At 69.6% G+C, this 113,808-nt stretch carries 102 protein-coding genes, 2 tRNA genes, 1 other RNA gene, 1 pseudogene and 2 riboswitches (1 of these 108 only partly in view); of the genes and pseudogenes, 30 read left to right on the forward strand and 76 right to left on the reverse strand.

What is annotated here, in order from left to right; translation table 11 throughout:
- Positions 1-255: 255 nt before the first annotated feature.
- Together AB0M67_RS31200 and AB0M67_RS31205 are read left to right on the forward strand one after the other, a co-directional pair.
- A complete protein-coding gene (locus AB0M67_RS31200) occupies positions 256-1,404 on the forward strand; it encodes an MFS transporter (protein WP_365750910.1) in 1,149 nt (382 codons plus the stop codon).
- Positions 1,405-1,743: 339 nt separating this feature from the next.
- Positions 1,744-1,944, forward strand: a complete 201-nt coding sequence (locus tag AB0M67_RS31205; RefSeq protein WP_365750911.1) for a hypothetical protein — start codon at positions 1,744-1,746, stop codon at positions 1,942-1,944.
- A 139-nt stretch (positions 1,945-2,083) separates the two neighbouring features.
- On the opposite strand, the gene AB0M67_RS31210 is transcribed toward AB0M67_RS31205, so the two are convergent.
- The 3 genes from AB0M67_RS31210 to AB0M67_RS31220 form a co-directional block, all read right to left on the reverse strand.
- Positions 2,084-2,449 (reverse strand): VOC family protein, encoded by a 366-nt coding sequence (locus AB0M67_RS31210; RefSeq protein ID WP_365750912.1) that lies wholly within the window; start codon positions 2,447-2,449, stop codon positions 2,084-2,086.
- 72 nt (positions 2,450-2,521) lie between these two features.
- Positions 2,522-3,259, reverse strand: coding sequence for a helix-turn-helix domain-containing protein (locus AB0M67_RS31215; protein ID WP_365750913.1), 738 nt, complete (start codon positions 3,257-3,259; stop codon positions 2,522-2,524).
- 45 nt (positions 3,260-3,304) lie between these two features.
- A complete protein-coding gene (locus tag AB0M67_RS31220; RefSeq protein ID WP_365750914.1) occupies positions 3,305-3,778 on the reverse strand; it encodes an anthrone oxygenase family protein in 474 nt (157 codons plus the stop codon).
- 224 nt (positions 3,779-4,002) lie between these two features.
- Here AB0M67_RS31220 and AB0M67_RS31225 point away from each other — a divergent pair, with 224 nt between their 5' ends.
- The gene (locus AB0M67_RS31225) at positions 4,003-4,398 is read left to right on the forward strand and encodes a hypothetical protein (RefSeq protein WP_365750915.1); all 396 of its coding nucleotides are present in this window, start codon (positions 4,003-4,005) and stop codon (positions 4,396-4,398) included.
- A 385-nt stretch (positions 4,399-4,783) separates the two neighbouring features.
- Positions 4,784-5,020 (forward strand): hypothetical protein, encoded by a 237-nt coding sequence (locus AB0M67_RS31230; RefSeq protein WP_365750916.1) that lies wholly within the window; start codon positions 4,784-4,786, stop codon positions 5,018-5,020.
- Between the two features lie 140 nt (positions 5,021-5,160).
- On the opposite strand, the gene AB0M67_RS31235 is transcribed toward AB0M67_RS31230, so the two are convergent.
- From AB0M67_RS31235 to AB0M67_RS31285, 11 genes and pseudogenes are all read right to left on the reverse strand, one after another.
- Positions 5,161-5,406, reverse strand: coding sequence for a hypothetical protein (locus AB0M67_RS31235; RefSeq protein ID WP_365750917.1), 246 nt, complete (start codon positions 5,404-5,406; stop codon positions 5,161-5,163).
- Positions 5,407-5,441: 35 nt separating this feature from the next.
- Complete coding sequence (locus AB0M67_RS31240; RefSeq protein ID WP_365751004.1) at positions 5,442-6,023, reverse strand: ATP-binding protein; 582 nt, start codon at positions 6,021-6,023, stop codon at positions 5,442-5,444.
- A gap of 266 nt (positions 6,024-6,289) precedes the next feature.
- On the reverse strand, positions 6,290-6,931 hold the full coding sequence (gene tmk, locus AB0M67_RS31245; RefSeq protein ID WP_365750918.1) for a dTMP kinase: 642 nt from the start codon (positions 6,929-6,931) through the stop codon (positions 6,290-6,292).
- The gene (locus AB0M67_RS31250) at positions 6,909-7,490 is read right to left on the reverse strand and encodes an exonuclease domain-containing protein (protein WP_365750919.1); all 582 of its coding nucleotides are present in this window, start codon (positions 7,488-7,490) and stop codon (positions 6,909-6,911) included. Before AB0M67_RS31250 ends, tmk begins: the two co-directional genes overlap by 23 nt.
- Entirely contained in the window at positions 7,483-8,595 is a 1,113-nt protein-coding gene (locus tag AB0M67_RS31255) for a radical SAM protein (RefSeq protein WP_365750920.1), read from the reverse strand. The genes AB0M67_RS31250 and AB0M67_RS31255 overlap by 8 nt, the downstream gene beginning before the upstream one ends.
- A gap of 185 nt (positions 8,596-8,780) precedes the next feature.
- A complete protein-coding gene (locus AB0M67_RS31260; RefSeq protein WP_365750921.1) occupies positions 8,781-9,629 on the reverse strand; it encodes a helix-turn-helix transcriptional regulator in 849 nt (282 codons plus the stop codon).
- 19 nt (positions 9,630-9,648) lie between these two features.
- Entirely contained in the window at positions 9,649-10,161 is a 513-nt protein-coding gene (locus tag AB0M67_RS31265) for a DUF6879 family protein (protein WP_365751006.1), read from the reverse strand.
- The gene (locus tag AB0M67_RS31270; RefSeq protein WP_365750922.1) at positions 10,158-10,394 is read right to left on the reverse strand and encodes a hypothetical protein; all 237 of its coding nucleotides are present in this window, start codon (positions 10,392-10,394) and stop codon (positions 10,158-10,160) included. The genes AB0M67_RS31265 and AB0M67_RS31270 overlap by 4 nt, the downstream gene beginning before the upstream one ends.
- A 278-nt stretch (positions 10,395-10,672) precedes the next feature.
- Positions 10,673-10,981, reverse strand: a pseudogene (locus AB0M67_RS31275) (ATP-binding cassette domain-containing protein); the annotation flags it as partial.
- Positions 10,982-11,076: 95 nt separating this feature from the next.
- The gene (locus AB0M67_RS31280) at positions 11,077-11,907 is read right to left on the reverse strand and encodes an ABC transporter permease (RefSeq protein WP_365751007.1); all 831 of its coding nucleotides are present in this window, start codon (positions 11,905-11,907) and stop codon (positions 11,077-11,079) included.
- Between the two features lie 136 nt (positions 11,908-12,043).
- Complete coding sequence (locus AB0M67_RS31285) at positions 12,044-12,844, reverse strand: ABC-2 family transporter protein (RefSeq protein WP_365751008.1); 801 nt, start codon at positions 12,842-12,844, stop codon at positions 12,044-12,046.
- Positions 12,845-13,095: 251 nt separating this feature from the next.
- Between AB0M67_RS31285 and AB0M67_RS31290 the strand changes: the two genes are divergently transcribed.
- The gene (locus tag AB0M67_RS31290) at positions 13,096-15,537 is read left to right on the forward strand and encodes a transglycosylase domain-containing protein (RefSeq protein WP_365750923.1); all 2,442 of its coding nucleotides are present in this window, start codon (positions 13,096-13,098) and stop codon (positions 15,535-15,537) included.
- 29 nt (positions 15,538-15,566) lie between these two features.
- Here the strand turns inward: AB0M67_RS31290 and AB0M67_RS31295 are convergent, their stop codons facing one another.
- The 3 genes from AB0M67_RS31295 to AB0M67_RS31305 form a co-directional block, all read right to left on the reverse strand.
- Positions 15,567-15,887, reverse strand: a complete 321-nt coding sequence (locus tag AB0M67_RS31295) for a multidrug efflux SMR transporter (RefSeq protein WP_365750924.1) — start codon at positions 15,885-15,887, stop codon at positions 15,567-15,569.
- A 35-nt stretch (positions 15,888-15,922) separates the two neighbouring features.
- A riboswitch (guanidine-III (ykkC-III) riboswitch) is annotated at positions 15,923-15,987 on the reverse strand.
- 22 nt (positions 15,988-16,009) lie between these two features.
- Complete coding sequence (locus AB0M67_RS31300; protein WP_051746386.1) at positions 16,010-16,312, reverse strand: co-chaperone GroES; 303 nt, start codon at positions 16,310-16,312, stop codon at positions 16,010-16,012.
- A 103-nt stretch (positions 16,313-16,415) separates the two neighbouring features.
- Positions 16,416-16,736, reverse strand: coding sequence for a DUF3618 domain-containing protein (locus AB0M67_RS31305; protein WP_365750925.1), 321 nt, complete (start codon positions 16,734-16,736; stop codon positions 16,416-16,418).
- A 137-nt stretch (positions 16,737-16,873) separates the two neighbouring features.
- Between AB0M67_RS31305 and bcp the strand changes: the two genes are divergently transcribed.
- From bcp to AB0M67_RS31320, 3 genes are all read left to right on the forward strand, one after another.
- Positions 16,874-17,341 carry a thioredoxin-dependent thiol peroxidase gene (gene bcp, locus AB0M67_RS31310; RefSeq protein WP_129769049.1) on the forward strand — a complete coding sequence of 156 codons (468 nt, stop codon included), beginning with the start codon at positions 16,874-16,876 and terminating at the stop codon, positions 17,339-17,341.
- A 158-nt stretch (positions 17,342-17,499) separates the two neighbouring features.
- Complete coding sequence (gene proP / locus AB0M67_RS31315) at positions 17,500-19,008, forward strand: glycine betaine/L-proline transporter ProP (RefSeq protein ID WP_365750926.1); 1,509 nt, start codon at positions 17,500-17,502, stop codon at positions 19,006-19,008.
- 41 nt (positions 19,009-19,049) lie between these two features.
- A tRNA-Leu gene (locus AB0M67_RS31320) sits at positions 19,050-19,133 on the forward strand.
- Between the two features lie 58 nt (positions 19,134-19,191).
- Here the strand turns inward: AB0M67_RS31320 and rdgB are convergent.
- The 4 genes from rdgB to AB0M67_RS31340 form a co-directional block, all read right to left on the reverse strand.
- Entirely contained in the window at positions 19,192-19,794 is a 603-nt protein-coding gene (gene rdgB, locus AB0M67_RS31325; RefSeq protein ID WP_365750927.1) for an RdgB/HAM1 family non-canonical purine NTP pyrophosphatase, read from the reverse strand.
- A 49-nt stretch (positions 19,795-19,843) separates the two neighbouring features.
- Entirely contained in the window at positions 19,844-20,239 is a 396-nt protein-coding gene (locus AB0M67_RS31330) for a hypothetical protein (RefSeq protein WP_365750928.1), read from the reverse strand.
- Positions 20,240-20,350: 111 nt separating this feature from the next.
- Positions 20,351-21,082 (reverse strand): ribonuclease PH, encoded by a 732-nt coding sequence (gene rph / locus AB0M67_RS31335; RefSeq protein ID WP_365750929.1) that lies wholly within the window; start codon positions 21,080-21,082, stop codon positions 20,351-20,353.
- An 89-nt stretch (positions 21,083-21,171) separates the two neighbouring features.
- Positions 21,172-21,474 (reverse strand): PTS glucose/sucrose transporter subunit IIB, encoded by a 303-nt coding sequence (locus tag AB0M67_RS31340; RefSeq protein ID WP_365750930.1) that lies wholly within the window; start codon positions 21,472-21,474, stop codon positions 21,172-21,174.
- A gap of 133 nt (positions 21,475-21,607) precedes the next feature.
- On the opposite strand from AB0M67_RS31340, the gene AB0M67_RS31345 reads away from it, so the two are divergent.
- Complete coding sequence (locus AB0M67_RS31345) at positions 21,608-22,891, forward strand: PTS transporter subunit EIIC (protein WP_365750931.1); 1,284 nt, start codon at positions 21,608-21,610, stop codon at positions 22,889-22,891.
- Between the two features lie 146 nt (positions 22,892-23,037).
- Positions 23,038-24,321, forward strand: a complete 1,284-nt coding sequence (locus AB0M67_RS31350) for a PTS transporter subunit EIIC (RefSeq protein ID WP_365750932.1) — start codon at positions 23,038-23,040, stop codon at positions 24,319-24,321.
- Positions 24,322-24,398: 77 nt separating this feature from the next.
- Here AB0M67_RS31350 and AB0M67_RS31355 read toward each other — a convergent pair whose 3' ends face one another.
- From AB0M67_RS31355 to clpS, 11 genes are all read right to left on the reverse strand, one after another.
- The gene (locus AB0M67_RS31355) at positions 24,399-25,151 is read right to left on the reverse strand and encodes an MBL fold metallo-hydrolase (RefSeq protein WP_365750933.1); all 753 of its coding nucleotides are present in this window, start codon (positions 25,149-25,151) and stop codon (positions 24,399-24,401) included.
- Positions 25,152-25,881: 730 nt separating this feature from the next.
- Positions 25,882-26,832: a cysteine synthase gene (locus AB0M67_RS31360; protein WP_365750934.1), complete on the reverse strand. Its 951-nt coding sequence runs from the start codon at positions 26,830-26,832 to the stop codon at positions 25,882-25,884.
- The gene (locus AB0M67_RS31365; protein ID WP_365750935.1) at positions 26,832-27,134 is read right to left on the reverse strand and encodes a MoaD/ThiS family protein; all 303 of its coding nucleotides are present in this window, start codon (positions 27,132-27,134) and stop codon (positions 26,832-26,834) included. Before AB0M67_RS31365 ends, AB0M67_RS31360 begins: the two co-directional genes overlap by 1 nt.
- A 112-nt stretch (positions 27,135-27,246) precedes the next feature.
- On the reverse strand, positions 27,247-27,360 hold the full coding sequence (locus AB0M67_RS31370) for a putative leader peptide (RefSeq protein ID WP_326612102.1): 114 nt from the start codon (positions 27,358-27,360) through the stop codon (positions 27,247-27,249).
- Positions 27,361-27,429: 69 nt separating this feature from the next.
- The gene (locus AB0M67_RS31375) at positions 27,430-28,206 is read right to left on the reverse strand and encodes an ABC transporter ATP-binding protein (protein ID WP_365750936.1); all 777 of its coding nucleotides are present in this window, start codon (positions 28,204-28,206) and stop codon (positions 27,430-27,432) included.
- The gene (locus tag AB0M67_RS31380; RefSeq protein ID WP_365750937.1) at positions 28,203-29,243 is read right to left on the reverse strand and encodes an iron ABC transporter permease; all 1,041 of its coding nucleotides are present in this window, start codon (positions 29,241-29,243) and stop codon (positions 28,203-28,205) included. The genes AB0M67_RS31375 and AB0M67_RS31380 overlap by 4 nt, the downstream gene beginning before the upstream one ends.
- A gap of 7 nt (positions 29,244-29,250) precedes the next feature.
- Entirely contained in the window at positions 29,251-30,249 is a 999-nt protein-coding gene (locus AB0M67_RS31385) for an ABC transporter substrate-binding protein (RefSeq protein WP_365751009.1), read from the reverse strand.
- Between the two features lie 48 nt (positions 30,250-30,297).
- Positions 30,298-30,444, reverse strand: a riboswitch (cobalamin riboswitch).
- Between the two features lie 5 nt (positions 30,445-30,449).
- The gene (locus AB0M67_RS31390) at positions 30,450-30,863 is read right to left on the reverse strand and encodes a M67 family metallopeptidase (protein WP_365750938.1); all 414 of its coding nucleotides are present in this window, start codon (positions 30,861-30,863) and stop codon (positions 30,450-30,452) included.
- Positions 30,864-30,957: 94 nt separating this feature from the next.
- Entirely contained in the window at positions 30,958-32,424 is a 1,467-nt protein-coding gene (locus AB0M67_RS31395; RefSeq protein ID WP_365750939.1) for an amino acid permease, read from the reverse strand.
- Between the two features lie 334 nt (positions 32,425-32,758).
- The gene (locus tag AB0M67_RS31400; protein WP_365750940.1) at positions 32,759-33,337 is read right to left on the reverse strand and encodes a DUF2017 domain-containing protein; all 579 of its coding nucleotides are present in this window, start codon (positions 33,335-33,337) and stop codon (positions 32,759-32,761) included.
- Positions 33,337-33,642 (reverse strand): ATP-dependent Clp protease adapter ClpS, encoded by a 306-nt coding sequence (gene clpS / locus AB0M67_RS31405; protein WP_030355090.1) that lies wholly within the window; start codon positions 33,640-33,642, stop codon positions 33,337-33,339. Before clpS ends, AB0M67_RS31400 begins: the two co-directional genes overlap by 1 nt.
- 266 nt (positions 33,643-33,908) lie before the next feature.
- Here clpS and AB0M67_RS31410 point away from each other — a divergent pair, with 266 nt between their 5' ends.
- Together AB0M67_RS31410 and AB0M67_RS31415 are read left to right on the forward strand one after the other, a co-directional pair.
- On the forward strand, positions 33,909-35,162 hold the full coding sequence (locus AB0M67_RS31410) for a nicotinate phosphoribosyltransferase (RefSeq protein WP_365751010.1): 1,254 nt from the start codon (positions 33,909-33,911) through the stop codon (positions 35,160-35,162).
- 215 nt (positions 35,163-35,377) lie between these two features.
- Complete coding sequence (locus AB0M67_RS31415) at positions 35,378-35,980, forward strand: isochorismatase family protein (RefSeq protein ID WP_365750941.1); 603 nt, start codon at positions 35,378-35,380, stop codon at positions 35,978-35,980.
- Positions 35,981-36,019: 39 nt separating this feature from the next.
- Here the strand turns inward: AB0M67_RS31415 and AB0M67_RS31420 are convergent, their stop codons facing one another.
- Positions 36,020-36,340 carry a hypothetical protein gene (locus AB0M67_RS31420; RefSeq protein ID WP_365750942.1) on the reverse strand — a complete coding sequence of 107 codons (321 nt, stop codon included), beginning with the start codon at positions 36,338-36,340 and terminating at the stop codon, positions 36,020-36,022.
- A 124-nt stretch (positions 36,341-36,464) separates the two neighbouring features.
- Positions 36,465-38,879 (reverse strand): immune inhibitor A domain-containing protein, encoded by a 2,415-nt coding sequence (locus AB0M67_RS31425; protein WP_365750943.1) that lies wholly within the window; start codon positions 38,877-38,879, stop codon positions 36,465-36,467.
- 416 nt (positions 38,880-39,295) lie between these two features.
- Between AB0M67_RS31425 and AB0M67_RS31430 the strand changes: the two genes are divergently transcribed.
- On the forward strand, positions 39,296-39,586 hold the full coding sequence (locus AB0M67_RS31430; protein WP_365750944.1) for a hypothetical protein: 291 nt from the start codon (positions 39,296-39,298) through the stop codon (positions 39,584-39,586).
- Here the strand turns inward: AB0M67_RS31430 and AB0M67_RS31435 are convergent.
- Together AB0M67_RS31435 and AB0M67_RS31440 are read right to left on the reverse strand one after the other, a co-directional pair.
- Positions 39,572-40,297: an RDD family protein gene (locus tag AB0M67_RS31435; RefSeq protein WP_365750945.1), complete on the reverse strand. Its 726-nt coding sequence runs from the start codon at positions 40,295-40,297 to the stop codon at positions 39,572-39,574. The genes AB0M67_RS31430 and AB0M67_RS31435 overlap by 15 nt on opposite strands.
- A gap of 104 nt (positions 40,298-40,401) precedes the next feature.
- Complete coding sequence (locus AB0M67_RS31440) at positions 40,402-41,940, reverse strand: RDD family protein (RefSeq protein ID WP_365750946.1); 1,539 nt, start codon at positions 41,938-41,940, stop codon at positions 40,402-40,404.
- 312 nt (positions 41,941-42,252) lie between these two features.
- On the opposite strand from AB0M67_RS31440, the gene AB0M67_RS31445 reads away from it, so the two are divergent.
- Positions 42,253-42,729: an SsgA family sporulation/cell division regulator gene (locus tag AB0M67_RS31445; RefSeq protein WP_365750947.1), complete on the forward strand. Its 477-nt coding sequence runs from the start codon at positions 42,253-42,255 to the stop codon at positions 42,727-42,729.
- A 52-nt stretch (positions 42,730-42,781) separates the two neighbouring features.
- Here AB0M67_RS31445 and AB0M67_RS31450 read toward each other — a convergent pair whose 3' ends face one another.
- Positions 42,782-44,149, reverse strand: a complete 1,368-nt coding sequence (locus AB0M67_RS31450; protein WP_365750948.1) for an FAD-linked oxidase C-terminal domain-containing protein — start codon at positions 44,147-44,149, stop codon at positions 42,782-42,784.
- A gap of 98 nt (positions 44,150-44,247) precedes the next feature.
- Between AB0M67_RS31450 and AB0M67_RS31455 the strand changes: the two genes are divergently transcribed.
- Positions 44,248-45,771, forward strand: a complete 1,524-nt coding sequence (locus AB0M67_RS31455) for a hypothetical protein (RefSeq protein ID WP_365750949.1) — start codon at positions 44,248-44,250, stop codon at positions 45,769-45,771.
- A 136-nt stretch (positions 45,772-45,907) separates the two neighbouring features.
- On the opposite strand, the gene hppD is transcribed toward AB0M67_RS31455, so the two are convergent.
- Entirely contained in the window at positions 45,908-47,047 is a 1,140-nt protein-coding gene (hppD, locus tag AB0M67_RS31460; protein ID WP_365751011.1) for a 4-hydroxyphenylpyruvate dioxygenase, read from the reverse strand.
- Between the two features lie 156 nt (positions 47,048-47,203).
- On the opposite strand from hppD, the gene AB0M67_RS31465 reads away from it, so the two are divergent.
- Positions 47,204-47,725, forward strand: a complete 522-nt coding sequence (locus AB0M67_RS31465; protein ID WP_365750950.1) for an Lrp/AsnC family transcriptional regulator — start codon at positions 47,204-47,206, stop codon at positions 47,723-47,725.
- On the opposite strand, the gene AB0M67_RS31470 is transcribed toward AB0M67_RS31465, so the two are convergent.
- Positions 47,712-48,074 carry a helix-turn-helix domain-containing protein gene (locus AB0M67_RS31470; protein ID WP_365750951.1) on the reverse strand — a complete coding sequence of 121 codons (363 nt, stop codon included), beginning with the start codon at positions 48,072-48,074 and terminating at the stop codon, positions 47,712-47,714. The genes AB0M67_RS31465 and AB0M67_RS31470 overlap by 14 nt on opposite strands.
- A gap of 214 nt (positions 48,075-48,288) precedes the next feature.
- Between AB0M67_RS31470 and AB0M67_RS31475 the strand changes: the two genes are divergently transcribed.
- Complete coding sequence (locus AB0M67_RS31475) at positions 48,289-49,155, forward strand: NAD(P)-binding domain-containing protein (protein WP_365750952.1); 867 nt, start codon at positions 48,289-48,291, stop codon at positions 49,153-49,155.
- 64 nt (positions 49,156-49,219) lie between these two features.
- Here AB0M67_RS31475 and AB0M67_RS31480 read toward each other — a convergent pair whose 3' ends face one another.
- The 5 genes from AB0M67_RS31480 to AB0M67_RS31500 form a co-directional block, all read right to left on the reverse strand.
- A complete protein-coding gene (locus AB0M67_RS31480) occupies positions 49,220-50,008 on the reverse strand; it encodes a S16 family serine protease (RefSeq protein ID WP_365750953.1) in 789 nt (262 codons plus the stop codon).
- A 79-nt stretch (positions 50,009-50,087) separates the two neighbouring features.
- Positions 50,088-50,729, reverse strand: coding sequence for a helix-turn-helix domain-containing protein (locus AB0M67_RS31485; protein ID WP_030355108.1), 642 nt, complete (start codon positions 50,727-50,729; stop codon positions 50,088-50,090).
- A 339-nt stretch (positions 50,730-51,068) separates the two neighbouring features.
- Positions 51,069-52,856 (reverse strand): DEAD/DEAH box helicase, encoded by a 1,788-nt coding sequence (locus AB0M67_RS31490; protein ID WP_351397608.1) that lies wholly within the window; start codon positions 52,854-52,856, stop codon positions 51,069-51,071.
- Positions 52,857-53,006: 150 nt separating this feature from the next.
- Entirely contained in the window at positions 53,007-53,864 is an 858-nt protein-coding gene (locus tag AB0M67_RS31495) for an aldo/keto reductase (RefSeq protein WP_365750954.1), read from the reverse strand.
- Positions 53,865-53,934: 70 nt separating this feature from the next.
- Positions 53,935-55,500, reverse strand: coding sequence for an MFS transporter (locus AB0M67_RS31500; RefSeq protein WP_365750955.1), 1,566 nt, complete (start codon positions 55,498-55,500; stop codon positions 53,935-53,937).
- 207 nt (positions 55,501-55,707) lie between these two features.
- Here AB0M67_RS31500 and AB0M67_RS31505 point away from each other — a divergent pair.
- Positions 55,708-55,782: transfer RNA gene (locus AB0M67_RS31505), tRNA-Cys, on the forward strand.
- A gap of 87 nt (positions 55,783-55,869) precedes the next feature.
- Here the strand turns inward: AB0M67_RS31505 and AB0M67_RS31510 are convergent.
- The 10 genes from AB0M67_RS31510 to AB0M67_RS31555 form a co-directional block, all read right to left on the reverse strand.
- Positions 55,870-56,448 (reverse strand): AAA family ATPase, encoded by a 579-nt coding sequence (locus tag AB0M67_RS31510; protein ID WP_365750956.1) that lies wholly within the window; start codon positions 56,446-56,448, stop codon positions 55,870-55,872.
- Between the two features lie 59 nt (positions 56,449-56,507).
- Positions 56,508-58,823, reverse strand: coding sequence for a molybdopterin cofactor-binding domain-containing protein (locus AB0M67_RS31515; protein ID WP_365750957.1), 2,316 nt, complete (start codon positions 58,821-58,823; stop codon positions 56,508-56,510).
- The gene (locus AB0M67_RS31520) at positions 58,820-60,436 is read right to left on the reverse strand and encodes a (2Fe-2S)-binding protein (protein WP_365750958.1); all 1,617 of its coding nucleotides are present in this window, start codon (positions 60,434-60,436) and stop codon (positions 58,820-58,822) included. Before AB0M67_RS31520 ends, AB0M67_RS31515 begins: the two co-directional genes overlap by 4 nt.
- Positions 60,433-61,329, reverse strand: coding sequence for an FAD binding domain-containing protein (locus AB0M67_RS31525; RefSeq protein ID WP_365750959.1), 897 nt, complete (start codon positions 61,327-61,329; stop codon positions 60,433-60,435). Before AB0M67_RS31525 ends, AB0M67_RS31520 begins: the two co-directional genes overlap by 4 nt.
- Before the next feature lie 294 nt (positions 61,330-61,623).
- Positions 61,624-63,267 (reverse strand): beta-N-acetylhexosaminidase, encoded by a 1,644-nt coding sequence (locus AB0M67_RS31530; RefSeq protein WP_365750960.1) that lies wholly within the window; start codon positions 63,265-63,267, stop codon positions 61,624-61,626.
- A gap of 11 nt (positions 63,268-63,278) precedes the next feature.
- Entirely contained in the window at positions 63,279-64,112 is an 834-nt protein-coding gene (locus tag AB0M67_RS31535; RefSeq protein WP_206300598.1) for a carbohydrate ABC transporter permease, read from the reverse strand.
- 2 nt (positions 64,113-64,114) lie between these two features.
- On the reverse strand, positions 64,115-65,113 hold the full coding sequence (locus AB0M67_RS31540; RefSeq protein ID WP_365751012.1) for a sugar ABC transporter permease: 999 nt from the start codon (positions 65,111-65,113) through the stop codon (positions 64,115-64,117).
- Entirely contained in the window at positions 65,110-66,414 is a 1,305-nt protein-coding gene (locus AB0M67_RS31545; protein ID WP_365750961.1) for an extracellular solute-binding protein, read from the reverse strand. Before AB0M67_RS31545 ends, AB0M67_RS31540 begins: the two co-directional genes overlap by 4 nt.
- 259 nt (positions 66,415-66,673) lie before the next feature.
- Positions 66,674-66,976, reverse strand: a complete 303-nt coding sequence (locus AB0M67_RS31550) for a DUF3039 domain-containing protein (protein WP_249953356.1) — start codon at positions 66,974-66,976, stop codon at positions 66,674-66,676.
- A gap of 203 nt (positions 66,977-67,179) precedes the next feature.
- The gene (locus AB0M67_RS31555; protein WP_365750962.1) at positions 67,180-67,740 is read right to left on the reverse strand and encodes a YqgE/AlgH family protein; all 561 of its coding nucleotides are present in this window, start codon (positions 67,738-67,740) and stop codon (positions 67,180-67,182) included.
- Positions 67,741-68,014: 274 nt separating this feature from the next.
- On the opposite strand from AB0M67_RS31555, the gene murA reads away from it, so the two are divergent.
- Complete coding sequence (gene murA, locus AB0M67_RS31560) at positions 68,015-69,355, forward strand: UDP-N-acetylglucosamine 1-carboxyvinyltransferase (protein WP_249953358.1); 1,341 nt, start codon at positions 68,015-68,017, stop codon at positions 69,353-69,355.
- 171 nt (positions 69,356-69,526) lie between these two features.
- On the opposite strand, the gene AB0M67_RS31565 is transcribed toward murA, so the two are convergent.
- The 9 genes from AB0M67_RS31565 to AB0M67_RS31605 all read right to left on the reverse strand — a co-directional run bounded on the left by AB0M67_RS31565 (position 69,527) and on the right by AB0M67_RS31605 (position 80,416).
- Entirely contained in the window at positions 69,527-69,808 is a 282-nt protein-coding gene (locus AB0M67_RS31565; protein ID WP_004571953.1) for an HU family DNA-binding protein, read from the reverse strand.
- A gap of 480 nt (positions 69,809-70,288) precedes the next feature.
- Complete coding sequence (locus tag AB0M67_RS31570; RefSeq protein ID WP_365750963.1) at positions 70,289-71,725, reverse strand: NAD-dependent malic enzyme; 1,437 nt, start codon at positions 71,723-71,725, stop codon at positions 70,289-70,291.
- Positions 71,726-72,140: 415 nt separating this feature from the next.
- On the reverse strand, positions 72,141-74,525 hold the full coding sequence (locus tag AB0M67_RS31575) for a UvrD-helicase domain-containing protein (protein ID WP_365750964.1): 2,385 nt from the start codon (positions 74,523-74,525) through the stop codon (positions 72,141-72,143).
- Between the two features lie 137 nt (positions 74,526-74,662).
- Positions 74,663-75,481 (reverse strand): zf-HC2 domain-containing protein, encoded by an 819-nt coding sequence (locus tag AB0M67_RS31580; RefSeq protein ID WP_365750965.1) that lies wholly within the window; start codon positions 75,479-75,481, stop codon positions 74,663-74,665.
- A complete protein-coding gene (locus AB0M67_RS31585; RefSeq protein WP_030355126.1) occupies positions 75,478-76,065 on the reverse strand; it encodes a sigma-70 family RNA polymerase sigma factor in 588 nt (195 codons plus the stop codon). The genes AB0M67_RS31580 and AB0M67_RS31585 overlap by 4 nt, the downstream gene beginning before the upstream one ends.
- Positions 76,066-76,341: 276 nt before the next feature.
- Positions 76,342-76,935: a CGNR zinc finger domain-containing protein gene (locus tag AB0M67_RS31590; protein ID WP_365751013.1), complete on the reverse strand. Its 594-nt coding sequence runs from the start codon at positions 76,933-76,935 to the stop codon at positions 76,342-76,344.
- A 128-nt stretch (positions 76,936-77,063) separates the two neighbouring features.
- Positions 77,064-77,594, reverse strand: a complete 531-nt coding sequence (locus AB0M67_RS31595; RefSeq protein WP_365750966.1) for a GNAT family protein — start codon at positions 77,592-77,594, stop codon at positions 77,064-77,066.
- Between the two features lie 115 nt (positions 77,595-77,709).
- Complete coding sequence (locus AB0M67_RS31600) at positions 77,710-78,849, reverse strand: uroporphyrinogen-III synthase (protein ID WP_365750967.1); 1,140 nt, start codon at positions 78,847-78,849, stop codon at positions 77,710-77,712.
- Positions 78,850-79,039: 190 nt separating this feature from the next.
- Positions 79,040-80,416, reverse strand: coding sequence for a nitrate/nitrite transporter (locus AB0M67_RS31605; protein ID WP_365750968.1), 1,377 nt, complete (start codon positions 80,414-80,416; stop codon positions 79,040-79,042).
- A 335-nt stretch (positions 80,417-80,751) separates the two neighbouring features.
- Here AB0M67_RS31605 and AB0M67_RS31610 point away from each other — a divergent pair, with 335 nt between their 5' ends.
- A complete protein-coding gene (locus tag AB0M67_RS31610) occupies positions 80,752-81,807 on the forward strand; it encodes a LacI family DNA-binding transcriptional regulator (protein ID WP_365750969.1) in 1,056 nt (351 codons plus the stop codon).
- A 15-nt stretch (positions 81,808-81,822) separates the two neighbouring features.
- Here the strand turns inward: AB0M67_RS31610 and AB0M67_RS31615 are convergent, their stop codons facing one another.
- Entirely contained in the window at positions 81,823-82,779 is a 957-nt protein-coding gene (locus tag AB0M67_RS31615; RefSeq protein WP_365750970.1) for a LysR family transcriptional regulator, read from the reverse strand.
- Positions 82,780-82,861: 82 nt separating this feature from the next.
- Here AB0M67_RS31615 and AB0M67_RS31620 point away from each other — a divergent pair, with 82 nt between their 5' ends.
- Positions 82,862-84,256: an MFS transporter gene (locus AB0M67_RS31620; RefSeq protein WP_365750971.1), complete on the forward strand. Its 1,395-nt coding sequence runs from the start codon at positions 82,862-82,864 to the stop codon at positions 84,254-84,256.
- A gap of 62 nt (positions 84,257-84,318) precedes the next feature.
- Here AB0M67_RS31620 and ssrA read toward each other — a convergent pair.
- The 5 genes from ssrA to ftsE form a co-directional block, all read right to left on the reverse strand.
- Positions 84,319-84,705: a transfer-messenger RNA gene (gene ssrA, locus AB0M67_RS31625) on the reverse strand.
- A 172-nt stretch (positions 84,706-84,877) separates the two neighbouring features.
- Positions 84,878-85,357: an SsrA-binding protein SmpB gene (gene smpB / locus AB0M67_RS31630; protein ID WP_365750972.1), complete on the reverse strand. Its 480-nt coding sequence runs from the start codon at positions 85,355-85,357 to the stop codon at positions 84,878-84,880.
- A gap of 34 nt (positions 85,358-85,391) precedes the next feature.
- Positions 85,392-86,579: a S41 family peptidase gene (locus AB0M67_RS31635; protein WP_365750973.1), complete on the reverse strand. Its 1,188-nt coding sequence runs from the start codon at positions 86,577-86,579 to the stop codon at positions 85,392-85,394.
- 67 nt (positions 86,580-86,646) lie between these two features.
- Complete coding sequence (ftsX, locus tag AB0M67_RS31640; RefSeq protein WP_351397525.1) at positions 86,647-87,564, reverse strand: permease-like cell division protein FtsX; 918 nt, start codon at positions 87,562-87,564, stop codon at positions 86,647-86,649.
- Positions 87,565-87,607: 43 nt separating this feature from the next.
- Entirely contained in the window at positions 87,608-88,297 is a 690-nt protein-coding gene (gene ftsE, locus AB0M67_RS31645; protein ID WP_030355142.1) for a cell division ATP-binding protein FtsE, read from the reverse strand.
- Between the two features lie 283 nt (positions 88,298-88,580).
- Between ftsE and AB0M67_RS31650 the strand changes: the two genes are divergently transcribed.
- Positions 88,581-88,775 carry a hypothetical protein gene (locus tag AB0M67_RS31650; protein WP_365750974.1) on the forward strand — a complete coding sequence of 65 codons (195 nt, stop codon included), beginning with the start codon at positions 88,581-88,583 and terminating at the stop codon, positions 88,773-88,775.
- 88 nt (positions 88,776-88,863) lie between these two features.
- Here AB0M67_RS31650 and AB0M67_RS31655 read toward each other — a convergent pair whose 3' ends face one another.
- From AB0M67_RS31655 to AB0M67_RS31670, 4 genes are all read right to left on the reverse strand, one after another.
- Positions 88,864-89,688: a hypothetical protein gene (locus tag AB0M67_RS31655; protein ID WP_365750975.1), complete on the reverse strand. Its 825-nt coding sequence runs from the start codon at positions 89,686-89,688 to the stop codon at positions 88,864-88,866.
- 270 nt (positions 89,689-89,958) lie between these two features.
- Complete coding sequence (gene prfB / locus AB0M67_RS31660; protein ID WP_030355145.1) at positions 89,959-91,065, reverse strand: peptide chain release factor 2; 1,107 nt, start codon at positions 91,063-91,065, stop codon at positions 89,959-89,961.
- A 216-nt stretch (positions 91,066-91,281) separates the two neighbouring features.
- A complete protein-coding gene (locus AB0M67_RS31665; RefSeq protein ID WP_365750976.1) occupies positions 91,282-92,514 on the reverse strand; it encodes a protein kinase in 1,233 nt (410 codons plus the stop codon).
- Positions 92,515-92,731: 217 nt separating this feature from the next.
- Positions 92,732-94,330, reverse strand: coding sequence for a serine/threonine-protein kinase (locus AB0M67_RS31670; protein ID WP_365750977.1), 1,599 nt, complete (start codon positions 94,328-94,330; stop codon positions 92,732-92,734).
- A 513-nt stretch (positions 94,331-94,843) separates the two neighbouring features.
- On the opposite strand from AB0M67_RS31670, the gene AB0M67_RS31675 reads away from it, so the two are divergent.
- From AB0M67_RS31675 to AB0M67_RS31695, 5 genes are all read left to right on the forward strand, one after another.
- Positions 94,844-98,377 carry an FHA domain-containing protein gene (locus AB0M67_RS31675; protein WP_365750978.1) on the forward strand — a complete coding sequence of 1,178 codons (3,534 nt, stop codon included), beginning with the start codon at positions 94,844-94,846 and terminating at the stop codon, positions 98,375-98,377.
- A gap of 207 nt (positions 98,378-98,584) precedes the next feature.
- Positions 98,585-99,982: an ABC transporter substrate-binding protein gene (locus tag AB0M67_RS31680; RefSeq protein ID WP_365750979.1), complete on the forward strand. Its 1,398-nt coding sequence runs from the start codon at positions 98,585-98,587 to the stop codon at positions 99,980-99,982.
- A gap of 4 nt (positions 99,983-99,986) precedes the next feature.
- On the forward strand, positions 99,987-101,333 hold the full coding sequence (locus AB0M67_RS31685) for a sugar ABC transporter permease (protein ID WP_365750980.1): 1,347 nt from the start codon (positions 99,987-99,989) through the stop codon (positions 101,331-101,333).
- Positions 101,330-102,217: a carbohydrate ABC transporter permease gene (locus tag AB0M67_RS31690; protein ID WP_365750981.1), complete on the forward strand. Its 888-nt coding sequence runs from the start codon at positions 101,330-101,332 to the stop codon at positions 102,215-102,217. The genes AB0M67_RS31685 and AB0M67_RS31690 overlap by 4 nt, the downstream gene beginning before the upstream one ends.
- 147 nt (positions 102,218-102,364) lie before the next feature.
- Positions 102,365-104,632 (forward strand): bifunctional glycosyltransferase family 2 protein/CDP-glycerol:glycerophosphate glycerophosphotransferase, encoded by a 2,268-nt coding sequence (locus tag AB0M67_RS31695; protein WP_365750982.1) that lies wholly within the window; start codon positions 102,365-102,367, stop codon positions 104,630-104,632.
- Here the strand turns inward: AB0M67_RS31695 and AB0M67_RS31700 are convergent.
- The gene (locus AB0M67_RS31700) at positions 104,578-105,219 is read right to left on the reverse strand and encodes a TetR/AcrR family transcriptional regulator (protein ID WP_365750983.1); all 642 of its coding nucleotides are present in this window, start codon (positions 105,217-105,219) and stop codon (positions 104,578-104,580) included. The genes AB0M67_RS31695 and AB0M67_RS31700 overlap by 55 nt on opposite strands.
- 150 nt (positions 105,220-105,369) lie before the next feature.
- Here AB0M67_RS31700 and AB0M67_RS31705 point away from each other — a divergent pair, with 150 nt between their 5' ends.
- Entirely contained in the window at positions 105,370-106,311 is a 942-nt protein-coding gene (locus AB0M67_RS31705) for an ABC transporter permease (protein ID WP_365750984.1), read from the forward strand.
- Positions 106,304-107,119: an ABC transporter ATP-binding protein gene (locus AB0M67_RS31710; RefSeq protein ID WP_365750985.1), complete on the forward strand. Its 816-nt coding sequence runs from the start codon at positions 106,304-106,306 to the stop codon at positions 107,117-107,119. The genes AB0M67_RS31705 and AB0M67_RS31710 overlap by 8 nt, the downstream gene beginning before the upstream one ends.
- A gap of 126 nt (positions 107,120-107,245) precedes the next feature.
- Here AB0M67_RS31710 and AB0M67_RS31715 read toward each other — a convergent pair whose 3' ends face one another.
- A complete protein-coding gene (locus AB0M67_RS31715) occupies positions 107,246-112,294 on the reverse strand; it encodes an NAD-glutamate dehydrogenase (RefSeq protein ID WP_365750986.1) in 5,049 nt (1,682 codons plus the stop codon).
- Positions 112,295-112,787: 493 nt separating this feature from the next.
- On the opposite strand from AB0M67_RS31715, the gene AB0M67_RS31720 reads away from it, so the two are divergent.
- Positions 112,788-113,354 carry a DJ-1/PfpI family protein gene (locus AB0M67_RS31720; protein ID WP_365750987.1) on the forward strand — a complete coding sequence of 189 codons (567 nt, stop codon included), beginning with the start codon at positions 112,788-112,790 and terminating at the stop codon, positions 113,352-113,354.
- A gap of 157 nt (positions 113,355-113,511) precedes the next feature.
- Here the strand turns inward: AB0M67_RS31720 and AB0M67_RS31725 are convergent, their stop codons facing one another.
- Positions 113,512-113,808 carry the final stretch of an HAD hydrolase-like protein gene (locus AB0M67_RS31725; RefSeq protein ID WP_365750988.1) on the reverse strand. It continues 375 nt past the right edge of the window, so only the last 297 of its 672 coding nucleotides appear in the window; the start codon falls outside the window, past its right edge — the gene reads right to left on this strand; it ends in the stop codon at positions 113,512-113,514.

Below are 113,808 nucleotides of genomic sequence, written 5' to 3' on the forward strand. Positions count from 1 at the left end.
GGGTTTTGCTCAGTCTTCTTTGGGCGGGGGGGGTCCCGCGTGTCGGCATCTCCGCCCATGTTATTTCCCGGCCCGGTTTTTGCTGAGTGCTCCCCCCCCCCCCCCCCCCCGCGTCCGCTGTGGATGTGGGGTGTTCTTCGTTGATGAGGCTAACGCTGGATTTCCTACTTCAAAATGACGGCAGGGCTAGGGTGAAACACATCTGGAAAATAAAACATGGACGAATTCGTTGAAATGTAGAATACTAGTTGAAGCATGAAGAGGTATTTGATTAAAGTATTCTTGGAGCACTTTGCTTTCGGGCTCACTATATCAGTGAGTATTGTTTGGATGCTCGCCCAGGGGATGACGCTTCCGGAAATCGCTATCATCGACTCGTTAGCTTTGACCCTAGGGCTACTCATAGATATTCCGACAGGGTTCATATCCGATAGATTCGGCCGGAAGCTTACGTTGATCGGCGCGAATATCTTTCAAGCAGCTTCATTCTTAGTCTTCGCTCTTTCTCATGACTTTTGGCAATTTTTAATTGCGGCCATACTGCTCGCTGTAGGGTTCGCGCTTTCCTCCGGATCGGAAGAAGCTTATATCTACGAGAATCAATCCGGTGACAACTACAGAAAAACGTTCAGTAATGTCAACGTGGTCGATGAAGCGGCAACGATTTTAGGCTTGCTCGCAACACCGCTTCTGATTTCACTTTTTAGTCTACAGTCAGTATTCATCGCCGCCTCAGGATTCGTTTTTGTTACAGCCATCGTTAGCTGGATCATTCTTAAGGACAAAGGAAACACGGCCATCTCCGAGGGCCCACAAAAGACTCGGGAGAGGCAGCGGATTTTGACATTAGTTCGCAAACACGCACCGTTAGTTCTGTTGTTTGTAGCATTGGCCATATACTACGAAGCCGGGCGTGTATTTTGGCAACCTCAAATGATCAACTCGGGCTTCAAAGTCGAAGACCTTGGATTTCTGTTTGCAGCATTTAAGCTTGCATCCCTCGCCGGTGCTTACGTGGGCAGGCACCAGCGGTTCTCACCCAAAAAAGAAATCGTCGCTATTGGCGCTCTGGTGACAATAAGCTTCATGCTCATTGCTTCGTCGGTTGCGTTTTTGGTGATCGTCGGATTTCTTCTTTACTCGTTCCTTGAAAACGTCTACCGCATTGTCGAATCAAACTACCTCCAAGGTATAGCAAGTAGCAAGCGGAGAGCTTCTTCCCTATCGGCGGCCAGCTTTGTGCGCCAAGGGTACAGTATTGTTTCAGTGCCACTTCTGAGTATCGCAGCTATAGCGAATGTTTCGTACGTGTTTTATATCCTGGCGCTTTTGCAAGTCGCTGCTGCGGTGTTGTTTGGGGTGTTGGCATTACGTTCACGCAATGCTCAGCCACGCGGCGTTTAACTGACGCAGCACTCCTGCGAAGAACACCCCGTGTCCGTTGTCGGTCGCGGGGTGTTCTTTCGTTCTGGGGCTAGTTCTTAGATGCGGGCAATCAAGCTCGTGCCGGCCACGGAGCCTTGATCTGCACCATTAACGCGCTTTGACCGTACAGGATGTCGATCTCCTCTACAGGGGAAAACCGCTTGCGTTTGCCTTGAAACGACTGATCACCATTGACAAAATGATCATTTAATGTTTAACTAGTTCTAGATGAACAAGCTTCATCTTCACACCGTTCGCCTGCATCAGGTTGAACCCGATCACCTCGGTTTTAGGTGTTTCCTGTTGAAGGAGAACGTTGTGAAGGAATTTATGCGTGAGGTGCGGCGCTCAGCGCCCTGCTTCCTCTCCGTAGCGGGACTGCTCATCACGCTCCTGGACGCCTTCGAGCAGTTGGAGCAGGACGGGTCTGCATCCCTGACCACCAGGGCCTGCGTCCTGGTTGCTCTCGGAGCAACCATCCAGTTCCACCGCGACTTCAAGAAGAGCGAGCAGAAGTAACCCACGCAGGCTCTACGGCCACCATCACATCCCCGACCCCGGAAGCCCAGCGCTCCGGGGTCAAGTCCATTCCAGGGGAAGAACTTAGTCGCGCGTTGCAGACGTCAATTACTCTGACGCGAATCGCGTGCTACACGCCTTAGGATTGCTGTACAACGTCGATGACTTCGCCAGCAGGGCCGGTGAGCATGAAGTGTGTTTGGCCCCATTCCTCAAGCTTCAAATCAAAGAAAATATCAACTTTGCCCTTAAGTCGATCGTACTCCTTTTTGGCATCCGCGACTTCAAAGCTGTACACCAGACCTTTGCCGCCAAAGGCGGGGTGCAGTTCTTTAGGCTGGTTCTCCGCGTTCGGTACCATAAAGGCCAACTCGGCGCCGCTTTTGTGCACCAGTTGGACGTACCAGTCTTGCTCGAATACCTTTTCAAACTCAAAGTGTTCGACATAGAAGTCGGCGCACTCTTTGATGTTGTCGGTGATAAGTAATGGATAGATTTTTTTCATAACGCTCCTATTTGTTACTAACGACTACATTGTAACGCCTAAGTCCGGCCATGTATTGAATGGATCGGACATCTAACGGTACGTGGCTTGAAATTCGCGTGGCGTCAAGTTAGTAATGCGTTTGAACTCACGGCTATAGTGGGGCTGATCAGCATAAGCTTCGAACGAGCCCTGTCTCAGTGATCGTTGGAAGCGGATAATCTTAATGAAGTCATGCGGCGCATAGCCGAAGCGCCTTTGGAATAGACGCTGCGTGTGCCGTCGGCTTACACTCCACAGTCGGGTGTACTCTTCAACGGTTTGATAGGCCAGCGCATTGCTTGGCAATGGAGTTGCGCCGATAAGCCCACATCGCTCAAGACTGACAACCATGTCATTCAATATCGACGCTCTTTCGTCTGGCATAGCGGCCAGAAGTTGTTGGCGTGTGCGGCGAAAATCGTAGTTCATCAAGGCGTTAGCCTCCAAGGCGTGGCCCACCACATCATGTAGAGGTCTTTGCCAAGTGCCCGGCAGTAGACGAACCCCCACATACTGAAAGCTCCGACCCAAAGTAAGCGTCGATGCGGTAACGTCAGGCGTCATAATCAACGCGCCCTCGAAAGCCGGAATGTGGCTGACATCGAAAACGATATCTACACATGCATCGGGAAGAACCAGATAGCGGAAATCATCCTTGAGCAAGGCGCGTGTTTCTAGCGACCAGAAACAATACACCGGGCTTTCGGTGCGAGGATAGAACTCACTATAGATCACGTCTTGCTTAAGTTGAACGGGGATACCTAACTGCAAGGGCTTATACGTACTCACTCCCACGCCTCCAAACCGTCTGCCACTCCACATCGACCGGCCCACCTAAAGAAGGCATGCGCTAAAGACAAGAGCGAGGGCAATTACCGAAGCGATCGTTCGTATCTCATGCAGCACGTTCCAAGGTTTCTCGAAGGCTGCACGCGCTTTAGCCAGCTCCGCATCACTCATGCGCTCGCTGTCTACCTTGGCAAGCTTGTCATTCAACGGCACGTTACCGAACGCGGTGAGGCCGAAGGAGCCGATGATGTAAATAACGCTCGCAGCGATGAGGTCTAGGAATTGATTTGAGCCGACGCCGTGCATGAACGCAACAAGAGGTAGCAGGACGACAGGTCCCATGAAGGCCAGAAAGAACAAGGGGTTCTGGATCACCACGTTGATAGATTGCATGGCGCGGATATATTCACCGTCTTTAAGACGGTGAAGTCCTCCGTTTACCGAAACCGAATAGGCGAAGAAGATGCCGGCGGTCAACGCGGTCAGTAGTCCAGTGATAAGAAGAAGAGTGTCAAGCATGTATTTTTGTTCCGTTTAAATGTTTACTCGCTCCAGTTTATAACAGATGGCGTCAATCGCAAATCCCCTCGCAGATATTGATATTCTACGCAAATTATGTTATAAATAGAAACAATCGCAATCAGGCGATAGCACCCGCCATTCAACTCTTCGGGTACAGCACCCCGCCCACTTACAAAAGCCGGTGGCGTGCTGTACCCGAATCGAGTCAAAGAGGCAATCATATGTCGGAAGAAGTTATCGCCTTCCAGTCACTTCCGCAGTTCACCATGAAGGAACTCGCGACCGCGATGTGCGAAAGCTCGATGGAGTTCCTGAAGACCGTGCCCATCGCGATCTCCTCGGAGGAGACGGTCCAAGTTTCCATCACGATGCTGCGCAAGATCTACGACGAGGCATCCGCAGCACGAGCCCGGCTCGTTCCTCCGAACCCGTCGTGGAAGTTCTACCTCTCCCCGCACTGGGTGTTCGAGGGTCAAGTACACAGCGAGACCTCACGGTGCTACCTTTGGGCCGTGCAGGGCTACATCATCGGCACACCGTGGGGACTCGGTCGAGTGACCGTCAAGGTCTCCCCCGAGTTCCCGGACCCGGACGACTTCATACGGGGTCTCCGCTAGGACGACGACCGATCCCGACACCCCCCTCCACCCCGCACCACAACGAAGAACACCCCGTGTCCGTTGTGGATGCGGGGTGTTCTTCGTTTCTGAGACTTGCCTTTAGGAGCGGGCTATCAAACGTCAGCCGGCCACCGAGCTTTGATCGAAACTATCTAACGCAATTTGACCCAGAGGATTTCTGGCTTTTTCACAGGTAAGCTGTCGACGTGTGAAATACAATGGATGACCGCTATTGATATTCTTCGTGAATTGTGCTATAAATAGAAACAATCGCATTTGGCGATAGCACCCGCTCTTTCAACTCTTCGGGTATGGCACCCCGCCCACTTCAAAAAAGCCGGTGGCGTGCCCCACCCGAATCGAGCCAAAGAGGTAAACCAATATGTCAGAAGAACAGCCCAGGCGCCCCGGCGCGCGAGGTCTCATCGAGACCGCCCTCGCGGTCCGGCAGGCGGCCCGTGGAGCATGCGCGACCGACCTCAAGCAGTCGCCGGGAGTGGTACTCGTCATCCAGATGATGAACGACACCGACGCCATCGCGGCGGGCACGTCCATTCCGGACGACCAGATCCCCGAGCACTATCTCAAGGACTCGTCCGCCCCGCACCCGCGCCCCTAGGGCGAAGCTCCTCCAACCACGGAGCGCTGAGCGCTCTCCTTCGACACCCCCCACCCTGCATCACAACGAAGAACACCCCGTGTCCGTTGTGGATGCGGGGTGTTCTTCGTTTCTGGGGATTGTCGCTACGTTTGGTCAAGTCACCGCCACGCGCCAGGTTCGGCCGTGACGTAATCGGCCATCGTTCGCCGGTAGCGCTGGTGACCGGTATCCCGTACGTGTTCCGCGATCCAGCGTTCAACCTTATCCGTTTCGACTTCTTCGCCTGATTGTGCGTCGCAATCGGCCTCGTCACCCGAGACGCACGTAGCCGCGTAGGTCGCCTCACTGAGAGAATCCGAGCGGATCTTGTAGTCGCGGAACCGAAACGACTGGACGTTGCCCATCTATCCTCCTTCGCCACGGGAGATCTCTGGAGCTGTCACAGTCGATCCCGCAACCCGACGAGCACGCGCTCAAGTAGGGCTGCTTCCACCAACGCGACGGGCGCACCCTCCGGCAGGCGACCAGTCCCCGGCATCCGCTTCGGAAGAACGGGGGACGTAGTGTCTGGATAGGGCGACTTGGAAAGCTCCAACTCAGCCCACACGATCTTTCCTCCAGCCGGCGGCCGGAAGGTGCCCCATCTTCTACTCGACAGCTCGACCAGGAGAAGTCCCCGACCACTTTCCGCGTCATCGGTGACGTCTTGTTTCGTGGGAGCAACCGCGCTGTTGTCCCACACCTCGACGTAAAGCCGCGTGTCGATGACGCGAAGCTGCACACCGATGATGTGGTGCGCCTTTATGTCTTCCCACTTGGGCTCGGCGTCGGTGAGGCCGGTTGCCTTGACGGCGTTGGTCACCAGCTCACTCATCACCAGTTCGGCGGCGTCGATGTGATCCGGCAACTTCCAGTAGTCCAGCGTGCGCCGGACATACATCCGCGAACAGCTCACCGCTGTCAGCACGGCAGCAAGTTGAAGGTTCGAAACAAGGAGAAGGGACGGAGGTCGAGCGGTCATCGGATTCACGGCGGCGTCTCCGTGCTGGAGGTCGGGCCAGTGGCGGGTACGACGTCACCGCCACTGGCTCGACCGTCTTGGGTGCGCGTTCAGCGCGCTGGGAGGTGCCTAGCAAGGGCGACTTGCTGGCACGGGAAAGCACAGCCACACACGGCACACAGGCCGTGGTCGTTGGTGTGCTCGTTCACGACCACCGTGGCGAGTGTGTTGCGTTCATCGCGCTCGGTGGCCGGACGCTGAGGAGTGTCGTTTACGGCCACACCTGCTCACCCGTCGCCGGGTGCGAAGAAACTCAACAGGCGGTCGCGGATGAACGCGGCCGACTTCTCCGGCGGCCCCTGGTTGCAGTCCACCCGCAGGACATCAAAGCCCGCTTGCACCAGGCGCTCCCTGGCCTGCCGGTAGAAGTGAACTTCGGCGTGACTGCTGCCCGGTGAGAGCTGGAAACGGTTATGCGCCCCGCGTTCGTGCAGTCGCTCGGAGATGACTTCTGGATCAGCTTCGAGGATCACGGCGAGGTCGGGCCGTTCAGCCTCGGCGTTGATGTTCCAGAGAAACGCCGGGTCCACTCCGTCGAACCGCTGCATGACAAGCGCCGACGGAATGTACCGATCGCTGATGACTGTCTGCCCCGCCTCGGTGTACTTGCGGACTTCCGTCTCGACGTGGTGGTAGCGGTCCGCCGCGTACAGGCAGGCGAGCGCGTGACCGGTGACCGTCTCGGTCAACTCTCGGCAGAGCTGGCCGATAGGGCCGGTGGACGGCTCGGCGGTGATGTGCACCTGTTCGCCTGCGGCCACGAGCATCTGCGCCAAGTGGTGAACGATCGTGCTCTTACCGGCACCGCTGGGGCCATCGACGCTGACGAACATGCCTCGGTCGTGGTCAGAAAAGGGACGGAGCTTCATCACCCCTCCCTCCAGGCGGAAGACTGCGCAGTTCTTCCAGCGAGCCGGCCGCGGTGGCGAGCCGGACGAATAGACGTGCCGTAACCAGCGCGTCGTACGTGGCGCGGTGAGGGCGCAGGTCATGTGGCAGGCCCTCGGCGAGCTGAAACGCTTCGACCAACGACCCGAGCCGGAAACTCATCTGGTCGGGCGCAAACCGCCGGGCGAGTTTGAGGGTGTCGAAGACCTCCGGGCACTCCCAGCCGGTCATCTTGCGCTGGAGAACCTTCACGTCTACATGGGCGTTGTGGGCGACGAGCGCGGGATGCGACAACGCCTGCAACACCTCAACGACGATGTCCTTGAACACCGGAGCTTTGGCAACCGTCCCGTTGCTGATGCCGTGAATCCGATTCGCCATCGAGGTGATCGGCCTGTCCGGGTGAACCAACCAGCTCGATGGCTCACCGATGACACCACCGACGATCGGCACGGCGGCCAGCTCGACCAAGTCGGGCGGCTGCTGTCCGTTGCCTTCTACGTCTACGACGACGTACGAGAGATCCGTCCAGTCAGCCATCTTGCGTGCCGTCCTTCCAGCCGATGTCTGCGCGGCCGTGTCGCCGTTCCCGGTGCGGGTGCCGTACGTCGTGCACCTGGAAACCGAGCGAGTGTTGCAGGTAGTAACGGGGCTGCTCAGTCTCCAGTCCGGAGACGATGGCTGCTTGCTCCGTGATGTCCACGACCACCAGGCCGCTCGCCTCGGGCAAGGAACCGGCGACCTGCCGTACGTCTTGCGCTGCGGGAACCTTGTGTGCGTCCTTACAGCGGTTGAGCTGCGCAAGCGGGCAGATGTCGCAGATTTCACCGATGCCGTAGTGCCCGTTGTAGTCCGGCAGTTCATGGGCGTAGGCCACGGCGCACGAGGTCTTACGGAACAACGAGTCGCTGCCGGCGAAGGTTGAGAGGACGCGACTTTCCAGCGTCTCAGGCACGATCTTGCGCCGGGCGGTTTCCTCGTACGGCTCGGGGAGCTTGTTTTCCCGGTAGTACTTCGCGATCTGGTCGCGGTAGAACAGCCCCGTGAAGACTGTCGCGTCGGCGTGCTTGCTCAGCTCGTACGCCTGGTCGAGATGTTGCGGTGAGTCGTTGAGGCCAGGTACCAGCGGGCGCCAGTAGAGAACCGTGCGGTACCGGCGTTCCCGCGGCTCGCTCATGAGCTGTAAGGACTCGGCCGCAACGTGTGACGGGTAGGGCTCGATGTCCTTGTTGTCGATACCCGAGTAGGTGAACAGCAGTGTCACCTTGACGTGTCGGAGCCCGTTGAGTCGGTCGATGTCCTCGGCCTTCATCTGATGCCTGGTGATGACGAGTACGTGGTTTGTCAGTTCCCGTGCGTCCAGGTCTTCCAGTACGGCGAAGGTGTGCGGCCGGACCACCGGCAAGAACGGGTCAGTGGCGCGGTTGAACACCTGCACGGGCGTGACGTGCGGCTGAAAGTACCGGTGATTGACCAGTTCTTCCACCGCCTCGGCGTCGCTCATGAGGGCGCGCGGCACGCGCTCATCCCACAGGCCGTAGGTGTGGCGGATGCAGTAGGCGCAGTCGAGCGGGCACCCCTGGATGTGATTCAGGCTGAGGCCACTTTTGCGGTACTCGACCACTTCCCGAGCACGCTCCGGCATCCGCTCTATCTGATCGCGCGTTAAGAGCTGTACTGAGACAGGCACCTGACGACCTCCCATGTCCGAGGACGGATGGAGCGCGTAGTTACGCGCTCCATTTGGGAGCGTAGAGGTGCCGGTTCCGCTTAGCCAGAAAGTTTCTCAGTATTTCTAGCAACGCATCAAGTTAGTGAATTGGTGCGAAATTACTCGCCACTCTCCGAAGCTTCGGAGGCAAGATCGTCAACGACGCGATTAATGATCGTTCGTGCCGATCGGCCGTAGCTTGCAACCGCTGCCAACGAGTCAAAGATGCCGCTGTATAGGGCGAGTTCCTGCGGCTGGGCAAGGTTCAGCTCAGCAGAGAACGTCTCGACCATCACTCGGTCGTTGTCGAGCAGCCAGAACCCGTGAGCGGGCGCGACCACGTACGCGGTCTCGAACCCGATGACCCCGAGCTTCACGTTCGGTAGTGACGCGAGCGAGACGAGCCGATCAAGCTGGCCGAGCATGACTTCGGGTGGGCACAACCGGTACCGGAGCGCTGCCTCGGTCAGCACAAAGTGGAACCGCTTGTCCTGCCTATATAGGACTTGTTGGCGTTGCATCCGGGCGGCAACCGCCTCGTTGATGTCGTTGCGCACCTTGAACACAGTGATGCTCTGGGCGAAGCGGGCCCGCGCGTACTCGGCCGTCTGGAGGAGTCCGGGGATAAAAGTGGACTCGAAGCCCCGAAAGAGTCGCGTCTGTGCGTCCAGATTGGCGATCTCTTGCTGGTGCGGCTTCAAGCCCGTCTTAAGCTGCCGCTGCCACTCAGAGTGTTGGATTTCGAGGGTGTGCAGCGAAGCGAGCAGGGCTTCCGTCTCACCCTCGCTGTCAGTTACCCGTGTCCAGTCACGGAGGTCGTCATCCGTCGGCGTCTGTCGACCATTCTCCAGCTTGGACACCTTGGAGGGCGGCCATGACAACGACTCCGCGAGCTGCCGACCACTCATGCTGGCCTGCTGGCGAAGCTCGCGGAGCCGTTTGCCCAGTGCGTCACGCGCCTCGTGCACGCTGGTGATGCCGGTCGTTCTATTCGGTGGCAAAGTCGTCCCGTCGCGTGGCGAGGTGCCAGGCAGCATCACGCCAGTAGTTGTGTGCCACGATCACGGCAGGATCTTCGATGAGTTCACCACCCAGGAAGTTCTCGTCGTCATCAAAGTGCATCCGCACCAGCTTGCGCGAGTCGAACAACCAGTAGTCGTAGTCCGGCAGGCTGGCCGCGTCATCCCTCCGAAGATAACGGATGTCCTCACCTGCGGCGTTGGTGTGCTCCGAGCAGAACACACCGAAGCGGCTGTAATCAGTGAGCGGCACCGTCACCACCCGGACGCGCATGAAGCGACGACCTTCGGCGGTTGTCTGTCGGATCATGGTCAGCCAGTTCTGGAACCAGTCCAGGTCAACCGGCTCTCCCGCGACGAACTGACGCAGCGCTTCCGACTCGTTGTCAGACTTGTAGTGGTCGCGCGTCTCCAGCCGAAAGGCTGTGTGTTCGAAGGTGCGGAAGAGCTTGCTGAACTCGGGGCCGATGATCAGGTTCAGTGCCCTCCCTCCTGCTCCAAGTAGCGGAGGGCGTACATCTTGAGCACGTCTTCCGGGATCTCGATCAGGGCTTCGTGGTCCGGTACTTCACCGACGTCAGCAAGCACCTGGGGGTCCGTCACCTTCCAACCCTGCGCGATGTAGGTCTTGCGGTCGGTACGGTCGGTGGCGAACAAGGTAGGCGAGTTGCCTTCCTGGGACTCCGGGTCTTTGCCAAGGAGCCGAGCACGCATGTCATGCCTCCGTTGCTCGAAATTTAGCGAACCGTTCTCCGGCATGGTGCGCCCAGCAGGAAGCGGGGGTCAAGGGGGCGCATTGCCGCCTGCTTACCCGCGCCTAACTGTCAGGACCATGCGCCGGTCGCACGGGGCCAGGCTCCCGCGCCCGGCACAGCCAGCCATCAGGCGCGGCATACGGCCCGTGAGCTGCGGTTTTCCCCTACCTCGCCGACCCTGCCGACAGGGGCCTACCGGCCGATACACTGGACTTGTCCAGCACATCGTTTCCGGTAGCGCTGCCCGAAGACCACGCCGATGCGGTGCGCCAGCCTCGTACGCTCCCGGGAAGGATCGATGCCCGCGACTCGCAGCCGGCCACCGCTCGGGGTCAGAATGCCGGTGAGCATCTTGATGGTGGTCGACTTGCCGGCGCCGTTCGGGCCGATGTAACCGACCATCTCACCGCGCGGCACCCGGAAGCTGATGCCGTCGACCGCCCGCACCTGATGCTTCTCACGGCGCAGCAGACCGGCCTTACGGCGTACGTCGAAGACCTTCTCGACACCGTCAAGCTCGATGAAACCCGTGTCATCCGTACTCATGAACGCTCCGCCGCCTCTCCCTATGTGTCATCCGTACGACGTACGCGCCCAACGCCGACCCCCTAGACGAGTAGGTCCTGTCCGCCGGACAGGACCTAGCTCCCCGTACTCCGGTACGCCCGCAGCCCCGCCCGCCACGCCACCCCCGCCAGCGCGCAGCACACCACCGCCACCACCGGCGACAGGAACGCGGCGAGGTCCGGCAGCCCCAACGGGTCCTCCCTGCCGAGGACATACAGCGCGGGGATCCAGTTGACGAAGGCCAGCGGCACCACGAAGGTCACCCCGCGCACCAGATCCTTCGCGAAGAGCGTCGGCGGGTACTGCAACAGCGACGTCCCGCCGTACGTGAACGAGTTCTGCACCTCGGAGGCGTCCTGCGCCCAGAACTGGAACGCGGCGCCCGCCACGAACACCGCCGCGAAGATCGCCGCCCCGCTCAGCACCATCATCGGAAGCATCAGCGCCCGTGTCACCGTCCAGTCGATATCGACCGTGAGCAGGGCATAGCCCAGGACCAGCAGCCCCTGGGTGACCCGGCCGAGCCGGCGCAGCGCGAACCGGTCGGCCGCCACCTGCGCCAGTACGGGCACGGGCCGCAGCAGCAGCGTGTCGAGCGTGCCGTCCCGTACCCGGCGTCCCAGCCGGTCCATGGAGCCGAGCACCAGATCGGCGAGGCCGAAGGCCGTGGCGGACGTCCCGTAGAGGAAGGCCACCTCGGGCAGCGAGTAGCCGCCGAGCGCGTCCACGTGCGAGAACATCAGCAGGATCGCGACGAAGTCGAAGGCGGTCGCCGCGAAGTTCCCGAACGTCGTCATCACGAAGGACGCGCGGTACGCCATCGTGGACCGCGTCCACATCGCCACGATCAGGCCGTACGCCCGCAGCCCGTCGCGCAGGGCGGCCCACCGCGACACCCGCGGAATCCACCCCTCCGACCCCGCGTCCGCAGCCACCGCCGGTCTCCCGTCGGCAGCCACCGCCGAACTCCCATCGGCAGCCGCCCCCGCGGCCGGGTACCCGGCCGTCGCCTCTCCCACCGTCCCGCCCGCGGCGATCTCGTCAGCCACCCTGGACGACCACCCTCCGTGTCGCGACGGTCTGGAGCAGCCGCCCTGTCGCCAGCAGGGCCAGCGCCCAGCCGGCCTGGAACGCGTACGCCCCTGCCAGGTCCCACCCGGTGTGCTTGCCGAGCAGGACATCCGCCGGGACCTGGAGCAGCGACGACCAGGGCAGCGCCCGCGCCACCTCCCCCAGCGCCCCCGGGAAGAGATTGAGCGGCAGGAGCATCCCGGAGAAGAACATTCCGCCCAGCATCGCGATCTGCGCCACGCCCGCGCCGTCCATCAGCCAGAACGCGGAGAGCGCGACCAGGAAGCGGATCGCGAAGCTGACGACCACCCCGAGCACCACGGCGAACAGGAACGCCAGCCAGGTCCCCGGATCCCCGGGCAGCGCCAGCTCGAAGGCGAGCGAGCCGAGCACCATCGGTACGATCCCGCGCCCCAGCAGATGGAACGCCGCCCGGCCCAGATCCCCGGCCAGCCACCACAGCTGGAGATCGGCCGGCCGGTAGAGGTCGACGGCGATGTCACCGGTGCGGATTCGCTCGACCAGTTCGTCCTCGAAGCCACCGCCCAACATGGCGCAGGTCATCAACAGGGCCTGGCCGAGCCACACATAGGTGACGGCCTCGGAGAGGTTGTAGCCACCGAGGTGCGGCCGCTCGTCCCAGAGAGCCGTATAGGTGTACGCCATGATGAATCCGAAGACGGTGTTGGTGAACACGCCCGCGAGGGTGGCCACCCGGTACGTCGCATAGCGGCGGAACCCACCTGCGGCCACTACTGCGTACAGCCGCACCACAGTCCCCTCCCCCACACCATTTCCCCCACTCCATCAGCGCGTCGTCGGCGTCCTGGCACCAAAGCGCACGACCCTAGCCCACGGGGACCGGCCGCCGCGACCGGTTATCCGGCTGTCGGCGCCCCACCGTTCTGTCCGTGTTTCCTGTGAGTACACAGCGTTTCATGGGCTTGAAACGCTAATCGCCTGGTACGACACCGTTATGCCGGAAGTGAACCGCCGTCCGCGGCCGAGGAGTCTCCACTGATATGAGCGACGAGCCACAGCAACACGGCTGGGCCCCACGGGACCCCTCGGCCCCCCACTCCGCCCCCGGCCGGCCGGGCGGGAAGGCCGGGCGGCCCGTGCGTCCCCGCACCGGTTGGCGCAGCGCCCTCCCGAACCGGCGCACGCTGTTCGGCGGATTACTGATCTTCGGGCTCATCCTCATGGGCGGCTTCGTCCTGGGCTACAAGCTCGTCAGCATCCCGCCCGCCAACGCCGCCGCCACTGCCCAGTCCAATGTGTACCTGTACGCGGACGGCACGCAGCTCGCCCGCGACGGCGAGGTCAACCGCGAGAACGTCAAGCTCGCGCAGGTGCCGAAGACCGTACAGCTCGCCGTACTGGCCGCCGAGGACCGCGGCTTCTACAACGAACCCGCCATCGACCCGCAGGGCATGGTCCGCGCCGCCTGGAACACCCTCACGGGCAAGGGCACCCAGGGCGGCTCCACCATCACCCAGCAGTACGTCAAGAACTACTACCTCGGCCAGGAACAGACGATCGTCCGCAAGGCCAAGGAGTTCTTCATCGCGATCAAGCTCAACCGCGAGGCGACCAAGGGGCAGATCCTCCGGGGCTATCTCAACACCAGCTACTTCGGCCGTAACGCGTACGGCGTCCAGGCCGCCGCCCAGGCGTACTACGGCAAGGACGTGAAGGACATCAACACGGCGGAGGGCGCCTATCTGGCCTCCCTGCTCAACGCGCCCAGCGAGTTCGACGTCGTCTTCCACCCCGAGAACAAGCGGGCCGCCGTCGCACGCTGGAAATACGTCCTCGACGGCATGGTCAAGGAGGACTGGCTCAGCCCCGCCGAGCGCCGCAAGATGAAGTTCCCGAAGCCCGGCAAGATCAGGCACGCCGGCACCGGGCTCTCCGGGCAGCGCGGTTATATCGTCCAGGCCGTCGAGGACCATCTCACCAGCAACAAGATCATCGACGAGAAGACCCTGGCCGCCGGCGGCTACCGGATCACCACCACCCTGGACCGCGCGAAGCAGGAAGCCTTCACCGCCGCCGTCGAGCAGCAGGTCACCTCACAGCTCGAAGCCGGCCGCAAGGCGGACCGCGTCGTCCGGGTCGGCGGCGTCTCCATCGAACCGAAGACCGGCAAGGTCGTCGCCATGTACGGCGGCATCGACTACACCAAGCAGTACGTCAACAACGCGACCCGCCGTGACTACCAGGTCGGCTCCACCTTCAAGCCGTTCGTCTTCGCCGCCGCCGTCGAGAACGGCTCAGAGACCCTGTACGGCGAACCGATCACCCCGTACACCGTCTACGACGGCGACAACGAGCACATGGTCGAGGGCCCCGACGGCCCCACCGACTACTCCCCGGCGAACGAGGACGACACCAACTACGGGCCCATCTCCGTGCAGACCGCCACCGACTACTCGGTCAACGCCGTCTACGCGCAGATGGCGCAGGACGTCGGCCCCGGCACGGTCAGGAAGACCGCCGTCGCCCTCGGTCTCCCCGAGAACACCCCCGACCTGACCGCGACCCCCTCCATCGCGCTCGGCCCGGCCACCGCCTCCGTACTCGACATGGCGGAGGCGTACGCGACCCTCGCCAACCACGGCAGGCACGGCATGTACACGCTGGTCGACAACATCACCAGGAACGGTACGGACGTCGCCCTGCCGAAGCAGGACGTCAGGCAGGTCATCAGCCGTCAGGCCGCCGACACCACCACCGCCGTGCTGCGCGGCGTCGTCGCCGAGGGAACCGGCACCGCCGCCCAGTCCGCGGGCCGCCCCGCGGCCGGCAAGACGGGCACGGCGGAGGAGGACAAGGCGGCCTGGTTCGCCGGCTACACCCCGGACCTGGCGACGGTCGTCGCGGTCATGGGCGCCGATCCGGTGACCGCCGCGCAGAAGTCGCTGTACGGGGCGCTCGGCCGCGAGCGCGTCAACGGCGGCGGACCGCCGGCCGAGATCTGGGGCCGGTACACGGCCGCGGCTCTCCGCAAGAGCCCGGCGCGGGACTTCGATCTGCGGCTGGAGGAGGACTCCGAGGAGTCGTCCTCGGACGAGGAGCAGGCGGGCCCGCCCGGCAAGCCGAAAGGCTCACACCCGGCAGCCGCCCAGTCCGCGGCACCGGGCCGGCCCCCGGGCCAGTCCCCGGGACAGACGAAAGGCCAGGACCAGGGCGGGCCGGGTGCGGACGGCGGCCCCGCCCAGGGCCGGTCGCAGAGCTCCGAGCAGGGCCGGAGCCAGAGTCAGTCGGCGGGGCGGCCGGCAGGTCAGCCCCAGGGCCTGCCACCGGGACGGTCCGAGGGCGGCGGCGCGACCAGCGGCGGCACGGGAGGAGCGTCGGCCAAGGGCAGTACGGGCGCGGGCGCCACGGGCGGGGGCGGCAGGGGAGACGCGGGCGACGGTCAGGGCGCCCGCACCTCCCTGTCCGACGCGCCGGGCGCCTGACAGCGGCGGCCGGGCGCCACGGCCTCGCATCAGTGGCCCGAGGTCGCCTTCAGCCCGACCACGGCCACCAGCAGCAGACAGACGAAGAAGATCCGGGCGGCGGTCGCCGGCTCCCCCAGCACCACCATGCCGAGCACCGCCGCACCGGCCGCGCCGATACCGACCCACACGCCGTACGCGGTACCGATCGGAAGTGTCTTCGCCGCATGCGACAGCAACAGCATGCTGGCGACGATGCCGACGCCGGTGAACACGCTCGGCCACAGCCGGGTGAACCCCTCGGTGTACTTCATCCCGATCGACCAGCCGACCTCAAGCAGACCGGCGACAATCAACAGAACCCACGCCATGACGGCACCTCCGGCAACGAAAAACACGGACAACAGGTGCGTCGTCTTTCGTTTGTCCCGGTACGGCGCGTCTCGTCGGGGTCCCCCCAAGGTAGCAAACCCCCGGAGACCCCGGCGAAGGGCTACAGATAGAGCCCGGTGGAGTCCTCGGACCCCTCGAACCGGTCCGCCGCGACGGCGTGCAGATCGCGCTCGCGCATGAGGACGTACGCCACCCCGCGCACCTCGACCTCGGCGCGGTCCTCGGGGTCGTACAGCACCCGGTCCCCCGGCGTCACCGTCCGTACGTTCTGCCCCACGGCCACCACCTCGGCCCAGGCCAGCCGCCGGCCGACCTCCGCCGTCGCGGGGATGAGGATGCCGCCGGACGAACGCCGCTCGCCCTCCGGGATGTCCGTCCTGACCAGCACACGGTCATGGAGCATCCGGATGGGCAGTTTGTCGTGTTGGTCGTGTGGGTTGTGGGAGTTGTCGCTCACGCCCCAGAACCTACCTGCCCGGGGCGCCGGCGCACGCCACAGGGGCGGATCAAAGCTTGCGGCGCCTCGTCGACACCACCAACAGCCCCACGAGCCCGACCGCCACCAGCGCCACCGGCACCAGCCGCTCCAGCCGCGGCGCGCCGTCGTCCTTGACGAACGATGCCCGTACGCCGGCCAACGTCCTGTTCACGGCCACGAACGCGCGCCCGGCCGTCTGATCCACCGTGGAGACCACCTTGGCCTTGGCGTCGCCGACGATCGTCTTCGGGTGCACCCGCACCCCGATCTCGTCGAGTGTCTCGGCGAGCTGTCCGCGCCTGCGGACGATGTCCGCCTCGATCTGCGCCGGGGTCCTGGAATCCGACACCGCGCTGCCTCCGTCGTCGTGTCCGGTAGTCCTTCGCCGACAGTCTGTCAGCTCCGTCGTCAGCGCACCCGGCGGCACCCCCGATTACGCTCGGCGGCGTACAGCCCGATGTCCACCCAGCTCCATCGAGGAGAACCATGAGCGAGCGCCTCCAGCCCGGCGACACCGCCCCCGCCTTCACCCTGCCCGACGCCGACGGCAACGACGTATCGCTCGCCGACCACAAGGGCCGCAAGGTCATCGTCTACTTCTACCCGGCGGCGCTCACCCCCGGCTGCACCAAGCAGGCGTGCGACTTCACGGACAATCTCGACCTGCTGGCCGGCGCGGGCTACGACGTCATCGGGGTGTCCCCCGACAAGCCGGAGAAGCTCGCGAAGTTCCGCGACAAGGAGAACCTCAAGGTCACCCTGGTCGGCGATCCCTCCAAGGCCGTCCTGGAGACATACGGCGCCTTCGGCGAGAAGAAGATGTACGGCAAGACCGTGACCGGTGTGATCCGCTCGACGATCATCGTGGACGAGGACGGCAAGGTCGAGCAGGCCCTCTACAACGTGCGGGCCACCGGCCATGTGGCGAAGATCATCAAGGACCTCGGTATCTGAGGTATCTGAGGATCCCGGCTTCCGAGGATCCCGGCGTCCGACGGTTCGCCATGAGCCGCTGTGAGCGAGGTCCCACTCCGGTGGGACCTCGGTTCGCGATCGCCACGACCGCGCGGAAGGATCCCTTGGCCTGACTCGCCCGAGGAAAGGACCGCTCCTTGGCCGGCCGGAAGCACGAGAAGAAGCGCGAGAAGACGGTCGACCCCGCCGCGGTCAAACGCCACCCGACCCTCTTCCGCACCATCAGACAGCGCGAGAACCCCAAGCTGCGGCGGTCCGACATCACCGTCACCGACGAGGCGGCGGTCAAGCGGGCGGTGAAGGCCGCTTCCCTGGGCAACGCCATGGAGTGGTTCGACTTCGGCATCTACAGCTATCTCGCCGTCACCATCGGGCAGGTCTTCTTCCCGTCGGGGAACTCCACGGCCGAGCTGCTGTCCTCGTTCGCCACGTTCGCCGTGGCCTTTCTCGTACGGCCGCTCGGCGGCATGTTCTTCGGCCCGATGGGTGACAGGCTCGGCCGTAAGAAGGTGCTCGCCCTGACCATGATCATGATGGCGATCGGCACCTTCACCATCGGGCTGATCCCCTCGTACGCCTCGATCGGCTTCTGGGCCCCGGTCCTGCTGATCTTCTTCCGGCTGGTCCAGGGCTTCTCCACCGGCGGCGAGTACGGCGGCGCGTCGACGTTCATCGCGGAGTACGCCCCCGACAAGCGCCGGGGATTCTTCGGCAGCTTCCTGGAGTTCGGCACCCTCGCCGGATACATCGGCGCGGCGGGCCTGGTCACCGTGCTGACCGCGGCGCTCGGCCCTGACGGCATGCGGGCCTGGGGCTGGCGCGTCCCGTTCCTGGTCGCGGGGCCGCTGGGGCTGATCGGCCTGTATCTGCGGCTGCGGCTCGACGAGACGCCCGCGTTCCGGAGACTGGAGTCGGACACCGCGCGCGTCTTCGAGGCGGCGGACTCGGTGGAGACCACCACCAAGGGCGACCTCGCCAAGATCTTCCGGCAGTACTGGCCCTCGCTGATCCTGTGCGTCGCGCTGGTCGGCGCGTACAACATCACGGACTACATGCTGCTGTCGTACATGCCGACGTATCTCTCCGACGAGCTGGGCTACAGCGAGACACACGGGCTGCTCACCCTGCTGGCCGTGATGGCCTTCCTGATGCTGATCATCAATCAGGTCGGCAGGCTCAACGACCGCTTCGGCCGCAAGCCGCTGCTGATGGCGGGCATGCTCGGCTTCGTCTTCCTCTCGCTGCCCGCGTTCCTGCTGATCAAGCAGGGTGGCATCCCGGCGATCACGGCGGGCGTCCTGATGCTGGGCCTGTCCCTGGTCTGCCTCCTGGGCACGATGTCGGCCGCGCTCCCCGCGCTGTTCCCGACGGAGGTCAGATACGGCTCGCTCTCGGTGGGCTACAACCTCTCCGCGTCCCTCTTCGGTGGCACGACCCCGCTGGTGATCACAGGTCTGATCAGTCTGACCGGCGACAATCTGATGCCGGCGTACTACTCGATGGCGGCGGCGCTGGTGGGCGTGATCGCGGTGTCCCGTATGAAGGAAACGGCTCAGCGCCCGCTGGACGGCTCACCGCCGTCGGTCGCGACGAAGGCGGAAGCGGTGGCACTGGTGGAGTCGCAGTCCCCCGAGCCCAGGTTCTGACCCACGTTCAGCCGCCTGCCCGGTACGATGGCAGGCGGCTGGCGGCGGTGGCGCAATGGCGACGCAGCAGACTTAGGATCTGTGGCCCGTGATAGGGCTTGAGGGTTCGAATCCCTTCCGCCGCACATGAACGGCCTGCGAATCAAAGGATTGATACGCAGGCCGTTTCCGTGCTCCCGGCCGTCAGCCCAGGAGCTCCCGTACGACCGGGACCAGCGCCCGGAACGCCTTGCCGCGGTGGCTGATCGCGTTCTTCTCCGCCGGGGACAGCTCCGCGCAGGTGCGGGTTTCGCCGGACGGCTGGAGGATCGGGTCGTAGCCGAAGCCGCCCGCGCCGGACGGGGACTCCCGGAGGGTGCCCAGGAGGCGGCCCTCGACCACGCGTTCCGTGCCGTCAGGGAGAGCCAGGGCCGCGGCGCAGAAGAAGTGGGCGGCGCGGTGGGGCGGGGCGATGTCGGAGAGCTGGGCCAGAAGCAGGTTCAGATTGGCGGTGTCGTCGCCGTGGGTGCCTGCCCAGCGGGCGGAGAAGATGCCCGGGGCGCCGCCGAGGACATCGACGCAGAGGCCGGAGTCGTCGGCCACGGCCGGGAGGCCGGTGGCGTCGGCGAGGGCGTGCGCCTTGAGGAGCGCGTTCTCGGCGAAGGTGACGCCGGTCTCCTTGACGTCGGGGATATCGGGGTAGGCGTCCGCGCCGACGAGGTCATGGGGCAGACCCGCGTCGGCGAGGATGGCCCGGAGTTCGGTGAGCTTCCCGGCGTTTCGGGTGGCGAGGATCAGGCGGGTCATGCCCCCAGTATCGGACCGGCCAGTATCGGACCGGGCCGGCGGGGGCCGGTCACGGGGTGCAGATCTTGCCGATTTCGGACGCCGCGTCGGTGATGGGGGTGAGGTCGGGGGCGGTTTCCCCGTTCTTGACGGACGTACGGACGTTGTCGACGCCCTTGCCCAGGTCGTCGACGGCCTTGCTCAGATCCGCGTTGTCGGTCTGGTCCCCGAGGGTGTCGAGCTTGTTGTCGATGTCGTTGAGCGTCTCGTCGATCTTGAGCGGGTTGTCCCCGGCGTTGGAGACGGCCTGCTGGAGGTCGTTGACGCTGCCCGCGATGGCGTCGGCGGTCTTGACGCAGTCCAGCGCCTTGTCGAGGGCGCCGCAGCCGGCCGTGAGGGGCAGGGCGAGTGCGGCGGCGGCGAGGGCCAGGGTGATGCGGCGTCGGCGTATCGGCGCGGCGGACATGGCGCGTTTCCTCTCCGAGGTGTGGACGGGCGCACGGTTCGGTCCGTGCGCCCGTGTGGGGGGAGACGCCCCGGGGTTCTTCTTGGTTGCGTCTTTACCCGGAGGCCCGGCTCAGAGGGTCTGGTCGAGCGCCGTGTTCTGGATCGCGGTGAGGTCGGCGCAGCCGCCGGTGGCGAGATCGAGGAGCGCGTTCAGTTCCTTGCGGTCGAAGGGCTCGGCCTCGGCGGTGCCCTGGACCTCGACGAAGCGCCCGTCACCGGTGCAGACGACGTTCATGTCGGTGTCGGCGCGGACGTCCTCCTCGTAACAGAGGTCGAGGAGGGGGGTGCCGTCGACGATGCCGACGCTGACGGCGGCGACGGTGCCGGTGAGCGGACGGCGGCCGGCCTTGACGATCTTCTTGCCCTGGGCCCAGGCGACGGCGTCGGCGAGGGCGACATAGGCGCCGGTGATGGCCGCGGTGCGGGTGCCGCCGTCGGCCTGGAGGACATCGCAGTCGAGGACGATGGTGTTCTCGCCGAGCGCCTTGTAGTCGATGACGGCGCGCAGGGACCGGCCGATGAGGCGGCTGATCTCGTGGGTACGGCCGCCGATCTTGCCGCGTACGGATTCACGGTCGCCGCGGGTATTGGTCGAGCGCGGCAGCATCGAGTACTCGGCGGTGACCCAGCCTTCGCCGCTGCCCTTGCGCCAGCGCGGGACGCCCTCGGTGACCGAGGCGGTGCAGAAGACCTTCGTGTCGCCGAAGGAGATGAGGACGGAGCCCTCGGCATGCTTGCTCCATCCACGTTCGATGGTGACGGGACGGAGCTGTTCGGGGGTTCGGCCATCGATACGAGACATGGGCTTGAGCCTATAGGGACCTGTGCGAAGGGCCTGTTCCGGTGGTCCGGATCAGGCCCTTGGGGTGGTTCTGAGTGGCTGTCAGCGCTTCACATCATGTCTTCGATCTCACTGGCGATGGGGTCGGCGTCGGTGCCGATGACGACCTGGATCGCGGTACCCATCTTCACGACACCGTGGGCGCCGGCGGCCTTCAGGGCGGTCTCGTCGACGAGGTCGGGGTCGACGACCTCGGTGCGCAGGCGGGTGATGCAGCCCTCGACCTCTTCGATGTTGTCGAGTCCGCCGAGCCCGGCGACGATCTTCTCAGCCTTGGTGGCCATGTCTTTCTCCCTGACTGTCGAACTGACTGTCCGAAAAGCACTGTGAACCGTTTCGTCACGGTAACGCACGGTTGGACCATCTTCACGGGCGCGCGTTCACCGCGTACCCAATGATGACGATCAACGGCGCCCCGCCCGCGACCGGCCCTCGGGAGCCTATCGCAACTGGTCTACACCAGTAGGGACCGACGAGAGGGTGCCGATGAGCTCCGACAGCACGGCAGCGCCGCGGCGGAGGCCGGCGCCGTCGGGGAAGAACTGGCGGAACGGATTGTTCCAAGGGCTTCAGAAGATCGGCCGCAGTCTCCAGCTCCCGGTGGCCGTACTGCCCGCCGCCGGGCTGCTCGTCAGCCTGGGGAATCTCTTCGCCGCGTATCTGCACGGTCCGTTCTGGGACAAGACCGCCAAGGTGCTCAGCCTGGGCGGCGGCGCCATTCTGGACGGCGCGTTCGGGCTGCCGCTGCTCTTCTGCATCGGAGTGGCGATCGGTTTCGCCAAGAAGGCGGACGGCTCCACCGCGCTCGCCGCGGTCGTCGGCTTCCTCGTCTACCACGGTGTGCTGGCCGCCTTCCCGGTCGGCGGTTCGGTGACGAAGGCGACGCCCGACGGCACCCCGCAGAACCCCGGTGTGCTCGGCGGCATTCTGATCGGGCTGCTCACGGCGGTCGTCTGGCAGCGGTTCCACCGTACGAAACTGGTCGACTGGCTCGGCTTCTTCAACGGCCGGCGCCTGGTGCCGATCCTGATGGCCTTCATCTGCACCCTCCTCGGCGTGGCCTTCGGGCTGCTGTGGCAGCCGGTCGGGGACGCGCTGACCGCGTTCGCCAAGCAACTGATCGATCTGGGCGCGTGGGGCGCGGGCATCTTCGGGGTCGCCAACCGGCTGCTCATCCCCATCGGCCTGCACCAGTTCCTGAACACCTTCTTCTGGTTCCAGGCCGGTGAGTACACCAAGCCCGACGGCACCGTCGTGATGGGCGATCTGACCCGGTTCTTCGCCGGGGACCCCTCGGCCGGCCAGTTCATGTCCGGGTTCTTCCCGATCATGATGTTCGGTCTGCCGGCCGCCGCGCTCGCCATCGCGCACAGCGCGCGCCCCGAGCACCGCAAGAGGGTGACGGGCCTGATGGCCTCCCTCGCGCTGACCTCGTTCGTCACGGGCGTGACCGAGCCCCTGGAGTTCTCCTTCATGTTCGCCGCGCCCCTGCTGTACGGCGCGCACGCGCTGCTCACCGGCGCCTCGATGGCGATCACCTGGGCGCTGGGGGTGCACGCGGGGTTCAGCTTCTCGGCCGGCTTGATCGACTACGTGGTCAACTGGCACCTCGACACCAAGCCCTGGCTGATCATTCCGATCGGCCTGTGCTTCGCCGTCGTGTACTACGTGGTGTTCCGCGTCGCGATCAGGGCGTTCGACATCCCGACCCCGGGGAATGAGCCCGAGGAGCTGGAAGAGGCCGTGGAGAAGCAGAACACCCAGCCCTGAAGCCGCGGACTGTGGCCTGGGCCATAGTCGTCGCCGAACATCGCTGCGAAGGTTCCTTATGTGATTCACACCGTGCTACAACTGGTCTACACCACTGATGGTGTAGACCACGCGGCCGTGTGCCGTGTTCCCCCTGGAGGAAGTTGATGTCCACGGCCAGCGCCGCCGCTTCGGCGGACAAGAAGCCCTCGGCGGGCAAGAGCAAGGGCAGCGGCGCGATGGCCGTGATGCAGCGTATCGGCCGCAGCCTGATGCTCCCCGTCGCCGTCCTGCCCGCCGGCGCCCTGCTGGTGCGCCTCGGCAACGCCGACATGCTCGGCCGTGACTCGTTCCCGGCGTTCATCACCAAGATCGCCTCGTTCATGGCCGCGGGCGGCAACGCCATCCTGGACAACATGCCGCTGCTCTTCGCGGTCGGCATCGCGATCGGCTTCGCCAAGAAGGCGGACGGCTCCACCGCGCTGGCCGCCGTCACCGGCTACCTCGTCTTCAAGAACGTGCTGGCCACCTTCACCGACTCCAATCTGCCCAAGGTCGCGGCGGTGGTCGACGGCAAGATAGTCATGAACGACGCGCCCGTCGACGCGAAGGTCCTCGGCGGGGTCGTCATGGGCGTCGTGGTCGCGCTGCTCTACCAGCGGTTCTACCGGACGAAGCTGCCCGACTGGGCGGGCTTCTTCGGCGGCCGTCGCCTCGTACCGATCCTCTCCGCCTTCGCCGGTCTGATCATCGGCATCGTCTTCGGCTATATCTGGCCGGTACTCGGCGCGGGTCTGCACAACTTCGGTGAGTGGCTGGTCGGCTCCGGCGCCGTGGGCGCGGGCATCTTCGGTGTCGCCAACCGCGCGCTGATCCCCGTGGGCATGCACCACCTGCTGAACTCGTTCCCGTGGTTCCAGGCCGGCACGTTCGAGGGCAAGAGCGGCGACATCAACCGCTTCCTGGCGGGCGACCCGACGGCCGGACAGTTCATGACCGGCTTCTTCCCGATCATGATGTTCGCCCTTCCGGCGGCCTGTCTGGCGATCGTCCACTGCGCCCGCCCCGAGCGCCGCAAGGTCGTCGGCGGCATGATGCTGTCGCTCGCGCTCACCGCGTTCGTCACGGGTGTGACCGAGCCGATCGAGTTCACCTTCATGTTCATCGCGCCGGCGCTGTACGCGGTGCACGCGGTGCTGACCGGTGTCTCCATGGCGCTGACCTGGGCCCTCGGGATGAAGGACGGCTTCGGCTTCTCGGCCGGCGCGGTGGACTTCGCCCTCAACCTGGGCATCGCGACCAACCCCTGGGGGCTGGCACTGGTCGGCCTCTGCTTCGCGGCGCTCTACTACGCGATCTTCCGCTTCGCGATCACCAAGTTCAATATCCCGACGCCCGGCCGGGAGAGCGACGAGGAACTCGCCGAGTTGCAGAAGGCCGAGGCGAAGTAGCCTCTCCGCACACACCGTGGGCCCGGCCGTTGTCAGGAACGGCCGGGCCCACGGCTGTGCGTGGGCCCGGCCGTCCGTCAGATCTCGTACACCGTGCCGGGAACGGCCAGCTCCGCCGGGCCCGCGTACACATCGCGCGCGTCGGCCAGGTTCCGCTCGGCGTCCGTCCAGGGCGGGATATGCGTGAGCACAAGCCTGCGCGCCCGCGCCCGCGCGGCATGGGCGCCGGCCTCACGGCCATTCAGATGGAGGCCGACGACATCCTCCTTGCCGTGCGTGAAGGCCGCCTCGCAGAGGAACAGATCCGTATCCTCCGCCAGCTCCACCAGCGGCTCGCAGACACCGGTGTCCCCCGAGTACGTGAGCGACCGGCCGCCGTGCTCGACCCGGATGGCGAAGGTGTCGACGGGGTGCGCGACCTTCTCCGTCCGTACCGAGAAGGGGCCGATGTCGAAGGAGCCCGGCTTGAGCGTGTGGAAGTCGAAGACCTCGCTCATCGACTTGTCGGAGGGCGTGTCCGCGTACGCCGTGGTGAGGCGCTGCTCGGTGCCCTCGGGGCCGTAGACGGGCATGGCGTCACACCGTCCGCCGTCGAACCGGTAGTAACGGGCGACGAAGTAGGCGCACATGTCGATGCAGTGATCAGCGTGGAGATGGCTGAGGAAAATGGCGTCGAGGTCGTAGAGACCAACGTGGCGCTGCAGCTCGCCCAGGGCGCCGTTACCCATGTCGAGGAGCAGCCGGAAGCCGTCGGCCTCTACGAGGTAGCTGGAGCAGGCCGATCCCGCGGAGGGGAACGAGCCTGAACAGCCGACGACGGTGAGCTTCATGGAGCGGGAACCTCCGTGGCATGGAAGGGGGGCGACGGGGGTCGTGCGGTTCGTCGAGCGTAAGGCGCGAAAGGGCCGGTCGCTCCTCCACAGTGGGCCGTTGTGGGGGAACTCACCTGGCCTGTCACCGGTTCGGCGTGGGCGGTTCGCCTTCCGGCGGGGGGTCGTGGTGTGGTGCGGTGCGCCTTCCGGCGGGGGGGGCGTGGCGCGGGGTGCGGTGCGCCTCCGGCGGGGGGCCGGGGCGGGTGCGCCTTCGGCGCGGGTGCGTTGTGGTGCCGGGGGCCGGGGCCTCCGGAGGTACATGTCCGGACGGCATGATTTACGGCGCGACCCTGCCCAGTCGATGGTTCGGGCGTCCGTGCGCCACAAATCACGCTTTAGTGTCCGGACACGCACCTCCTCCGACCCCGACCCCCTCCCCCCGGTGGTCACACTCGCCCTCGTGCCCGGCCGGGCTGCCTGTGCGGGCGATGAAGGGGGGCGCGCAGGGATCGTGTCCGGGACGTAGAGCGTGATTTGTGGCGCGCGAACGCCAGTGTCTAGACGTCCGGCTGCTGCGCGCCGTAAATCATGCAGTCCCGGACGCGAGGCCCGGAGCGCACCCCGGCGACAACCCGCACCCGGCCACGCACCCGCACCCCGCCGGAGGCGCACCGCACACCACCACCGGCCCGAGCCGAGACAGACCCGAACAACGACCCCCCGCCGGGAGGCGCACCGCCGGGAGGCGTCACGCCCAGAGTTGGCCCTGGAGCGTTTCGATCGCCTCTTCCGTCGTCGCCGCCGTGTAGACACCCGTCGACAGGTACTTCCAGCCCCCGTCCGCGACCACGAACACAATGTCCGCGCTCTCGCCGGCCTTCACCGCCTTCCGGCCGACACCGATCGCCGCGTGCAGCGCCGCCCCCGTCGAGACCCCCGCGAAGATACCTTCCTGCTGGAGCAGTTCACGGGTACGCGTGACCGCGTCCGCGGAGCCGACCGAGAAGCGGGTCGTCAGGACGGACGCGTCGTACAGCTCGGGGACGAAGCCCTCGTCCAGGTTGCGCAGGCCGTAGACCAGGTCGTCGTAGCGCGGCTCCGCGGCGACGATCTGGATGCCCTCGACGTTCTCGCGCAGATAGCGCCCCACGCCCATCAGCGTGCCCGTCGTGCCCAGGCCCGCCACGAAGTGGGTGATGGAGGGCAGATCGGCCAGGATCTCCGGGCCGGTGGTGGCGTAGTGGGCGCCCGCGTTGTCCGGGTTGCCGTACTGGTAGAGCATCACCCAGGACGGGTTCTCGGCCGCCAGCTCCTTGGCGACCCGTACCGCCGTGTTGGAACCGCCCGCCGCCGGGGACGAGACGATCTCCGCCCCCCACATGGCGAGCAGGTCGCGCCGCTCCTGCGAGGTGTTCTCCGGCATCACACAGACGATGCGGTAGCCCTTGAGCCTGGCCGCCATGGCGAGTGAGATGCCGGTGTTGCCGCTGGTGGGTTCCAGGATCGTGCAGCCCGGGGTGAGCCGCCCGTCCTTCTCGGCCTGTTCGACCATGTGCAGCGCGGGCCGGTCCTTGATCGAGCCGGTCGGGTTGCGGTCCTCCAGCTTGGCCCAGATCCGGACGTCGTCCGACGGCGAGAGCCGTGGGAGCCGGACCAGGGGCGTGTTGCCGACCGCCGCCAGCGGGGAGTCGTACCGCATCAGGCCGGGTACGTTTCGAGCGCGCCGCCGGCCACGGCCGGGAGGATGGTCACGCTGTCGCCGTCGGCGAGCTGGGTGGAGACGCCGTCGAGGAAGCGGACGTCCTCGTCGTTGAGGTAGACGTTCACGAAGCGGCGGAGCTGGTTGTCCTTGGCCGGGTCGATGAGCCGCTCCCGGATGCCGGCGTGCCGGGTTTCGAGGTCGTCGAAGAGCGCGGAGAGCGTGTCACCGCTGCCCTCGACGGCCTTGGCGCCGTCGGTGTAGGTGCGGAGGATGGTCGGGATGCGGACCTCGATGGCCATGACATGGGCTCCTGATCGGGAGATGGCGTGACGGGCGCGCGGCTGGGGCCCCCGCGCGAGGGGATACGTGGTGCGGACAGCCGAAAGGGAAGGCTGCGCTCGGGGCCGTCGCTCAGCCGGCAGCGCTGGGACAGATGGCACTGGCGAGGCGGCACAGATCGACGTGCAGCCGCGCCACGAGCAGCGGGGTGCTCGGCGTCTTGTCGCTCACGTCGTGGAAAACCATGCGGTCATCGTATCGATTCCCGGATGGCGTTCCGGCATGTGATCTCGTATCCCGGACGGTCCCTATCCGTCAGGCGGACGGCGGGAGATAGACGACGGTCGGCGCGCCGGTGGCGGGGTGCGTGCTGACCTCGGCGGTCACCCCGTAGACGGTGGCGAGCAGCTCGGCGGTGAGGACCTCGTGCGGGGTGCCGGAGGCGACGATGCGGCCGTCCTGGAGGACGTAGACGCGGTCGCAGTAGTACGCGGCGAGGTTCAGATCGTGCAGGGCGAGCAGGTTGGTGGTACCCGACTCCCTGATCAGGGTGAGGATGTCGAGCTGGTAGCGGATGTCGAGGTGGTTGGTCGGTTCGTCGAGTACGAGCAGGGCGGGCCGCTGGACCAGGGCGCGGGCGACCAGCGCGCGCTGGCGTTCGCCGCCGGAGAGGGAGGGGAAGGCGCGGTCCGCGAGGGCGGCGATCCCGAGGCGGTCGAGGGCGGCTTCCGCGAGGGCGGCGTCGGCGGCGGTGTCGGCTTCCCAGAAGCGTTTGTGCGGGGAGCGGCCCATCGCGACGACCTCGCGGACGGTCAGCTCGAAGTCCAGCTGTCCGTCCTGCGGAACGGTGGCGACGCGGCGCGCTCTGGCCTTGGGGGTCATGGTGAGCAGGTCGTCGCCGTCGAGCAGGGCCCGTCCGTGGTCGGGGCGGAGCGTTCCGTAGACGCAACGCAGGAGCGTGGTCTTGCCGCTGCCGTTGGGGCCGACGAGTCCGACGGTCTCGCCGGGGGCGGCGGTGAGGTCGGCGCTGTCGACGAGCCGGCGGCCGTCGGCGGTGTAGGAGAGTCCTTCGAGCCGGAGTGTCGCCGTCATACGGGGGCTCCTTCGGGGCGGCGGCGCATCAGCCACAGGAGGGCCGGGCCGCCGGTGAGCGCGGTGAGTACGCCGACGGGCACGTCCTGGGGCGCGGCGACGGTACGGGCCGCGAGATCGGCGACGACGAGGAGGACGGCTCCGCCCAGCGCCGCGACCGGCAGCAGGGCGCGGTGGCCCGCGCCGACGGCCATTCTGGCGGCGTGCGGCACGAGCAGTCCGATAAAGCCGACGGCGCCGCTCGCGGCCACCATCACGCCGGTGACCAGGGAGGCGAGCACGAAGACCGCGGCGCGGAAGCGCCCGGTGTCCAGGCCGAGTGCGGTCGCGTCCTCCTCGCCCGCCAGCAGCAGATCGAGCGGCCGGGCCAGCGCCATGAGCAGCGCGGTGCCGAGGGTGAGGACGATCGCGGGCAGGAGCAGGGTGGACCAGCGGGCGCTGCCGAGGCCGCCGAAGGTCCAGTAGATGGCTTCCTGGAAGTGCTCGGGGCGTGCCGAGATGATCAGGATGAGGGTGGTGAGCGCGGAGAGGATGTACGAGACGGTGACCCCGGCGAGGACGAGCCGTCCGCCGGTCATCGTGGATCGTCGGCGGGCCAGCCCGTACACCAGCGCCAGGGCGAGGAGCGAGCCGGCGAAGGCCGCGGTGGGCATGGCGACGGTGGTGGTGATCCCCCCGGCGATGCCCAGGACCATGACCAGCACGGCGCCGGCGGACGCTCCGGAGGAGATGCCGAGGAGGAAGGGGTCGGCGAGCCGGTTGCGTACGAGGGCCTGGAGGACGGTGCCGACGACGGCGAGCCCCGCGCCGACGACCACACCGAGCAGCACCCGGGGCAGCCGTACGTCGAGCACGATGGTGCGGAAGGGGCTGGGGTCGGCGCCGCCCGTGAGGATGGTGATCACCTGGCCGGGCGGGATGCGTACGGAGCCGAGGGCGAGGCCCGCGACGACGGCGGCGGCGAGCGCGGCGGCGAGGCAGCCGAGCACCAGGGTGTAGCGCAGCCGCCCGTGGCCGGGCGGGGTGGTCCGGGTCATGGCCGGCTTACTTGACGGACTCGGGGTGGAGCTGGGCGGCGAGCCGTTCGATGGCGTCGGGCGCGCGGACGCCGAGGACGACGTCCGAGAGCGGCATGACGGCGAACCGCTTGTTCCTGATGGCCGGTACGTCCTTGAGCACGGGGTCCTCCAGCAGCCGCTGCTTCTTCTGGGCGACGGTGGTGGAGCCGTAGTCGTAGATGACGATGACATCGGGCTTGCGGGCGACGACCTGTTCCCAGGTGGCGTCGCCGAAGGACTTGTCGAGGTCGGCGAAGACGTTGCGGCCGCCGGCGCGGGTGATCAGTTCGTTGCCGATGCCCTTGCCGCCGGCGGTGAAGGCGGTCTTGTCGCCGCTGTCGTAGACGAAGACGGAGAGCGGTTCGACGCCCTTGAGCAGGGCGGCGGTGTCCGTGACGGTGGTGCGGGCGTCGGCGATCCACTTCTCGGCGCGGTCGGCGACGCCGAAGGTGCGGCCGGTCTCCCGGACCTCCTGGTAGACGTCGTCGAGCGAGGTCCTGTCCTTCGGGCAGTTCTCCAGATTGAGCCGGGTGTCGATGCCGGCGGCCTTGAGGTCGTCGCGGCCACGGCCGTCCTTGGCGGCGAAGGCGCTCGCGTAACCGCCGTACACGAAGTCGGGGTTGGCGGCGAGCAGCCGCTCCTTGGAGGGGTACTCCTTGGCGAGCACCGGGACGCTCCTGTACGCCTTCTCGTAGGCGGGGAGGATCCGGTCGTCCAGCCAGGCGGTGCCGACGAGGGACTTCTCCAGGCCGAGCGCCAGCATCACTTCGGTGACGTGCTGGTTCATGGTGACGACCCGCTTCGGCGGCGCCTGATAGGTGGTTCTCACCCCGCAGTTGGTGACGGTGTACGGGAAGCCGGGCGCGGTGGTCGCGGTCCGCGCGCCGTCCTTCGCGTCCGTGGTGGTGGAGCCGCCGCAGGCGGTGAGCGGGAGCAGTACGGCGGATATGACGGCGGACGTGAGCGCACGGCGGCGCCGGGACAGCACAGACACGGCAGGGCCTCCTCCGGGGGATTTCCGCGTCCCCTGGCTGGTGGGAGAAGGGCGGCAGGTCAGTTCCTGGCTGCCAAGCTGGGCTTGGTCACAGTGGCGGGACCGCGCCGGATTCACACCGGCTTCCTGATCCCCACCGCCTCGGTTCGGCGCTCAGTTTGTCAGACCGGCTGAGCGCCGCGACCGGCGCCTCAGACGATCTCGACGTCCTCTTCCGTGACCTCGCCCTCCACAATGCGGTACGAGCGGAACTGGAAGGGGCCCGCGTCGTCGTGGTCGGCGGTGGAGACGAGGACGTAGTGGGCGCCCGGTTCGTTGGCGTAGGTGATGTCCGTACGGGACGGATACGCCTCGGTCGCGGTGTGCGAGTGGTAGATGATCACCGGCTCTTCGTCGCGGTCGTCCATCTCCCGGTAGAGCTTGAGCAGATCCGCCGAGTCGAACTCGTAGAAGGTGGGCGAGCGCGCGGCGTTGAGCATGGGGATGAACCGCTCGGCCCGGCCGGTCCCGGCGGGGCCCGCGACCACGCCGCACGCCTCGTCGGGATGGTCGGCGCGCGCGTGCTCGACGATCTTGTCGTGCAGTGCCTGGGTGATGGTGAGCATGGAGAAAATATAAAGGGACGAGTACGGCCCCCGGATCCGGGAGGGAGTTTCCCGGTTCCAGGGGCCGTCACGGTCTCGGCGGGGCCCGGCGGGGCTATTCCGCGGAGGCGTACTCCCGGGTGGGGTCGCCCGCCACGGCGCGCTGGGCGCGGCGCTTGAGGAACTGCCAGCCGACGAGGAGGCCGACCGCCCAGACCGCCCCCACGTAGAGGGAGACCCGCGCGTCCTCGTCATACGCGATCAGACAGGTGACGAGGGCCAGGAAGCCCACCGCGACCCAGCTGAACACCGAACCGCCCGGGGCGGGGAAGGACGAGGCGGGCAGCAGGCCCGCCCGTACCCCGCGGCGATAGCGGATATGGCTGATCAGGATCATCATCCAGGTCCAGACACCGGCGGCGGTGGCCACGGAGGTCACATAGCCGAAGGCCTTCTCCGGGACGATGTAGTTGAGGACCACGCCGATGCCCATGAGGGCGACGGAGACGGTGATGCCGAACGCCGGGGTCCTGCGGGAGTTGAGCCTGCCGAAGAGCTTCGGCGCCTCGCTGTTGGCGGCGAGGTCGCGCAGCATCCGGCCGGTGGAGTACATGCCCGAGTTGCAGGAGGAGAGCGCGGCGGTCAGCACCACGAAGTTGACGATGCCGGCCGCGAGCGGGATGCCCATCTTCTCGAAGGCGTGGACGAAGGGGCTGGCGCCCGCCGAGAACTCGGTCCACTTGACGACCGCGAGGATGACGGTCAGCGCGCCCACGTAGAAGACGATGATGCGCCAGGGCAGCGTGTTGATCGCCTTGGGAAGGGTCTTCTCCGGGTTCTCGGACTCACCCGCGGTGACGCCGACCAGTTCGACGGCGAGGTAGGCGAACATCACGCCCTGGAGGGTCATCAGGCTGGAGCCGATGCCGTTGGGGAAGATCCCGTCGTGGGCCCAGAGGTTGGAGGCGGTGGCGGTGTCACCGGCGTCGGAGAAGCCGAGGGTGAGCACACCGAGACCGATGACGATCATTCCGATGATCGCGGTGACCTTGATCATCGAGAACCAGAACTCGACCTCGCCGAAGATCTTCACCGAGATCAGATTGACGCCGAAGAGCACCACCAGGAAGACCAGGGCGCTGACCCACTGGGGGATCTGCGGGAACCAGAAGTGGATGTAGATGGCCGCGGCGGTCAGTTCCGCCATCCCGGTGACGACCCACATCAGCCAGTACGTCCAGCCGGTGGCGAAGCCGAAGAACGGACCGAGGAACTCTCTGGCGTACTCCGCGAAGGAGCCGGACACCGGCCGGTAGAGGAGCAGCTCGCCGAGCGCCCGCATGATGAAGAAGATCACGACGCCGGCGAGGGCGTACATGAGGATGATGCTGGGTCCGGCCTTGGCGATATTCGCTCCGGCGCCCATGAAGAGCCCGACGCCGATGGCGCCGCCGATGGCGATCATCTGGACCTGACGGCTGCCGAGCCCGCGCTCGTAGCCCTCCTCCGGGGTGCTGCCACCGGTCGGTCCTCCGGCGGTCCCGTCGCCGCCGTACTCCTTGTCGACCTGCGCAGAGGTCATGGTCGTGCGCCCTTTCTCCATGCAGATCCGCGCCGCACTCGGCCGCGGACCAGTTCCCGATCCCCCCGGATATGGATGGAGTGCCGCCGGCGGTCGGCCGGCCGAAGCACCCCCGGGGACAGGGGTGGCGTCCCCGGGGGGTCGTGCAGATCTATCACGGCGGACCGGGCGATCAGCGGAGCGCGCTGTGGCACAGGCCACAGGGAGAAGCGAACAAATCGCACCGCGAACCGCAAAGGTCGCCGGAGCGGTGACGGGATCGTTATGGCGAATTGAGCGTCACCTGAGCGTACGGAAGGGGGCCTGTCGGGAACGGGCATATGACACGCGGGAGTCAGGGCATGAGGGTCTCGACGAGCGACTCCTGGAGCGCGCCGAGCCAGAGGTACGCCATCACCATCGGCTTGCGCGGATCGGAGTCGGGCAGCCGGTACAGCTCGCCGCCCTCGTCCTCGTCGGAGACCTCCAGGCGCGTGCCGATGGTCAGCCGCAGATCGTTGAGCGCGCCGAGCCAGTGCCGGCAGTCGTCGGGGGTCAGCTTGAGTACGGCGGCGCCCCCCTCCTCCACGGCGAGCGCGTCCAGCGTGCGGACCAGCGCCATGCCGTCCTCCCGCTTGCGGCCGCGCAGGTCGTTCTCCGTGAACCGTCTGAACTCCGAGGAGAACTCCCGCAGTTCGTCGTCGTCATCGCCGTACGCGTCCGGGAAGAGCCGGGCCAGCGCCGGGTCGGCGGGCGGCTCGCTCGGGCCCTCACTGAAGAGCGAGGCGAGCGGGTCCTCACCCTGGGCCGGCTCGTCGCCCGGCCCTATCAGCTCCAGCAACTGCACGGCGAGCGAGCGCAGGATCGAGATCTCCACCTCGTCGAGCGCGACGGCGGCGCCACCGCCGGGGATCGCCTCGAACTGCCCGGCCATCAGGCGCGGTCCTGCGAGAGGGTGGCCCACAGCCCGAATCCGTGCATCGCCTGTACGTCGCGTTCCATCTCCTCGCGGCTGCCGCTGGAGACGATCGCGCGACCCTTGTGGTGGACGTCCAGCATCAGCTTGTGCGCCTTGTCCTTCGGATAGCCGAAATAGGTCTGGAAGACATACGCCACATAACTCATCAGGTTGACCGGGTCGTTGTGCACGATCGTCACCCAGGGCACATCGGGTTCGGGGACGGCGAAAGTCTCCTCGGCCGATTCGGGGCGTTCGATCTCAGTCGGGGCAACACTCACGGTTCGGGACGACCTTCTTCTCTGCGGGGGCGTGCCGGAATTCACAGCCTCACATGAACCATGCTGCCACCCGTCGCGGCGTGTCGCACAAACGGCGACGAGAAATCGTCAAGGTGACGAGTATTGGGTAGCATCGTCGTATGAACACTGCGGATCTGGGTTTGCCGGAGGGAGAAGCGCGCGAAGCGCATCCGGACAAGGGTGGCGGCGGGCGACGGGTGGGCGTGCCGTCGACCGCGCTCTTCACTGATCAGTACGAGCTGACGATGCTCCGGGCGGCGCTCCAGGCGGGCACGGCCGACCGGCGCTCGGTCTTCGAGGTCTTCACCCGGCGGCTGCCCGCGGGGCGCAGGTACGGGGTCGTGGCCGGTACAGGACGCGTCCTGGACGCCGTGGAGAACTTCCGGTTCGACGCGGATGTCCTGGGCTTCCTCCGGGAGCAGGGGATCGTGGACGCGGCGACGCTTGAGTGGCTGGCCTCGTACCGCTTCAGCGGGGACATCTGGGGCTACCCGGAGGGCGAGGTGTACTTCCCGGGCTCGCCGATCCTGCGGGTCGAGGGCTCCTTCGCCGAGTGCGTGCTGCTGGAGACCGTGATCCTGTCGATCCTCAACCATGACTCGGCGATCGCCGCGGCGGCCTCCCGGATGGCGGCGGCGGCGAGCGGGCGCGGGCTGATCGAGATGGGCGCGCGCCGTACGCACGAGCTGGCCGCGGTCGCCGCGTCGCGCGCCGCGTACGTCGGGGGTTTCGACACCACCTCGGACCTGGCGGCCGGGTTCCGCTACGGCATTCCGACGGTGGGCACCAGCGCGCACGCGTTCACCCTGTTGCACGACAGCGAACGGGACGCCTTCCGGGCGCAGATCGACTCGCTCGGCCGGGGGACGACGCTGCTCATCGACACGTTCGACGTGGCCGAGGCCGTACGGACAGCCGTGGAGATCGCGGGCCCCGAGCTGGGCGCCGTACGGATCGACTCCGGCGATCTCCTGCTGGTCGCGCACCGGGTACGGCAGCAGCTGGACGAGCTGGGCGCGGTGAACACCAAGATCGTGGTGACCTCCGACCTGGACGAGTACGCGATCGCCTCGCTGGCGGCGGCACCGGTGGACGCGTACGGCGTCGGCACCCAACTGGTCACCGGCAGCGGGCATCCGACCTGCTCCATGGTGTACAAGATCGTCGCGCGTGCGACCTCGGCCGACCCGAAGGCCCCGCTGCATCCCGTGGCGAAGAAGTCACTGGGCGGCAAGACCTCCATCGGTGGCCGCAAGTGGGCCGCGCGCCGGCGGGACGCCGAGGGATACGCCGAGGCCGAGGTGGTCGGCACGGGCCCCGTACCGCCGGAGCTGCTGGACCGGCAGCTGCTGGTGGAGCTGGTCAAGGGCGGCGAGATCGTCGCGCGCGAGCCGCTGGACACCGTGCGCGACCGGCATATCGCGGCGCGCGCGGGGCTGCCGATGTCGGCGATCCAGCTGTCGCGCGGCGAGCCGGTGATCCCGACCGAGTACGTGTGAGACCGGGCAGGTGGCGGAACGCGTACGTGCGAGGCGGATGAGGCGGTGGTAGCCGTGGGACGACGGGACTCCGCGGACACGCCCGGACAGGGCCACCCCCTCCCGCGACGGGGACGGAGTCTCTAGGCTCGAAAACGTCCCCGAACAGTCCCCGTCACCGCCCCGGGCACCATCCGCTCCCGGCACCACCCGCTCCCCATCGAAGGATGACCGCCATGCACCGCGCATTGATCGTCGTAGACGTGCAGAACGACTTCTGTGAGGGCGGCAGCGTCCCGGTGGCCGGGGGCTCCGAGGTGGCCGCCGCCGTCACCGATCTGATCGGCCGTGCGACCGCCGGATACCGGTATGTGGTCGCCACCCGTGATCACCACATCGACCCCGGTGATCACTTCGCGAAGCCCCCGGCCGTCCCGGACTTCGTCCACACCTGGCCGGTGCACTGCGTGGCGGGCACGGAGGGCGTGGGTTTCCACCCGAATTTCGCCCCGGCCGTCGCCTCCGGCGCCATCGACGCGGTCTTCGACAAGGGCGCGTACACGGCGGCGTACAGCGGCTTCGAGGGCGCCGACGAGAACGGCGTCCCGCTGGCGGACTGGCTGCGGGCGCGTGCGGTCACCGAGGTCGATGTGGTCGGTATCGCCATGGACCACTGCGTACGCGCCACGGCGCTGGACGCGGTCCGTGACGGCTTCGTCACGCGCGTACTGCTCGATCTGACCGCGGGCGTGAAGCCGGAGACCACGGAGCGGGCCATGGAGGAGCTGCGGGCGGCGGGCGCCGAGCTGACCGGGCGGCCGGTCGTGCACGCCGCCTGAGGCGGGCGGCCGACCGTCCACGCCCGCCCGAGGCGCCCGTCAGTACCCCGCCCGCGCCGGAGGCCGCAGCAGCGCTCGTATCGGCTGCCAGAGCTGCTCCAGGCACTCCGGTGTGGTCCGCCACAGCAGTCCGTCCGGATGGTGCAGCACCGCGGTGATCTCGTCCGGTGTCGGGGGCTCCGCGTTGCCCCGCAGATAGACCGCCCGCAGCCCCAGGTTCCGCAGCCTGGTCAGGGCGCGGGCCCGGTTCGCGGCGTGCACCAGAACGCGCACCGTGTCGCCCTCGGCCGCCGGGCTGGGCAGGGTCAGTGCCACCACCACCGTGCCGTTCGGGAGCTTGCTGAAGCCTCCGCCTGCCATGTCCTTCATCTCCCCCGTGAGACATCGTGTCAATAAGAGATCGTAGGACGCACCTAAACACGATCGGCCGCCGCCCGCTAGAGGGCGACGGCCGATCACACACTTGACCTGCGGTTACTTGGGGTTACTTACCCGAGGGACCAACCTTGACGGTCATCGTCTGCCCGTCCAGGGGCTGGCTGACGATGCTGATCCTGGTGTTCGTGTCAGTTACCCGGACGCTTCCGCCCTTGTTCTCCTGGTTCCAGTAGGTGCCCTTGCGGTCGTCGAAGACCGGGACACCGAGCTGGGGCGCGATCCGCGTCAGCTTGTCCGCCTTGTGCAGCGACAGACCGGGCGTCGGCCACCAGCTGAACGCCGAGTCGTACGCCTGGATCCTGTTGCGCATCAGCGTGCCGTCCGCCCACTTCAGCGGCTTGGCGTGGGCGTCGATCGGCAGGATCAGACCCTGGCCCGGGTGCTGGCTGGTGTTGTTGTCCTTCTGCGAGGTGTCCCACTGCCAGATCAGCAGACCGGGCTGGTACGGGAAGTGCTCGACCTTGCCGTCGAGCGGCGCGGTGAAGCCGAAGTTGTACGGGCCGACCTTGAGGGTCTTGTCGTACGAGACGTACTGACGGTTCTCGGCGATGTAGTACTGGTCGTAGTCCTGCGTGAAGGACTCACCGATGCGCGAGAAGCCCTTCGCGGTCCAGCCCGCGTCGTCGCCCTCGGCGTTGTCCGTGAACACCGGCGCGCCGTCGGCGATCAGGTTGATCTCGTCCGCGGTGAAGCCCTTGCCGCCCGCGCCGCCGTCCGTCTGGTAGCGGAAGCGGAGGTCGACCTTCTTGCCCGCGTAGGCGTCCAGCGAGTAGACGAGCTTCTTGTACGCGCCCGAGACACCGGTCAGCGCCGGCTTGTCGGCGGCGTCGCGGGGAATCGACTTGCCGTCGGCCGTGCCGTCGACCGGCGTGTAGTTGGCGCCGCCGTCCGTCGACACCTCGGCGTAGAGGTAGTCGTAGTCGGCCTCGATGTCCCACCAGCCCTGGAGCTCAAGCGACGCCGCGGACTTGCCGGTCAGATCGACCGAACGGGTGAGGGTGTTCTTGAGGTCGTCACCCATGTCGCTCCACCACTGCTTGGTGCCCTCGGTGGGCTTCACCACGCTGGTGGTCGTGGACTTCTTGGGCAGCTCGACGACGAGCGCCTGCGGGTTCTTGGTGTTGTACGCCGAGACGCCCAGCTTGTGGGTGGAGTTCGTCGCGGCCTTGGCCTTGGCGTAGTCGAGCCAGCCGAGCTGGAGCTTGTCCCAGGCGGTCATGTCGCCCGGCAGGTCGCCTATCGCGTCCTTGCCGGTGCCCAGCCAGGAACCCGACGACATCAGGGACCAGAAGGCGGTGGAGTTGTCGCCGCCCGCGGTGTCGTACAGGTCGGGCAGGCCCAGGTCGTGGCCGTACTCATGGGCGAAGACACCGAGACCGCCGTTCTCCGGCTGCATGGTGTAGTCGCCGACCCAGATGCCGGTGTCGCCGATCTGCGTGCCGCCGGCCTTGTTGTCGGCCGGACCCGTGCTGCCCGCGTTGGTGCCGTACGCGTACCAGCGGTGCGCCCACAGGGCGTTCTCGCCCTCGGCGCCGCCGCCGGCCGACTCGTCCTCGCCCGCGTGCACGATCTGGAAGTGATCGATGTAGCCGTCGGGCTCGTTGAAGTCGCCGTCGTTGTCGAAGTCGTAACGGTCCCACTGGTCGTACTGGGCGAGGTCCGCCTTGATCTCGGCGTCCGTCTTGCCCTGCGCCTTCTGGTCAGCGGTCCAGGCGGTGACGCCGTCGCGCACCGCGTCCCAGACGTTGGCGCAGTTGCTGCTGCCGCAGTAGTTCGAGCCGTAACGGGCCTCGTTGTAGTCGACCTTGACCCAGTCGGAGACCTCGCCCTCGACCGAATAACGGCCGGAAGAGGTCTTCTCGTAGTAGGTCTTGAGCGATTCCTTCTGCTTGCCGCTCGCGTCCTTGCCCTCACCGAAGTAGAGGTCCTGGAAGTGCGCCTGGTTGTAATCGGCCTGCCAGGCGGTGGAGTTGTCGACCTTGCGGTCGGGCTCGGCTATCTCGTTGTGCTGGGGGCCAGGCTCGCCGCCGTACTTCTTGACGGGCGGCAGCGGTCCGTCGGCACCGTCCGGGTCGTACATCGTGGTGTCGTCGACCTTGTCGCCGAACTCCACGAGGATGGTGAAGATCTTGTCGGTCTTCTCCCGGCCCAGCTCGACGTACTTCTTGTCGCCGAGCTTGACCACCTGGGAGCCGCCGCGCTTCTGTACGGTGGCGTCACCGGCGATGACCTGCTGGAGCGCCGCGTCGCGCTGCCGCTCCTGCTGCTTGCTGAACGGGCCGTCCAAGTCGTGTTCGACCTGGCCCTTCTGGGGCGCCGGGTCACGGCGCTCGACGTCCGCGGAGCCGGACGTGGGGTTGCTCTGGGCCTGTGCCGTGGTGAAAGCTGAAGCCGTCGCCGCGGTCGCGGCCAGCGCCACGACCACCGCGGACAGTCTTCTCGCCCGTCGATTTCTGATCACTTGATGCTGTTCCTCCCCGGCGCACGCGATCCGCGGACCGGGGGTGAGGGATCCGCGCGCGTATGCGCGTCATAAGTGACGACATTGGACCGGAGTTGAAGAAGAAAAGACAGACCTTGACTTGAACTGGCCAACTGCACTATGCGGCCTTCCGGTTCCGCTATCCGGACATGGCCCCTGAGTAGGAGGATTTCGGACAACCGGCGCACCGATCCGGCCTCTTGGCGGGGGGCGTGACTCGATGCGCCCCCCGTGCATCGGCACCGTGGGTGAGGTCACGCTTACTACTCGCTCCGCTCGGGCATCCACCGTCGTAGAGTCGCTTGGCAGTGCGACCCGCCCTGCGGCGTACGTGCGAGATATGCGCAAAACCCCCAACACCCCCGAATACGACGCCCCGAGGGACGGATTCCGCCATGCCGCGTCCGACTGCCGCACAGCTCGCCTATGGCACCGCCACCGTCGTCTGTTCCACCCTCGTCATGCTGCTGCTCTCCGGCACCACCGCCGGTCTGGGCATCGCGGTGATCGGGATCGCCGCTCTCAGCCTGGGGCTGCTGGTCGCCGTGACCGTCCCGGTCAACGGCCGTGCCGCGACGGCGCGTACGGCCCCCGCCCCGCGGCCCGCCACACCCCCGGCGACGAGCGCTCAGCGGCCAGGACCGCACGCCGGGGCCCGGGTGGGCCAGCCCTCACTGCGCCGCTGACACCACGACCGTCCTGGCGGCCTTGTCGTGCAGGCCCTGCCGGTAGGGCCTGCTGGTCACGATCGACACGATGATGATGGCCCACCAGATACAGAGGCAGCACAGCAGCGCCGGCACCCAGAGCACCACCGCGCGCAGCAGCGCGGAGCCGGTATCGGGGACCGCGCCGTCGTTCAGCATCGCGACGCGCAGCTTCAGCCAGCGCTTGCCGAGGGTCTGTCCGTACTTCCGGTTCATCAGGGTGTCGTAGCCGACGTACAGCACGATCGAGACGACCGACCAGATCCACTGCGTGCCGGTATTCACCTGATTGGTGACCTCGTCCCACGCGCCGGTGTTGTTGGCGGTGTTCCAGCCTCCGACGAACAGCGACACGATCCCCAGCGGGATGAAGATGATCAGGGCGTCGATGACCCGGGCCAGGAACCGCGTGCCGAACGGCGCGAGCGGCGGCATCCCGGCGAGCGGATCCGTGCCGCCGTACGGTCCCCCGCCATAGGCGTTCGAGTCGTACGGCGAGCCCGGGGGCGGCTGCCCGCCGGCGCCGCCGTAGGGGGCACCGTACGGGGAGTCGTACGGTGCCCCCTGCGGCGGGCCCTGCGACGGCGGAGGCCCCTCGGGCGGAGGCTCCCCGGGCGGGGGCCCCTGCGGCTTCTTGAGGAAAGGGTCTTCCTCGGGGGGCTCGCCGGGCGGCGGCTGATCATGGCTCATACGGGCAGTGCATCGCGCCGGGCAAGGGCCCGCAACGGCTTGCCCGCCGTTCGGAGGAACGCCCCGGCCGGTGACAGGAGGAGTGTCAGGTCACCGGCCTTCGCTCAGCCTGACACGAAAGTGTGGGCCGCCTTGTCGTGCCAGCACTGCCGCCAGGGCCGGTCGATCAGACACCAGAGCACATTGACGACACCCACGACGAACACTCCCAGCACGCCGTAGACGAGCCAGCGGCGCAGCGCGGCGCCGAACGCCGGAGGCTCGTGGGACTCGATGTCCCGCACATCGAGGCCGCACAGCCTCTTGCCCAGCGTGCGGCCCCATTTGGCGGTCGGCAGCGCCTCGTACAGCGCCCCGACGACCAGCAACGCGACGAGCGCGGCGCCCAGATACACCCCCGTCGTGCCGTCGAGCAGCCAGACGGTGACGGTCTCACCGGTCCGCTCGGCCACCGCGATCTTGTCGTCGATATGGGCGAGGGCCTTGGACACGAGCGGATAGGCGATGGCGCCGACGATGGCGCCCAGCACCGCGGTGTCGATCAGCCGGGCCGCGAAGCGCTTGCCGAGGGCCGCGGGCCTGGCGTTCGCCTGGGCCTGCGCGGCTTGCAGGAACGGGTCGTTGACCGGCGGCTTCCACGGCACGACGGGCTGTTCCGGCTGGTCGGGCCGCGTGAGTGGGTGCGCCTGCTGGGCCCAGGACGCGGCGCCGCCCCCGGCGCCGGGGCTGACCGGCGCGCCCTGACCGCCCGCCGGCGGGGAGTGCTGCGGTCCGGGAAGCCGGGGCCGCTCCGCCGCCCGGCCCGTGCCGTCGGCGCCCTGGGCCGGCACGCCGGGGGTCGTGGTGCCCTCGGACCGCGCCGTAGCGCCCGCCGGGGCGTCCTCGTCCTTCGCGCGGCGCGCGGCGCGCAGGGCGCGGATCGCCATGGTGCTGTCGACGGACTGCTGTCCGCCGTCGTGAGACGCCGGTGCCCTGCGCGGATCGGCCGAGCCTTCGGCGCCGCCGGTACCGGAGCCGGTGCCCGCGCCCTCTCCTGAGCCGGGCCTGACGCCGCGTCGCATGGCGCGGATCGCGACCGTACCGTCGGTGGGCGGCGGACCGTCACCGGAGCCCGGGCCCGGACCTGTGCCTGGGCCTGTGCCTGGGCCGAAATCGGACCCCGGCCCGGAGCCGGGGCCGGGACCCAGCGCGCGTACCCCGGGCAGGGCGCCGCCGGTCGGATCTCCGGGCGTGGGCGCGGGCAGTTCACGGGCGGGCTCGGGCGCCGGGCCCGGAACGCGCGGATCCGGCCGGGCCGCTCCCCAGGACACCCGGGCGTCGCGCTCACCGCCGAAGCCGGTCTGCCGCGAGGCGTCGGCCTGCCACGCGGACGCCGGTTCCTGACGGGGCTCCTCGCGGGGTCCCTCGGGAGGGTCCTCGTCGAAGAAGACCGGCCCGGTCTCCTCGACGGCGGCGGGCGGCACGGAGCCGGCCGGGGCCGCCGGGGAGGTACCGGGCGTCGCCTCACCGTCCCGCGGCGCGGGCCGGCTCGTGCCGGGCACCCAGGCGGCGCCGTTCCAGTACCGGACATATCCAGGGATGGACGGGTCCGGATAAAACCCTTCCCGGGGTACGTTCCCGCCGTCACCAGGAGGAGTAGCCACTGACCCCAACTCCGTTCACTCACACCATTGTCCAAGGAGGACAGTAACGAAGAACACGAGGCCCTGAGGAAGGAGACCGGCGGAAACGACCGCGTTCCCGCGGCGGACCGTGGACGCCGATGCGAAGCGTGAGGTCCCGGGGTGGGATTCGTTCGTCAGGGCGTACGGAACACCGTACGCATGTGCCCGCCCCGCACGAGTCGGAAGTCCCGGAAATTCATCGCCGAAGTCGCGTCATAGTCGGCGGGGTAGCGCCTCTCCACTGGTACGGCCCCCGCGTCGGGCCGCTCGCCAGGAAAGGAAGTGCCGCTCATGCACACCGTGGTGGAACGCGAACTGGAACTGAATCTGGTGCTGTCGCCCGAGCGCAGCATCCCTGTCCCGGCCCGGCTGGTCTATCGCACGGACGATCCGTACGCCGTGCACATCACCTTCCACATCGGCTCGGACAACCCCGTGAACTGGACCTTCGCCCGCGAACTGCTGGTGGAAGGGGTGTTCAGGCCCTGCGGGCACGGCGATGTGCGGATCTGGCCGACGAAGGTCGACGGGCGCACCGTCCTCTGTGTCGCCCTTTCCTCGCCCGACGGCGACGCGCTGCTTGAGGCGCCCTGTGCGGCGGTGTCCGCGTGGCTGGAGCGGACGCTGCGGATCGTGCCACCGGGTACGGAGTCCGAGCAGCTCGGCCTCGACGACGGGCTGGCCGCGCTGCTGACTCCGGCGCCGGCCGACGAGCTGTGGCTGCGGGCCCCCTGGCCCTCGGACGAGTCCGTGGACGACGAGGCGTAGAAGGTGTCGCCCGGACCACCGGTGCGCGGGGGCCGTCACGCGTGCGGCGGCCTCAGAAGAGTTTTCCCGGGTTGAGCAGGCCCAGCGGGTCGAAGGTCCGCTTGATGCCCCGCTGCAACTCCAGTCCCACCGGACCCAGTTCGCGCGACAGCCACTCCTTCTTGAGCGTACCGACACCGTGTTCGCCGGTGATCGTGCCGCCGAGTTCGAGACCGAGCGCCATGATCTCGTCGAAGGATTCCCGGGCCCGCCGTGACTCGTCCGGGTCGGCCTGGTCGAAGCAGACGACGGGGTGGGTGTTGCCGTCGCCCGCGTGCGCGCAGACACCGATGGTCAGGTCGTACTTCCCGGCGATGGCCGCCGTGCCGTCGAGCATCTCGGCGAGACGCGAGCGGGGCACGCACACGTCGTCAATCATGGTGGCCGACTTGATGGTCTCCAGCGCGGTGAGCGACAGCCGGCGGGCCTGGAGCAGCAGTTCCGACTCGACGGCGTCCTCGGCGGGGACCACTTCGGTGGCGCCTGCCGCGGTGCACAGCTCGCCGACGGCGGCCAGATCGGCCGCGGGGTCGGGGGTGTCGAAGGCCGCGAGCAGCAGCGCCTCGGTGGTGTCGGGGAGGCCCATGTTGGCCATCGCGTTGACGGCGCGGATGGTCGTACGGTCCATGAGTTCGAGGAGTGACGGCGTGTGACCGCGCTCCATGATCCGGCACACGGCGTCGCACGCGGCGGCGGCGGAGGCGAACTCGGCGGCCAGGACGAGCTGCTGGGGCGGCTGCGGCCGGAGCGCGAGCACGGCCTTGACGACGATGCCGAGACTGCCCTCCGAGCCGACGAAGAGCCGGGTCAGGTCGTAGCCGGCGACGCCCTTGGCGGTGCGGCGGCCGGTGCTGAGGAGCCGGCCGTCGGCGAGGACGACCTCCAGGCCGAGGACATACTCCGCGGTGACGCCGTACTTGACGCAGCACAGCCCGCCGGACGCGGTGCCGATGTTCCCGCCGATGGTGCACATCTCCCAGCTGGACGGGTCCGGCGGGTAGTAGAGGCCCTGCTCACCGACGGCACGGGAGAGCGTCGCGTTGATGACACCCGGTTCGACGACGGCGATCCGGTCGACGGGGTTGATCTCCAGGATCCGGTCCATCTTCGTCAGGGAGAGGACGATGCACCCGTCCGAGGCGTTCGCGGCGCCGGACAGCCCCGTACGGGCCCCCTGTGGGACGACGGGGACGCGCAGCGCGGTCGCCGTGCGCATCACATGCTGGACGTGCTCGACCGTACGCGGCAGCACCACCACGGCGGGGGTGCCCGCCTCGCAGAAGCTGGCCATGTCGTTGGCGTAGGAGACCGTGACGTCGGGGTCGGTGATCAGGGCTTCGGCGGGGAGCCCGGCCCGCAGCTGTGCGAGGAGATCGTCCATGATCCCAGACTCGCATCCGGGGCCATCGGTGTGAACCCGTCTGCGATCCACAACGGCAAGCACGGGTGTGCTCTTCATATTGACGCACAGTAATCGCCATGAACGCCATGAAAACGGAGCAGGTCAGACAGGTCAGAAGGGCGGCGCTGGCCGCCGGCGTGGGGGCGGTGCTCGTCGGGGGCGTGCTGCTGTTCGTCCCCGACGACGAAGGGGCGGCCAAGCTGGGCCCCGAGGCGCGGGCGATGGCCGCGGTGGGCGCGGGGGCGCCGGCCGCGCTGTCGGATCTGACCGCGCTCATCCGCGAGCGCGAGAGCTGGCTGCGGACACACCCCGAGGACGGACAGGCATGGGCGGTGCTCGGCTCGGCCTATGTGGAGCGCGGGGTCGCGGCGGCGGATCCGGCGTACTACCCGAAGGCCGACCGGGCGCTCCAGCGTTCGCTGGCGGTGCGGCCGGGCGCCCCCGGCGAGGCGCCGGGGAAGGACAAGGGGTCCGGCGGGGGCGCGGAGGACGCCAAGCCGGGCAAGGGGAGCCTGACGGGCAATCCGGAGGCGCAGGTGGGGCTCGCCTCGCTGGCCAACGCGCGCCATGACTTCGTCGCGGCCAAGCGGTGGGGCGAGTCCGTACGGTCCCAGCGGCCCGCGGCATGGACGTCGTATCCGGTGCTCATCGACGCGTACACCGGTCTGGGCGACTACAAGGAGGCGGGCAGGGCGCTGGAGAAGCTGCGCGAACTGCACACGGGCGCGCCCGTGCTGATCCGCGCCGCCGAGGTGTACCGCGACCGCGGCCGGCGCGAGGACGCGCTCTCCAAGGCCACCGAGGCGGTGGCCCGCGCCGGATCACCCGCGGAGCGCGCGAAGGCGCTGGACACGCTGGGCGAGCTGGCCTGGGAGCGGGGTGAGCCGACCGAGGCCCTGGGCCATCACGAGGCGGCGCTGGCGGCGGCGCGCGGCCGGGCCCAGTCACTGGCCGGACGGGCCAGGGCGCTGGCCTCGCTGGGCAGGACGGAGGAGGCGACACGCGAGTACCAGTCGGCGCTCGCCAAACTGCCCCGGCCCGAATACGCCCTGGAACTGGGCGAGTTGTACGACTCGCTGGGGCTGGACGGGGATGCGCAGACACAGTACGAGACGCTGCGGGAACGGGCCGAGCGTGCACGGGGGAACGGAGTGAACGAGGAACTCGTCCTCGGCCGCTTCGAGGCCGACCACGGCGATCCCCGGGCGGCGGTCTCACGGCTGCGCGCGGAGTGGGCGCGGTCGCACCGGAGCATGGAGGTCGCGGACGCGCTGGGCTGGGCCCTGTACCGGGCGGGCCGGCCGCGCGAGGCGCTGGTGTACGCGACGAAGGCGACCGAGCCGGGGCGGCGGAGCGCGCTGTTCTCGTACCACCGCGGGGAGATCGAGCGGTCGCTGGAGATGTACGGTCCGGCCCGCCGCCGTATCGAGGAGGCCCTGCGGACCGATCCGCACTTCTCGCCGCTGCTGGCACCGAGGGCCCGGGAGGCGCTGGAGGCGCTCGGTGAGCCGGAGGAGGGCGGGCCGAAGGACTTCTACGGCTCGGGGCCGGAGAGGCCCACGCTGGAGCGGAGGGTGCCGTCGCCCCCGCCGCAGGTTTAGGAAACCCTTCCGGCACCGTGAAGGGTGCGACGCGTGCCGGGGCCTGCCGTCGGCCCCGGCACGCGTCGCGCGTTCCGGTCGCGTGCTCCGTGGCGCGCGTGCTCTGTCGCGCGAGTGCTCCGTGGCGCGCGTTCCGTCAGAGGTTGCCGCGCTTCTCCTGCTCGCGCTCGATCGCCTCGAAGAGCGCCTTGAAGTTGCCCTTGCCGAAGCCCATCGAGCCATGGCGCTCGATCATCTCGAAGAAGACGGTCGGCCGGTCCTGGACGGGCTTGGTGAAGATCTGCAGCAGATACCCGTCCTCGTCGCGGTCCACCAGGATCTTCAGCTCGCGCAGCGTCTCCACGGGCACCCGCGTCTCGCCCGCCCACTCGCCGAGCGTGTCGTAGTACGAGTCGGGGGTGTCGAGGAACTGCACGCCCGCCGCCCGCATCGCCCGTACGGACGCCACGATGTCGTTCGTGGCGAGCGCGATGTGCTGGACGCCGGCCCCGCCGTAGAACTCCAGATACTCGTCGATCTGCGACTTCTTCTTGGCGATCGCCGGCTCGTTGATCGGGAACTTCACCTTGAGCGTGCCGTCCGCGACGACCTTCGACATGAGCGCGGAGTACTCGGTGGCGATGTCGTCGCCCACGAACTCCTTCATGTTCGTGAAGCCCATGACCTTGTTGTAGAAGCCGACCCACTCGTTCATCTTCCCGAGCTCGACATTGCCCACGCAGTGGTCGATGGCCTGGAAGGTGCGCTTGGCGGCGGGCTCGATGATCGGGGCCGCGGTGGCGAAGCCCGGCAGATACGGGCCGTCGTACCCGGAGCGCTCCACGAGGGTGTGGCGGGTCTTGCCGTACGTGGCGATCGCGGCGAGGACGACCGTGCCGTGCTCGTCCTTGATCTCGTACGGCTCCTGGATGCCGCGGGCGCCGTGCTCGGTGGCGTACGCGTACGCCGCCCGCGCGTCCGGCACCTCGATCGCGAGGTCGACCACGCCGTCGCCGTGTTCGGCGACATGGTCCGCGAGGAAGCGGCCCCACTCGGTGGACGGCTTGATGACGGAGGTGAGGACGAAGCGGGCCGCCCCATTGGTGAGGACGTAACTCGCGGTCTCGCGGCTGCCGTTCTCCGGGCCGGAGTAGGCGACGAGCTTCATGCCGAAGGCCGTGGAGTAGTAGTGCGCGGCCTGCTTGGCGTTACCGACGGCGAAGACGACCGCGTCCATTCCCTTGACCGGGAAGGGGTCGGCCTCGCGCGGGGTGTGGGGAGCGGTATCGATGTGCATCGAGGTGTCAGCCATGGCGTCACCTTCCCGCCGTTCCACAAGGTGCGCAACAGTTCGCTGATTCACTGGGCAATGTGTAGAGCGGATGGCCAGAATGGCGAGGCTATCTGCACAGTATGACTACGTTTGATTTGGCAACGCCTTGGGGAGCGGACCATGAGCATCGACGGACTCGACGGCCGGCTGATCGTGCTGCTCGCGCGCGAGCCCAGGATCGGGGTGCTGGAGGCATCGCGCCGGCTCGGGGTGGCCCGCGGCACGGTGCAGGCGCGGCTCGACCGGCTCCAGTCGAATGGGGTGATCAGGGGATTCGGCCCGACCGTGGATCCGGCCGCCCTCGGCTACCCCGTCACCGCCTTCGCCACGCTGGAGATCAAGCAGGGCCAGGGCACTGATGTACGGGCCCATCTGGCGACCGTCCCCGAGGTGCTCGAACTGCACACCACCACGGGCCAGGGAGACATGCTCTGCCGTCTCGTGGCCCGCTCCAACGCCGATCTGCAGCGGGTGATCGACCGGGTCGTCGGTTTCGAGGGCATCGTGCGGGCCGCCACCGCGATCGTCATGGAGAACCCCGTACCGCTGCGGATCATCCCGCTGGTGGAGCAGGCGGCCGAGGACTCCGCCGGAGGCGCGGCCGGGGGCTCCGCCGGGGAGGGCTTCATCAGGAAGGGGTGACCCTTCGCGGGGTCTTCCCCAGGACGTGTTCCCGGCCCCACAGGCCGAGCGGTTCGAGGGCGGCCCCGAGGGCGACACCGCGTTCGGTCAGCCCGTACTCGACCCGCGGCGGGATCTCGTCGTACACCTCACGGGAGACGATGCCGTGCGTCTCCAGCTCACGCAGCTGGCTGGTGAGGACCTTCTCCGTGACGCCGGGGAGCATCCGGCGAAGCTCACCGAAGCGCCGCGGGCTCTCGTCCAGCGCCCAGAGGATCAGCACCTTCCACTTTCCGCCGATCACATCCATGGCCGCGTCGATGCCGCAGTGATACGCGTCGGGCGCGCCCGGCCTGCCGACGGTCGCCATCGTGGTCGGCCCCCCTCTCTCTCCGGTCCGACCTGGTCACATACCTCGGGGGAACCACCCACTTCGGAGTGCGTACTTGTCGGTCCCGGGGTTGTCGACCAGCTTATTCGTCATGACCGACAACATTTCTGACGCGCTTTCCTCTTCCCCTTCTTCCTCTTCTTCCCCTTCCTCACTTTCTTCCCGTTCCGTCTCGCTGCTCGGGCTCGGGGCCATGGGTACGGCCTTCGCCCGCGTCTGGCTCGCCGCCGGATACTCCGTGACCGTCTGGAACCGTACGCCGGGCCGGGCCGACGCCCTGGTGGCCGAGGGCGCCAGGCCCGCCGCGAGCGCCGCCGCCGCGGTGGCCGCGAACACGCTGGTCGTCACCTGTCTGCTGGACGACGCCTCGGTCGGCGCGGCGCTGGAGGACGCCGACCTGACCGGCAAGGACCTGGTGGACATCACCACCGGGACCCCGGCCCAGGCCCGGGCGCGCGGCGAGTGGGCCGCGGCGCGCGGGGCCCGCTTCCTCAGCGGCGGGATCATGGCCGTACCGCCGATGATCGGGGTTCCCGAGGCCGGCGGCTATGTCTTCTACAGCGGCTCGCCCGAACTCTTCGAGACGCACCGGGCGGCCCTGGCGGTCCCGGTCGGCACGCGTTACGTCGGCGCGAACGCCGGTCATGCCGCACTCCAGGACGTGGCGCTGCTGAGCGGGATGTACGGCATGCTCGCGGGCATCACACACGCCTTCGCGCTGGTGCGCGCGGAGGCCGAGATCTCGCTGAAGGAGTTCACCCCGCTGCTGACCGGCTGGCTGATGTCGATGTCCCCGACGGTCGAGCAGGTCGCCGAGCAGTTGGAGAGCGGCGACTACACGTCGGACGTGGTCTCCAACCTGGCCATGCAGGTCGCGGGGGTGAAGACCTTCGTGGGGACGGCGCACGAGCAGGGGGTGAGCCCTGAGCTGCTGACCCCGTACTTCGACCTGATGAAGCGCCGACTGGAAGGGCCGGAGGGGCCGGCGGACGATCATGAGGCGGGGGCGGAGGGCCTCACGGGGCTCGTCGAGCTGCTGACGTCGGACAGCGTCGGCTGACCCTGTTGGCTGACCCTGTCAGCGGGCCGGGGGCACGGCACCGTCGGAGACGAGGGGACGCCTGTCAGCAGCTGGGGACGTCACCGCCCCGCTCCAGCGCCCGGAGCGCCGACACCGCGCCCTTCAGCGTGCTGACCGGGATCAGCCGCATCCCCTTCGGCAGCTCGGTCCTGGCGTCGCCGCACTCCGCCTTCGGGACGAGGAAGACCGTAGCCCCGTCGCGCCCCGCGGCCTGGGTCTTCAGGGACACCCCGCCGACCGCGCCGACCTCGCCGTCGCCGGTGATCGTGCCCGTACCCGCGATCTTGCGGCCACCGGTCAGATCGCCGCCCGAGCCGTCGCCGTCGAGTTTGTCGACGATGCCGAGGGCGAAGAGCAGCCCGGCGCTGGGGCCGCCGACGTCGGCGAGATGGAGGCCGACGTCGACGGTCTTCGGGTCCTTGCCGAGCAGGCCGAGGGCCGCCTCCGTCGCGGAGTTCTGGGACGTCACCATGTCATGGATGTTGTGCCGCTCGATCTCCTTGTCGGACTCGCCCGACGGGTAGACCGCGTCACGCGGCAGCACGGCGCGGTCCGTACGGAACCAGCCCTCGACGACATCGCCGAAGTCGACATCGGCGGAGGGGCCGGTCGCCACGATGGTCGTCATCCGCAGCTGTCCCTCGGTCTTCCTGGTGGGCGCCCCGCTGATCGTGATGATCTGCCGGCCCTGGTCCGTGCCGAGGACATCCGCGGTCATCCCCGGCTGTGCCACGGAGTACGGCAGCGGCGCGGCCCCGACCACGGCGAACAGGGCGACGATCGGGACGGCGCAGAGGGCGAGGGCGCCGGGGCGCGAGAGACGAGAGAACACGGGTGTCAATCTATCTGGCGCGATCCGGCGCGCGGGACGGTGTGCTCGTGGGCGGCGGTCCGGCCGCTGGGCCGGGCCCTCAGCGCAGCGCGTCCGCCACTTCCCGGGCCGCGTCCACGACCCGCGGCCCCACCCGTTCGGGTACGGCGTCCGCGAGCATCACCACCCCCACGCTGCCCTCTATCCCGGTCACCCCGATCAGCGCGGCGGCGGCCCCGCTGGCACCGGCCTCCAGCTCACCGTGGGTGAGGGTGCAGCGGGGCTCGGTGAGGGCGGCCTGGCGGGCGGCGAGTATCGCCTTGCCCGCGGCGCCCCGGTCGAGCGGATGGCGGAAGCCGGCCCGGTAGGCGACGTGGTAGTCGGTCCAGGTCGGTTCGACGACCGCGACGGCCAGCGCCTCCGCCCCGTCCACCAGCGTCAGATGCGCGGTGGCGCCGATGTCCTCGGCGAGCGAGCGCAGGGCGGGCAGGGCGGCTTCCCGTACCAGGGGATGCACCTGGCGGCCCAGCCGCAGCACGCCGAGGCCCACCCGGGCCCGGCCGCCCAGGTCGCGGCGGACCAGGGCGTGCTGTTCGAGGGTGGCGAGCAGTCGGTAAACCACCGTCCTGTTGACACCGAGCTTGTTGGACAACTCGGTGACCGTCAGACCGTGATCGGTGTCGGCGAGCAGTTTGAGGACGCGCAGTCCCCGGTCGAGCGTCTGGGAGGTCTCCGCGGTCACGACGCCTTCTCCTTCGGAGTGAGGCCGCCGGAGTGCCCCGGCACCACCGGCTCCGCTACGCGGCGGAGTTGCCACGGAGCGTTCACATTGCGGGGACACTAACCACGGACACCGCTCAGCGGAAGACCTCGTCCAGAATCCGGTCACAGAAAGAGAGTTGATCCCTATTCGCGGACAAAATCCGACAGAACGCGGAATTGGAGCGATCATTCACGCCATACCGGACGGCCTCACACCCAACAGCGCCCGCCACCGGCCCGCGCCATGGCCACGGCGTACGGAAATCGCTACGACCTCTCTCGATCAGCGCTACGGCGTCCGCCGGATATCTCCACGGCATCACCGCATCCGGGTGGCCCACTCCCGTACCTTCGCGATCCGCTCCCGGATCTGCCCCGCCGTCGCCTCGGCGCTCGGCGGCCCGCCGCACACCCGGCGCAGCTCCGTATGGATCACGCCGTGCGGCTTGCCGCTCTGGTGGACATACGCGCCGACCAAGGTGTTCAGCTGCTTGCGCAGCTCAAGCAGCTCCTTGTGGGACACCACCGGCCGCCGCTCGGCGGGCAGCTCCAGCAGATCCGCCTCGGCGTCCGGCTTCTTGCGGCTGTGCGCGATCTGCCGCGCCTGCCGCTTCTGGAGGAGCAGTTGCACCTGGTCGGGTTCGAGCAGCCCGGGGATACCGAGGTAGTCCTGCTCCTCCTCGCTGCCCGGGTGGGCCTGCATGCCGAACTCGGCGCCGTCGTAGAGCACCCGGTCGAAGACGGCGTCGGACTCCAGCGCCTCGAAGGGCAGCATGTCCTGCTCGCCGGTGTCCTCGTCCTCCTGCTTCTCGGCCTCCGCCATCTCCTTCTCGGACTCGGCGTAGGGGTCCTCCTCGCCGTTCTTCTTCGGCTTGTCGAGTACGTGGTCGCGCTCGACCTCCATCTCGGCGGCGAAGCCGAGCAGGCCCGGGATGGTGGGCAGGAAGACGGACGCGGTCTCACCGCGCCGCCGTGACCGGACGAAACGGCCCACGGCCTGCGCGAAGAAGAGCGGCGTCGAGATGGTGGTGGCGTACACACCGACGGCCAGACGCGGTACGTCGACGCCCTCCGACACCATCCGGACCGCGACCATCCAACGGTCGTCGCTCTCGCTGAAGTCATCGATCCGCTTCGACGCGCCGGTGTCGTCGGAGAGGACGACGGTCGCCTTCGAGCCGGTGATCTCGCGGATGAGCTTGGCGTAGGCGCGCGCCGAGTCCTGGTCGGTCGCGATGACCAGACCACCGGCGTCCGGGATGCCCTTGCGTACCTCGGTCAGCCGCTGGTCCGCGGCGCGCAGCACATTGGGCATCCAGTCGCCGCGCGGGTCGAGCGCGGTGCGCCAGGCCTGCGAGACGGCGTCCTTGGTCATGGGCTCGCCGAGCTTGGCGGCGATCTCGTCACCGGCCTTGGTGCGCCAGCGCATATTGCCGCTGTAACTGAGGAAGATGACGGGCCGGACGACGCCGTCGCCGAGGGCGTTGCCGTATCCGTAGGTGTAGTCGGCGGCCGAGCGGCGGATGCCGTCGTTGCCCTCCTCGTACGCCACGAAGGGGATGGGGTTGGTGTCGGACCTGAACGGTGTACCGGTCAGCGCGAGCCGCCGGGTCGCGGGCTCGAACGCCTCAAGACAGGCCTCGCCCCAGGACTTGGAGTCGCCCGCGTGGTGGATCTCGTCGAGGATGACCAGGGTCTTGCGCTGCTCGCAGCGGTTGCGGTGCAGCATGGGCCGCACCCCGACGCCGGCGTAGGTGATGGCGACGCCGTCGTACTCCTTGCTCACCGGCCCCGCGGAGTAGTCGGGGTCGAGCTTGATGCCGATCCGCGCGGCGGCCTCCGCCCACTGCTTCTTGAGGTGCTCGGTCGGCGCGACGACGGTCACCTGCTGGACGACATGGTGGTGCAGCAGCCAGGAGGCGAGCGTCAGCGCGAAGGTGGTCTTCCCGGCGCCGGGGGTGGCGACGGCGAGGAAGTCACGCGGCTGCTGCTCCAGATAGCGGCCGAGCGCACCCTCCTGCCAGGCACGCAGTTTGTTCGCGGTGCCCCAGGGGGCGCGGCCCGGGAAGGCGGGTGAGAGGTGGTGGGAGGAGGCTGTAGTAGTCACGGTCTCCGGTTCGGCGCGGGTCGGCTGGGTGGGGCGGGTACGTACGACAACCGGGCCACCCTACCGGTGGCGCGACGCGGCCCCGGTACGAATCGGACGGGGAACGGCCAGGTGCGACGGGCGCCACAGTCCGTACGGCGGGACGGGGCGCTATGGCTGATCGGCCGGCCGGCCCGGAGGGGCGAGCGCGGCGAGACGGTCGCGGTGGGCCGGGGTCAGGCGGAGGTCCGCCGCGGCAACGTTCTCCTCCAGGTGGTCGATCCGGGCGGTGCCCGGGATCGGGAGGATGACCGGCGAGCGGTCGAGGAGCCAGGCAAGCGCGACTTGGGTGGGGGTGGCGTCGAGCTCGGCCGCCACGGCGGTGATCTCGGCGTCGGCGCCCGACTTCCCCCAGGCGACCGGGCGCCAGGGCAGGAAGGCGATCCCCGCCGCCTCGCAGGCCGCGAGCACGGGCTCGTGCTCGCGGTCGAGCACGCTGTAGCGGTTCTGTACGGAGACGACGTCGATGATCTCCCGCGCCTGTTCGAGCTCCGCGACGGTGATCTCGGACAGCCCGAGCCGGCCGATCTTGCCCGCGGTCCGCAGCTCCCGCAGCGCGCCGAGTTGGTCGGCGAGGGGCACCTCAGGATCGAGACGGTGCAGCTGGAGCAGTTCCAGCCGCTCGACGCGCAGCCGGCGAAGGGCGTTCTCGACCTGCTCGCGCAGGACCTCCGGCCGTCCGTCGAGCCCCCACTCGCCCGTCTCCGCCGAGCGCGCGACGCCGACCTTGGTGGTGACGAGCAGGCCGTCCGCGTAGGGGTGCAGGGCCTCGGCGAGCAGTTCCTCGTTGGCTCCCCCGCCGTACAGATGGGCGGTGTCGATCAGTGTGACGCCCAGCTCGACGGCCCGCCGGGCGACGCCGAGGGAGACCTCGCGGTCCGGTCCCGGCTCCGTCGGCAGCCGCATCGCTCCGAATCCGAGCCGCCGTACGCTCAGGTCCCCTCCGATACGAAACGTGGTCACTGTCATCGTGCTGTCTCCGCCCCCTCGGTCAAGGGGCCCACGCTAACAGGGCGGTTGGACGTGGCAAGGGCACTTCTCAGCGGGTCGGTATCCCCGACTCCGCGGGTTCGTCCGCGCTCAGCGGCTCCGTATCCGCACTGAGCGAGCGGGTCCGTACGCGCGTCGCCACCCACACCCCCACCAGTGCCACCGCCGCCATCGGCAGGAACACCGCGGCGAAGGCCGCGGGGTGGGAGCCCCCGGCGCCCGACGCAGCGGAGACGGCGTGGCCGCCCACCGCGCCACCGCCCAGGGCCGCGAACGCCGCGCCGCCCGCCGCCAGCAGGAGGACATTCGACAGCCCGTCGGAGATCTGGAGCGCGGCGGAGTTCGCGCCCGCCTCCTCCGGCGCCGAGAGCTTGAGCAGCAGCACGCTGGTGGAGGCGATCACGGCGCCCATGCCGAGACAGCCGAAGGCCCAGGCGACCGCGACGATCCACACCGGTACGGACTCGACGAGGACGCTCGGCGCGGTCGCGATCGACAGGGCGACCAGCACCATCCCGCCCGCCATCAGCCGCTCGCGGTACGGCTCCAGGCGCGGCCTGGACTGGACGTACGAACCGAGCGCCCACGTCGCGCCGCCCACCGCGAGCGAGAGCCCGGCCATCGTCGGCGACAGCCCGCGCTGGGTGACGAGCATCAGCGGTACGAAGCTCTCGGCGGCGATGAAGGACCCGGCGGCGACCCCGCGCAGCAGCACCACGGAGGGCAGCCCGCGCGCCGCGCGCCAGGTGCCGTGCGGCAGCAGCCCGAGGACGGCGGGGACGAGGAACGCGACACCGGCCAGGGCCGGCAGAAGCGAGAGCCAGCGCAGATCCTGGCCCGCGTACTGGAGCAGCCCCGCGCCCAGCGAGATCCCGAGCGCGAGCCGGATCCGGCGCCGGTCGAAGGCGGGGACGGGCCCCTCGGCGGCGGCGGGACCCGACGCCTTGCGGCGTATCGCGGGCAGGGCGAGCGCCAGCGGCAGCACGACCAGGGCCGGGATGCCGATGAAGACCCAGCGCCAGCCGAGGTGTTCGGTGACGGTGCCGGAGGCGAGCGGTCCGACGACGGAGGGGATCACCCAGCTCGCGGCGAACGCGGCCATGATCGAGGGCCGCAGCCGCTCCGGGTAGGCCCTGCTGACGACGACGTACAGCGCGACGATGACCAGCCCGCCGCCGAGACCCTGGACGGCGCGGCCGAGGATGAACAGCCACATGGTGCCCGCCGTGCCCGACAGCAGCAGTCCGGCCCCGAAGGCGCTGATACCGGTGGCGAGCGGCGCGAGCGGCCCGCTGCGGTCGGCCCACTGGCCGGAGAGCACCATGGCGAAGAGGCTGGTGGTGAAGTACGCGGAGAAGGCGAAGGCGTACAGCGGAATCCCGTTCAGCTCCCGCGCGGCGACCGGCATCGCGGTACCGACGGCCGTCGCCTCGAAGGCGATGAGCAGAATGACGGAGACGATGCCGATACTGAGCGCCCGATGCTCAGGACCCAGCACACCGCCCTGGTCGGGGGTGCCGCCCTGGTCGCGGGCCGGGGGCTTCGAGAGGGGGTCCGCTACGGCGGATATGTCGGCGGGAGCGACATCCGCGTCGCGTGGGTCCAGGGCGGTCATGGACTCAGGGTAAGGGGCACAGTCCTGATTCGGCCCTGTCGTAGGGCTGATCGGATCTGGTCCCTTGGTCGTACGCCACCCCTTGCCGCCCCCGCTCCCGGCGACCGGCCCACCGTGAACGGAGTGTGGCAGTCGCGTTGCGGCCCGCCCGGACGCCTTGAGCCCCGCGCGCCACGGACCTACGGTCAGGAACAGAAGTCATGGCACGGCCGTGTGCCCGAGTGGTTCAGGGACTCGCCTGCAAAGCGAGTTACGCGGGTTCGATTCCCGCCACGGCCTCCAGGAACGACGCGATCGGCCGCCCCCGGGATTCCGGGGGCGGCCGCTTTGTGTCATGGTCCGCGCCCTCAGCGCACCCGCGCCCCTGACTCAGCGCACCCGCGCCCGGTCGAGGCCCGCCAGGATCGTGTCCACCGTCTCCGACACGTCCAGGCGCGACGTGTCCAGCCAGAGACCGAGGCGGGGAGTCTCCTCACGGAGCGCGTGGTCCAGTGACTCGACCGTCCAGCCTGCTCCGTAGCCGGTCTTGCCGCGCCCGGCCTCGCGCTCGGTGACGGTCCGCCGGTCCGGCGCCAGTACGACGACGTACAGCGGGCGGGTACGTACGAGGGAGACGTACTCCGCCAGATCCTTACCGAGGACGACGTCCTGCACCACGGCGGCCCAGCCCTCGTCCGCGTAGGTGTCGGCGACGGATGCGGAGAGGCGGTATCTCAGCCGCAACTGGGCCGCGGCCTCCTCGTCCGCACCGGGAAGCGTCTCCGCGCGCCCCGAGACGACCATCCGCCGGAAGACGTCCCCGCGCACATGCACGGCCCGTGGCAGCCGCTCGGCGAGCGCCTGCGCGACGGTGGACTTGCCCGCGGCCATGATCCCGGTGATCAGGACGACGGCGCACGCCAGACCGGACTCCGGTGAACTGCCCCGATCCGGGGCATCGCTGACCATCCTCGGACCTTATCCGGCGCCTGCCGGGCTCGAAGCCGGCCCGCGCCCGTACCACCGCGTCACGAGCCCGAAGGCGCCGCCGCCACCGCCGCCTGGGGGCGGATCGGGAGGCGGCTGATGGGCCGGCCCGTGGCCGCGCGGACGGCTGAGGCGACCGCGGCCGGGGAGGTGACCACCGGGGCCGCGCTCGCGGGCTTGGCGCCGAAGGGGGCCACCACGTCCCGCTCCTCGACCAGCTTGACGATACGGATGTCCGGGGCGTCCAGGGACGTCGGAAGCGCGTACCCCGTGAGATCGGGGCGGCGGACCAGACCACGGGTCGTGCGGAGATTCTCCGTCAGGGCCGTGCCGATGCCCTGGGTGACGCCCGCCTCGATACGGGTGGCCAGTTGCGCCGGGTTCAGCACGCGCCCGACGTCCTGGGCCACCGCCATCTCGACGACCCGGACCGAGCCCAGCTCGATGTCGACGTCCACGACCGCGCGGATCGCGCAGAAGGCCAGGCCCACGAAGGCGTCGCCCTGTCCCGAGGCGTCCAGGGGCTCGGTGGGGTGGGGGCGGCACTGTGCCGTCGCCCAGAGTTCCTTGCCGTCCATCGCCTCGGTGACCGTCGTGGACAGCACACCGTCGTACGAGGTGATCTTGCCGTCCGTGATCTGGAGCAGTTCGGTGGACATCCCGAACTTGTGGGCCAGCGGCTGGAGCAGCTGCGTACGGACCATCTTCGCCGCCCGCTCGACCGCGCCGCCCGAGACCCAGGTGTGCCGGCCGTGGGCGGCCGGGCCCGCCGGGGGCTGATCCGTGTCGACCGAGGCGACATGGACCTCCTCGATGCCCAGCGTCTCCTGCACGATCTGCCGGGCGAGGGTGGCGAAGCCCTGGCCGGTCTCGACGGCCGCGCAGATGACCGTGGCCACGCCGTCGTGGACCTTGACGGTGGCCGTGGAGACCTCGTCCGCGCCCTCCGCGCCGAGCATATGGACCATGCCGAGCGCGTAGCCGACACCCCGGCGCACGGCCCCCGGCTCGCCCGCGCCCTCGGGGCCGCCGGGCAGCAGCCAGGCCGCCTCGGGGGTGTCCTTGGGGAGCGGGGGCAGCGGGAAGTCGCGTACGGAACGGAGCAGTTCGGCCACGGGCGCCGGGCAGGTCACCGTCTGGCTGGTGGGCAGGATGTCGCCGGTGGCCAGGACGTTGCGCAGGCGCAGCTCGGCCGGTTCCACGCCCAGCTTGGCGGCCAGCTTGTCCATCTGGCCCTCGTAGGCCGCGCACACCTGCATCGCGCCCTCGCCCCGTACATGTCCGGAGGGCGGGTTGTTGGTGCGTACGGCCCAGCCCTCGATGAAGGCGTGCGGGACGACGTACGGGCCGCAGGCGAAGGCGACGGCCGCCGCCAGGGACTCGGACGAGGCGTCCGCGTACGCGCCCGCGTCCAGCAGGATCTGGGCCTCGACCTTGACGAGCCGGCCCTCGGCGTCCGCGTGGTGGCGGTAGCGCAGCAGCGTCGGGTGGCGGTGGGCGTGGCCGAGGAAGGACTCCTCGCGGGTCGCGGCGAGTTTGACCGGGCAGCCGGTGCGCAGCGCGAGCAGGCCGAGGGGGATCTGGAAGCCCGGGTCCTCGCGGTCGCCGGTGGCGCCGGGGACGCCGGTGACGACCACCTTCACCCGGTCGGGCTCCAGGCCGAAGCACGCGGCGGCCAGATCGCGGTCGGTGTGCGGGTCGGTGGAGGCGGTGTAGATCTCGACGCCGCCGTCGGGCCGCGGTACGGCGAGACCCGCCTCGGCGCCGATGGGCGCCGGGTCCTGGCGGCCGATGCGGTACAGCCCCTCGACGACGACCTCGCCGGTGATGTCCGGGTCGCCGTAGCGCAGGGGGATATGGCGGATCAGATTGCCGTCGGGGTGCAGCGGCTCGGCGGCGAACGCCTTCTCGGGGTCGGTGACCGGGTCGAGCACCTCGTACTCGACGGCGATCGCGGCGGCGGCGAGCCGGGCCGTGTCGGGGTGGTCGGCGGCGACGGCGGCGATCGCCTCGCCGTGGTGGCGTACGAGCTCCGAGGCGAAGACGGGGCGGTCGGCGATCCGCCTGCCGTACGCCGAGTCCCCCGGGACGTCCTCGTGCGTGACGACGGCGCGTACGCCCGGCATCTCGGCCGCCGCGGCGGTGTCGATCGAGACGATCCGGGCGTGCGGGTGCGGCGAGCGCAGGATCGCCGCCCACAGCAGGCCCTCGGCCCACAGATCGGCGGCGTACGGGAACGTGCCCTCGGTCTTCGCGCGCGCGTCGGCCGGAAGGAGGGATGCGCCGAGGCCGTGCGCGGGAGGCTCCTGCTGGGGGCCGTCGAGCGTCGGGGTCCCGGTGGCCGCGTCGTTGCTCACGCCATGCCTCCGTCGGGCGAGTGCGGGTGCGAGGTGCTGTGCGGGTTGCCGTGCTGATTGCTGTGCGGGTTCACGTGCGGGGGCTGGACGCCGCCCGCGCCGGGGGGTGCCTGATGCGGGATTCGGGCTTCCTCGGTGGCCGCGGCGGCGGCCTCCGCGCTCGCCCTGCGCCCGGCGACGACCTCGCTCACGGCGTCGAGCACCCCGCGGTAGCCCGAGCAGCGGCAGAGGTTGCCGCAGAGCGCCTGGCGGGTCTCCAGCTCGCTGGGGGCGTGGTTGCCCTCCAGGAGGTCGTGGACGGTCATGGCCATACCGGGGACGCAGAACCCGCACTGCACCGCCCCGCACTTCGCCAGCGCCCGCTGGACGTCGGAGGGTTCGCCGTCGGCGGCCAGCCCCTCGACCGTACGGACCTCGGATCCCGCGGCGGTGGCGGCGGGGACGAGGCAGGAGGCGACGAGCCGGCCGTCGACCTGGACGTTGCAGGCGCCGCACTCGCCCTGGGAGCAGCCGTCCTTGGCGCCCGCGAGGCCGAGGCGCTCGCGCAGCACGTACAGGAGCGACTCGCCGATCCAGGCGTCCGTGACGGGCCGGTCGGCGCCGTTGACGCGCAGGACATAGGAGCCGGAGGGGTGTTCGGCGCTGTCGTTGCTGCTGGTGAGCACCTCGGGCGCGGGCTCGGGCGCGGCCTCCGGCGCGGGTTCGGGTTCCGCCGCGGACTCCGGCGCGGCCTCCGCCACCGGCTCGGCGGCGTGCTCTGGCTCGGCCGGGATCTCGGGAGCGGCCCCGGAAGGGACTTGGGGAGCCGCCTCGGGCACGGTCCCCGAGCCGGGCTCGTGCGCGAGGTCCGGTACGGCGTCCGGCAGGGCGGTGGACGGTTCGGGCTCGACGGCCACCGGGGCCGCCGGAGCCTGAGGGACCGCCGGTGCCTCGACGCCCTCCGGGGCGGTGAATCCGCCGGCGTCCCCGCCGGGCGGTGCCGGTTCCGTCGCCCAGGGCGCGGCGGCGCCGCCCGGCAGCGTCGCCGGCGGGCTGCCGCCGTTCCACTGGGACGCCAGCACCGACTTGCTGAACTCGCCCGATTCATCCGGAAGATCACCCTGGGCGATCGGGATCGTCCACTGACCGGTCAGCTCCGATCCACCGGTGGCGTCCCCCGGCGCGGGCTGCCCCGCACCCGCGAGCGCCCCGGCGTCGGCGCCGTTACCCGCGCCCGCGCCCGTGTCGTCGAAGTGCCACTGGCCCGTCGCCTGCGGGTCGTAGCCACCACCCGGCCCGTAGCCGCCGTGGTCGTACCCCCCCTGCGCGTAGCCGCCCTGGACATAGCCGCCCTGCGCGTACGGCGCGTGGTCCTGTGCCCCGCCGTCCTGCCCCGGGGCCGGCCAGTGCACCCCGCCCTGGGCGTCGGCCGCGGCCGGGTCCACCGGTGTCGGCGGCACGATCTGCGGCGGTACGTACCCGTGCCCCGGCGCGGCCAGCGGCGCGTCGAAGGTGTCCTCCGGGGGCAGATGCACGAAGGCGGTCGACTCGCCGTCGTACTCCCCGCCCTGCGGGACCGGCTGCCAGCCGCCCTGGCCCCCGGAGCCGGCACCGGAGTTCTCGTTGGTGGTCACGACAGCGCCCTCCCCAGTGCTCGTCGGGCCAACGCGGCGACGGTGCGCCGCAGATGCAGTACGGCGGGTGACGGCGGCGGCGCTTCGCCCCCGTCGTCCGGCGCCGGCGGGTCCGGGATACAGGCCGCGGCGACGTACTCGCCGAAGGCGGCGAGCGCCTCCTGCGCGAGCCCCCGCGCGCCGTCCCAGTCGATCAGTGAGGCGATCCAGCGCTCCGCCTCCAGCGGGCGCAGCGGCATCGGGGCGATCGCGCCGACCGCGCACCGCACCCCGCGCCGCGCCGGGTCGAGCACGACGGCCACGGACGCGCTGGCCCGGCCGGGCCCCGTCCGCCCCGTCGCCTTGAGGAAGACCTGAGGGGCGTGAAGCAGGGGCACCCGTACGAAGCCGATGAGTTCGGCGGGCGCGAGCATCTCGCGGCCGGCCAGCAGATGCGAGACGGGGATCTCACGGCGCGCGCCGCCGGGCCCCCCGATCACCAGATCGGCCTCCAGCGCGGCGAGTACGGGCAGCGCGTCGCCGGTCGGGGCCGCGGTGGCGATATTGCCGCCGAGCGTCCCGGCGTTACGGATCTGCGGCGGGCCCGCCGCGCGCGCGGACGCGGCGAGCGCGGGGATGAGGGCCGCGAAGTCCGGTCTGCCCATGCGCGCGTGGGTGAGACCGGCGCCGAGCAGTGCGTGACCGTCCTGGTAGTGCCAGCCGCGCAGCTCGCTGATCCTGCCGAGGCCGACGAGTCCCGCGGGCCGCAGCTGGCCCTTGTTGACGGCCGCCATGAGATCGGTTCCACCCGCGACGGGCACGGCTGCGGGCATCGCGGTGAGCGCCGCCACGGCCTCGTCCAGCGAGGCCGGCAGCGTCACGAACTGCGCCGTCTGCGGTGCGTGCGTGGTCAACCCAGCTGCCCCTTTCCGGTGTCCCGGTGTCCCGCCCGTGTTGCCGTACCGTACGTGCTCACAGACCGGACGTGGCAACTCTGGCACATCTTCCGGTCCGCCCGACGCGAGGGTCCGCGAAGGGCGTATCCGTCCCCCACCAGGGGGAAGGTCCGCTTTCGCACCTCTTCGCCGTCACATACGGAATGCCACTCTTCAGCGGTCGTTGTACGACTTGTCCTGACGGGCTACTGATCCTTACGGACTACCACGGTCCCAGGGACACCGTCTCGGGGCGGCCATCTCCCCGTGGGCTCACACGTTTGGGGGCGCCCCCTCGATCGGGCGCCCCAGCACGCCTGGGCGGCGCTGCCAGGGCAACGGACCGCCGGGCGGGCGGTATTCGACCCCGAGCGCGTCAAGGCGACGGTAGTGCTCGGCCATCCGCTGCTCGAAGTCGGCGAAATCACGTTCGGCGGGGGCGGGGAGGTCCGACCAGGCGACTTCCGCGAAGGCGGCGAGCCGCGGGAAGACCTGGTAGTCGACGCGGGAGCTGTCCTGCATCACCTCGGTCCAGACATTGGCCTGGGTGCCGAGGACATGGGCCGCCTCCTCCTCGGTGAGCTGGGGAGGCAGGGGCTCGAAGCGGTAGATGTCCTCCAGGGTGCGTACGTACCCGATGGGCATCGGCTCGTCGTCGCCCGCCGCCTGACGGTGGTCCAGATACACCTGCTGCTCGGGGCACATGACGACGTCGTGGCCCGCCTTCGCGGCGGCGATCCCGCCCGCGTATCCGCGCCAGGACGAGACGGCGGCGCCCGGCGCGAGCCCGCCTTCCAGGATCTCGTCCCAGCCGATCAGCCGCCGGCCGCGCTCGGCGAGCCAGCGGTCGAAGTGCCGGATGAACCAGGACTGGAGCTCGTCCTCGTCCGCGAGACCGAGCGCGGCGATCCTGGCCCGGGCCGCCGGTGACTCCTTCCACTGGTCCTTGAGGCACTCGTCCCCGCCGACGTGAATGAAGGTCGAGGGGAAGAGCGTGAGCACTTCCTCGAAGACGTCCTCGTAGAACCGCAGGGTGTTGTCAGTGGGGGAGAGTACGTTGGCGGTAATGCCCCAGGTGTCCCAGACGGTGAGGGAGGTCGTGTCGATGACATCGGTGTTGCCGAGTTCCGGATACGCGGCGATGGCGGCCTGTGAATGTCCCGGGATTTCGATCTCGGGGACGACGGTGATATGCCGCTCGGCGGCGTACGCGACGATCTCGCGGATGTCGTCCTGGGTGTAGTAACCGCCGTGCGGCTTCTCCTCCCAGAGCTCGGAGGCGCGGTGGCCCCATTTGGTGCGGGCGCGCCAGGAGCCGACTTCCGTCAGTCCCGGATGCTTCTTGATCTCGACGCGCCAGCCCTGGTCGTCGGTGAGATGGAAGTGGAAGACATTCAGCTTGTGGGCGGCGAGCAGGTCCAGATAGCGCAGGACGCCGTCCTTGGGCATGAAGTGGCGCGCCACGTCGAGCATCAGCCCTCGCCAGCCGAAGCGGGGCGCGTCCTCGATGAGGGTCATCGGTACGGACCACTCCCGCGCGGAGTCGAGCGGCGCCTTGCGGTAGGCGTCGGGCCCGAGCAGCTGACGGACGGTCTGCGCCCCCCAGAAGACCCCGGCCGCGCCGCCGCCCTCGATACGGACCGCCTCCGCGTCGACGCTGATCCGGTACCCCTCGGGGCCCAGTTCGCGCGCGATGTCCTGGCTGATCCCCAGCACGATCCGGTTGTCGTCGGCGCCGACGACACCGGCGTCGTCCAGGAACGGCAGCCCCGTCGCGGCTCCGACGGCGGTACGGAACCACCGCGCCACGCCCTCCGTACCGGGCTCCGCCACGATCACGGTCGCGTCGTCGAGCGGGAAGACACCCGCTCCCGGATGCGTCGGCCAGGCCCGCCTGGGGTCCGGGATCAGATCCATGAAGTCCACCTCTAATCCTTGACGGCGCCGCCGAGTCCGGAGACCAGGCGCCGTTGTACGAGCACAAAGAAAACCAGCACGGGAACGGTCATCACCGTAGACGCGGCCATGATCCCGCCCCAGTCGTTCTCGTCCGGTTTGAAGAAGACCAGCAGCGCCATCGGAAGGGTCGACTGGGAGGTGTCGCTGATGATGAAGGACTTGGCGAAGAGGAAGTCGTTCCAGGTCGAGATGAAGGAGAAGACACTCGTCGCGACAAGCCCGGGGAAGACCAGCGGGAAAAGGATCTGCCACAGGAACCGGGTACGGCTCGCGCCGTCGATGTACGCGGCCTCCTCCAGCGCCTCGGGGACGGCCTTGACGAATCCGCGCAGCATCCAGACGGCGAACGGAAGCGAGAAGGCGAGATGCGGCAGGACCAGCGAGCCGAGCGTATTGAGCAGCCCGGCGTCCCGCATCAGGAAGAACAGCGGGATGGCCAGCGCCTCGATCGGCACCATCTGCGCGACGAGGAACATGATCAGGAGGGTCGTACGGAATCGGAAACGGAACCGGGTCACGGCCGTCGCGGCCAGAAACGCGATGAGCGCGGAGGCGATCACGACCGTTCCCGCGACCGCCAGGCTGTTGAGGAAGTACCGCCCGAATTCCTGCTGTTCGAAGACCCGGCGGAACGAGTCGAGCGACGGCGAGAGCGTCCAGGGACGGGCTTCCGTGGACTGGATCTCACCGGCCGGTTTGAACGCGGAGAGGACCATCCAGTACAGCGGAAAGGCCACGATCACCGCGATGACGAGGGCCGATGCCTCGGCCAGCAGCCGCCAGGGACGGCGAATACCGAGCAGGTTCACAGTTCTTCTCCCCGGCGTCGGATCAGTCGCAGATAGACGAGCGTGACCGCCAGCAGAATCAGCAGCATGACCACGCCGATCGCCGAGCCCAGGCTGTACTGCGAGGACGCGAAGGCCTTCTGATAGGCGTAGACATTGAGCACGAGATTCTGGCCCGCGATTCCGCCGCCGTTCGTCATCACATAGATCTGGGTGAAGACCTTGAAGTCCCAGATGATCGACTGGATGGTGACGACCACCAGGATCGGCCGCAGCATGGGCGCGGTGATCGACCGCCAGATCCGCCACTGCGAGGCACCGTCCAGCGAGGCGGCCTCCAGCACCTCGCCTGGGATGGCCTTGATGCCCGCGTAGACGGTCACCATCACGAACGGGAACGAGCACCACACCACTTCGAACAGGACGAGCGCGAAGGCGCTGTAGCGGCCGTACGTCCAGGAGAAGTCACCGAGCCCCAGCAGCCGGTTGACGGGGCCGTAGTCCGGGTCGAAGAGGAACACCCAGACCGTGGAGCCGGTGATCGCCGGGGTGGCCCAGGCGCCGAGCGCGGCGAGCATCAGCGCGAGCCGCGGCAGGGCCCGTACGCGCGTCAGCAGGACGGCGAGCGCGCAGCCGACCGCGAGGGTGGTGACGACACACGCCGCGGCGAACAGCACGGTCGCCAGCAGCACCTGCCAGAACTGGCTGTCGCCGAAGAGCGCGGTGTAGTTGCCGAAGCCCTTGAAGGAGGTCGGTTCCCCGCCGCTGACCTGCGCCTGGGTGTACTCCAGGAAGGAGATCAGGCCGAGTTGGTAGATCGGGTAGACCAGCAGCCCGCCGAGAACGACGAGCGCGGGCGCGAGATAAAGCCAGGGGGTCCAGCCGGCCCGGCCGGCCCGGCGGGGGTTCCGCCGGGCCTTCCCGGGTGTCCGCCGGGCCTCGGGTACGGGCCCCGGAACCCCGGTGGCCTTACGGCCGGAGTCGATCCGGCCGGCGTCGGTCGTCATGGCGCTCAGCCCGCGGACGAGAACGCCGCGTCCATCTTCTTCGCCGCGTCGTCCGACGCCGCGTCGACGTCCTTACGGCCGCTGACGATCTCCTGGAACATCGTCGGCAGAATGAGCGAGGAGTCGATCTGCGCCCAGCCGGGCGACGCGGGGACGAACTTGGCGCCCGCGCCGAGGGTCTTGACGAAGGGCTCGATGAACGGCTGCTTCTTCGCCGAGTCGCCCAGTACGTCCGTGTACGTCGGCAGGAAGCCCATCGCGTCGAACAGCTTGGCCTGGGTCTCCTTGCCGGTGAACGACTTCATCAGGTCGACGGCGAGCGTGCGGCGCGGGCTGCTCTTCAGTACGCCGATGTTGTTGCCGCCCGCGAAGGCCGGCGCGATCGAGCCCGCCTGGACCCCGGGCAGCGGCACGACCGCGTACTTGCCCTTCACCGTGCCCGCCTCGACGGCCTGGTGGCTGAAGTCGCCGCCGATCGCCATCGCGGCCTTCCCGGACGCGAAGGCGGTCACCGTCGCGTTGCCGCCCATCGAGGCGCACTTGGCGGCCGGACAGTTGTCGTCGCCGAAGAGCGAGGTGTACGCCTCGATGCCCTTGCGGGCGGCCGGGCTGTTGACGGCGGACTTGTACGTGCCGCCGCTCTCCTCCGCCAGTTCGCCGCCGTTGGCCCAGAGGAACGGCATCGCGCCGTAGGTGTACGCGCCGCCGACCGCGAGCCCGTACAGCTCCGGCTTCGCCTTGTGGACCTTCTTGGCCGTGGAGATCAGCTCCGCCTGGGACTTGGGGGCGGCGATCCCCAGCTCCTCGAAGACATCGGTGCGGTAGTAGAGCGCGCGGACGCCGACGAAGAGGGGCGCTCCATAGATCTTGCCGTCGACCGTGACGGACTGCCGGGCCGTCGGGTCGGTGTCCTTGGCCTCGTCCCAGGCGTCGAACTCCTCGGTGACTTCGGCGAGTCCGCCGTCCTTGACGTATCCGGCCGTGTCGGTGTTGCCGTACTCGATCAGGTCCGGGGCGCTCTTCGGGTCGTTGAAGGCGGCCTTGATGCGCTGGGCGCGGGTCTCGACCGGGATGTACTCGATCTCGACCTTCGTCCCCTCGTGCTTCTTGCCGAAGGCGGCGACAGCGGCGTCGACGACCTGTTCCTTGGGCTTGTTGTTGACCTCCTGGAAGAGCCAGACGCGCAGCGTGCCGCTCTTCTCGTCCTTCGTCGCGCTGGTGTCGGAGGTCTGCGGGGCGCAGGCGGTGGCGGTGAGGCCGGTGAGCGCGAGCGCCGCGACCGGGACGGCAATGCGAGAGGAAAGCTTCATCCGGGATCCCTACGGGTCGGCGTTGCAGCATGCGCAACGTACGTTTCGTGCTGCACAACTCGCAGGAGATTAAGCGCGGCTGGAAGTCGCCGACAAGTGGTCTCAACCAATCTGTGACGCGAAGCCCCGGCGAAGCTCCCCGGGCACCCCTCGCGCGGCACCCGCGCGACCCCCGTGCGCGCCAACGCGAAACGGCCTCCGGGGCGCGTGTGTGCACGCGCGCCCCGGAGGCCGTCCACCGGCAGTGGACCAGCGGTCGCTACTTCTTGCCGCTGTCCTTGCCCTTGCCCTTGTCCTTGCCCTTGTCCCCGCCGGGACCCATGGACTCGTAGATCTCCTTGCACATCGGACAGACCGGGTACTTCTTGGGGTCACGCCCCGGCACCCAGACCTTTCCGCACAGTGCGACCACGGGAGTGCCGTCGAGGGCACTCGCCATGATCTTGTCCTTCTGGACGTAGTGGGCGAAGCGCTCGTGGTCGCCGTCGCCGTGCGACACCTGCGGTGTCGGCTCCACGAGGGTGCCCGTACCTGCCCCGCGCTCGGGCTCAAGAGTGCTCATAGCAGCCAAGGGTACCCACGCCCGGGGCATCTCGGAGGCTCCGGGTCCGTGCACTCCGGAGCCATGCGCTCACGCATCGCGCCGACACGCCGACGACACGCCGAGCGGCGACCGCCGGAGCGATCGGCGCGCCGACGAGCGGGCCACCGACGGAACAGGCCGCCGGGACATCGCCCGCGGCACGGGCCGACCCGGCCGACCGGTCAGTTGAGGGAGGGATCGTCCGGATATGTCGCGACCATGGCCAGCTCGCTGCGCTGTCTGCGCAGCACCGCCCGCCACAGGCTCTCCGGCCTCGGCGACGACACATCGCCCGGCTCCGACTCCACGACGTACCACGCCCCTTCGCGCAGCTCCTCCTCCAGCTGGCCGGGGCCCCAGCCCGCGTATCCGGCGAAGATCCGCAGCGAGCCGAGCGCCCGCGCGAGCAGTTCGGGCGGGGTCTCCAGATCGACGAGGCCGATCGCCCCGTACACCCTGCGCCACCCCAACGGCCCCTCGTCACCCGGGATCACGGCGAGACCGAGGGCCGAGTCCAGCGAGACGGGACCGCCCTGGAAGACCACACCGGGGTCGCCCGCCAGCTCCCCCCAGGACTCCAGGATGTCCGCGACGCCCACGGGCGTGGGCCTGTTGAGGACCACGCCGAGCGAGCCCTCCTCGTCGTGATCGAGGAGGAGCACCACCGCGCGGTCGAAATTCGGGTCGGCCAGGGCGGGAGTCGCGACAAGCAGCCGCCCTGTGAGCGAGGACACCTCGGTCATGCGAGACATGATCTCGCATATTCGGGGTCAGCGGGGCACGCCCGGCACAGTGCGCGTGAACGCAGCTCAGAACGCCCGGCGCTGACGGGAGCGCGCGATTTCCCGCACACCCGGACAGTGACCCTCCGCGAGCGGCCGGGGACCCTGCGTGTCGAGCCGCTCGGATTACGTCTCCCTTGTACGCCAACCGCTCCCCGGGCCTTACGGGACGGGGGCCCCGGCCCCTTACCCTTTTCCTTGGCCACCTGCCCGCCCACTCCGGAACGCGAGATTCATGACCGGCACAGACGATGTAATGCTTGTCCACGGCGGAACCCCGCTGGAGGGCGAGATCCGCGTCCGCGGCGCGAAGAACCTGGTGCCGAAGGCCATGGTCGCCGCGCTTCTCGGCAGCGGTCCGAGCAGACTGCGCAATGTGCCCGACATCCGCGACGTACGGGTCGTACGGGGACTGCTGCAATTGCACGGTGTGACCGTACGTCCCGGTGACGAACCGGGTGAGCTGATCCTCGACCCGACCCATGTCGAGAGCGCGAATGTCGCCGACATCGACGCCCACGCGGGCTCGTCGCGCATTCCGATCCTTTTCTGCGGACCGCTGCTGCACCGGCTCGGCCACGCGTTCATCCCGGGGCTCGGCGGCTGTGACATCGGCGGCCGGCCGATCGACTTCCACTTCGACGTGCTGCGCCAGTTCGGCGCGACGATCGAGAAGCGCGCGGACGGCCAGTATCTGGAGGCGCCGCAGCGGCTGCGCGGCACGAAGATCCGGCTGCCGTACCCCTCGGTCGGCTCGACGGAACAGGTGCTGCTGACGGCCGTGCTCGCCGAGGGCGTCACCGAACTGTCCAACGCGGCCGTGGAACCGGAGATCGAGGACCTCATCTGCGTCCTGCAGAAGATGGGCGCGATCATCTCCATGGACACCGACCGGACGATCCGGATCACCGGCGTCGACCGGCTGGACGGCTATGCGCACCGGGCGCTGCCCGACCGTCTGGAGGCGGCCTCCTGGGCGTCCGCGGCGCTGGCCACCGAGGGCAACATCTACGTGCGCGGCGCGCAGCAGCGCTCGATGATGACGTTCCTCAACACCTACCGCAAGGTCGGCGGCGCCTTCGAGATCGACGACGAGGGCATCCGCTTCTGGCACCCGGGCGGCTCGCTCAACGCCATCGCGCTGGAGACCGACGTGCACCCCGGCTTCCAGACCGACTGGCAGCAGCCGCTGGTGGTGGCGCTGACGCAGGCGTCGGGGCTCTCCATCGTCCACGAGACGGTGTACGAGTCGCGGCTGGGCTTCACCTCCGCGCTCAACCAGATGGGCGCGCACATCCAGCTCTACCGGGAGTGCCTGGGCGGCTCCGACTGCCGCTTCGGGCAGCGCAACTTCCTGCACTCCGCGGTCGTGTCGGGCCCGACCCGGCTCCAGGGCGCGGATCTGGTCATTCCCGACCTCCGCGGCGGTTTCTCGTATCTGATCGCGGCGCTGGCGGCGCAGGGCACATCGCGGGTCCACGGCATCGATCTGATCAACCGCGGCTACGAGAACTTCATGGACAAGCTCGTCGAGCTGGGCGCGAAGGTCGAGCTGCCGGGCGGCGCGCTCGTCTGACGCGCCATCACGCCCGTACGCCGTCGGCCCCGCTCTCCTCTGAGCGGGGCCGACGGCGTACCCGGGCCGGCAGGCACCCTTTCGTGGGCTTCTGACGGCCCTCTGGCGGCCGGACGCACCGGGGGCGGCCACCCTGTCCGGGTGGCCGCCCCTGCGTGTCGCCTATGGGTGTTACTTGCCCTTGGCGGCTTCCTTGAGCTTGGAGCCCGCGGAGACCTTCACGCTGTAGCCGGCCGGGATCTGGATCGGGTCGCCGGTCTGCGGGTTACGAGCGGTCCGAGCGGCACGGTGGGTGCGCTCGAAGGTCAGGAAGCCGGGGATGGTGACCTTCTCGTCGCCCTTGGCGACGACCTCACCGACCGTCTCGGCGAGAGCGGCCAGCACAGCGTCGGCGTCCTTGCGGGTCACCTCGGCGCGGTCGGCCAGGGCGGCCACCAGCTCACTGCGGTTCATGTTGTTACTCCCGTGTTCTTCTTGCCTGTAAGGCGTGAGATCGAAGCCGATGCTGCCAGGGCCCTCGGACAGTCCCCGGACCCGGGTCTGCTGACAGACCCTCGCGCCCGAATACGCATCCTGCCCCCACCAGCGGCGGGAAAGCCAATCCGGCACCCTCCGGAGTCACACGAAAAGCGCCACTGCCTCGTCGTCGTGACGTTCCGTCGACTCTGTGGAGACTCCTTGGAGCCTTGGGGCCCTTGAGCCCGCCGGAGGCCCTGAAAACCTCCCTGGAGCGGCGGGGCTCATGGTCCGCCACCCTAGAGGGGCCCGTGGGGCCCGGCGAATCGCGACGCGCCGGGCACCGGACGGACGTGAGATGTACCGCAGTCCTGGGTAGCGTGACCGGGCCCCGTCGTGGGCCTGGTCACATTTCGGGCCGGGTCCCGGGGGCGTATTTCGCGCTGCCCCGGCCCCCTCCCCTCCCTGGACCGCGGATCAGACCTGGGTGACGGGAGCCGTCACGTCCCCGCCGGCCGCCCTGGCGGCGTCGCGCACCGCACCGGCCACCGCGCCCGCGACCTTGTCGTTGAAGACCGAGGGCACGATGTAGTTCGGGTTGAGCTCGTCCTCGGAGACGACATCGGCGAGCGCCGCCGCCGCGGCCAGCATCATCTCCGTGTTGACCGTGCGGGACTGGGCGTCCAGCAGGCCGCGGAAGACACCGGGGAAGACCAGCACGTTGTTGATCTGGTTGGGGAAGTCGGAGCGGCCGGTGGCCACCACGGCCGCCGTCTCGCGCGCGATCGCCGGGTCGACCTCGGGGTCGGGGTTGGCGAGGGCGAAGACGATCGCGCCGTCCGCCATGGCCGCGACGTCCTCGCCGTCCAGCACGTTCGGGGCCGAGACACCGATGAAGACGTCCGCGTCGACCACGGCTTCCTTCAGCGTGCCGGTGACGCTCTCGGGGTTGGTGTTGTCGGCGATCCAGCGCAGCGGCGACTCGGGGGCCGCCTCCACCAGGTCCGCGCGGCCCGCGTGCACCACGCCGTGGATGTCGGCGACCACCGTGTGCTTGACGCCCGCCGCGATCAGCAGCTTGAGGATGGCCGTACCGGCCGCGCCCGCGCCGGACATGACGACCCGCACGTCCCCGATGCCCTTGCCCACCACACGCAGCGCGTTGGTCAGCGCCGCGAGCACCACGATCGCGGTGCCGTGCTGGTCGTCGTGGAAGACCGGGATGTCCAGGGCCTCGCGCAGCCGCGCCTCGATCTCGAAGCAGCGGGGCGCGGAGATGTCCTCCAGGTTGATGCCCGCGAAGCCGGGGGCGATCGCCTTGACGATCTCGACGATGGCGTCGGTGTCCTGGGTGTCCAGGCAGAGCGGCCACGCGTCGATACCGGCGAAGCGCTTGAAGAGGGCCGCCTTGCCCTCCATGACGGGCAGCGCGGCCTTGGGGCCGATGTTGCCCAGGCCGAGCACCGCGGAGCCGTCCGTGACGACCGCCACGGAGTTGCGCTTGATGGTCAGCCGCCGGGCGTCCTCGGGGTTCTCCGCGATCGCCATGCAGACCCGGGCCACACCCGGGGTGTAGATCATCGAGAGATCGTCACGGTTGCGGATGGGGTGCTTCGACTGCATCTCGATCTTGCCGCCGAGGTGCATCAGGAACGTACGGTCGGAGACCTTGCCGAGGGTGACCCCCTCGATGCTCCGCAGCCGCTCGACGATCTCCTCCGCGTGCCCCGTGGAGCTGGCGGCGATGGTGACATCGATACGCAGCTTCTGGTGGCCGGAGGCGGTCACGTCGAGGCCGGTCACCGAACCACCGGAGGACTCCACGGCCGTGGTCAGCTGCGAGACCGCGGTACCGCTCGCGGGCACCTCCAGCCTGACCGTCATCGAGTACGAGACGCTGGGCGCCGTTGCCATGACCGAGTCCCTCTTCTTTCCCTAGCCTCTTTGCCGTTCCGCCCGCCCCACGTCGGCGGCGGAACCTTCAGATCGTCGCACCTACCGGCTGGTAACAGGTAAAGACCTTTATCTACGGAACGCGGTCTTCCATGATGTGTGACGAAAACAGGCCCTCACCAAAGTGTGGTGAAGGCCCGCCGACGTGTCTGTGGCGCTGACGTAAAGCTGACGCAAAGGGTGGCACCGACCCGCCATGCTCGCCTCGCGGCAAGTGGTCGCTCGAAGCGACGAAGGTTGGGCCCGGGGGCTTGGATCGGGCCGGTGCCACCCCCAGGCTAACAAACCACCCCGGTAAGTGATTCCCTTCGCGCGAGTTGACTGCCGGTCAATCGCGGAACCGGCTCCGGGCCGGTCCCGCGACCGAGCCGGGGAGTCACTCCCGCAGCAGGTCCGGTACGCCCTCCGCGTCCGGTTCGTCGCGGGCCGCCGAGACCACCGTGAGCTGCCGGGTCGCCCGGGTCAGCGCGACGTACAGCACCCGCAGACCGGCCGGCGACTCGTCCGCGATCTCCGCCGGGGAGACCACGACCGTCGCGTCGTACTCCAGCCCCTTGGCCTCCAGGCTCCCCAGCGCCACCACGCGGTCCCCGAGGCCGGCCAGCCAGCGCGCCGCCTGCTCACGCCGGTTCATGGCGACGACGACACCGACCGTGCCGTCCACCTGGTCGAGCAGCCGCTGTGCCTCCGCGCGTACCGTCGCGGCCGGATCGCCGTTCTCCACGACGCGGAAGCGCGGTTGTACGCCGGTGGAACGCACCGCTCTCGGCGACTCCATGCCGGGCATGGCGAGCGCCAGGACCTTCGACGCCAGTTCGGCGATCTCGGCCGGGTTGCGGTAGTTCACGGTCAGGGTGAAACGGCGGCGCGGGCGGGTGCCGAGCGCCTCGTCGCGGGCCTCCGCCGCCTCGTCCGGGTCCGACCAGGACGACTGCGCCGCGTCGCCGACGACCGTCCAGGTGGCGTGCCTGCCCCGGCGGCCGATCATCCGCCACTGCATGGGCGTCAGGTCCTGGGCCTCGTCGACGATGACATGCGCGTACTCCGTGCGCTCCGCCGCCAGCCGCTCGGCGCGCTCGCGCTGCGACTCCTCGCGCTGGGGCATCAGCTCCTCAAGGCCGGTCAGCTGGTCCAGCGGATCGAGATCGCGCCGCTTCCTGGGCCGGGGCGGCGAGCCGAGCAGCGTCTCCAGCTCGTCCAGGAGCGCCACGTCATGGACGGAGAGCGGGCCGGAGCCGTCCGGGCCCAGCCGCTTCAGGGAGCGGGCCAGACGGCGGGTCTCGCCCTGGTTGAGGATCCGTCGCGACCAGCGGCCGAGCCGCCGCTCGTCGGCCATCCCGGCGAGCACCCCGCGCGGGGTCAGCTCGGGCCACCAGGCGTCCAGGAAGGCGAGGAAGCTGTCCTCGGACGTGACGTCCTCGTCGAAGGACGAGCGCAGTTCGGCGGCCAGCTCCGGGTCGGTGTGCCGCTGGGCCGACCCGGACTTCGCCCAGAGGGCGTCCAGCAGGAGTCTGCGGGCGCGCGGTCTGAGCAGATTGACGGGCGCGGTGCCGCTGAGCACGGAGTGCCGGATACGGTTCAGCTCGCCGGCCTCCAGCTCCAGCCTGCGGCCGAAGGCGACGACCCGGAGCAGATCGGTACGTACGGGTACGGTCCCGGCGGCGCCCTCGTCCCCGACCCCGGCTCCGTCTCCGTCCCCGATCTCGCCGAAGGCCAGCTGGCCCCGCTGATCGCGGTCCCTGGGGCCGGGGCCCGCCGGGAAGGAACCTTCCAGCGCCCCCCTGGCCGCCTTGCGCAGCACCTTCAGCATCCGCGCCGAGCCCTTGACCCGCGCCACCGCCGGTTCGTCGTACGCCGTGGCCTCGGCGCCGTCCACCAGCGACCCGACCGCGCGGATCGCGACCTGCCCCTCCTCGCCAAGCGAGGGGAGCACGCCCTCCGTGTACGCGACGAGCAGCGGCGTCGGCGAGACGACGAGGATGCCGCCCGCGTACCGCCGCCGGTCCTGGTAGAGCAGATACGCGGCGCGGTGCAGCGCCACGGCGGTCTTGCCCGTACCGGGGCCGCCCGAGACCTCGGTGACCGAGGCGGCGGGGGCCCGGATCACCAGGTCCTGCTCGGCCTGGATGGAGGAGACGATGTCCCGCATGGTGTGCCCGCGGGCCTGGCCGAGCGCGGCCATCAGCGCGCCGTCCCCGATCACGGCCAGCGCGGCGCCGTCCAGCGAGGCGGTCAGCTCCGGCCGCATCAGATCGTCCTCGACCCCGAGGACCCGGCGCCCCTTGGAGCGGATGACCCGGCGCCGTACCACCCGGCCTGGATCCACCGGGGTGGCGCGGTAGAAGGGCGCGGCGGCGGGCGCGCGCCAGTCGATGACCAGCGGGGAGTAGTCGGAGTCCAGGACTCCGATACGGCCGATGTGCAGCGTCTCGGCGATCTCGGCGGTGCCCTCGGGGCCGATGGCGTCGTCGGCGGGCTCGACCGAGGTGTACGCGCCGTCCGGGCCCTTCTTGCCGTCCTTGCCCCGGAGGAGGTCGATCCGCCCGAAGAGGAAGTCCTCGAACTCGTTGTTGAGCCGGTTCAGGTGGACCCCGGCGCGGAAGACCTGGGCGTCCCGCTCGGCGAGGGCTCCCGGCGTGCCGACCTGCCCCCGTTTGGCGGCGTCGTTCATCAGGAACTCCGCCTCGTGGATCTTCTCCTCAAGACGGCGGTACACCTGGTCCAGATGGCGCTGCTCGACGCCGATCTCGCGGTCGCGCACGGAGTCGTGCTCCGTGGCGGTTACGGGACCGACGGCGGGTCCAGCGGTTTCTACAGCGGCATCCTGCGCGGCCACCGAGGCCCCCTTCATGACGTGCATTGGGCAGCCGTCAACCGTACGCGAAGGGGGCGGGTATGTCAGGCGTCGACTTCCACCAGACGTTTGCCGTCGAACGTACGGACCTCGAAGTGATCGATGTCGTTGCTCTCCATGGCCGTACCGCCCTCGACGTAGAGCGGCTTCTTGCCGTTCTCGTCCGGGCTGTCGGGTATGCCGTACCCCCACGCGGGCACCGACCACGAGGTGACGACCTCCTGCTCGCCGGTCTTGGAGACGGCGACCAGACTGCACTTGAGCGGGCCCTTCACATTCTTCAGCTCCAGGGCGGTGCGGGTGCCCCAGGCCTTCGGCTCCATGGCGATGGAGGCGCTGACCTCGGTGGTGGTGTCCGTGGCGCCGATCTTGCCCGGCATACCGGCGAACTCCTCGGCCGGGGTCCGTTCCCTCGCGACCGGCGTGCCCGCCTCGGCGCCGCCCGAGGTGGCGATCCCGACGCCCACCGGCCCGCCGATGATCAGCACCGCGGCGGCGGCGACCAGATAGAGCCCCCGGCGCTTGCGCTTGGCGCGCTTGACCGCGACCTCGTCGACCAGCCGGCCGAGCAGCTGCGGGCTGGGCCGCACGGAGACGGCGGGGGTCGGCAGCTGCGCGAGGGGTACGGGGGGCGGGGTCAGCGGGGTGGGCGCGAGGAACGGGTCGGGGTCGTCCGCCAGCATGGCCAGCATCGGCTCCATTCCGGAGAACTCCTCCAGCTGGACGGCGCAGATCCGGCAGCCGGCCAGATGCGTCTCGAAGGCCGTGGCCTCGGCATCGTCCAGAATTCCGAGAACGTACGCTCCGACGGCTTCATGCACAGTACTTTCGTCGCCCAGTCCGTACTGCTCGTGCGTGGTCATGCCGAGACCCCCCTCTCCTCCAACGCGAGCTTCATCGAACGTAGTGCGTAGAACACACGGGAACGCACGGTCCCGCTGGGTATGCCGAGCGTCTCGGCCGCCTCATTGACCGTGCGTCCCTTGAAGTACGTCTCCACGAGTACTTCCCGGTGGGCAGGGGTCAAATCCTCAAGCGCGTCCGAGAGCGTCATCAGCCACAACGCCTTGTCGATCTCGTCCTCCGCGGGCATGACCTCCAGCGGCGACGGGTCGACTTCCTGCGGCCGGGCCTGCCGACTGCGGTGACCGTCGATGACGATGCGCCGGGCGACCGTCACCAGCCAGGGTCGGACGGAGCCGGTCGCCCGATTGAGCTGACCCGCATTCTTCCAGGCACGGATGAGCGTTTCCTGTACGACGTCCTCGGCCCGCTGGCGGTCGCCCGCGACCAGCCGCATGACGTAGGCGAGCAGCGGTCCGGCGTGCTCCCGGTAGAGGGCGCGCATCATCTCCTCGTCGGGGACGGGGGTGTTGGCGCGCGGTGCCGCGCTCCGGTGTCGGGCCCGGTGAGGGCGGTCATCGGCCACGGCCGCATCTTTGCGCACCTAAACCTCCCGGTCGAGACCTTCATGGCTGCTTCTCCCTCATCACTACGGAAGCCCGGGGGAGGGCACTCAACGGCCGACGCAAAAACTTTCAAGATTTTTTGCGGCGGGAGGGAGGGCGAAGGGCGGCGGCATGGGCGGGTTCGCACGGGTCCGGGACCCGTGCGGGATTGATGGAGGAAACATGGAGAGCATGTCTCGAACTCGCGCGGATACCGTGCAGTAGTTGTCCGAAAATCGCGCAACAACCTTATGGAATGGCCCGGCACGTTGTCATCAGGGCCGCGCGAGAGCCGCCCTGCGGCGGTGTCTGGCGACCCGCTCGCGATTGCCGCACACCTCGCTGGAGCACCACCGGCGGCGCCGCCCGCGCGAGGTGTCCAGATAGACGCGCCGGCAGCTGTCGCCCTCGCACTCGCGCAGCCGGGCCCGCGCGGCGGGATCGGTGAGCAGTTCGACCGCGTCCCTGGCCACGGCGGCCAGCAGCGCGTCGCACTCGGGCTCGGCGCTCAGCGCCCGTACGAGATCGCCGTCCTCGTCCCGTACCGCCCTGATCCCCGGCGGCGCCCCCGCGGCCAGCGTGTTGACCCGCTCCAGCGCGCAGGCGGCGTCCCGCCCGTCGATCTCGGCGTGCACCAACTGCCCCACTCGGTCGCGCAGTTCGGTGAACGACCGTACCCAGCGGGCGTCGACCCCCACGAGCGGCGTCCCTTCGGGCACCAGCCCCGCGCCGATCAGCCACCGGCCGAGCGGTACGGCGCCGTCGAGCCGCTCCCGGCCTCTGGAGGTCCGTTCTCCGGTGGCCACCAGATCCAGGCAGATACGCCCGGAGTCGAATCGCCACTCGTACGAGCTCATGCCCGCCGCCATGCCCGCCGTCATGTGCCTGTCACCGCCTCGGGTTCACCGTGGGTGCCGTCCTCCTCAGAGTGCCTGCCCCGGAACGCGGCCGGAACCCCTGCTACCGGTGGCGGTGTCGGCGGATTCGCCGAAGGCCCCTACCCGGCCGCGTTCGGCGGGCCGTTGTGCAGGACGCGTTGGAAGAGGTAGTGATCGCGCCACTCGCCATGGATGTGGAGATAGCCCGACGCCGTACCGATCAGCTCGAAGCCGCATTTGCCCAGTACGCGCCGCGAGGCGGCGTTGGCGAGGACCACGGCGGCCTCAAGGCGGTGCAGACCCAGCTCGTCGTGGGCGGCGCGGCAGACCTCCTCGACCGCGCGGGTCGCCAGACCACGGCCGGTGTACGCGGCATCGATCCAGTAGCCGATATTCGCACTCCGAAACGGTCCGAGAGCGATGTTGAGGAGGGTCGCCTCGCCGACGATACGGTCGCCGTCCACGAGATGCCAGCGCCGGACGGTGGGATCGGAGAGCCGGTTGGCCTGGGCCCTCGGGGTGTAGAAGTCGGCGGGGCGGTCCGGTTCCCAGGGGCTCAAGTGGTCCCTGTTACGGACAAGTGCCTCGGTGACGAGTTCGGCGTCGTCCGGGGTGGCGGGCCTGAGGCGGATCGAGGAGTCGTGGGACATCTTCGTACCGTACCCACGGGGCGGGCGGACACCGCTCGCGCCCCGTACGGACCGCGCCAGGGACCGCCAACGCCCTCTCTCGCACGTTCTCTCACACGCTCTCTCGCACGTTCTCTCACACGTCCGCGTATTTGGAGTCGGCCGACGGGTCCAGCGCGAGCCGGTAGCCGCGCTTGACCACGGTGTGGATCAGCTTGGGGGCGCCCAGCGCGGCCCGCAGCCGGGCCATGGCGGTCTCGACGGCGTGTTCGTCACGGCCCGAGCCCGGGAGCGCGCGCAGCAGGTCGGCCCGCGACACCACCCAGCCGGGCCTTCGGGTCAACGCGTGCAGCAGCGCCATTCCCGCGGGCGGCACCGGCCGCAGATCGCCGTCGACCAGGACCGCGTGACCGCGGATCTCGACGCGGTGGCCCGCGACCGGCAGCGTACGGGCGCGCCCCGGCAGCTCCGTACAGAGCACCTGGACGAGCGGCCCGAGCCGGAAGCGCTCGGGCTGGACGGTGTCGATGCCCCGCGCCTGGAGCGGCAGCGCGGTCACGGGCCCGACGCAGGCGGCCAGTACGTCGTGGTGCAGGGCTGCCAGCAGCTCCGGCAGCCGTCCGCGCTCATCGGCGCGCGACAGGAGAGAGGCGGCGGCGGGCGCACTGGTGAAGGTGACGGCGTCCACGGCGCGGGCGACGGTCGCGTCGATGAGCCGGTCGACCGGGGCGAGATCCTCCGGGGGCATCCAGCGGTAGACGGGTACGACGACGACATCGGCGCCCCCGGCCCGTAGCGCCTCCACGAACCCCGGCAGGGGCTCGCCGTGCAGCTGGAGCGCGATCCGGCGGCCCCCGACGCCCTCACCGAGCAGCCGGTCGAGGACCTCGGCCATCGATTCGGAGCTGGGCGACCACGCCTCGGTGAGCCCGGCGGCGCGGATGGCGCCCTTCACCTTGGGGCCGCGGGCGAGCAGTTCGACGCCGCGCAGACAGGAGAGGAGTTCCTCGCCGTGCCCCCATCCGTCGGCGGCGCCGATCCAGCCGCGGAAGCCGATGGCGGTGGTCGCCACGACCACATCGGGCGCCTGGTCGATCAGCTCTTTGGTGGCGGAGAGCAGTTCCGTGTCGTCGGCGAGCTGCACGATCCGCAGGGCGGGGGCGTGGACGACGGCCCCGCCGCGGCGCTTGAGCAGCGCGCCCAGCTCATCGGCGCGCCGGGCGGCGGTGACCCCGATCGTGAAGCCCGCGAGGGGGCCGTGCTGGTGGGCGTCCATGCCTCTCCTCTCGCTCGCTCACCTCGGATGCCGTACGGAAGGCTCATACGGATGAAGCCGCCGAGCCTGTCAAATACGCGTGACAGGCGGGGTCCACGGGCATTTCCGCCGCGTTACGTGACCCGGCCCGCGCATCGTCGCGTATGTGCCTCCGTGCGTGATCGCGTATGTGCCGTCGCCGCTCCGGGGCTCACACCCGCGCGTAACCGAGCCCGGGCTTCACCGCCGCCGGTACGGGTCCGGCAGGAGCCCCGCGAAGGTATACGGCCCAGGTGAGGCAGAAGCAGACGGCGTAGAAGAGCAGGAACGCGACGAACGCCGGGGTGCCGGTGGACGCGGTCTGGAACGACTGCCGGAAGGCGAGGTTGATGGCGAGCCCGCCGAGCGCCCCGACGGCCCCTATCAGCCCCATCGACGCCCCGGAGAGCCGACGTCCGTACGCGGCGGCCGGCTCGCCCGTCATCCCCCGCGCCACCGCCCTGGCGTGGAAGATCCCGGGGATCATCTTGTACGTCGACCCGTTGCCGAGGCCGGTCAGCAGGAAGAGCGCGACGAACCCGACGAGGAAGACGGTCAGCGATCCGGTCACGGACGCGAGGACGACGACACCGGTCGCGCCGGCCATCGCGGCGAAGGTCCACAGCGTGATCCGGGCGCCGCCGTACCGGTCGGCGAGCATGCCCCCGACGGGCCGTACGAGCGATCCGAGCAGCGGCCCGACGAAGGTGACCGAGGCGGCCTGCAGCGGGGTGCGCCCGAACTGGGTCTGGAGCACCAGCCCGAAGGCGAAGCTGTAGCCGATGAACGACCCGAACGTCCCGATGTAGAGCACCGACATGATCCAGGTGTGCCGGTCCCGTATCGCCTCCCGCGCCGCCCCGGTGTCATTGCGGACGGGCGCCAGATTGTCCATGAACAGCGCCGCGCACACCGCGGCGACGACGATCAGCGGGAGATAGACGCCCAGCACGAGCCGCGGATGGGCGGCCCCGGCCGTCCCGATGACCAGCAGCCCGACCAACTGCACGACGGGTACGCCGATGTTCCCGCCGCCCGCGTTGAGCCCCAGCGCCCAGCCCTTCTTCCGCAGCGGGAAGAAGGAGTTGATGTTCGTCATCGAGGAGGCGAAGTTGCCGCCGCCGATGCCGGTGAGCGCCGAGACGACCAGGAAGGTCGTGTACGAGGTCCCCGGCTCCATCACGGCGTACGCGGCGCCCGTCGGCAGGAGCAGCAGCAGGGCGCTGACGATCGTCCAGTTCCGGCCGCCGAACCGGGCGACGGCGAAGGTGTACGGCACCCGCACGAGCGAGCCGACCAGCGTCGCCATGGCGATCAGGAAGAACTTCCCGGCCGGGTCGACGCCGTACTCGGGCCCCATGAACAGGACCATGACCGACCACAGCGTCCAGATGGAGAACCCGATGTGCTCGGAGAGCACGGAGTAGAGCAGATTGCGGCGGGCCGTCCGCTCGCCCGTCGCCCGCCAGAAGTCGGTGTCCTCCGGATCCCACCGCTCGATCCAGCGGCCCCCTTTGCGTGCTGCGGTGGTGGTGGTCGGGGCAGTCATCACGCCTCCACGGAGGGGAATCGAATGGTGATCCCGACCGTAGGGACGCCGCGTTTCGCCCCCGTTCCACGAGGTGACCGGTGCGCAACCTTGCTCTCACCCGCGCGCGGGTTCGGCTGTGAGCGTTCTGGACAGCGAAGACGGCGAAGACAGCGAGGACAGCGAAGACGTCGGCGGGCGGAGAGCCTCCTCGTATAAAGGACTGCGTGGCCCGCGCGTCCGTATGGGATTCTGTACGCGACAAGATCGAACACCGACTGTTCCCGCATGCCAACCCGAACTGGCGTGGTACCACCGCTTGTCGAGTGGACGGCACCCGGAGACGGAGGCGACTGATGGCACGTACGACCACGTCGGGCGGGCGCAAGGACAAGCCGGCCACCCTGGCACTGGTCGCCCAGCGGGCAGGTGTGTCACCCCAGACGGTGTCCAACGCGCTCAACTCCCCCGATCTGCTGGCCCCGGGGACCCTGGAACGGGTCCAGCGCGCGATAGCGGAGCTGGACTACCGCCCGCACCAGGCGGCGCGCTCGCTGCGTACCCGCTCCAGCCGGCTGATCGGGTACGGCGTCCAGGCGTCGCCCGACGGGGTCTCCGGGCCGGTGATGGAACACTTCCTGCACGCCTTCTCGGACTCCGCCAACCAGGCCGGTTACCGCGTCCTGCTCTTCGCCGCGCCCCTGGACCCGGCGGAGGAACCCGACTGCTACGCCGAGCTGTTGCGCGAACAGTCGGTCGACGCGTTCGTCCTGAGCAACACCTACCGCGGTGACCCGCGCCCCGGCTGGCTGCGCAAGCGCGACATCCCCTTCGTGGCCTTCGGCCGCCCCTGGTCGGCCCGTTCGGTCGGCGACTGGGTGGACGTCGACGGCGCCCACGGCACGGCGGCGGCCGTCGATCATCTCGTCGCGCTCGGCCACCGCAGGATCGCCTTCCTCGGCTGGCCGCGCGGCTCGGGCGTCGGCGACGACCGGGCCCGGGGCTGGCGGGAGGCGATGCGCCGGCACGGCCTGTCCGTCCGGGATCTGCGGGTCAACGCGATCGAAGACGTCGACGCCGCGCGCGACGCGGTCGCCCGTCTCTTCCCCGCGGGCACGACGGCGGTCGTCGCGGCCAGCGACACCCTCGCCCTCGGCTGCTACCGCGCGCTGCGCGAGAGCGGCCGGCTGCCCGGCCGCGATGTCGCGGTCGTCGGCTTCGACGACTCCTCCGCCGCCGCCCTGCTCTCCCCCAGCCTGAGCAGCCTCAGGCAGCCCCTGGAAGAGGTCGGCCGCGCCTGCACCCGCATGATCCTGGCCAGAATCGGGGACCCGCGGGGAACCCCGGAACACGTCCTGCTGGCACCGGAGTTAATCGTCCGCGAGAGCTCCGCTCTCCCCGTCGCCCCCTGATCCCCGGACGGGTGATCAGGCGTCGCGGGGGGTGGCGGTGGCGGGGAGCCAGCCGCCGGGGACACGTTCCAGCCACCCCTCATGTGCGGCGAGAGCGTCCGCGGCGGCGCGCAGGGCGTCAACTCCCGGGTGCCGCAGCCCCTTGCGCCACACCAGCGACAGTGGTGACAGAGGTACGGGGTCGACGAGCCGGCGCAGCACCGCCCCCGGCATCTCCGGGAAGTCCACCACGGCGAGTACGGGCGTACGGTGCTTCTCCATCACCCGCCGGAACTCCTCGGCCCCCACCGCCATCGGCGCGGGCGGGGCGAGCGCGATGGAGCGGCCCGCGAAGAGCCGCCGCGCCAGATCCGTCCACTCCAGGGTCCCGGGGTTGCCCGCACCCGCGTACACGCTCTCGCCCGCGAGCGCGTCGAGCGGCACCTCGGCGCGGTCGGCCAGCGGATGGTCGCACGGCAGCAGGACGGCCATTGGCTCGTACCGTACGAGCTGATGGGCGAGGCCGGCGCGGAGGGCGGGCGCCAGGCCGTCGACGTATCCGAAGGAGGCGTCGAGCCGGCCGGCCAGGATCTCGGTGGCGGCGCGGGTCAGCCCGCTCTCGAAGCGGGCCATCAGCTCATGGCGCGGCGCGAGTTCACGCGCCCTCGCCAGTACGCGCCCCGAGACCATGCCCTCGCTGTTGAGATCCACGAGCAGCGGCCGTTCCCCGGCGGCGCGGGCGGTCAGCAGCGCGTCCTGGGCCGCCAGCACGCCCCGGGCGTACGGCAGCAGCCGCTCGCCCTCGGCCGTCAGCGTCACCTGGCGGGTGGTCCTCAAGAACAGCTCGGCCCCCAACTCGCGCTCCAGCCGCCGGATATCGCGGCTGAGCGCCTGCTGGGCGACATACAGCCGGGCGGCGGCCCGGGTGAAGTGCAGTTCCTCGGCGGCGACGACGAAGCCGCGGAGCAGCCGGGGGTCGATGTCTCGGGGCATGCCGCATTCAACAACACACCTGCGTGAATGGCCACTGAGCAGGTGTTGGACCGGGACCGGCCGGTGCCCCGAGGGTGAGGGCATGCCTCATTCCCCCGCACCCGACACTCCCCTGCTCGCCGTCACGGGCGACAGCCTGGTCCTGGCACGGCGGTACGACGCCCGCTTCGCCCCCGAGCCGTCGAGCACACCGGAGCAGCCGGAACGACCCGAGCCGTCGAAACCACCGCGCCCGCCCAGGACGGCGGGCCGCCGCCGCAACCCGTACGCCCGGCTCTTCGCGATCCCCGGAACCCGCGCCTTCACCGCCGGGAATCTGCTCGCCCGGCTCCCGATGGGCATGTTCAGCGTCAGCGCCGTGATCATGATCGCCGGAACGCGTGGCTCGTACGCGCTGGCCGGCGCCGTCACCGCCACCGGCCTCGCGGCCACCGCCCTGGTGGCGCCCCGTACCGCCCGGCTCGTCGACCGCTACGGACAGGCCCGAATCGCCGTCCCCGCCACCGTGATCGCCACGCTCGGCTCGCTCGCGCTGCTCCTGTGCGTACGGTACGACGCGCCGGACTGGACGCTCTTCGCCGCCTACGCCGCGACCGCCACCACCCCCAACACCGGCGGGATGTCCCGCGCCCGCTGGGCCCATCTGCACCGCGAGGCGACCCCGGAGAACGCCGCGGCCCTGCATACCGCCAACTCCTTCGAGCAGGCGGCCGACGAACTCTGCTTCATGCTGGGCCCGGTGCTCGCCGCCTTCCTGTGCACCGCGCTCTTCCCGGAGGCGGGCACGCTGACCGGAGCGATTCTGCTGCTGACCGGCGTACTGATCTTCGCGGCGCAGCGCTCCACCGAGCCGCCCGCCACCGGCCGTACGGACGCGGCGCGCGCCCCGCTCCACTCGCCCGCGCTGGCCGCCCTGCTCGCCGTCTTCCTCGCCACGGGCGCCGTGTTCGGCGCGACGGAGGTCGTCACACTGGCCTTCGCGGACGACCGCGGCCACCAGACGTGGGCGGGCGCGGTGCTCGCGCTCCAGGCCGCCGGGTCGTGCGCCGCGGGTCTGCTGCTCGGCACGCTGCGCCCGGCCCGGCGGCTCGGGCGGCGGCTGGTGCTGTGCGTCGCCGCGATGTCGACGCTGCTGGCCCTGCCCCTGCTCGCGGCCACCGCGGGGGCGTCGGGGTCGCTGCCGCTGCTCGCCTGCGGGCTGCTGATCGCGGGCGCGGCGACCGCCCCGACGATGGTGACGGGCATGACGCTCGTCCAGCGCCTCACCCCGGCGGGCCGGCTCAACGAGGGGATGACGCTGGCCGTCACCGCGCTGCTGGCCGGCATAGCCGCCGGTGCGGCGGCCGGCGGCTGGACCGTGGAGCACACCGACCCGGCCCGCGGCTACGCCCTCCCGCTCGGCGCCGCGCTCCTCGCCCTCCTCATCGCGTCGGCCGGGGCGCGCCGCTTCGGACATGACGAAGGCCCCGCTGCCTGAGGGGCAGCGGGGCCTTCGCCCGCGGTATTCATGGAGACGATATTCGATTGTGCACATGGGAATTGTGGAGATGGCGGGAATCGAACCCGCGTCCAACGGTGCGGAACCAGGGCTTCTCCGAGCGCAGTCCGTTTCGCTTTTCTCGGCCCCGGAGATCACACGGACAAGTCTCCGACGGGCTCAGTCACTGTTTGGTTTCCCTCTGCTCCCCGTGACCGGGCTCAGAGGTTTAGTTCCCTAGTTGATGCCAGGATCCGGGTCGGGAACAGCCCCGGGCTGACACTCCGCAGAGTCTTCGCTAGCTGCTAATTAGGCAGCGAGGGCGAAGGCGGAGGAATCGCGCTTAGAAGTGGCGATTATTGTTTGCGACATATGGTTAACGAGATCATTGCCGCTTCCTCGGCTCGCTTCACCTGCTTCGACATCCGCTGTCGAAACCGATCATCCCCATGTTGTTTTTTCAAGTGCTCATTTTCGAGCGCGCACCCGCTGTGAGGTGCGGGACCCATCTTACGTGACCAACGCGCAACGGTGCCAGCCCATTCCGCCCGGCCGGCCGGAGCGGCCCCGATCAGGACCACCGGCGGGACCCGCTGGACCCCGTGGACCCGTTGGACCGGGTCAGGCCCGCTGACGCCGCTTCGCCGCCGAGATCGCCCGGTCGGTCTCGCGCCGGTCCTGCTTCTCGCGGAGCGTCTGCCGCTTGTCGTACTCCTTCTTGCCCTTCGCCAGCGCGATCTCGACCTTCGCCCGGCCGTCCTTGAAGTACAGCGCGAGGGGCACGATCGTGTGACCCGTCTCCTGCGACTTCGACTCCAGCTTGTCGATCTCGACCCGGTGCATCAGCAGCTTCCGCTTGCGCCGGGCCGCGTGGTTGGTCCAGGTCCCCTGGGTGTACTCGGGCACATGGACGTTGTGCAGCCATGCCTCGTGTCCGTCGATCTGGACAAATCCGTCCACCAGGGAGGCCCGTCCCTGGCGCAGGGACTTCACCTCGGTACCCGTCAGCACGAGACCGCACTCATATGTGTCGATAATGAGGTAGTCGTGCCGCGCCTTCTTGTTCTGCGCGATCAGTTTGCGCCCAGTTTCCTTAGCCATAGTCCCGCCATTTTCTCACCCCGGCGCAACTTCTTTACTCCGCGCTCCCGAGGCCGCTCAGTACCGACCTCGCCCGCTCCTGGGCGTCCTCGCTCACCTGGAGGTCCGGGGTGACGCCCCGGCCGTCCACCCCATGGCCGGCCGGTGTGCGGTACGTACCGACGGTCAGCTCGGCGACGGAGCCGTCGGGAAGCGCGCTCGGCATCTGGACCGAGCCCTTGCCGAAGGTGCGCGAGCCGACGGTGACCGACCGGCCGCGGTCCTGGAGGGCGCCGGTGAGCAGCTCGGCGGCGCTCATCGTGCCGCCGTCCACCAGCACCACCACGGGGCGGCCGGTGTCGCCGCCGGGATCCGCGTACAGCGCGCGCTGCTCGCCCCGTATGTCGTACGTCGCGACCAGACCGCCGTCGAGGAAGGCGGAGGCGGCGGTGACGGCCTCGGCGACCAGACCGCCCGCGTTGCCCCGCAGATCGAGGAGGACACCGGCGCCCTTCGGCGCGGCCCGGACCGCGTCCCGTACCCGCCCGCCCGTCCCCTTGGTGAACGCGTCGACCTTGATCCGCAGCACACCGTCCTCGATCGTGTCGACCGTGACGGATTCGGTGGTGAGCCGGGCGCGGCGCAGGCTCTCCGTCCAGCGGCGGCCGTCCCGCTCAAGACCGAGCACGACCGTGGTACCGACGACGGACGCGCCGTCGCTCTTCCTCCCGCCGCGCAGCAGCGCCATGACGTCCGTGACGGGCCGCTGTCCGATATCGCGGCCGTCGATGTCCCTGATGATGTCGCCGGGCCCGATACCGGCCCGCTGCGCGGGGCCGCCGGGGTGGACCCGGGTGACCTCGACCAGACCGCCGGCGGTACGTCTCGCCCAGAGCCCGACGCCGGTGTACGAACCGTCCAGGGCCCGCTGGAACTCCTCGTACTCGCTCTTGTCGTACACCGAGCCCCAGCGGTCGCCACTGCGGCTGACGACCTCCTCGGCCGCTTCCGTGCCGGACTTCCCGTTGGCCATGGCCTCGGCGGCGGCCCTGGCGACCTCGTCGCGGTCGGCCGTCGACGCCACGGGTCGGGTGTGCACGCGGGGCGGGTCCTCCTCGCCGTACGGCAGGGCGCCCGTCGCCGCGCCGGTGGCGAGCACGCTCACAAAGAGCAATGTCAGGGCCGTCCCGCGGCGGACACCGCGGGACGTTCGGTGCAACTGGTGCAACTCGGAACCCGACATGAGGTTGAGTCTAGGACAACACCGAACGGCAGAACGGTGCTTGTCGACTCCGCGTCAGGGGTGCTTGTCACACCCGGAGGTACTTGCGCAGCGCGACGAAGGCGGCCACGGCGGGCATCAGCAGACCGATCGCGAGCACCAGCGGAAGCTTGGCGAGCACCGCGTCCCAGCCGATGAAGTTGACGAGCTCCATCTTGTCGGCGAGCGCGAGACCGTTGTCGATCAGGAAGTAGCGGCCCGCCAGCAGCATGGCGCAGGCGACCACACCGCCGATCAGTCCGGCGAACGCGGCCTCCATGATGAACGGCATCTGGATATAGAAACTGGAGGCGCCGACGAGTCGCATGATCCCGGTCTCGCGGCGCCGGCTGAACGCTGATACGCGAACGGTGTTCACGATCAGCATCAACGCGATGACCAGCATCAGCGCCATCACACAGAGCGCCGCGATATTCATGCCGTTCATCAGGTCGAAGAGGTTCTGAAGGATGTTCCGCTGGTCCTGGACGGACTCGACGCCGTCCCGGCCCGCGAAGGCCGTCGCGACCACCTTGTACTTCTCGGGGTCCTCCAGCTTCACGCGGAAGGACTCCGGCATCTGGTCCGGAGTGATCGTCGCGGCGAGCGGGGTGTCGCCGTACCGCTCCTTGTAGTGCTTGTACGCCTCGTCGGCCGTCTCGTGGTGGACCGTCTCGACGAGGTCCATCTTCTTCAGATCGGCCTCGATCTGCTGCCTCTGCTGGCTGGTGACCGAGCCCTTCGCGCACTGGGGCGCGGTCGCCGCGTCGTTCTTGTTGCAGAGGAAGATGGAGACATTGACCTTGTCGTACCAGTAGTCCTTCATCACGCTGACCTGCTCGCGCATGAGCAGCGCGCCGCCGAACAGGGCGAGCGAGAGGGCTACGGAGACGATGACCGCGAAGGTCATCGTGAGATTCCGGCGAAGACCGACGCCGATCTCCGACAGGACGAACTGGGCGCGCATGGCGTCCTTTCAGCTTTCGGTACTCAATGCTCGTGCTCGGTGCTCAGTGCTGGTAGCCGTAGACGCCGCGTGCCTGGTCACGCACGAGACGGCCCTTCTCCAGCTCGATCACGCGCTTGCGCATCTGGTCGACGATGTTCTGGTCGTGGGTCGCCATCACGACGGTGGTACCGGTGCGGTTGATGCGGTCCAGCAGCTTCATGATGCCGACGGAGGTCTGCGGGTCGAGGTTGCCGGTCGGTTCGTCCGCGATGAGCAGCATGGGACGGTTGACGAAGGCCCGCGCGATCGCGACGCGCTGCTGCTCACCACCGGAGAGCTCACCGGGCATCCGGTCCTCCTTGCCGCCGAGGCCGACGAGATCGAGGACCTGCGGTACGGACTTGCGGGTCTCGCCGCGGGACTTGCCGATGACCTCCTGCGCGAACGCGACGTTCTGCGCCACGGTCTTGTTCGGCAGCAGCCGGAAGTCCTGGAAGACGGTGCCCAGCTGGCGGCGCATCTGCGGCACCTTCCAGTTGGACAGGCGCGCGAGGTCCTTGCCGAGGACGTGCACCATGCCGTGGCTGGCGCGCTCCTCACGCAGGAGCAGTCTCAGGAAGGTCGACTTTCCGGAACCGGACGAGCCGACGAGGAAGACGAACTCCCCCTTCTCGATCTCAAGGGAGACATCACGCAGAGCGGGGCTGTTCTGTTTCGGATAGGTCTTGGAGACGTTGTCGAATCGGATCACGGGTGCACCACGGTCGGCCGGGAGTAGGTGAGCGAGACCTTACGCGAACCGTGCCGCCGCGCGCAGTCCGCGTCCGTTGTTGGAACACTGCCCGAGGGCGGGCTTGGGGCGATTTATCACGGATGGGGCCGGACCGCCAGCGGTGAGGTCCACCCGGAATCCGGCCGACCGCGCCGAAACGGCCGGGAACTGGCAGAGTGGAGGGGGGAACGGTCGTGTTTCCCGGAGCGTTGGGCGGAGAGACACTGGCTGCGGCTCCGCCGCGCGGTGAGGAGGAATGCGCATGACCTACGACAGACTGGTGTGCGCCAACTGCGCGGGACCCGTCAGCGAGGGCCGCTGCCGCGTGTGCCGCGCCAACAGGGAGCGGCTCCAGCAGCGGGGCCCCCTGGGCGGTCTCAGCCCGGTGGCGCTGCTCACACTGCTGGTGGTGCTCGTGGCCGCGGTGGCGCTGATGGCGGCATATCAGCCCGCGTGACCCCCCGGACCCCCTCGGGCTCACGAATGAGGGGCTCGGGCGCCTGACAGGCGCCCGAGCCCCTCATTTATCCGCTGTAGTGCCGTGTTCAGACGGCCGTACGGCCACCGCCGACCAGACGCGGCAGCATCCGGAAGCCGATACCGCCGGCGATCATGGTCGCGGCGCCGATCAGCAGGAACGTGGTCTCGGCGGCGCCGGTCTCGGCCAGCTCCTCCTTGGCCGCACCCTGCTCGACCGGCTGCGAGCCGACACTGTCGGTGTCGGTGTTGTCGCCACCCGTGGTCGCGCCACCGGTGGAGCCGCCGTCCGTGCCGCCGCCGGTGGTGGAGCCACCGTCCGTGGCGCCACCGTCGGTGGTCCCGCCGTCCGTGGTCCCGCCATCGGTGGTGCCACCGTCGGTCGTGCCACCGTCCGTGGTCCCACCATCGGTGGTCCCGCCGTCCGTGGTGCCGCCGTCCGTCGTACCACCGTCGGTCGTCCCACCATCGGTGGTGCCACCGTCGGTGGTGCCGCCGTCCGTGGTCCCACCGTCGGTGGTGCCGCCGTCCGTCGTACCACCGTCGGTCGTCCCACCGTCCGTGGTGCCACCGTCGGTGGTGCCGCCGTCCGTCGTACCACCGTCGGTCGTCCCACCATCGGTGGTCCCACCGTCGGTCGTCCCACCGTCCGTGGTGCCACCATCGGTCGTCCCGCCCACGGTCGTGCCGACCGTCGCGCCGCCGTCGGTGGTGCCACCGTCCGTGGTGCCACTCGTGGTGTCGTTGCCAATACCCAGGCCGACATCGGCGATCGGAGTGGACACGCCAATACCGACGGCCTGAGCGGCGCCCGCGATGGTCAGTGAGGCACCCGCGGCGATCACCGCGCCGGCCGCCACACGTGCCACGCGGATCCGCGTCTTCTTGGTCATCTGCCTGCTACCCCCAGTAGCTCATTCGTCAGTGGTGCAGCGTCCGGGGCAGCGGCCGCTGGGGGTTCGCGTACTCCGCCCCCGGTCTCACGCGCCCCAGAATTACGCATGCCACGCGCCAGCGTCGCCGGTTTTCATATACGCGTCAAGGTCGTTGCGCGTGCGATGACCGATATCGCGTCAGTTGTCCGGCGTGCGGGGATGCAACTGTGACGTAAAAGGGAACTGCCGCCCTACGAACGGCAGTTCCCTTGTCGACAAAGCGCGAATTTACTTGTCCTGTTGCTTGCGCCAGCGAATTCCGGCTTCCAGGAATCCGTCGATCTCGCCGTCGAGCACACCCTGCGGATTACCGACCTCGAACTCCGTCCGCAGGTCCTTGACCATCTGGTAAGGGTGCAGAACGTAGGAACGCATCTGATTGCCCCAGGAGTTGCCGCCATCGCCCTTGAGCGCGTCCATCCTGGCCTGCTCCTCCTGACGGCGGCGTTCGAGCAGCTTCGCCTGGAGGACGTTCATGGCGCTCGCCTTGTTCTGGATCTGGGAGCGCTCGTTCTGGCAGGAGACCACGATGCCGGTCGGGATATGCGTGATACGGACCGCGGAGTCGGTGGTGTTGACGCCCTGTCCGCCGGGGCCGGAAGCACGGTAGACATCCACGCGCAGCTCGGACTCGTCGATCTCCACATGGTCGCTGGACTCGACGACCGGAAGCACCTCGACACCCGCGAACGAGGTCTGACGGCGGCCCTGATTGTCGAAGGGCGAGATCCGGACAAGGCGGTGGGTGCCCTGCTCCACGGAGAGCGTGCCGTACGCGTAGGGCGCCTTGACGACGAAGATGGTCGACTTGATGCCGGCCTCCTCCGCGTACGACGTCTCGTAGACCTCGGTCGGATAGCCATGCCGCTCGGCCCAGCGCAGATACATCCGCTGGAGCTGCTCGGCGAAGTCGGCGGCGTCCACGCCACCGGCCTCGGCACGGATATTGACGAGCGCCTCGCGCTCGTCGTACTCGCCGGAGAGGAGGGTACGGACCTCCATCTCGTCCAGCGCCTTCTTGACCGACAACAGCTCGGACTCGGCCTCGGCGCGGGTGTCCGCGTCGTCCTCGGCCTCGGCCAGCTCGAAGAGCACTTCCAGGTCGTCGATGCGCCCGCGCAGCGCCTCGGTCTTGCGGACCTCGGCCTGCAGGTGCGAAAGCTTGCTGGTGATCTTCTGCGCCGCCTCGGGATCGTCCCAGAGGGACGGGGCCGCGGCCTGCTCCTCAAGCACGGCGATGTCTGCCCTCAGTTTGTCGAGGTCCAGGACGGCCTCGATCGACCCCATGGTCGAGGAGAGGGACTTCAGCTCTTCGGATACATCGACGACTGCCACGGCACCAGCCTAACCCCTATCTTTTGGGGGCTCGGTTCGCCTCCGAGGCGCTTTATGCCACTGTCGACGGTCGACCGTGCTCGCCCCCTCGTTCCTCGGGGCCCGCGCGCGCTCTCCCTTTCGACAGCGGCGCGCCCTTCGGCTCACTCGCCGCCGGAGAGACGGCACCCGGAACGAATCGGCACCCCGGCCCGGCCGGCATCCCGCGGGGCGGTGTCAGGGGGACGGCGACGATGTCTGTCCGGACTCCCCCGGCGCCGACGCGTCGTCCTCGCTCATCGCGAGCCAGCCGCCCACACCCACCGCGGCCACCAGCAGCACCCCCAGCGCCCCCAGCCTGATCCGGCGCTTCCGCACCGCCTCCGCCTTGTGCCGCGCCGACCCCGGCCGCCGCTGCCCGGGGGACCGCGGCGCCCGCGCCGTACCCCGCGCGCCGCCCGCCAGCTCGTCCGGTCCCGGCACCCGCATGCTCGTATGCGTGTCCCGGTTGGAGTCGGGCACCGCGCCGGGGACAAGCGGAACCGCGCCCCGCCGCCGCGGCTCCTCCGGCGCCGACGGTCCCGGCTCCTCGTAGGGCCGCTCGGCGGGCTCCGTCTCCGGCTCGTCCACGTCCAGCGGCGGGATGCCCGCGAGCGTCGGCAGCTGCTCCCGCAGCCGCGCCGCCAGCTCCGAGGCGCGCAGCCGGGAGGCCGGGGCCTTCGCCAGGCACTGGACGAGCAGCTGCCACAGTTCCTCGGGGATACCGGGCAGCGGTACGACGGTCTCGGTGACATGCCGGCGCAGGACCGCCCCGGGGTGGCCGCCGCCGAACGGGGTGAAGCCGGCGAGCAGCTCGTACAGGACGGTGGCCAGCGCGTAGATGTCGACGGCCGCGCGCGGTGGCAGGCCCTCCACGATCTCGGGGGCGAGATAGTCGGGGGTCCCGATGATCTTGGACGCCTTGGTGCGCCGCGGGGTGTCGATGAGCTTGGCCACACCGAAGTCGGTGAGCAGCGCGGGGTGCGCGCCGCCGGGGCCGAGCGGGCCCTCCATGTCGAGCAGGATGTTCTCGGGCTTGACGTCGCGGTGGACGACCCCGGCGGCGTGCGCGGCGGCGAGCCCGTCGGCGACATCGGCGATGATCGCGACCGCGGCCTCGGGGGCGAGCCGGCGCTCGCGGTCGAGGCGGGTGCGGAGATCCGTACCGCGGACCAGCTCCATGACGAGCGCGAGGTCGTTGCCGTCCACGACGAGGTCACGGACGGCGACCACCCGGGGGTGATCGAGTCCGAGCAGGGCGGTGCGCTCCTGGACGAAGCGTCCGACCAGCTCCTGGTCGGACGCGAGGTCCTCGCGCAACAGCTTGATGGCGACGGGGCCCTCGGGCCCTTCCCCGAGCCACACCGTGCCGGCGCTGCCCCGTCCCAGGATCTGGTGGGCGGTGTACCGGCTGCCGATATTCCGTGCCAAGACTGCTCCCTCAGCGGCTGGCGTTGCCCCTCAAAGTACGCGGGTATCGGGGTGTTCCGTGCCCTGGTCGGGACGGTCACCCACTTCGGCGGGGGGAAAAGGCACGATCCGGGAGATTCGTCCCCGCGCAAAGGCCGTCCACGCCGTACGAGAGCGGTCCCCGCCGCGCCGGGACCGTCAGCGTTCCGGCGCCCGCGTCACCCCTCCCGGAACCGTGTCACTGTCCCGAGATCGTGTCGCTCAGAGTCGAGATCCAGTCCGTCACCGTCGAGATCGCGTCACCGATCGCGGTCCAGTAGCCCTTGCCCTGGGCCACCCAGTCCTGAAGCGGCGTCAGCTCCCAGACGAGCCAGCCCGCGACGAAGAGCAGGACCAGCGTGAACAGACAGCCCTTGAGGCAGCCCAGGCCCGGGATCCGCATCGGATTGGCGCCGCGCTGCCGAGGCTCGCGCTGCTGGCGGGGGGCCGGTGCCTGCGGCTGCTGGGGCGGCGGCTGCGGAGGCGCGTACCGCTGCTGCGGGGCCGGGGCGTACGGCTGTTGCTGCTGCGGGGGCGGCGCGTACCGCTGCTGCGGCTGGTGCTGGGGCGGCTGCGGGGGCCGCTGGTGCACGGGCGGCTGCTGGGGCTGGCGCTGCGGGCGGCGGCGCAGCGGGTCCTGGCTCGGGTCGAGGTACTGGACCTGCGTCTGCTCGTTGCGGTCGCGGGCGGCCCGCATCTGGCCCTGCCAGGGGTGCGGGCCCTCGGGATCCGCCGGTACGGGCGGCATGACCGAGGTCGGGTCGGGGGCGCCGGGGCCGGTCGACGGCAGGACGCTGGTCGCCGCGGCCGGGTCGTAGGAGCCCGCGTTGCTCGGCAGGACCTGCGTCGGGTCGGCCGCGCCCGGCAGCTCGGGCACCGGCGCGGGCGCCGGGTCCGGCGCGAGGAGCGCGCCGACGCCCAGCGCGGCGTCGACCTGCGCGGGCGTGGAGTGCACGCCGACCCCGGCGGCGACGGTCCGCAGTCCGCGGGCCAGGTTCTCGGCGCTCGGCCGCTGGTCGGGATCCTTGCGCAGGCAGCGCTCTATGACCGTCCACAGCGGCTCGGGCACGGTGGTGGGCCGGCGGGGCTCCTCGCTGAGATGGCGGTGGAGCACTTCGAGCGCGGTCGCGCCGGCGAACGGCGGGCGCCCGGTGACCAGCTCGTACAGCAGGATGCCCGCGCCGTAGATGTCGACGGCGGAGGTCTGCGGGCGGCCCTCGGCGGACTCCGGCGCGACATAGGCGGGGGTGCCGACGAACTCGTGCGTGCGGGTCAGCCCCGGGGAGTCCGCGAGGCGCGCGATACCGAAGTCGGTGAGCATCGGGTGCAGCCGCTCGCCGTCGTTCCTGAGCAGCACGTTGGCGGGCTTGAGGTCGCGGTGCACGACGCCGTCGGCGTGGCTGGCGGCGAGCGCGTCCGCGATCTGGGCGGTCAGCAGGGCCGCCGCGACGGGACTGAACGGCCCGTTCTCGCGCAGATAGCGGTGCAGGTCGGGGCCTTCGACCAGATCCATGACGAGCGCCAGGAGATCGCCCTCGACCACCAGGTCGCGGGTGCGCACGATATTGGGGTGGGTGAGGCGGAGCAGTACGGAGCGCTCGCGCAGGAAGCGCATCACGATATCCGCGTCGTTCGCCAGCTCCTCCTTGAGGACCTTGATCGCGACGGTCTCGCCGGGCTGGCCGGCCACGGCCGCCTCGGCGCCCGCGGTCTCTCGCTGACGGGCTCGCCAGACGGTGCCCGTGGCGCCGCGTCCCAGCGGCTCCTCAAGCAGGTACTTGCTGCCTACCGGCCGCACGTCATGCGCTCCCTGCTGGTCGTGGTCAACTCATGCCCCGGCCCCCGCCGGGTCTCCGACCCACTCTAGACGGGCCGGGCAAGTCACCCGCCTGTCCGCTTCCGGTCCCGCTCCCGTCCCGCCCGATCCCGGTCGGATACGGCTTCGAACCCGAGCGGACCCGGCCCGGGTCCGGCCCGATCCCGGTCGGGTTCGAAAGAAAGACGCTCGCATCGTACGGATGGTTGCCGGAGAGCGGGACGGACGACGTCACACCCGGTCCCAAGCCGTCTCGAAGCGGTTCGCAAGCAGGCACTTTTGCGCCAACAGCCGACTATTCAAGATCACTTGTCGCCGGTCCCCGGGCGTGTTGTCAGTGGCAGGTGCGAGGATGCCCCCAGCGCGGGACGTGTGGAGTGGGGATTCACACCGCCCGTGCCGACCTGTACCGGACGACGCGTCCGTGCGCGGTGGGGGGAGATCAGCGGGTATTCCCCTGTCGGGCACCCCGCGCAGAAGGGACCGCTGACGGCGATGCAGATCCGGCTGACCGTCCTCGCGCCGCGCAGCGGCCATGCCGCCGGGCGCGCGTGCGACGTGCTCGTCACCGCCCCGGCGGGGACGGCGCTGGCCGCCGTCGCCTCCGGGCTCGCCACGGCCGTCTCGGGCCCCGACGCCTCCGGCTCCGTCGTCCTGTACGCGGGCAGTGAACGGCTCGACGCCCAGCGCCGCACCCTCGGCGAGCCGCCGCTGATCGACGGCGCGGTGCTCTCCCTCCAGGTCCCCGGCGAGGACGACGCGCCCGCCGACGACGTCCCGGCCCAGCTCCATGTCGTCGCGGGCCCCGACGCGGGCGGGGTGCATCTGCTGCACGGCGGACAGATCAGGATCGGCCGGTCCGCCGAGGCCGATGTGCCGCTCGACGACCCGGACGTCTCCCGGCTGCACTGCGCGGTGACGGTCGGCGAGGACGGCCGGATCTCGGTCGCGGACCTCTGTTCCACGAACGGGACGACGCTGGAGGGCGTCGCGGTGGGCGACCGCCCGGTCCCGCTGCCGCCCGGCGCGCTCCTGCGGCTCGGTGAGTCGGCGCTCCGGCTCACGGTCGGAGACCGGGTGCCCGTACTGCCGACGGCGCCGGACGGCGAGGGCCATCTGCGGATCGCCAGGCCGGGCACGGACGGTCAGGGCTCGCTCCCGTACGACGTGGAGAGCGGCCCGGACGGTGCCGCGTACGGCCCCTCGGGCGCCTCGCCGGGACCGCGGTACGGCGGCGCGCGGCACGAACCGGCCCCGGCCCACGACCCCGCCGTACCGGGCGCCCGTGCCCCGGGGGACGGACCGGGCGAGGAGACCCGGAGCCGTGGCGAGGGCTACCCGCCCCGCGCGTACGGCGGCTCCGTACCCTCCGGCGCGTCGAGCCGGGTCCTGGGGCCGCAGTACGGCAATCCGCCGGGCGCCCCGCGCATGCCGGACGCCCGCAGCGTCGAGACGCACTACGGCAGCCGCCCGACGGGGGGCTCCCCGGACGGGACACACAGCAGGGCGGCGGCGCCGGACCCGGCGTACGGGACGGACCAGGACGCGCGCGGGGCCGACGACGGCCCGCAGTCGCACAGCAGGACCTCCGGTTCGCGGCGGCAGGCCACGCCCACGCGCGGGACGGAGGCCACGGAAGCGCCCGACGCCGCGGCCAGGCGGCGCGGCGGCATAGGCGCCTGGGCCCGGCGGCTCACCGGAAGCCGGGGCGAGGAGCCGCCGGAGTCCGGAGCCGGCCCGCGGCCCGCCGCCGGGACGACGGCGCGCGCCCCCCGCGCGGAGACCTGGCCCGATCCGGCCGCGGTCCTGCTGACGGCGCTCGGTCCCGGCCCCCGGCTGTGGGAGCGGGACAGCCGTCATCCCGAGGCGCTCGCCGTCCGGCTCGGCACGGCCGACCGGGCCTCCTCGGACGGCGGCGGACCGCTGCCCTCCGTGCCGGTCACCGTCGGCCTGCGCGAGGCCGGATCGCTGGGTCTGGCGGGTCCCAGGGAGCGGCTGGCGGGGCTGGCCAGGGCCGTCGTGGCCCAGCTCGCCGCGCTGCACTCACCCGCCGATCTGGAGATCGTGCTGATCAGCACGGACCGTACGAGAAGCCTGGAGGAGCGCCGGCGGGACTGGGGCTGGCTCGGCTGGCTGCCGCATGTACGGCCCGCCCACGGCCAGGACTGCCGGCTGCTGCTCGCCTACGACCGCGAGCAGGCGACGGCCAGGACCGCCGAGCTGACCCGTCGGCTTGACGACGGCCCCATGGGGCCCGGCTGGGCCTCGGCCGACCCGTGGACCATCACGGAGGCCGCCGCCCGCCACGACGGCCCGTACACGGTCGTGATCGTGGACGGCGATCCCGGGACCGCCGCGCTGCGCGAGTCGACGGCGCAGCTGGCCGGCGCGGGCGCCGCCGCGGGTGTCCATGTCATCTGTCTCGCCGAGACGGACGCCGCCTCGCCCCTCTCCCCGATCGCCGCGACCTATGAGATGGCGTGCGCGGCCTCGCTCCCCTTCCGCGAGTGCGGGGCCGTCGCGCTGCTGAGCGGTGATGTGGCGACCGCGCTGCGGCTGCTGCGTACGGCGGTGGGACAGCCCGCCGGGCATGGCACGGTCGCCGTCGTGGACGCGGTCTCCGCGGCCTGGGCGGACCGTTTCGGACGGGCGCTCGCGCCGCTGCGCGCGTCGTCGGGAGGCAGCCGCGGACGGCCCGCGGCGGCGCTCCCGCGCTCCGCCAGACTGCTCGACGAGCTGGGGCTCGCGCGGGCCACCCCGGCGTCCCTGATGGCCCGTTGGGCGTCCGCCGCCGACCGCACCGGCGACTGCGCGGCGGTCCTCGGCGCCGGGCCGCGCGGCCCGGTGAGCGTCGATCTGACCGAAGAGGGCCCGCATCTGCTGATCGAGGGGCCGGCGGGGAGCGGCCGTACGGAGCTGCTGCGCTCCGTCGCCGCCTCGCTGGCCGCCGCGGGCCGCCCCGACCGCCTGGGGCTGCTGCTGGTCGACGGCGCCGGGGGCGAGCGCGGCGAGGGGCTGTCCGTCTGTACGGAACTGCCGCATGTGACCGAGCATTTGATCGCCTCCGACCCGGTCAGGATGCGGCAGTTCGCCCAGGCGCTGGGGGCCGAGCTGAAGCGGCGGGCCGAGCTGCTTGGGCGGCTGGACTTCACGGAGTGGCACAGCAGGCACGAGGTGGCCGAGCGGATAGTCGGCCAGCGCTCGCCGAGCGCCGCCGAGCAACGGGCGGGCAGACGCGGCGAGTCCCGCCCCGACCCACGCGGAACGGACCAGCGCGGAACGGACCCGCGCGGAACCGACCAGCGCGGAACCGACCCGCGCTCAACCGACCCGCGCGCGACCGATCAGCACGGTACGGACCCGCACCGCCCCGACCCGTACCGGACCGACCCGCACCGCGGCGTTCCGGACACGCACGCGAGCGGCACGCTCCGGCTCAGGACCACCTCGGCCCGTACGGAACAGCCGCAGACGCGGCAGCGGTCCCAGGACCCCGCGCCCCTCCCCCGGCTCGTCGTGCTGGTCGACGACTTCGACGCCCTGGTCGCGCCCGCGCTCGGCAGCCCCGGACGGCCCGCGGCCGGTTCGGTCGTACGGGCCCTGGAGGCCGTGGCCAGGGAGGGCGAGCGGCTCGGCGTCCATCTGGTGGCCGCCTCGGCCCGCCCCGACCGTACGGTCGACACGGAGCTGGCCCAGGGCGCGCGGCTGCGGGTCGTGCTGGACGCGCCGCCCGTCGCGCCCTCCCCGGACGACCCGGCGCCCGGCCGTGGCCGGCTCGGGCACCCGGACGGCCGGGTCACGCCGTTCCAGGGCGGCCGGGTCACCGGCCGTATCCCGCGCACGGCGACGCTACGGCCCACGGTCGTGCCCCTGGAGTGGGAGCGGATGGGCGATCCGCCGGCCCGCCGGCCGGTCCGGGAGCTGGGCAACGGCCCGACGGATCTGGCGTTGCTCGCGAGCGCTCTCGAACGGGCCGCCCGATCCGTCAATGCCGTACCTGTCGCACCACTGACCCCGGCTCACCCCTGAAGGTCCCCGGACAGGGCATACGTCCGTCGTGGCACGTCACGAGCCCATCACGATCACCGGCCCTACACCAGGATCGCTATTGCGGCACCCGGTCACGCGGCGTAGGACTGTCCGCACGGGACGAGTGCAGCGTTGCCACGTCACGGCCGCGTCGCCGGTCCCGCATGCGTAGATCCGTACGCACACGGGAGAAGAGACGGGGCAGTGATGCGCACAACTCGTAGAGCACGTAAGGCTCTTGGGACCGGCAGGAACGGGCTCGGCACGCGCCGGGCGGCCGTGGCGATCGTCGCCGTCGGCGCCGTGGCCCTCAGCGGCTGCAGTGGCGATTCGAGCGACGACAAGGACACGGGCGACAGCGCGAGCAAGGCGCCCGCGGCCACGGTCCAACTGCCCAAGCTGGACGGCGAGAAGATCCAGGTCGCGGCCGTGTGGACCGGCCCCGAACAGGAGAACTTCACCAAGGTCCTCAGCGAGTTCGAGAAGCGCACGGGCGCGACGGTCACCTTCGTTCCCGCCCAGGACCCGATCGTCAACTTCCTCGGGACGAAGATAGCCGGTGGCAGCCCGCCGGATGTCGCGATGCTGCCGCAGGTCGGCGCCATTCAGCAGGCCGTGGAGAAGAAGTGGGCCAAGCCCGCCGGCGCGGAGGCCAAGGCCCAGCTCGCGAAGAACTACGGCAAGGGCTGGCAGGACCTCGGCGCGGTGGACGGCACGCAGTACGGCGTGTACTTCAAGGCCGCCAACAAGTCGCTGGTCTGGTACAACAACGCCGCGTTCGAGAACGCGGGCGCCGTGGCCCCCAAGACCTGGCAGGACCTGCTGAAGACGGCCGAGACGATCTCGGCCTCGGGTGTCACCCCGGTCTCGGTCGCGGGCGCGGACGGCTGGACGCTCACCGACTGGTTCGAGAACATCTATCTCTCCCAGGCGGGCCCGGAGAAGTACGACCAGCTCGCCAAGCACGAGATCAAGTGGACCGACGGCTCCGTGAAGGACGCGCTCACCACGCTCGGCCAGCTCTTCGGCAAGCCGAACCTGATCGCGGGCGGTACGGACGGCGCGCTCCAGACGGAGTTCCCCGCGTCCGTCACCCAGACCTTCACCGGGGGCGACCAGCCCAAGGGCGCGATGGTCTTCGAGGGTGACTTCGTCGGCGTCAACATCGGCCAGACCGAGGCGAAGATCGGTACGGACGCGAAGGTCTTCCCGTTCCCCGCGGTGGGCCCCGACGCCCCGGTGGTGACCGGCGGTGACGCGGCCGTGGCGCTCAAGGACACCAAGGGCGCGCAGGCGCTGCTGACCTTCCTGGCGTCCACGGACGCCGCGAAGATCTGGGCGGAGGCGGGCGGTTTCGTCTCGCCGAACAAGTCCCTGGACCCCGCCGCGTATCCGAACGACGTCCAGCGCGACATCGCCAAGGCGCTGATCGCCGCGGGCGACAGCTTCCGCTTCGACATGTCGGACCAGATGCCGCAGTCGTTCGGCGGTACCCCGGGTGCGGGCGAGTGGAAGGCGCTCCAGGACTTCCTGAAGAACCCGAAGAACGTCGCGGCGATCCAGCAGCAGCTGGAGACGGCCGCGGCCAAGGCGTACACGAGCTGACGCGGTGAAGTCAGCGGTCACGGGGGGCGCCGCGACGGCGCCCCCCGTCAAGGGCAAACGCAAGAGCGTGACAGGCACACGTAAAATCGTCGCGGCGGGATTCCTGCTGCCCGCGCTGGTGCTGCTCGGCGCGCTCGTGGTCTACCCCATCGGGTTCTCGGTCTACCGGTCGTTCTTCGACAAGTCCGGTGACAGCTTCGCCGGGCTCGACAACTACATCGAGCTCTTCACCGACGACACCATCCTCACCGCGGTCAAGAACAACGCGATCTGGGTGGTGGTGGCGCCCACCGTCGCCACCGCGCTCGGGCTGATCTTCGCCGTACTCACCGAACGGGTGCGCTGGAGCACCGCGTTCAAGCTCGTCATCTTCATGCCGATGGCGATCTCGATGCTCGCCTCGGGCATCATCTTCCGGCTCGTGTACGAACAGGACCCGGAGCGCGGCATCGCCAACGCGGTCGCGGTGGGTGTGCACGACACATTCAGCGAATCGGCGGGCTTCCCCAGGGCGCGTCCGCTGCCGGTGCACCCGCTGAATCCGGCGGGCGGCGGCGCGTTCGTCACCAAGGAGCCCGCGCGCGCCGGGACCGAGGTGCTGCTCCCGCTGGTGGGGGTGGCGCCCGCGAAGATGCCGTCCGACGCGGCGCCGGCCAAGGCCGCGCGTACGGCGGACGGCCGGGTCACCGGCACCGCCTGGCTGGACTTCACCAAGGGCGGCGGCGGCAAGCCCAATGTCATCGACGCCAAGGAACTGGGCCTCAAGGGCATCAAGGTGGAGGCGGTCAAGGACGGCAAGGTCGTCGCCTCCACGACCGCCGGCGCCGACGGTACGTTCAGCCTGCCAGAAGCGGCCGACGGCGCGCAGCTCAGACTGCCGGCGGCCAACTTCCGGGAGCCGTACAACGGCGTGGACTGGCTCGGGCCCTCCCTGGTCACGCCCGCCATCATCGGCAGCTACATCTGGATGTGGGCCGGGTTCGCGATGGTGCTGATCGCGGCCGGGCTCGCGAGCGTGCCCCGTGAACTCATGGAGGCCGCGCGGGTGGACGGTGCCACCGAGTGGCAGGTCTTCCGCCGGATCACGGTGCCACTGCTGGCGCCGGTGCTCGCGGTCGTCCTGGTCACGCTGATGATCAACGTACTGAAGATCTTCGACCTGGTCTTCATCATCGCGCCGGGCTCGTCCCAGGACGACGCGAACGTCCTGGCGCTCCAGCTGTACCGCTCGTCGTTCGGTACGGACGCGGATCTCGGCGTGGGCAGCGCCATCGCCGTACTGCTGCTCCTGCTGGTGATCCCGGTGATGCTGTTCAACATACGACGCATGCGAAGGGAGACTCGCCGATGACCACGAACGACGGTGCGATCAAGGTCAAGGCGAAGCAGCCCCTCGCGAGCAGGATCGCGGCCCGCGCGGGCGGCGGGGCGATGCGGGTCTTCCTGATCCTGGTGGGCCTGTTCTGGCTGATGCCGACGATCGGTCTGCTGATCTCCTCGCTGCGCGACGCCACGGACATCAGCGCGAGCGGCTGGTGGCAGGTCTTCACCGCGCCCGCGCAGCTCACCACCGAGAACTACTCCCGGCTCTTCGACAACGACGTGATCACCAACTCGCTGCTCTCCACGATCCTGATCACCGTCCCGGCGACGGTCCTGGTCGTGGTGATCGGCTCGCTCGCCGGATACGCCTTCGCGTGGATGGACTTCCCGGGCCGCGACTGGTGGTTCCTGGTGGTCGTCGGGCTGCTGGTGGTCCCGGTGCAGGTCGCGCTGGTCCCGGTGTCGAAGCTGTTCGGCGCGGTCGGCATCTTCGAGACGACGTTCGGCGTGGTGCTCTTCCATGTCGCCTTCGGTCTGCCGTTCGCGATCTTCCTGCTGCGGAACTTCTTCGCGGAGATCCCGAGGGAGCTGCTGGAGGCCGCCCGGCTCGACGGGGCGGGCGAGATACGGCTGTTCGTACGGGTGGTGATGCCGCTGGGCGGTCCCGCGATCGCCTCGCTCGGTATCTTCCAGTTCCTCTGGGTCTGGAACGACATGCTGGTCGCGCTGATCTTCGCGGACTCGAAGAACCCGCCGATCACCGTCGCGCTCCAGCAGCAGGTACGGCAGTTCGGCAACAACATCGACGTCCTGGCGCCCGGCGCCTTCGTGTCGATGATCATTCCGCTGGTCGTGTTCTTCGCGTTCCAGCGGCAGTTCGTGACGGGCGTGATGGCGGGAGCCGTCAAGTAACGTCATGGCCAACGGTGTTGGCGGGGGAGGACGGCCACGGAACGGCCGGCCTCCCCCGTCGCGCTCTCCGGCCGGACACCTGTTCCGCGCGTCCCCCGTGGGCCGGTCGCGGCGTAACCAGTTCGCCCCGCGGGCCGTTCCCGGGCCATGACCCGGTTCAGCGTCATCGTCCCCGCGTATCAGGTCCAGGCATATCTCACCGGCTGCCTGGAGTCGGTACTGAACCAGACCTTCGAGGATCTCGAACTGATCGCGGTGGACGACGGTTCGCCGGACGCCTGCGGCGCGCTCATCGACGAGTTCGCCGCCCGGGACCGTCGGGTCACCGCGCTACGGCTGCCCGCGCACGGCGGCGCCGGCCCCGCACGCGACGCCGGTCTCGCCCGCGCCACCGGCGACTACGCGCTCTTCCTGGACGGCGGCAGCACGCTCGTGCCCGGCGCGCTCCGGGCGATCGCGGACCGGCTCAAGGAGACGGGCGATCCGGATGTCCTGGTCCCCGGCCACCCCGAGGACGACCGGGGGTCGGTCGCGCCGGCCGACCGGCCCGAACTGCTCGGCTATCCGGCGGTGGCCTCGGGGAAGGCGTACCGCCGGGAGTTCCTTGTCCGTGAGGGCTTCGCCTTCCTGACCGGGGACCACGCCGACACCGCCTGGATCTGTCCGGTCCTGATCGCGGCCGAGTCGGTCAGCACGCTGGACCGGGTCTGTGTGCGCGACGCGCGGCGGTACCGGGGCCGCCCCGGGCGCGGCGGATACGACGGGCCCGGGGGATTCGTGAACGTCGATGAGGTCTTCGACGCGTACGACCGGGTCTTCGCGTTCCTGGACGGGCGGCCCAAGCCTGCTGAACGGCCCGAGGCGGATGAACGGCCCGAGGCGGATGAACAGCCCAACACACCAAAGGCACCCGGCGCGGCCCCCTGGCGCCCCGTGCTCCACCGGCGCATGCTCGACCACCTCGCGGCGCTCGCCGCCACCGACGGCATGCTGCCGCGCCGGGCCTGCGCCGAGTTCTTCCACCGCGCCCGCGCCCACCACCGCCGCTATCGCACCCCCGGCGCGGAGTACGGCGCAGGGCCCCGGCACACGCTGCTGCGGCTCGGCGCGCACCGTACGTACCGCGGGCTGCGGGCCGCGCGACAGCTGCGGAAACGTCTCGGCCGCGTCGCCACCGGGCTGCTCCGTACCGTACGAGCGGGCGCGCTGCGCCTCCACCGCGCCGTCCAGCGGCGGCTGCCGCTCCGCGCCGACCACGCCGTCTTCTTGACGTACGGCCACGGCGGCTACCTCGGCAATCCGGCCGCCATCGAGGAGAAGGCACGCGAACTCGCCCCGCACATCCGCACGTCCTGGATCAGCGAGGCCGCGTACCAGCACACCGTCCCGACCGGCACCCGCAAACTGCGCCCCGGGACCTTCGCGTACTGGACCGCGCTCGCCCGCTGCGCGTATCTCGTCAGCGACATGGGCTTCGACCACCGGCTGGTGAAACGGAAGGGGCAGATCCTGCTCCAGACGCACACCGGGACACCCCTCAAGTCGGAGGGCCTCGATCTGCTGGACCGCCCGGCCGCCGCGCGCACCACGGACCTCACCCGGCTGCTGGCCGACGCGGGCCGCTGGGACTACTCCCTCTCCGCCAACCGCCATGCCACGCTCGTCCGGGAGCGGGCCCTCCTCCCGTCCGGTACGACGCTGGAGTACGGAAATCCGCGTACCGACGTCTTCCGGCGCGCCACGGCCACCGATATCGCCAGGCTGCGCGAATCGCTGGGCATCCCGGCGGGCGCCACCGCCGTCCTGTACGCGCCGACCTACCGCGACTACCGCCGGGGCCAGTGCGAACCGCTCGATCTGGAGCGGGTGGCCCGGTCGCTGGGCCCGCGCTTCGTGCTGCTGGCCCGCGCGCACCCCGCGTACGGCGCGCCGCTCCCGTACACACCGCACCCGCGGATCCTCGACGTCTCCGGACATCCCTCGGTCGAGCGGCTCTGTCTCGCCTCCGACGCGCTGCTCACGGACTACTCGTCGCTGATGTTCGACTACGCGTCCCTCGACCGGCCGATCGTCATCCATGACGCGGACCGTGAGGCGTACGAGGCGGCCAGGGGTACGTACTTCGATCTCCGGGGGTTCCCGCCGGGCGCGGTCGCGCGTACCGAGGACGAGCTGATCGACATCTTCACCACGGGCCACTGGCGCGGTTCGCGCTCCAGCCAGCTGCGGACGGCGTTCCGCGCGCGCTTCTGTCCGTACGACGACGGGCGGGCGGCTGAGCGGGTCGTACGGCATGTCTTCCTCGGCGAGACGGCGGATCCGCCGGGGCCCGTTCCGCCGGCGCGGGAGGCGGACGCCGGTCAGGCCCGGTGGCCCAGCGCCGCGACCGCCGAGGCCGCCAGATCGTCCAGATAGCCCGGCGGCAGATCGCTCCTGACCACCACGAGCCGCCAGTAGAGCGGTCCGACGATCAGATCGAGCGCCCGGTCGGCGTCCGCGCCCTCGGGAAGCTCACCGCGTTCGACCGCCGCGCGGACGATCACGGCCGCGATGCCCCGCTGCCCGTCGAGCAGCGCCGCCTTGATCGCGTCGGAGATCTCGGGGTGACGGGCGGCCTCCACCAGGAGATCGGGGATGACCTGCGAGGCCACCGGGTGGCTCAGGGCGTGGGAGGCCACTTCGAGCAGGGCGCGTACATCGCCGTGGAGCGAGCCGGTCCCGGGGGCGGGCAGCCCCTGTGCCGCGAAGGCGGAGACCAGATCGAGGACGAGCTCCAGCTTGGACTTCCAGCGGCGGTAGACGGCGGTCTTGCCGACCCCGGCCCGGCGCGCGATGCCCTCGATGGACATCCGGGCGAAACCGACGGCGGCCAGTTCCTCGAAGACGGCCGCGCGGATGGCGTCGGTCACATCCTCCCGGAGCACGGCGGCTCCCGCCGGGACGCGGCGTGCGGTGCGCGGGGCGCTGGTCCGGGGGTCCGTGGCGCGGGGGTCGGTAGTCATCGCGTACGAGCATAGCGCCGTCCGACGTGACGACGACACGGTTGCGTTGCGACGTACTCCGTCCTACCTTTGGCGTTACGACGATACGTACCCGTTCCGTCGCTGGGACCGCCCTCAGCACACCGTCGAAACCGTCGAAAGCGACCTCCCGTGAGCCAGACGATCGCACCGGCCGCACCGGCCTCATCGGGCCTACCGACCCCAGAGCCCGATACGGGGACCGGGCCGGATCTCAGCGCCCTCGCCCGCCGCCACGGCCTGACCGTGAGCGGCGCCCGCCCCGCCCTGCCCGACTATCTCCGCGCCCTGTGGTCGCGCCGGCATTTCATCGGCGCCTTCGCCACCGCTCGGCTGACCGCCCAGTACAGCCAGGCGAAGCTGGGCCAGATCTGGCAGATCATGACCCCGCTGCTGAACGCGACGGTCTACTACTTCATCTTCGGTGTGCTGCTCAACACCAAGCACGGCGTCCCGGACTTCGTCCCGTTCCTGGTCACGGGCGTCTTCATCTGGACCTTCACCTCGAACTCGATCATGGCGGGCACCCGCGCGGTCTCCGGCAACCTCGGTCTCGTACGGGCGCTGCACTTCCCGCGCGCGGCCCTGCCGATCGGGCTCGCGCTCCAGCAGCTCCAGCAACTGCTGTTCTCCCTGGGCGCGCTGGTGGTGATCCTGACCTGCTTCGGCCAGTACCCCGCGGTCAGCTGGCTGCTCGCGATACCGGCGCTGCTGCTCCAGTCGCTCTTCAACACCGGGATCTCGATGGCCGTGGCCAGGCTCGCGGCCAGGACACCGGACATCTCGCAGCTGATGCCGTTCCTGCTGCGCACCTGGATGTATGTGTCGGGCGTGATGTGGAGCGTCGACAAGGTCACGAGCGGCGACGCGCTGCCGCACGCCGTGACGGTGATCCTGGAGTGCAACCCGGCCGCCGTCTATATCGATCTGATGCGCTTCGCGCTCATCGACAGCTATACCGCCGGTCAACTGCCCCCGCACATCTGGGCCGTCGCCCTCGGCTGGGCCCTGCTCGCGGGCGTCGGCGGATTCCTGTTCTTCTGGAAGGCCGAGGAGGAGTACGGACGTGGCTGAGAAGAGGAAGGGTACGGAGACCGCCGAGCGGCCCACCCCACCCGAACGCGTCCCCACCGTCGTCGTCGACGGCGTCCACATCACCTATACGGTGCACGGCACCCGGGGCGGCCGGGGCAGCGCCACCTCGGCGCTGAGCCGGATCGTCTCGCGCCGGTCGGCGCCCGGCGCGCGCGAGGTGCACGCCGTCAAGGGCGTCAGCTTCGCCGCGTACAAGGGCGAGGCCATCGGTCTGATCGGCTCCAACGGCTCCGGCAAGTCGACCCTGCTGAAGGCGATCGCGGGGCTGCTGCCGCCCTCGCGTGGCAAGGTCTTCACCCGGGGCCAGCCCTCGCTCCTCGGCGTCAACGCGGCGCTGATGAGCGATCTGACCGGCGAGCGGAACGTCATCCTCGGCGGGCTGGCGATGGGCATGTCACGGGAGCAGGTCCGTAGCCGCTACGACGACATCGTGGAGTTCTCCGGGATCAACGAGAAGGGCGACTTCATCTCGCTGCCGATGCGGACGTACTCCTCCGGCATGGGCGCCCGGCTGCGCTTCTCGATCGCCGCCGCCAAGAGCCATGACGTCCTGCTGATCGACGAGGCGCTGTCCACCGGCGACGCCGCGTTCCAGCGCCGCAGCCAGGAGCGCATCACCGAACTGCGCGCGGAGGCCGGCACGGTCTTCCTGGTCAGCCACAGCAACAAGTCCATCCTCGACACCTGTGACCGGGCACTCTGGCTGGAGTCGGGAACGCTGCGGATGGACGGCCCGGCGCGGGAGGTCGTCGCGGCCTACGAGGAGTTCACCGGCAAGAAGAGATAGCCCCCGCGAGTCAAGAAGAAGCGAGTCAAGAAGAAGCAGCCCTCGCGAGTCCGACGCGGGAAGGGGCGCCCGGCTCACGATGAGCCGGGCGCCCCTTTCCCGTTGCCTTCTCGGCTTCCGCGCCGCTCAGCCGTGTGTACGCAGCAGCGTGCGCATCGTCCGCATGGCGACCGACAGATTCGCCAGATCGAACGCGTCCGACCCCTGGATCTCCTCCAGCGTGGCGCGCGAACGGCCGATGATCGCGGCGTTCTTACGCTCCCACGCCTTGAAGCGCTCCTCGGGCGTCGAGTCGCCGTCGCCCACGGCCAGTACGTCCGCCGTCAGCGCGGCGTGCGCCGCGTACAGGTCCTCACGGATGGAGGCGCGGGCCATGGACTGCCAGCGGTCGGCCCGCGGCAGCTCCACGATCCGGTCCATCAGCCTGCTGATCCGCAGCCGGTCACCGAGGTCGTAGTACACCTCGGCGACGGCGAGCGGGTCCTGGTCCGTACGGTCCGCGATCGCCACGATGTCGAGCGTCGGGAAGGCGGACGAGAAGCTCGCCACCCGCAGGGCCAGCTCCTCCGGGACCCCCGCCTCGGTCAGCTCCGCCAGGATCCGCTGGTACCACTCCAGCTCCGCGCCGCGCAGCATCGGGGGCAGCTGCGCCCAGACCCGCTCGACCCTCGCGGCGAAGAACTCGATGGTCCCGGCGATCTCCAGCGGCTGCGGCCGGTTGCCAAGCAGCCAGCGCGTACCGCGCTCGACCAGCCGGCGCGAGTGCAGCCTGATCCGGGTCTGGACATCGGCCGCCACCACGTTGTCCAGCGCCTCGACGGCGTCCCAGACCGCGTTCAGCCCGAAGATCTCCCGGGCCGCGGCCTGGGCCCGTACGATCTCCTCGGTCGACGCCCCGGTCTCCTCCCGCAGCCGGTGCAGGAAGGTCGAACCACCGGTGTTGACGGTGTCGTTGACCAGCACCGTCGTCACGATCTCGCGGCGCAGCGCGTGCGCGTCGATCTGCTCGGCGAACTTCTCCCGCAGCGCCCGCGGGAAGTACGCGTGCAGCAGCTTGCGCAGGAACGGATCGTCGGGCAGCTCCGTGTGGATCAGCTCCTCCGCCACCGTGATCTTGGTGTAGGCGAGCAGCACGGCCAGTTCGGGCTGGGACAGGCCCCTGCCCGCGTTGAGGAGGTCGCGGATCTGCCGGTCGCTCGGCAGGAACTCCAGCGACCTGTCGAGATGTCCGTCGCGCACCAGTCGGCGCATGAACCGCTGGTGGGCGTGGAGCAGGGACGGGGCCTGGGCCACGGCGTTGGCGAGCGCGGTGTTCTGCGCGTAGTTGTTGCGCAGCACCAGCGCGCCGACCTCGTCGGTCATCGCGGCGAGCAGGGTGTTGCGCTGCTTGACGGTCATGTCGCCGTCCGTGACCAGGCCGTTGAGCAGGATCTTGATGTTCACCTCGTGGTCGGAGGTGTCGACGCCCGCGCTGTTGTCGATGGCGTCGGTGTTGACCTTGCCGCCCTCGCCGCCGGCGCCGCGCCTGGTGAACTCGATCCGGCCGAGCTGGGTCAGCCCCAGGTTGCCGCCCTCGCCGACGACCTGGACCCGCAGGTCCTCGCCGTTGACGCGGATCGCGTCGTTGGCCTTGTCGCCGACATCGGCGTCCGTCTCGGTGGAGGCCTTCACATACGTACCGATGCCGCCGTTCCACAGCAGGTCCACCGGGGCCTGGAGGATCGCCTTCATCAGCTCGGCGGGCGTCAGCTTGGCGACACCGGGCTCGATGCCGAGCGCTTCCCGTACATGCGCGTTGACGGCGATCGACTTGGCGGTGCGGGGGTGGATTCCGCCGCCCTGCGACAGCAGCCCCTTGTCGTAGTCGGCCCACGACGAGCGCGGCAGCTCGAACAGCCGGCGGCGCTCGGCGTACGAGGTGGCCGCGTCCGGGTGCGGATCGAGGAAGATGTGCCGGTGGTCGAAGGCCGCGACCAGCCGGATGTGCTCGGAGAGCAGCATGCCGTTGCCGAACACGTCACCGGACATGTCACCGACGCCGACGACCGTGAAGTCCTCGGTCTGGGTGTCATGGCCGAGCTCGCGGAAGTGCCGCTTGACGGACTCCCAGGCGCCGCGCGCCGTGATGCCCATGCCCTTGTGGTCGTAGCCCGCGCTGCCGCCGGAGGCGAAGGCGTCCCCGAGCCAGAAGTGGTAGGCGACCGCGACGTCATTGGCGATGTCGGAGAAGCTCGCGGTGCCCTTGTCCGCGGCGACGACCAGATAGGTGTCGTCCTCGTCGTGCCTGACCACATCGGCCGGCGGCACGACCTCGCCCGCCACCATGTTGTCCGTGATGTCGAGCAGCGCCGAGATGAAGATCTTGTACGAGGCGATGCCCTCGGCGAGCCAGGCGTCCCGGTCCGCGGCCGGGTCGGGCAGCTGCTTGGCGACGAAGCCGCCCTTGGCGCCGACCGGCACGATCACGGTGTTCTTCACCATCTGCGCCTTGACCAGGCCGAGGATCTCCGTACGGAAGTCCTCGCGCCGGTCGGACCAGCGCAGACCGCCGCGGGCGACCTTGCCGAAACGCAGATGGACGCCCTCCACGCGCGGGGAGTACACCCAGATCTCGTACGCAGGGCGGGGCGCCGGCAGATCGGGGATGGCCTGCGGGTCGAACTTCATCGACACATAGCTGTGGTGCTCGCCCGCGGTGGTCCCCGGGCTCGGCCGGCTCTGCCGGCCGCTCGTGCCGTCGCCCTCACCGGCGCGCTGGAAGAAGTTGGTCCGCAGCGTGGCCTTGATGAGCGTGAGGAAGGACCTGAGGATGCGGTCCTCGTCCAGGCTCGCGACCTGGTCCAGGGCGCCGTCCAGCTCCTCCAGCATCGCTTCCGTCAGCTCCGTGCCGGCGCGCTGGCGGCCCGGCGACATCCTGGCCTCGAAGAGGGAGACCAGCAGCCGCGTGGTGTGGACATTGCTGCGGAGGGTGTCCTCCATGTAGTCCTGGCTGAAGGTCGAGCCGGACTGGCGCAGGTACTTGGCGTACGCGCGCAGCACCATCGCCTGCCGCCAGTCCAGACCGGCCCCCAGGACGAGGGAGTTGAAGCCGTCGTTCTCCGCGGCCCCGGTCCAGACGGCGGCGAAGGCGTCCTGGAAGCGCTGCCGGTCGTCCTCGGTGAGATAGTCGCCCCCGCCGCCCTGGGGCAGCCGCAGACCGAAGTCGTAGATCCAGGCGTGGGTACGGTCCGAGCAGCGCAGCTCGTAGGGACGCTCGTCGACGACCTCGACACCGAGCCGCTGGAGCACCGGCAGGACGGCGGAGAGGGAGACCTGCTCGCCCGAGCGGTAGATCTTGAAGCGGCGCTCGCCGGGGCCCGCGCCGACCGGCTCGTACAGCGAGAGCGCGAAGTCCGAGCCCGCCTCGGCCCTGGTGACCGCCTCCAGATGGGCCAGATCGGCGACGGCGGCGCGCGGGGAGTGGTCGGCCTTGTACCCCTCGGGGAAGGCGGAGCCGTACCTGCGCAGCAGTTCGGCGGCGCGCTCCTCACCGCACTCGGCGGTCAGCGCCTCGCCGAAGGCGTCGGCCCAGGAGCGGGCGGCCTCGACGAGCCGGGCCTCGATCCGCTCGGTGTCGGCGTCGGTGAGCTTGGCCAGCTGGGTGCCCCGGGGGACACGGACGACGAAGTGCAGCCGGGAGAGGATCGATTCTGTGTTCCACGCCGTGAAGTCGACACTGGTCCCGCCGAGTTCCTCCTTGAGGATCTCGACCAGCCGGAGCCGGACGCCCGTGGTGTAGCGGTCACGCGGCAGATAGACGAGGGCGGAGTAGTAGCGCCCGTACTCGTCCTGGCGGAGGTAGAGCCGCAGCCGCCTGCGCTCCTGGAGATAGAGCACGCTGGTGACGATGGAGCGGAGTTCGTCGACGGGCGTCTGGAACAGCTCGTCGCGCGGGTAGGTCTCCAGGATCTGGAGCAGATCGCGGCCGTCGTGGCTGTTGGGCGAGAGGCCCGCGCTCTCCAGGACCTCGGCGACCTTGCGGCGGATCACCGGGACCCGGCGTACGGACTCGGTGTACGCGGCCGACGAGAAGAGTCCGAGGAAGCGCCGCTCACCGACGACATTGCCCTTCGCGTCGAACTTCTTGACCCCGACGTAGTCGAGATAGCCGGACCGGTGGACCGTGGCGCGGCTGTTGGCCTTGGTGAGGACGAGCAGCTTGTGCTCACGGGCCTTGGCGCGGGCGTCGGCGGGCAGCCGGCTGAAGGACGGGCTGACGGGGTGGTCCTCGTCGCCGGTGTGCGCCGGGTCGGAGCGCAGCACGCCGAGTCCGGTACCGGGCACGGCGGAGAGGGCGTCGCTGTCCGTCAGCTGATACTCGCGGTAGCCCAGGAAGGTGAAGTGGTCGGCGGCGAGCCAGCGCAGCAGCTCCCGGGCCTCCTCGACCTCCTGCTCGCGCAGATCGTCGGCGGTCGGCTCGCTGGGCAGCTCCTCGGCGATGCGCAGCGCGGCGTCACGCATCTTCTCCCAGTCCTCGACGGTCTCGCGGACATCGGAGAGGACCCGCAGCAGGTCGGAGGTCATCTGCTGGAGATCGGCCTGGTCGGTCTCGCGGTCGACCTCGACATGGATCCAGGACTCGATGAACACGTCATGGCGGGGCTCCGCGGCGGTGACCGCCCCTTCGGGCAGCACCTCGATCAGCCTGCCGGTGACATCGCGCCGTACGGCGATCTGCGGATGGATCACGGCGTGGATGCCGCGGCCCAGGCGCGAGAGCTCATTGGTGACGGAGTCGACCAGGAACGGCATGTCGTCGGTGACGACCTCGACCACGGAGTGGCGGCACGTCCAGCCGTTCTCCTCGACGGTCGGGGTGTGCACCCGTACGTTCGCCGTCCCCTGGGGACGATTCGCGGCCAGCCGGTAGTGGGAGAGCGCAGCTCCGACGATGTCGACCGGGTCGCGGTCGGCCAGGTCCTCGGGAGCGGTGTGCAGGTAGTAGCGCTGGAGGTACGCGAGAAGGCCGTCCCGGTCGGGACCGTCCCCCTGTCCCGCGCCGCGGGATCCGGCCGAGGCCTCGTCCTCCCGGGGGCCGGCCCCCAGCCCCCCGGTTCCCCCCACCGGGCTGTTCTCAGCGGCCCGAGCCGCCTGTTCGAGCAGCTCGGCCTTGGCTTCGTCCAGCTTGGTCTGCATGTCCTCTGGCTCCTGTCGCGCGCCGTTGCGTGACGTAGGTGAAGGAAGCGACACAACGCCACGACGCGGGGTTTCCGGTCTGAGTCGACGTTATGCCGCGATGAGAGATGTCCGGGGCGTTATTTGGCAATTTTGGCAGTCGGCCCGGATCAAGGTCCTGTCCCGAGGGGACCGGTCCTGGGGGACCAGCGATCGCCCGGACGCGGTAGCGGCCCGGGCGCAGGCGGGGGGCTTCGCTGCCCCCACGGCATATCGCGCTGATCACGGGCACCAGGCTATCGCCCTTGACCGGGGCGCCGTCATGAGCCGCATGTGTACAAATACGCGGTAACAACTTTGACACTCTGGACAGCGACACGGACATCTTTCCGCCGCTCACGGCCGCGCGCGGCACGGAACTCCCGCCGACGCGCGCCTCCCGCGACGACACTGGTCCACAGGACGACACTGGTCGACAGGTGGACAGACCGACACACTCTCTCCGGGAGCAGTCATGGCAGCCAAGGTTCTGATCGTCACCGGCGACGCCGCCGAGTCGCTGGAAGTGCTCTACCCGTACCAGCGTCTGCGTGAGGAGGGATACGAGGTCCATATCGCCGCTCCGACCCGTAAGAAGCTCCAGTTCGTGGTCCATGACTTCGAGCCCGGTTTCGACACCTACACCGAGAAGCCCGGCTACACCTGGCCCGCCGATCTGGCCTTCGCCGAGGTCGACGCGGGGCAGTACGCCGCTCTGGTGATCCCGGGCGGGCGCGCCCCCGAGTATCTGCGGGGCGACCCGGAGCTGCGCAAGATCCTCAAGTCCTTCTTCGACGCCGACAAGCCCGTCGCCCAGATCTGTCACGGGCCGCTGCTGACGGCCGCGATCGGTGAGCTGGCCGGCCGCCGGGTCACGGCCTATCCGGCCCTGGAGCTGGACATGCAGGCGGCCGGGGCCACCTTCCAGGACACGGAGGCGGTGGTGGACGGCACGCTCGTCTCGTCCCGCGCCTGGCCCGACCACCCGGCCTGGATGCGCGAATTCCTCACCGTTCTGCGCACGAAGGCCCCGGTGAACTGACCCCGGCGAAGCCCCGGAGGACCGGGGGCGCGTCCGGGGCTCCCGGGTGCACCCCCGGCACCCCCGGCGCTCCCGGCACCGCTGGCACCTCCGGCACTCCCTACGCCTCCGGCACTCCCGGCACTTCCACGGCCGTCGCCCGCCGGTCGCAGGGGCGTCAGGACGTCAGACGCCGCGCCGTGGCGACCGCCTCCGCGAGCGTGTCCACCACCGGTACGCCCACCGCCTCCAGGCTTGCCCGGCTGTTCGAGCCCCCCGTGTACAGCACGGCACGCGCCCCCACATGCGCCGCCGCCAGCGCGTCGTCCACCGCGTCGCCGATCACCACCGTCCGCTCGGCGGATATCGCGCCCTGCGAGGCCAGTGCGGTCAGATGGCGCTCCATATGGACCGCCTTGCTGCCGCCCGACGGGCCCGTCCGGCCGTCGACCCGGAGGAAGTGGCCCTCGATCCC

Origin of the sequence: Streptomyces sp. NPDC051662 (genome assembly GCF_040681655.1) — a bacterium.
Lineage (GTDB): Bacteria > Actinomycetota > Actinomycetes > Streptomycetales > Streptomycetaceae > Streptomyces.

Coding starts and splice junctions, on each gene's coding strand:
- AB0M67_RS31200 (WP_365750910.1), top strand. CDS start 256: ATGAAGAGGTATTTGATTAAAGTATTCTTGGAGCACTTTGCTTTCGGG.
- AB0M67_RS31210 (WP_365750912.1), bottom strand. CDS start 2,449: ATGAAAAAAATCTATCCATTACTTATCACCGACAACATCAAAGAGTGC.
- AB0M67_RS31220 (WP_365750914.1), bottom strand. CDS start 3,778: ATGCTTGACACTCTTCTTCTTATCACTGGACTACTGACCGCGTTGACC.
- AB0M67_RS31225 (WP_365750915.1), top strand. CDS start 4,003: ATGTCGGAAGAAGTTATCGCCTTCCAGTCACTTCCGCAGTTCACCATG.
- AB0M67_RS31230 (WP_365750916.1), top strand. CDS start 4,784: ATGTCAGAAGAACAGCCCAGGCGCCCCGGCGCGCGAGGTCTCATCGAG.
- AB0M67_RS31235 (WP_365750917.1), bottom strand. CDS start 5,406: ATGGGCAACGTCCAGTCGTTTCGGTTCCGCGACTACAAGATCCGCTCG.
- AB0M67_RS31240 (WP_365751004.1), bottom strand. CDS start 6,023: ATGACCGCTCGACCTCCGTCCCTTCTCCTTGTTTCGAACCTTCAACTT.
- tmk (WP_365750918.1), bottom strand. CDS start 6,931: ATGAAGCTCCGTCCCTTTTCTGACCACGACCGAGGCATGTTCGTCAGC.
- AB0M67_RS31250 (WP_365750919.1), bottom strand. CDS start 7,490: ATGGCTGACTGGACGGATCTCTCGTACGTCGTCGTAGACGTAGAAGGC.
- AB0M67_RS31255 (WP_365750920.1), bottom strand. CDS start 8,595: ATGCCGGAGCGTGCTCGGGAAGTGGTCGAGTACCGCAAAAGTGGCCTC.
- AB0M67_RS31270 (WP_365750922.1), bottom strand. CDS start 10,394: ATGCGTGCTCGGCTCCTTGGCAAAGACCCGGAGTCCCAGGAAGGCAAC.
- AB0M67_RS31290 (WP_365750923.1), top strand. CDS start 13,096: ATGAGCGACGAGCCACAGCAACACGGCTGGGCCCCACGGGACCCCTCG.
- AB0M67_RS31295 (WP_365750924.1), bottom strand. CDS start 15,887: ATGGCGTGGGTTCTGTTGATTGTCGCCGGTCTGCTTGAGGTCGGCTGG.
- AB0M67_RS31300 (WP_051746386.1), bottom strand. CDS start 16,312: ATGCTCCATGACCGTGTGCTGGTCAGGACGGACATCCCGGAGGGCGAG.
- bcp (WP_129769049.1), top strand. CDS start 16,874: ATGAGCGAGCGCCTCCAGCCCGGCGACACCGCCCCCGCCTTCACCCTG.
- rdgB (WP_365750927.1), bottom strand. CDS start 19,794: ATGACCCGCCTGATCCTCGCCACCCGAAACGCCGGGAAGCTCACCGAA.
- AB0M67_RS31330 (WP_365750928.1), bottom strand. CDS start 20,239: ATGTCCGCCGCGCCGATACGCCGACGCCGCATCACCCTGGCCCTCGCC.
- rph (WP_365750929.1), bottom strand. CDS start 21,082: ATGTCTCGTATCGATGGCCGAACCCCCGAACAGCTCCGTCCCGTCACC.
- AB0M67_RS31345 (WP_365750931.1), top strand. CDS start 21,608: ATGAGCTCCGACAGCACGGCAGCGCCGCGGCGGAGGCCGGCGCCGTCG.
- AB0M67_RS31350 (WP_365750932.1), top strand. CDS start 23,038: ATGTCCACGGCCAGCGCCGCCGCTTCGGCGGACAAGAAGCCCTCGGCG.
- AB0M67_RS31355 (WP_365750933.1), bottom strand. CDS start 25,151: ATGAAGCTCACCGTCGTCGGCTGTTCAGGCTCGTTCCCCTCCGCGGGA.
- AB0M67_RS31360 (WP_365750934.1), bottom strand. CDS start 26,832: ATGCGGTACGACTCCCCGCTGGCGGCGGTCGGCAACACGCCCCTGGTC.
- AB0M67_RS31365 (WP_365750935.1), bottom strand. CDS start 27,134: ATGGCCATCGAGGTCCGCATCCCGACCATCCTCCGCACCTACACCGAC.
- AB0M67_RS31370 (WP_326612102.1), bottom strand. CDS start 27,360: ATGGTTTTCCACGACGTGAGCGACAAGACGCCGAGCACCCCGCTGCTC.
- AB0M67_RS31375 (WP_365750936.1), bottom strand. CDS start 28,206: ATGACGGCGACACTCCGGCTCGAAGGACTCTCCTACACCGCCGACGGC.
- AB0M67_RS31380 (WP_365750937.1), bottom strand. CDS start 29,243: ATGACCCGGACCACCCCGCCCGGCCACGGGCGGCTGCGCTACACCCTG.
- AB0M67_RS31390 (WP_365750938.1), bottom strand. CDS start 30,863: ATGCTCACCATCACCCAGGCACTGCACGACAAGATCGTCGAGCACGCG.
- AB0M67_RS31395 (WP_365750939.1), bottom strand. CDS start 32,424: ATGACCTCTGCGCAGGTCGACAAGGAGTACGGCGGCGACGGGACCGCC.
- AB0M67_RS31400 (WP_365750940.1), bottom strand. CDS start 33,337: ATGGCCGGGCAGTTCGAGGCGATCCCCGGCGGTGGCGCCGCCGTCGCG.
- AB0M67_RS31410 (WP_365751010.1), top strand. CDS start 33,909: ATGCTCCGGGCGGCGCTCCAGGCGGGCACGGCCGACCGGCGCTCGGTC.
- AB0M67_RS31415 (WP_365750941.1), top strand. CDS start 35,378: ATGCACCGCGCATTGATCGTCGTAGACGTGCAGAACGACTTCTGTGAG.
- AB0M67_RS31420 (WP_365750942.1), bottom strand. CDS start 36,340: ATGGCAGGCGGAGGCTTCAGCAAGCTCCCGAACGGCACGGTGGTGGTG.
- AB0M67_RS31430 (WP_365750944.1), top strand. CDS start 39,296: ATGCCGCGTCCGACTGCCGCACAGCTCGCCTATGGCACCGCCACCGTC.
- AB0M67_RS31435 (WP_365750945.1), bottom strand. CDS start 40,297: ATGAGCCATGATCAGCCGCCGCCCGGCGAGCCCCCCGAGGAAGACCCT.
- AB0M67_RS31445 (WP_365750947.1), top strand. CDS start 42,253: ATGCACACCGTGGTGGAACGCGAACTGGAACTGAATCTGGTGCTGTCG.
- AB0M67_RS31450 (WP_365750948.1), bottom strand. CDS start 44,149: ATGGACGATCTCCTCGCACAGCTGCGGGCCGGGCTCCCCGCCGAAGCC.
- AB0M67_RS31455 (WP_365750949.1), top strand. CDS start 44,248: ATGAACGCCATGAAAACGGAGCAGGTCAGACAGGTCAGAAGGGCGGCG.
- hppD (WP_365751011.1), bottom strand. CDS start 47,047: ATGCACATCGATACCGCTCCCCACACCCCGCGCGAGGCCGACCCCTTC.
- AB0M67_RS31465 (WP_365750950.1), top strand. CDS start 47,204: ATGAGCATCGACGGACTCGACGGCCGGCTGATCGTGCTGCTCGCGCGC.
- AB0M67_RS31470 (WP_365750951.1), bottom strand. CDS start 48,074: ATGGCGACCGTCGGCAGGCCGGGCGCGCCCGACGCGTATCACTGCGGC.
- AB0M67_RS31475 (WP_365750952.1), top strand. CDS start 48,289: ATGGGTACGGCCTTCGCCCGCGTCTGGCTCGCCGCCGGATACTCCGTG.
- AB0M67_RS31495 (WP_365750954.1), bottom strand. CDS start 53,864: ATGACAGTGACCACGTTTCGTATCGGAGGGGACCTGAGCGTACGGCGG.
- AB0M67_RS31500 (WP_365750955.1), bottom strand. CDS start 55,500: ATGACCGCCCTGGACCCACGCGACGCGGATGTCGCTCCCGCCGACATA.
- AB0M67_RS31510 (WP_365750956.1), bottom strand. CDS start 56,448: ATGGTCAGCGATGCCCCGGATCGGGGCAGTTCACCGGAGTCCGGTCTG.
- AB0M67_RS31530 (WP_365750960.1), bottom strand. CDS start 63,267: ATGGATCTGATCCCGGACCCCAGGCGGGCCTGGCCGACGCATCCGGGA.
- AB0M67_RS31545 (WP_365750961.1), bottom strand. CDS start 66,414: ATGAAGCTTTCCTCTCGCATTGCCGTCCCGGTCGCGGCGCTCGCGCTC.
- AB0M67_RS31550 (WP_249953356.1), bottom strand. CDS start 66,976: ATGAGCACTCTTGAGCCCGAGCGCGGGGCAGGTACGGGCACCCTCGTG.
- AB0M67_RS31555 (WP_365750962.1), bottom strand. CDS start 67,740: ATGACCGAGGTGTCCTCGCTCACAGGGCGGCTGCTTGTCGCGACTCCC.
- murA (WP_249953358.1), top strand. CDS start 68,015: ATGACCGGCACAGACGATGTAATGCTTGTCCACGGCGGAACCCCGCTG.
- AB0M67_RS31565 (WP_004571953.1), bottom strand. CDS start 69,808: ATGAACCGCAGTGAGCTGGTGGCCGCCCTGGCCGACCGCGCCGAGGTG.
- AB0M67_RS31570 (WP_365750963.1), bottom strand. CDS start 71,725: ATGGCAACGGCGCCCAGCGTCTCGTACTCGATGACGGTCAGGCTGGAG.
- AB0M67_RS31580 (WP_365750965.1), bottom strand. CDS start 75,481: ATGACCACGCACGAGCAGTACGGACTGGGCGACGAAAGTACTGTGCAT.
- AB0M67_RS31590 (WP_365751013.1), bottom strand. CDS start 76,935: ATGGCGGCGGGCATGAGCTCGTACGAGTGGCGATTCGACTCCGGGCGT.
- AB0M67_RS31595 (WP_365750966.1), bottom strand. CDS start 77,594: ATGTCCCACGACTCCTCGATCCGCCTCAGGCCCGCCACCCCGGACGAC.
- AB0M67_RS31600 (WP_365750967.1), bottom strand. CDS start 78,849: ATGGACGCCCACCAGCACGGCCCCCTCGCGGGCTTCACGATCGGGGTC.
- AB0M67_RS31605 (WP_365750968.1), bottom strand. CDS start 80,416: ATGACTGCCCCGACCACCACCACCGCAGCACGCAAAGGGGGCCGCTGG.
- AB0M67_RS31610 (WP_365750969.1), top strand. CDS start 80,752: ATGGCACGTACGACCACGTCGGGCGGGCGCAAGGACAAGCCGGCCACC.
- AB0M67_RS31615 (WP_365750970.1), bottom strand. CDS start 82,779: ATGCCCCGAGACATCGACCCCCGGCTGCTCCGCGGCTTCGTCGTCGCC.
- AB0M67_RS31620 (WP_365750971.1), top strand. CDS start 82,862: ATGCCTCATTCCCCCGCACCCGACACTCCCCTGCTCGCCGTCACGGGC.
- smpB (WP_365750972.1), bottom strand. CDS start 85,357: ATGGCTAAGGAAACTGGGCGCAAACTGATCGCGCAGAACAAGAAGGCG.
- AB0M67_RS31635 (WP_365750973.1), bottom strand. CDS start 86,579: ATGTCGGGTTCCGAGTTGCACCAGTTGCACCGAACGTCCCGCGGTGTC.
- ftsX (WP_351397525.1), bottom strand. CDS start 87,564: ATGCGCGCCCAGTTCGTCCTGTCGGAGATCGGCGTCGGTCTTCGCCGG.
- AB0M67_RS31650 (WP_365750974.1), top strand. CDS start 88,581: ATGACCTACGACAGACTGGTGTGCGCCAACTGCGCGGGACCCGTCAGC.
- AB0M67_RS31655 (WP_365750975.1), bottom strand. CDS start 89,688: ATGACCAAGAAGACGCGGATCCGCGTGGCACGTGTGGCGGCCGGCGCG.
- AB0M67_RS31675 (WP_365750978.1), top strand. CDS start 94,844: ATGCAGATCCGGCTGACCGTCCTCGCGCCGCGCAGCGGCCATGCCGCC.
- AB0M67_RS31680 (WP_365750979.1), top strand. CDS start 98,585: ATGCGCACAACTCGTAGAGCACGTAAGGCTCTTGGGACCGGCAGGAAC.
- AB0M67_RS31690 (WP_365750981.1), top strand. CDS start 101,330: ATGACCACGAACGACGGTGCGATCAAGGTCAAGGCGAAGCAGCCCCTC.
- AB0M67_RS31695 (WP_365750982.1), top strand. CDS start 102,365: ATGACCCGGTTCAGCGTCATCGTCCCCGCGTATCAGGTCCAGGCATAT.
- AB0M67_RS31700 (WP_365750983.1), bottom strand. CDS start 105,219: ATGACTACCGACCCCCGCGCCACGGACCCCCGGACCAGCGCCCCGCGC.
- AB0M67_RS31715 (WP_365750986.1), bottom strand. CDS start 112,294: ATGCAGACCAAGCTGGACGAAGCCAAGGCCGAGCTGCTCGAACAGGCG.
- AB0M67_RS31720 (WP_365750987.1), top strand. CDS start 112,788: ATGGCAGCCAAGGTTCTGATCGTCACCGGCGACGCCGCCGAGTCGCTG.